The 113,437-nt window shown below is 56.3% G+C and carries 112 protein-coding genes, 3 tRNA genes, 3 pseudogenes and 1 other annotated feature (1 of these 119 only partly in view); of the genes and pseudogenes, 62 read left to right on the top strand and 56 right to left on the bottom strand.

Going from position 1 to position 113,437, the window contains the following annotated elements:
- On the top strand, positions 1-199 hold the end of the coding sequence (foxA, locus tag DD597_RS07165) for a ferrioxamine B receptor FoxA (RefSeq protein WP_129256046.1). 1,910 nt of this gene lie to the left of the window's left edge; only the last 199 of its 2,109 coding nucleotides appear in the window; its start codon lies beyond the left edge, outside the window; its stop codon occupies positions 197-199.
- Positions 200-280: 81 nt separating this feature from the next.
- On the opposite strand, the gene DD597_RS07160 is transcribed toward foxA, so the two are convergent.
- The gene (locus DD597_RS07160) at positions 281-1,696 is read right to left on the bottom strand and encodes a PLP-dependent aminotransferase family protein (RefSeq protein WP_129256045.1); all 1,416 of its coding nucleotides are present in this window, start codon (positions 1,694-1,696) and stop codon (positions 281-283) included.
- A 176-nt stretch (positions 1,697-1,872) separates the two neighbouring features.
- Here DD597_RS07160 and DD597_RS07155 point away from each other — a divergent pair, with 176 nt between their 5' ends.
- Positions 1,873-2,034: a DUF1127 domain-containing protein gene (locus DD597_RS07155; RefSeq protein WP_003863073.1), complete on the top strand. Its 162-nt coding sequence runs from the start codon at positions 1,873-1,875 to the stop codon at positions 2,032-2,034.
- Positions 2,035-2,119: 85 nt separating this feature from the next.
- Here DD597_RS07155 and DD597_RS07150 read toward each other — a convergent pair whose 3' ends face one another.
- Positions 2,120-3,508 (bottom strand): PLP-dependent aminotransferase family protein, encoded by a 1,389-nt coding sequence (locus DD597_RS07150; protein ID WP_109948606.1) that lies wholly within the window; start codon positions 3,506-3,508, stop codon positions 2,120-2,122.
- A gap of 102 nt (positions 3,509-3,610) precedes the next feature.
- Between DD597_RS07150 and DD597_RS07145 the strand changes: the two genes are divergently transcribed.
- Positions 3,611-4,090, top strand: a complete 480-nt coding sequence (locus tag DD597_RS07145; protein ID WP_003863077.1) for a carboxymuconolactone decarboxylase family protein — start codon at positions 3,611-3,613, stop codon at positions 4,088-4,090.
- Here the strand turns inward: DD597_RS07145 and DD597_RS07140 are convergent.
- Positions 4,077-4,979 carry a LysR family transcriptional regulator gene (locus DD597_RS07140; protein ID WP_045894262.1) on the bottom strand — a complete coding sequence of 301 codons (903 nt, stop codon included), beginning with the start codon at positions 4,977-4,979 and terminating at the stop codon, positions 4,077-4,079. The two genes, DD597_RS07145 and DD597_RS07140, sit on opposite strands and share 14 nt — an antisense overlap.
- Positions 4,980-5,079: 100 nt before the next feature.
- Here DD597_RS07140 and DD597_RS07135 point away from each other — a divergent pair, with 100 nt between their 5' ends.
- The 7 genes from DD597_RS07135 (at position 5,080) to DD597_RS07105 (ending at position 10,702) form a co-directional block, all read left to right on the top strand.
- Positions 5,080-6,495 (top strand): aldehyde dehydrogenase family protein, encoded by a 1,416-nt coding sequence (locus DD597_RS07135; RefSeq protein ID WP_022650339.1) that lies wholly within the window; start codon positions 5,080-5,082, stop codon positions 6,493-6,495.
- Positions 6,496-6,570: 75 nt separating this feature from the next.
- Positions 6,571-6,894, top strand: a complete 324-nt coding sequence (locus DD597_RS07130; protein ID WP_003863082.1) for an antibiotic biosynthesis monooxygenase — start codon at positions 6,571-6,573, stop codon at positions 6,892-6,894.
- Positions 6,887-7,264 carry a hypothetical protein gene (locus DD597_RS07125; protein WP_003863084.1) on the top strand — a complete coding sequence of 126 codons (378 nt, stop codon included), beginning with the start codon at positions 6,887-6,889 and terminating at the stop codon, positions 7,262-7,264. The genes DD597_RS07130 and DD597_RS07125 overlap by 8 nt, the downstream gene beginning before the upstream one ends.
- On the top strand, positions 7,257-7,952 hold the full coding sequence (locus tag DD597_RS07120; protein ID WP_129256044.1) for a helix-turn-helix transcriptional regulator: 696 nt from the start codon (positions 7,257-7,259) through the stop codon (positions 7,950-7,952). The genes DD597_RS07125 and DD597_RS07120 overlap by 8 nt, the downstream gene beginning before the upstream one ends.
- A 149-nt stretch (positions 7,953-8,101) precedes the next feature.
- The gene (locus DD597_RS07115) at positions 8,102-8,572 is read left to right on the top strand and encodes a MarR family winged helix-turn-helix transcriptional regulator (protein WP_003863089.1); all 471 of its coding nucleotides are present in this window, start codon (positions 8,102-8,104) and stop codon (positions 8,570-8,572) included.
- On the top strand, positions 8,569-9,636 hold the full coding sequence (locus DD597_RS07110) for an HlyD family secretion protein (protein ID WP_086527941.1): 1,068 nt from the start codon (positions 8,569-8,571) through the stop codon (positions 9,634-9,636). The genes DD597_RS07115 and DD597_RS07110 overlap by 4 nt, the downstream gene beginning before the upstream one ends.
- Positions 9,626-10,702, top strand: coding sequence for a DUF2955 domain-containing protein (locus tag DD597_RS07105; protein WP_003863094.1), 1,077 nt, complete (start codon positions 9,626-9,628; stop codon positions 10,700-10,702). Before DD597_RS07110 ends, DD597_RS07105 begins: the two co-directional genes overlap by 11 nt.
- On the opposite strand, the gene DD597_RS07100 is transcribed toward DD597_RS07105, so the two are convergent.
- Genes DD597_RS07100 through DD597_RS07090 form a run of 3 tightly spaced genes read right to left on the bottom strand, consistent with a single transcriptional unit; the run spans position 10,699 to position 13,419 of the window.
- Positions 10,699-11,970: a DUF445 domain-containing protein gene (locus DD597_RS07100; RefSeq protein WP_032608445.1), complete on the bottom strand. Its 1,272-nt coding sequence runs from the start codon at positions 11,968-11,970 to the stop codon at positions 10,699-10,701. The genes DD597_RS07105 and DD597_RS07100 overlap by 4 nt on opposite strands.
- Positions 11,971-11,973: 3 nt before the next feature.
- Positions 11,974-12,627 (bottom strand): LysE family translocator, encoded by a 654-nt coding sequence (locus DD597_RS07095; protein WP_063855390.1) that lies wholly within the window; start codon positions 12,625-12,627, stop codon positions 11,974-11,976.
- 48 nt (positions 12,628-12,675) lie between these two features.
- Positions 12,676-13,419 carry an AraC family transcriptional regulator gene (locus tag DD597_RS07090; RefSeq protein WP_129256043.1) on the bottom strand — a complete coding sequence of 248 codons (744 nt, stop codon included), beginning with the start codon at positions 13,417-13,419 and terminating at the stop codon, positions 12,676-12,678.
- A 150-nt stretch (positions 13,420-13,569) separates the two neighbouring features.
- Between DD597_RS07090 and DD597_RS07085 the strand changes: the two genes are divergently transcribed.
- Positions 13,570-14,940 carry an NAD-dependent succinate-semialdehyde dehydrogenase gene (locus tag DD597_RS07085; protein WP_003856617.1) on the top strand — a complete coding sequence of 457 codons (1,371 nt, stop codon included), beginning with the start codon at positions 13,570-13,572 and terminating at the stop codon, positions 14,938-14,940.
- Between the two features lie 52 nt (positions 14,941-14,992).
- Here DD597_RS07085 and DD597_RS07080 read toward each other — a convergent pair whose 3' ends face one another.
- The gene (locus DD597_RS07080) at positions 14,993-15,538 is read right to left on the bottom strand and encodes a YfaZ family outer membrane protein (RefSeq protein ID WP_003856615.1); all 546 of its coding nucleotides are present in this window, start codon (positions 15,536-15,538) and stop codon (positions 14,993-14,995) included.
- Positions 15,539-15,949: 411 nt separating this feature from the next.
- On the opposite strand from DD597_RS07080, the gene DD597_RS07075 reads away from it, so the two are divergent.
- The gene (locus DD597_RS07075; RefSeq protein WP_129256042.1) at positions 15,950-17,308 is read left to right on the top strand and encodes an esterase-like activity of phytase family protein; all 1,359 of its coding nucleotides are present in this window, start codon (positions 15,950-15,952) and stop codon (positions 17,306-17,308) included.
- Between the two features lie 56 nt (positions 17,309-17,364).
- Here DD597_RS07075 and yjiA read toward each other — a convergent pair whose 3' ends face one another.
- The 14 genes from yjiA to hpaG form a co-directional block, all read right to left on the bottom strand.
- Positions 17,365-18,318, bottom strand: a complete 954-nt coding sequence (yjiA, locus tag DD597_RS07070; protein ID WP_129256041.1) for a GTPase — start codon at positions 18,316-18,318, stop codon at positions 17,365-17,367.
- Between the two features lie 10 nt (positions 18,319-18,328).
- Positions 18,329-18,532: a YbdD/YjiX family protein gene (locus tag DD597_RS07065; protein WP_003856610.1), complete on the bottom strand. Its 204-nt coding sequence runs from the start codon at positions 18,530-18,532 to the stop codon at positions 18,329-18,331.
- A 65-nt stretch (positions 18,533-18,597) separates the two neighbouring features.
- Entirely contained in the window at positions 18,598-20,751 is a 2,154-nt protein-coding gene (locus DD597_RS07060) for a carbon starvation CstA family protein (protein WP_023315335.1), read from the bottom strand.
- Positions 20,752-20,970: 219 nt separating this feature from the next.
- Entirely contained in the window at positions 20,971-21,228 is a 258-nt protein-coding gene (locus DD597_RS07055) for an HTH domain-containing protein (RefSeq protein ID WP_003856607.1), read from the bottom strand.
- 119 nt (positions 21,229-21,347) lie between these two features.
- The gene (locus tag DD597_RS07050) at positions 21,348-21,857 is read right to left on the bottom strand and encodes a 4-hydroxyphenylacetate 3-monooxygenase reductase subunit (protein ID WP_060579927.1); all 510 of its coding nucleotides are present in this window, start codon (positions 21,855-21,857) and stop codon (positions 21,348-21,350) included.
- A 17-nt stretch (positions 21,858-21,874) separates the two neighbouring features.
- Positions 21,875-23,437, bottom strand: coding sequence for a 4-hydroxyphenylacetate 3-monooxygenase, oxygenase component (hpaB, locus tag DD597_RS07045; RefSeq protein WP_010427196.1), 1,563 nt, complete (start codon positions 23,435-23,437; stop codon positions 21,875-21,877).
- A 177-nt stretch (positions 23,438-23,614) separates the two neighbouring features.
- Complete coding sequence (gene hpaA, locus DD597_RS07040; protein ID WP_048243487.1) at positions 23,615-24,547, bottom strand: 4-hydroxyphenylacetate catabolism regulatory protein HpaA; 933 nt, start codon at positions 24,545-24,547, stop codon at positions 23,615-23,617.
- A gap of 9 nt (positions 24,548-24,556) precedes the next feature.
- A complete protein-coding gene (hpaX, locus tag DD597_RS07035) occupies positions 24,557-25,900 on the bottom strand; it encodes a 4-hydroxyphenylacetate permease (protein ID WP_003856603.1) in 1,344 nt (447 codons plus the stop codon).
- A 21-nt stretch (positions 25,901-25,921) separates the two neighbouring features.
- Entirely contained in the window at positions 25,922-26,716 is a 795-nt protein-coding gene (hpaI, locus tag DD597_RS07030) for a 4-hydroxy-2-oxoheptanedioate aldolase (RefSeq protein WP_129256040.1), read from the bottom strand.
- Between the two features lie 10 nt (positions 26,717-26,726).
- A complete protein-coding gene (gene hpaH, locus DD597_RS07025) occupies positions 26,727-27,530 on the bottom strand; it encodes a 2-oxo-hept-4-ene-1,7-dioate hydratase (RefSeq protein ID WP_015572593.1) in 804 nt (267 codons plus the stop codon).
- 65 nt (positions 27,531-27,595) lie between these two features.
- Entirely contained in the window at positions 27,596-27,976 is a 381-nt protein-coding gene (locus DD597_RS07020) for a 5-carboxymethyl-2-hydroxymuconate Delta-isomerase (RefSeq protein WP_003856599.1), read from the bottom strand.
- Positions 27,977-27,985: 9 nt separating this feature from the next.
- Positions 27,986-28,837, bottom strand: a complete 852-nt coding sequence (gene hpaD, locus DD597_RS07015) for a 3,4-dihydroxyphenylacetate 2,3-dioxygenase (protein WP_003856598.1) — start codon at positions 28,835-28,837, stop codon at positions 27,986-27,988.
- Positions 28,838-28,839: 2 nt separating this feature from the next.
- Positions 28,840-30,306, bottom strand: coding sequence for a 5-carboxymethyl-2-hydroxymuconate semialdehyde dehydrogenase (gene hpaE / locus DD597_RS07010; RefSeq protein WP_003856594.1), 1,467 nt, complete (start codon positions 30,304-30,306; stop codon positions 28,840-28,842).
- Entirely contained in the window at positions 30,303-31,580 is a 1,278-nt protein-coding gene (gene hpaG, locus DD597_RS07005; RefSeq protein WP_045331739.1) for a 4-hydroxyphenylacetate degradation bifunctional isomerase/decarboxylase, read from the bottom strand. Before hpaG ends, hpaE begins: the two co-directional genes overlap by 4 nt.
- Positions 31,581-31,848: 268 nt before the next feature.
- Between hpaG and hpaR the strand changes: the two genes are divergently transcribed.
- Together hpaR and tsr are read left to right on the top strand one after the other, a co-directional pair.
- Complete coding sequence (gene hpaR, locus DD597_RS07000; protein WP_003856591.1) at positions 31,849-32,289, top strand: homoprotocatechuate degradation operon regulator HpaR; 441 nt, start codon at positions 31,849-31,851, stop codon at positions 32,287-32,289.
- Positions 32,290-32,372: 83 nt separating this feature from the next.
- A complete protein-coding gene (tsr, locus tag DD597_RS06995; protein WP_129256039.1) occupies positions 32,373-34,043 on the top strand; it encodes a methyl-accepting chemotaxis protein in 1,671 nt (556 codons plus the stop codon).
- 89 nt (positions 34,044-34,132) lie between these two features.
- Here the strand turns inward: tsr and DD597_RS06990 are convergent, their stop codons facing one another.
- The 9 genes from DD597_RS06990 to DD597_RS06950 all read right to left on the bottom strand — a co-directional run bounded on the left by DD597_RS06990 (position 34,133) and on the right by DD597_RS06950 (position 41,426).
- Positions 34,133-34,642 carry a GNAT family N-acetyltransferase gene (locus DD597_RS06990; protein WP_129256038.1) on the bottom strand — a complete coding sequence of 170 codons (510 nt, stop codon included), beginning with the start codon at positions 34,640-34,642 and terminating at the stop codon, positions 34,133-34,135.
- Positions 34,642-36,933, bottom strand: coding sequence for a phosphatidylglycerol--membrane-oligosaccharide glycerophosphotransferase (opgB, locus tag DD597_RS06985; RefSeq protein ID WP_045335577.1), 2,292 nt, complete (start codon positions 36,931-36,933; stop codon positions 34,642-34,644). The genes DD597_RS06990 and opgB overlap by 1 nt, the downstream gene beginning before the upstream one ends.
- Before the next feature lie 271 nt (positions 36,934-37,204).
- Complete coding sequence (locus DD597_RS06980; RefSeq protein ID WP_003856582.1) at positions 37,205-37,687, bottom strand: DUF2501 domain-containing protein; 483 nt, start codon at positions 37,685-37,687, stop codon at positions 37,205-37,207.
- An 84-nt stretch (positions 37,688-37,771) separates the two neighbouring features.
- On the bottom strand, positions 37,772-38,509 hold the full coding sequence (gene dnaC, locus DD597_RS06975; RefSeq protein ID WP_063868742.1) for a DNA replication protein DnaC: 738 nt from the start codon (positions 38,507-38,509) through the stop codon (positions 37,772-37,774).
- Positions 38,506-39,051, bottom strand: coding sequence for a primosomal protein DnaT (gene dnaT / locus DD597_RS06970; RefSeq protein ID WP_003856579.1), 546 nt, complete (start codon positions 39,049-39,051; stop codon positions 38,506-38,508). Before dnaT ends, dnaC begins: the two co-directional genes overlap by 4 nt.
- 124 nt (positions 39,052-39,175) lie before the next feature.
- On the bottom strand, positions 39,176-39,604 hold the full coding sequence (locus tag DD597_RS06965; RefSeq protein WP_003856578.1) for an organic hydroperoxide resistance protein: 429 nt from the start codon (positions 39,602-39,604) through the stop codon (positions 39,176-39,178).
- Positions 39,605-39,688: 84 nt separating this feature from the next.
- The gene (locus DD597_RS06960; RefSeq protein ID WP_032608457.1) at positions 39,689-40,141 is read right to left on the bottom strand and encodes a MarR family winged helix-turn-helix transcriptional regulator; all 453 of its coding nucleotides are present in this window, start codon (positions 40,139-40,141) and stop codon (positions 39,689-39,691) included.
- A 44-nt stretch (positions 40,142-40,185) separates the two neighbouring features.
- On the bottom strand, positions 40,186-40,659 hold the full coding sequence (locus DD597_RS06955) for a threonine/serine exporter (RefSeq protein WP_003856576.1): 474 nt from the start codon (positions 40,657-40,659) through the stop codon (positions 40,186-40,188).
- Positions 40,650-41,426, bottom strand: coding sequence for a threonine/serine exporter ThrE family protein (locus DD597_RS06950; protein ID WP_003856575.1), 777 nt, complete (start codon positions 41,424-41,426; stop codon positions 40,650-40,652). The genes DD597_RS06955 and DD597_RS06950 overlap by 10 nt, the downstream gene beginning before the upstream one ends.
- Positions 41,427-41,816: 390 nt before the next feature.
- Between DD597_RS06950 and DD597_RS06945 the strand changes: the two genes are divergently transcribed.
- Positions 41,817-42,554, top strand: coding sequence for a response regulator transcription factor (locus tag DD597_RS06945; RefSeq protein WP_003856574.1), 738 nt, complete (start codon positions 41,817-41,819; stop codon positions 42,552-42,554).
- Positions 42,551-43,183: a DNA-binding transcriptional activator BglJ gene (gene bglJ, locus DD597_RS06940; RefSeq protein ID WP_003856573.1), complete on the top strand. Its 633-nt coding sequence runs from the start codon at positions 42,551-42,553 to the stop codon at positions 43,181-43,183. The genes DD597_RS06945 and bglJ overlap by 4 nt, the downstream gene beginning before the upstream one ends.
- Positions 43,184-43,220: 37 nt before the next feature.
- Here the strand turns inward: bglJ and DD597_RS06935 are convergent, their stop codons facing one another.
- Positions 43,221-43,679, bottom strand: coding sequence for a YbaK/EbsC family protein (locus DD597_RS06935; RefSeq protein WP_003856572.1), 459 nt, complete (start codon positions 43,677-43,679; stop codon positions 43,221-43,223).
- A gap of 328 nt (positions 43,680-44,007) precedes the next feature.
- On the opposite strand from DD597_RS06935, the gene DD597_RS06930 reads away from it, so the two are divergent.
- Positions 44,008-45,354, top strand: coding sequence for a PTS cellobiose transporter subunit IIC (locus tag DD597_RS06930; RefSeq protein WP_003856571.1), 1,347 nt, complete (start codon positions 44,008-44,010; stop codon positions 45,352-45,354).
- Between the two features lie 77 nt (positions 45,355-45,431).
- Here DD597_RS06930 and fhuF read toward each other — a convergent pair whose 3' ends face one another.
- Together fhuF and DD597_RS06920 are read right to left on the bottom strand one after the other, a co-directional pair.
- Positions 45,432-46,220: a siderophore-iron reductase FhuF gene (gene fhuF, locus DD597_RS06925; protein ID WP_003856570.1), complete on the bottom strand. Its 789-nt coding sequence runs from the start codon at positions 46,218-46,220 to the stop codon at positions 45,432-45,434.
- Positions 46,221-46,315: 95 nt separating this feature from the next.
- The gene (locus DD597_RS06920) at positions 46,316-47,380 is read right to left on the bottom strand and encodes a GGDEF domain-containing protein (RefSeq protein WP_129256037.1); all 1,065 of its coding nucleotides are present in this window, start codon (positions 47,378-47,380) and stop codon (positions 46,316-46,318) included.
- 216 nt (positions 47,381-47,596) lie between these two features.
- Here DD597_RS06920 and DD597_RS06915 point away from each other — a divergent pair, with 216 nt between their 5' ends.
- Positions 47,597-47,866, top strand: coding sequence for a DUF1435 domain-containing protein (locus tag DD597_RS06915; protein ID WP_129256036.1), 270 nt, complete (start codon positions 47,597-47,599; stop codon positions 47,864-47,866).
- Between the two features lie 42 nt (positions 47,867-47,908).
- Here DD597_RS06915 and DD597_RS06910 read toward each other — a convergent pair.
- From DD597_RS06910 to rsmC, 4 genes are all read right to left on the bottom strand, one after another.
- Positions 47,909-47,995: transfer RNA gene (locus DD597_RS06910), tRNA-Leu, on the bottom strand.
- 32 nt (positions 47,996-48,027) lie between these two features.
- Positions 48,028-48,113: transfer RNA gene (locus DD597_RS06905), tRNA-Leu, on the bottom strand.
- Positions 48,114-48,141: 28 nt separating this feature from the next.
- A tRNA-Leu gene (locus DD597_RS06900) sits at positions 48,142-48,228 on the bottom strand.
- 144 nt (positions 48,229-48,372) lie between these two features.
- Positions 48,373-49,401, bottom strand: a complete 1,029-nt coding sequence (gene rsmC / locus DD597_RS06895; RefSeq protein ID WP_003856567.1) for a 16S rRNA (guanine(1207)-N(2))-methyltransferase RsmC — start codon at positions 49,399-49,401, stop codon at positions 48,373-48,375.
- A 102-nt stretch (positions 49,402-49,503) separates the two neighbouring features.
- Between rsmC and DD597_RS06890 the strand changes: the two genes are divergently transcribed.
- From DD597_RS06890 to DD597_RS06855, 8 genes are all read left to right on the top strand, one after another.
- Complete coding sequence (locus DD597_RS06890) at positions 49,504-49,917, top strand: DNA polymerase III subunit psi (protein ID WP_003856566.1); 414 nt, start codon at positions 49,504-49,506, stop codon at positions 49,915-49,917.
- The gene (gene rimI, locus DD597_RS06885; protein WP_003856565.1) at positions 49,886-50,329 is read left to right on the top strand and encodes a ribosomal protein S18-alanine N-acetyltransferase; all 444 of its coding nucleotides are present in this window, start codon (positions 49,886-49,888) and stop codon (positions 50,327-50,329) included. The genes DD597_RS06890 and rimI overlap by 32 nt, the downstream gene beginning before the upstream one ends.
- Before the next feature lie 19 nt (positions 50,330-50,348).
- A complete protein-coding gene (yjjG, locus tag DD597_RS06880; protein WP_003856564.1) occupies positions 50,349-51,026 on the top strand; it encodes a pyrimidine 5'-nucleotidase in 678 nt (225 codons plus the stop codon).
- 92 nt (positions 51,027-51,118) lie between these two features.
- Positions 51,119-52,708 (top strand): peptide chain release factor 3, encoded by a 1,590-nt coding sequence (gene prfC, locus DD597_RS06875; RefSeq protein ID WP_003856562.1) that lies wholly within the window; start codon positions 51,119-51,121, stop codon positions 52,706-52,708.
- Between the two features lie 304 nt (positions 52,709-53,012).
- Positions 53,013-53,630 (top strand): molecular chaperone OsmY, encoded by a 618-nt coding sequence (osmY, locus tag DD597_RS06870; RefSeq protein WP_003856559.1) that lies wholly within the window; start codon positions 53,013-53,015, stop codon positions 53,628-53,630.
- Between the two features lie 125 nt (positions 53,631-53,755).
- Positions 53,756-53,917, top strand: a complete 162-nt coding sequence (locus DD597_RS06865; protein ID WP_003856556.1) for a DUF1328 domain-containing protein — start codon at positions 53,756-53,758, stop codon at positions 53,915-53,917.
- A 122-nt stretch (positions 53,918-54,039) separates the two neighbouring features.
- Complete coding sequence (locus DD597_RS06860; protein WP_129256035.1) at positions 54,040-55,092, top strand: patatin family protein; 1,053 nt, start codon at positions 54,040-54,042, stop codon at positions 55,090-55,092.
- Positions 55,089-55,871 (top strand): TatD family hydrolase, encoded by a 783-nt coding sequence (locus DD597_RS06855; RefSeq protein WP_023324123.1) that lies wholly within the window; start codon positions 55,089-55,091, stop codon positions 55,869-55,871. The genes DD597_RS06860 and DD597_RS06855 overlap by 4 nt, the downstream gene beginning before the upstream one ends.
- Here DD597_RS06855 and DD597_RS06850 read toward each other — a convergent pair.
- Both DD597_RS06850 and DD597_RS06845 read right to left on the bottom strand, forming a co-directional pair.
- Entirely contained in the window at positions 55,866-56,726 is an 861-nt protein-coding gene (locus tag DD597_RS06850) for a YjjW family glycine radical enzyme activase (RefSeq protein WP_023324124.1), read from the bottom strand. The genes DD597_RS06855 and DD597_RS06850 overlap by 6 nt on opposite strands.
- Positions 56,701-58,236: a YjjI family glycine radical enzyme gene (locus tag DD597_RS06845; protein ID WP_022650366.1), complete on the bottom strand. Its 1,536-nt coding sequence runs from the start codon at positions 58,234-58,236 to the stop codon at positions 56,701-56,703. Before DD597_RS06845 ends, DD597_RS06850 begins: the two co-directional genes overlap by 26 nt.
- 261 nt (positions 58,237-58,497) lie before the next feature.
- Between DD597_RS06845 and deoC the strand changes: the two genes are divergently transcribed.
- The 4 genes from deoC to deoD all read left to right on the top strand — a co-directional run bounded on the left by deoC (position 58,498) and on the right by deoD (position 62,821).
- Entirely contained in the window at positions 58,498-59,277 is a 780-nt protein-coding gene (deoC, locus tag DD597_RS06840) for a deoxyribose-phosphate aldolase (RefSeq protein ID WP_003856543.1), read from the top strand.
- A 99-nt stretch (positions 59,278-59,376) separates the two neighbouring features.
- Entirely contained in the window at positions 59,377-60,699 is a 1,323-nt protein-coding gene (gene deoA / locus DD597_RS06835) for a thymidine phosphorylase (RefSeq protein ID WP_003856542.1), read from the top strand.
- 53 nt (positions 60,700-60,752) lie between these two features.
- Positions 60,753-61,976, top strand: coding sequence for a phosphopentomutase (gene deoB, locus DD597_RS06830; RefSeq protein ID WP_003856540.1), 1,224 nt, complete (start codon positions 60,753-60,755; stop codon positions 61,974-61,976).
- Positions 61,977-62,101: 125 nt separating this feature from the next.
- The gene (deoD, locus tag DD597_RS06825) at positions 62,102-62,821 is read left to right on the top strand and encodes a purine-nucleoside phosphorylase (RefSeq protein ID WP_003856538.1); all 720 of its coding nucleotides are present in this window, start codon (positions 62,102-62,104) and stop codon (positions 62,819-62,821) included.
- Positions 62,822-62,862: 41 nt separating this feature from the next.
- Here the strand turns inward: deoD and DD597_RS25105 are convergent.
- The 7 genes and pseudogenes from DD597_RS25105 to DD597_RS06795 all read right to left on the bottom strand — a co-directional run.
- Positions 62,863-62,961, bottom strand: a pseudogene (locus DD597_RS25105) (hypothetical protein); the annotation flags it as partial.
- 86 nt (positions 62,962-63,047) lie between these two features.
- Positions 63,048-63,386: pseudogene (locus DD597_RS24820) on the bottom strand (FimD/PapC C-terminal domain-containing protein); the annotation flags it as partial.
- A gap of 59 nt (positions 63,387-63,445) precedes the next feature.
- Positions 63,446-63,679, bottom strand: coding sequence for a hypothetical protein (locus tag DD597_RS06815; protein WP_022650371.1), 234 nt, complete (start codon positions 63,677-63,679; stop codon positions 63,446-63,448).
- A 77-nt stretch (positions 63,680-63,756) separates the two neighbouring features.
- The gene (locus DD597_RS06810; RefSeq protein WP_003856531.1) at positions 63,757-64,446 is read right to left on the bottom strand and encodes a DUF1120 domain-containing protein; all 690 of its coding nucleotides are present in this window, start codon (positions 64,444-64,446) and stop codon (positions 63,757-63,759) included.
- 57 nt (positions 64,447-64,503) lie between these two features.
- Positions 64,504-65,190 carry a DUF1120 domain-containing protein gene (locus DD597_RS06805; protein WP_022650372.1) on the bottom strand — a complete coding sequence of 229 codons (687 nt, stop codon included), beginning with the start codon at positions 65,188-65,190 and terminating at the stop codon, positions 64,504-64,506.
- Between the two features lie 238 nt (positions 65,191-65,428).
- On the bottom strand, positions 65,429-66,445 hold the full coding sequence (gene lplA, locus DD597_RS06800; protein ID WP_023324128.1) for a lipoate--protein ligase LplA: 1,017 nt from the start codon (positions 66,443-66,445) through the stop codon (positions 65,429-65,431).
- Between the two features lie 39 nt (positions 66,446-66,484).
- Positions 66,485-67,129, bottom strand: a complete 645-nt coding sequence (locus DD597_RS06795) for a YtjB family periplasmic protein (protein WP_022650374.1) — start codon at positions 67,127-67,129, stop codon at positions 66,485-66,487.
- A 117-nt stretch (positions 67,130-67,246) separates the two neighbouring features.
- Here DD597_RS06795 and serB point away from each other — a divergent pair, with 117 nt between their 5' ends.
- From serB to nadR, 3 genes are read left to right on the top strand one after another with little or no spacing between them, the layout of a single operon-like run.
- On the top strand, positions 67,247-68,215 hold the full coding sequence (gene serB / locus DD597_RS06785; RefSeq protein WP_129256056.1) for a phosphoserine phosphatase: 969 nt from the start codon (positions 67,247-67,249) through the stop codon (positions 68,213-68,215).
- Positions 68,216-68,226: 11 nt separating this feature from the next.
- Positions 68,227-69,612 carry a DNA repair protein RadA gene (gene radA / locus DD597_RS06780; protein ID WP_003856523.1) on the top strand — a complete coding sequence of 462 codons (1,386 nt, stop codon included), beginning with the start codon at positions 68,227-68,229 and terminating at the stop codon, positions 69,610-69,612.
- Positions 69,613-69,647: 35 nt separating this feature from the next.
- Complete coding sequence (gene nadR / locus DD597_RS06775) at positions 69,648-70,880, top strand: multifunctional transcriptional regulator/nicotinamide-nucleotide adenylyltransferase/ribosylnicotinamide kinase NadR (RefSeq protein ID WP_003856522.1); 1,233 nt, start codon at positions 69,648-69,650, stop codon at positions 70,878-70,880.
- A gap of 97 nt (positions 70,881-70,977) precedes the next feature.
- On the opposite strand, the gene DD597_RS06770 is transcribed toward nadR, so the two are convergent.
- Positions 70,978-71,979, bottom strand: a complete 1,002-nt coding sequence (locus DD597_RS06770) for a zinc-binding alcohol dehydrogenase family protein (protein WP_022650375.1) — start codon at positions 71,977-71,979, stop codon at positions 70,978-70,980.
- Between the two features lie 108 nt (positions 71,980-72,087).
- Here DD597_RS06770 and DD597_RS06765 point away from each other — a divergent pair, with 108 nt between their 5' ends.
- On the top strand, positions 72,088-72,987 hold the full coding sequence (locus DD597_RS06765) for a LysR family transcriptional regulator (protein ID WP_022650376.1): 900 nt from the start codon (positions 72,088-72,090) through the stop codon (positions 72,985-72,987).
- Positions 72,988-73,078: 91 nt separating this feature from the next.
- Here the strand turns inward: DD597_RS06765 and ettA are convergent, their stop codons facing one another.
- Positions 73,079-74,746, bottom strand: coding sequence for an energy-dependent translational throttle protein EttA (gene ettA, locus DD597_RS06760; protein ID WP_003856515.1), 1,668 nt, complete (start codon positions 74,744-74,746; stop codon positions 73,079-73,081).
- Between the two features lie 226 nt (positions 74,747-74,972).
- Between ettA and sltY the strand changes: the two genes are divergently transcribed.
- Together sltY and trpR are read left to right on the top strand one after the other, a co-directional pair.
- Positions 74,973-76,910 (top strand): murein transglycosylase, encoded by a 1,938-nt coding sequence (gene sltY / locus DD597_RS06755; protein WP_003856513.1) that lies wholly within the window; start codon positions 74,973-74,975, stop codon positions 76,908-76,910.
- Positions 76,911-76,965: 55 nt separating this feature from the next.
- Positions 76,966-77,295, top strand: coding sequence for a trp operon repressor (trpR, locus tag DD597_RS06750; RefSeq protein ID WP_003856511.1), 330 nt, complete (start codon positions 76,966-76,968; stop codon positions 77,293-77,295).
- Between the two features lie 27 nt (positions 77,296-77,322).
- Here the strand turns inward: trpR and yjjX are convergent, their stop codons facing one another.
- Complete coding sequence (yjjX, locus tag DD597_RS06745; protein ID WP_022646994.1) at positions 77,323-77,838, bottom strand: inosine/xanthosine triphosphatase; 516 nt, start codon at positions 77,836-77,838, stop codon at positions 77,323-77,325.
- Between the two features lie 48 nt (positions 77,839-77,886).
- Here yjjX and gpmB point away from each other — a divergent pair, with 48 nt between their 5' ends.
- A complete protein-coding gene (gene gpmB / locus DD597_RS06740) occupies positions 77,887-78,534 on the top strand; it encodes a 2,3-diphosphoglycerate-dependent phosphoglycerate mutase GpmB (protein ID WP_006810187.1) in 648 nt (215 codons plus the stop codon).
- On the opposite strand, the gene robA is transcribed toward gpmB, so the two are convergent.
- A complete protein-coding gene (gene robA, locus DD597_RS06735; protein WP_003856504.1) occupies positions 78,531-79,400 on the bottom strand; it encodes an MDR efflux pump AcrAB transcriptional activator RobA in 870 nt (289 codons plus the stop codon). The two genes, gpmB and robA, sit on opposite strands and share 4 nt — an antisense overlap.
- 215 nt (positions 79,401-79,615) lie before the next feature.
- On the opposite strand from robA, the gene creA reads away from it, so the two are divergent.
- Positions 79,616-80,086, top strand: coding sequence for a protein CreA (gene creA / locus DD597_RS06730; protein WP_003856503.1), 471 nt, complete (start codon positions 79,616-79,618; stop codon positions 80,084-80,086).
- Positions 80,087-80,135: 49 nt separating this feature from the next.
- Here the strand turns inward: creA and arcA are convergent, their stop codons facing one another.
- Positions 80,136-80,852, bottom strand: a complete 717-nt coding sequence (arcA, locus tag DD597_RS06725; RefSeq protein ID WP_003856501.1) for a two-component system response regulator ArcA — start codon at positions 80,850-80,852, stop codon at positions 80,136-80,138.
- Positions 80,853-80,947: 95 nt separating this feature from the next.
- Between arcA and yjjY the strand changes: the two genes are divergently transcribed.
- The 7 genes from yjjY to DD597_RS06690 all read left to right on the top strand — a co-directional run bounded on the left by yjjY (position 80,948) and on the right by DD597_RS06690 (position 87,746).
- Positions 80,948-81,088: a protein YjjY gene (gene yjjY / locus DD597_RS06720; RefSeq protein WP_001541509.1), complete on the top strand. Its 141-nt coding sequence runs from the start codon at positions 80,948-80,950 to the stop codon at positions 81,086-81,088.
- Between the two features lie 399 nt (positions 81,089-81,487).
- A complete protein-coding gene (locus DD597_RS06715; RefSeq protein ID WP_022650379.1) occupies positions 81,488-82,174 on the top strand; it encodes a tRNA/rRNA methyltransferase in 687 nt (228 codons plus the stop codon).
- A gap of 211 nt (positions 82,175-82,385) precedes the next feature.
- Positions 82,386-82,454, top strand: coding sequence for a thr operon leader peptide (gene thrL, locus DD597_RS06710; RefSeq protein ID WP_015572623.1), 69 nt, complete (start codon positions 82,386-82,388; stop codon positions 82,452-82,454).
- Positions 82,393-82,510, top strand: a sequence feature (Thr leader region). (Overlaps the previous gene by 62 nt.)
- Positions 82,511-82,534: 24 nt before the next feature.
- Positions 82,535-84,997 (top strand): bifunctional aspartate kinase/homoserine dehydrogenase I, encoded by a 2,463-nt coding sequence (thrA, locus tag DD597_RS06705; protein WP_003856494.1) that lies wholly within the window; start codon positions 82,535-82,537, stop codon positions 84,995-84,997.
- Between the two features lies 1 nt (position 84,998).
- On the top strand, positions 84,999-85,928 hold the full coding sequence (thrB, locus tag DD597_RS06700) for a homoserine kinase (RefSeq protein ID WP_022650380.1): 930 nt from the start codon (positions 84,999-85,001) through the stop codon (positions 85,926-85,928).
- A gap of 3 nt (positions 85,929-85,931) precedes the next feature.
- Positions 85,932-87,218: a threonine synthase gene (thrC, locus tag DD597_RS06695; protein WP_003856490.1), complete on the top strand. Its 1,287-nt coding sequence runs from the start codon at positions 85,932-85,934 to the stop codon at positions 87,216-87,218.
- A 246-nt stretch (positions 87,219-87,464) separates the two neighbouring features.
- Positions 87,465-87,746 (top strand): DUF2502 domain-containing protein, encoded by a 282-nt coding sequence (locus DD597_RS06690; RefSeq protein WP_048241417.1) that lies wholly within the window; start codon positions 87,465-87,467, stop codon positions 87,744-87,746.
- Positions 87,747-87,777: 31 nt separating this feature from the next.
- Here the strand turns inward: DD597_RS06690 and yaaA are convergent, their stop codons facing one another.
- Both yaaA and DD597_RS06680 read right to left on the bottom strand, forming a co-directional pair.
- Positions 87,778-88,551 carry a peroxide stress protein YaaA gene (gene yaaA / locus DD597_RS06685; RefSeq protein ID WP_022650381.1) on the bottom strand — a complete coding sequence of 258 codons (774 nt, stop codon included), beginning with the start codon at positions 88,549-88,551 and terminating at the stop codon, positions 87,778-87,780.
- A 66-nt stretch (positions 88,552-88,617) separates the two neighbouring features.
- Positions 88,618-90,051, bottom strand: a complete 1,434-nt coding sequence (locus tag DD597_RS06680) for a sodium:alanine symporter family protein (protein ID WP_129256034.1) — start codon at positions 90,049-90,051, stop codon at positions 88,618-88,620.
- A gap of 262 nt (positions 90,052-90,313) precedes the next feature.
- Between DD597_RS06680 and tal the strand changes: the two genes are divergently transcribed.
- The 3 genes from tal to DD597_RS06665 all read left to right on the top strand — a co-directional run bounded on the left by tal (position 90,314) and on the right by DD597_RS06665 (position 93,410).
- Complete coding sequence (tal, locus tag DD597_RS06675) at positions 90,314-91,267, top strand: transaldolase (protein ID WP_003856481.1); 954 nt, start codon at positions 90,314-90,316, stop codon at positions 91,265-91,267.
- A 110-nt stretch (positions 91,268-91,377) separates the two neighbouring features.
- Positions 91,378-91,965 (top strand): molybdopterin adenylyltransferase, encoded by a 588-nt coding sequence (gene mog, locus DD597_RS06670; protein WP_003856479.1) that lies wholly within the window; start codon positions 91,378-91,380, stop codon positions 91,963-91,965.
- 122 nt (positions 91,966-92,087) lie between these two features.
- Entirely contained in the window at positions 92,088-93,410 is a 1,323-nt protein-coding gene (locus DD597_RS06665; RefSeq protein WP_003856476.1) for an MFS transporter, read from the top strand.
- Here the strand turns inward: DD597_RS06665 and satP are convergent.
- Entirely contained in the window at positions 93,387-93,953 is a 567-nt protein-coding gene (gene satP, locus DD597_RS06660) for an acetate uptake transporter (RefSeq protein ID WP_003856474.1), read from the bottom strand. The two genes, DD597_RS06665 and satP, sit on opposite strands and share 24 nt — an antisense overlap.
- A gap of 295 nt (positions 93,954-94,248) precedes the next feature.
- Here satP and dnaK point away from each other — a divergent pair, with 295 nt between their 5' ends.
- The 4 genes from dnaK to nhaR all read left to right on the top strand — a co-directional run bounded on the left by dnaK (position 94,249) and on the right by nhaR (position 99,702).
- Entirely contained in the window at positions 94,249-96,162 is a 1,914-nt protein-coding gene (dnaK, locus tag DD597_RS06655; protein ID WP_003856470.1) for a molecular chaperone DnaK, read from the top strand.
- A gap of 87 nt (positions 96,163-96,249) precedes the next feature.
- Complete coding sequence (dnaJ, locus tag DD597_RS06650) at positions 96,250-97,395, top strand: molecular chaperone DnaJ (protein ID WP_008502040.1); 1,146 nt, start codon at positions 96,250-96,252, stop codon at positions 97,393-97,395.
- Positions 97,396-97,568: 173 nt separating this feature from the next.
- Positions 97,569-98,744, top strand: a complete 1,176-nt coding sequence (nhaA, locus tag DD597_RS06645; RefSeq protein WP_063944566.1) for a Na+/H+ antiporter NhaA — start codon at positions 97,569-97,571, stop codon at positions 98,742-98,744.
- 58 nt (positions 98,745-98,802) lie between these two features.
- Positions 98,803-99,702 carry a transcriptional activator NhaR gene (nhaR, locus tag DD597_RS06640; protein WP_003856462.1) on the top strand — a complete coding sequence of 300 codons (900 nt, stop codon included), beginning with the start codon at positions 98,803-98,805 and terminating at the stop codon, positions 99,700-99,702.
- Between the two features lie 58 nt (positions 99,703-99,760).
- Here the strand turns inward: nhaR and rpsT are convergent, their stop codons facing one another.
- Positions 99,761-100,024 (bottom strand): 30S ribosomal protein S20, encoded by a 264-nt coding sequence (gene rpsT / locus DD597_RS06635; RefSeq protein ID WP_003856458.1) that lies wholly within the window; start codon positions 100,022-100,024, stop codon positions 99,761-99,763.
- Between the two features lie 115 nt (positions 100,025-100,139).
- Here rpsT and DD597_RS25315 point away from each other — a divergent pair.
- The 10 genes and pseudogenes from DD597_RS25315 to DD597_RS06580 all read left to right on the top strand — a co-directional run.
- Positions 100,140-100,345, top strand: a pseudogene (locus DD597_RS25315) (DUF2575 domain-containing protein); the annotation flags it as partial.
- A gap of 7 nt (positions 100,346-100,352) precedes the next feature.
- Entirely contained in the window at positions 100,353-101,279 is a 927-nt protein-coding gene (gene ribF, locus DD597_RS06620) for a bifunctional riboflavin kinase/FAD synthetase (RefSeq protein WP_129256033.1), read from the top strand.
- 45 nt (positions 101,280-101,324) lie between these two features.
- Positions 101,325-104,141 (top strand): isoleucine--tRNA ligase, encoded by a 2,817-nt coding sequence (ileS, locus tag DD597_RS06615; RefSeq protein WP_129256032.1) that lies wholly within the window; start codon positions 101,325-101,327, stop codon positions 104,139-104,141.
- Positions 104,141-104,641 carry a signal peptidase II gene (gene lspA / locus DD597_RS06610; RefSeq protein WP_003856452.1) on the top strand — a complete coding sequence of 167 codons (501 nt, stop codon included), beginning with the start codon at positions 104,141-104,143 and terminating at the stop codon, positions 104,639-104,641. The genes ileS and lspA overlap by 1 nt, the downstream gene beginning before the upstream one ends.
- Before the next feature lie 116 nt (positions 104,642-104,757).
- A complete protein-coding gene (gene fkpB, locus DD597_RS06605; protein WP_003856450.1) occupies positions 104,758-105,207 on the top strand; it encodes an FKBP-type peptidyl-prolyl cis-trans isomerase in 450 nt (149 codons plus the stop codon).
- A gap of 1 nt (position 105,208) precedes the next feature.
- Positions 105,209-106,159, top strand: a complete 951-nt coding sequence (gene ispH, locus DD597_RS06600; protein WP_003856448.1) for a 4-hydroxy-3-methylbut-2-enyl diphosphate reductase — start codon at positions 105,209-105,211, stop codon at positions 106,157-106,159.
- A gap of 205 nt (positions 106,160-106,364) precedes the next feature.
- On the top strand, positions 106,365-107,186 hold the full coding sequence (dapB, locus tag DD597_RS06595) for a 4-hydroxy-tetrahydrodipicolinate reductase (protein ID WP_032661540.1): 822 nt from the start codon (positions 106,365-106,367) through the stop codon (positions 107,184-107,186).
- A gap of 454 nt (positions 107,187-107,640) precedes the next feature.
- On the top strand, positions 107,641-108,789 hold the full coding sequence (gene carA / locus DD597_RS06590) for a glutamine-hydrolyzing carbamoyl-phosphate synthase small subunit (RefSeq protein WP_032608475.1): 1,149 nt from the start codon (positions 107,641-107,643) through the stop codon (positions 108,787-108,789).
- An 18-nt stretch (positions 108,790-108,807) separates the two neighbouring features.
- Positions 108,808-112,032, top strand: coding sequence for a carbamoyl-phosphate synthase large subunit (gene carB / locus DD597_RS06585; RefSeq protein WP_023315370.1), 3,225 nt, complete (start codon positions 108,808-108,810; stop codon positions 112,030-112,032).
- Between the two features lie 140 nt (positions 112,033-112,172).
- Positions 112,173-112,406 (top strand): YgdI/YgdR family lipoprotein, encoded by a 234-nt coding sequence (locus DD597_RS06580; RefSeq protein WP_003856439.1) that lies wholly within the window; start codon positions 112,173-112,175, stop codon positions 112,404-112,406.
- Between the two features lie 48 nt (positions 112,407-112,454).
- Here DD597_RS06580 and DD597_RS06575 read toward each other — a convergent pair.
- Positions 112,455-113,437, bottom strand: a 983-nt coding sequence (locus DD597_RS06575; protein ID WP_045147411.1) for an autotransporter outer membrane beta-barrel domain-containing protein, incomplete at its 5' end; no start/stop codon positions are given.

Genomic DNA, 113,437 nt, shown 5'->3' with positions numbered 1-113,437 from the left:
CCATACGCTTCCGTCGTACACGCTGGTGGATATGACCGTGGGGTATGACCTGTCGAAAGTGGGGCTCACGGGTGTGAGCGCGCAGTTGAACGTCAATAACCTGACGGACAGAAGCTACGTCGCGGCCTGTAACTCTCTCTCTTACTGCTACTTCGGTGCAGAACGCAGCATTGTGGGCAGCGTTTCGTGGAAGTTCTGAGTTGTTGATTTTGCCGGGTGGCGGGAGCGGTTTTCTCCCTCTCCCTGTGGGAGAGGGGCGGGGTGAGGGCAAAATGCCGCACTACTCCTCCATCGCAATCACAATCGCTTCACCCATCTTTTTCAATGCCTCGCGATTTTTGTCTGTCGGCGGCAGCGCTACGTTGATCCGCAGGCAGTTGCGGTACTTCCCGGAGGCGGAAAACAGCGACCCGGCCGCGGCCTGGATCTTCAGCCGGCACAGCTGCTTGCTGACGCACACCATATCGACCGTCTCCGGCAGCTCAACCCACAGCAGGAAGCTGCCCTGCGGGCGGGTGACGCATATCTCTGCCGGAAAATACTGCCGCACCCAGCAGGTGTAGGTCTCCATATTCTGCTGATAAATCTGGCGCATACGCCGCACGTGGCGATGGTAATGGCCGTCGCGGATAAACGCCGCCACCGCCATCTGCGTGCCCGGCACGTTAAACCCGCCCGCGGCGTACTTCATGTGCATCACCCGATCGTAATAGCGCCCCGGCACAATCCAGCCGACGCGCAGGCCCGGCGCCACGGTCTTGGTAAACGAACTGCATAACAGCACGCGACCATCAATATCCATAGAATGAATGGTGCGCGGACGCGGATACTCCGCCGCCAGCTCGCCGTAGATATCATCCTCAACAATCACGATATCGTGCCGCTGTGCCAGGGCTAAGACCTGCTTCTTCCGCGCCTCCGGCATGATAAACCCGAGCGGGTTATTGCAGTTTGGCACCAGGATCACCGCCTTGATCGGCCACTGCTCCAGCGCCAGCTCCAACGCTTCGATGCTGATCCCGGTTTCAGGATCGGTGGGAATTTCAATGGCCTTGATGTCAAAGCCGCGCAGCATCTGCATGGTGCCGTGAAACGACGGCGATTCCACCGCCACGATATCCCCCGGTTTGCACACCGAGAGCAGGGCGATCGACAGCGCGCCGTGGCAGCCGTTGGTAATGACAATTTCGTTTGCCGCGACGGTGGAACCGCCGTCCAGCATCAGGCGGGCGATTTGCTCGCGCAGCTCCAGGCGCCCGTCGAGCACGTCATAGCTTAGTATCTCGCCGGGGTTATGCTGCGCGATGCGGCTCATCTCGCGCCACAGGGGCTTCAGGCTCGGCTGGTTAATGTCCGGCGAGCCGCCGCCAAAGGAGATCATCTCTTTGTCGGCGCGGGCGTCCAGCAGCATCATCACCTCATCCCACTGAGTGACGTCCACAGGGCGCTGCACCGGGCGGGTCATTGCCGGTACGGGCGGCTGGGCTTTGCGTTTCGAGACAAAATAGCCGGAGCGCGGCTGAGGCGTGATCAGCTGGAGGTTTTCGAGGATCTGGTAGGCCTGCTGTATGGTGCTGATGCTCACGCCGTGCTCCTGGCTCAGCGTGCGTACCGACGGCAGACGTTCGCCGCTGCGATACAGCCCTTGTTCAATGCGTTCCGCCAGGAGGTTGGCCAGATGTTGATAGCGCGTCATGCTGTATCCTTTGTTTTCACCATACAGAGCATTAAACCAGTACAGATGGATGAATAAACCACCATGCAGATACCGTTTTAGCGGATCTGTATGGTAAACAAAAGCAGTTTTTGAATCTGTATTGTACTGGCCGTTTTCCATGATGATAACCCCACTGGCACAGCGAGGAGAGCATCATGGAATTCTACGAGAATCGTTCAAAACGTCCGTTTATCGCGTTTGTCTGGGTAGCGAAAACGCTGCGTAACTGGTATCGCATCAACCGTACCCGCCGTATCCTGAGCCAGATGAGCGACGAGCAGCTCAAGGACGTCGGGTTATCGCGATATGATGTGTGAGCATAGGGTTGCCTGGTGGCGCTACGCTTACCGGGCCTACAGGAGACCGTAGGCCGGGGAAGGCGCAGCCGCCACCCGGTGGTTTTCAGCTCAACAGTTCTAGCGTCTGCCGTTTCGGCCTTTCCAGCAAATCCAGCGCCTCCTGATACGACCGCACGTTGTTATAGCCCATCACCAGCCCGTAGCGTTTTCCTGATCCGTGATACCACGCCGAAAGCGCATTGACCTGCAATTGCTGTTCCTGCCAGCAGCGGGCGATCTCCCGGTCAGCGCTTCCCTTTGCGAGGAACGCGACAATATGCATCCCGCCGTCGTTTTGCTCGGTGAAAAACAGATCGCCATAGACCTCACGCAGGGCGGCAATCATCCAGTCGCGGCGGGTCTGATAGAGCGCGCGCATCTTTTTCAGATGACGGAAAAAATGCCCTTCGTTGAGAAACGCGGTGAGGATCTTTTGCGTCAGCACCGGCTGGCCGCTGGTGAGGATGTCCGCGCTGTCGGTAAAGGCCCCGACGGTGCTGGCGGGCATCACCACGTACCCCATGCGCAGCGATGGCATGATGGTTTTGCTGAAGGTGCCCATAAAGATCACCCTGTCATGCTGGTCGAGGCTTTTCAGCGACGGCAGCACTTTGCGGGTGTAGTGAAATTCGCCGTCATAATCATCTTCGATAATCCACGCCTCGTTTTGTGACGCCCAGTCGAGCAACTGCTGCTTGCGCGGCAGGGAGAGCGTCACCGCCAGCGGGCTCTGGTGCGACGGAGTAACGATGGCGAAGCGGGCATCGTGGTGATTACGCAGCAGGTAGTCCGTATCCATCCCTGCGCGATCGACCGGCACGGTGTGCAGGCGGGGCACAATGCGCTTGAGCAACTGCTGGCCCATAAAGTAGCCTGGATCCTCAAATACCACCTTATCGCTGCGGCTGGCGAGCGTGTCGAGGATCAGGCGCAGGCTGCCGCTGTAGCCGCTGGTGATCATTACCTGTTCCGCAGTGCAGGATAACCCGCGCGAGATATTGAGATAGCGGGCTATCGCCTCGCGCAGCGGATACCAGCCCAGAACGGGCGGGTTGAGCATTTCATCCTGACGCATGGCGCGCGTCGCCTGGCCCGCCAGCAGCAGCCATTTTTTATAGGGGAAGCTGTCGAGCGCGGGAATGCCGGGGCGCAGAAAACCGGCCCGTTCGCGCTGGCTAATCAACGACGCCGGCAGCGTGCCGGTCACTTGTTCTGCGGGGGCGTTTTGCGCGGGCAGCAGAAGATCCGGATTCACCCGCGTCCCGCGCGCGCCCTGGCTCACCAGATACCCTTCGCCCGTCAGAATGGCATACGCCGTCTCGACGGTTTTGCGCGCCACCTTCAGCTCTTCCGCCAGCAGGCGGATGGCAGGTACCCTGTCGCCCGGCTTCAGCACGCCGCGCATGATGTTGTCGCGATAGCGGGAATAAATCTCGTGATAGCCCGGCTTCATGTCCTACCTCATTTCACGCTTTTTGTATCTTTTTACTATGTCATGAACGGCGTAGATTTGCTTCATCGCATGACACATGCCGCACAAAAAAGAGGAAAGACCATGAGCACTCGCGTAAACCACCACAAAGCCACACCTGCACTCACCAACGCGCTTTCCGCCCTGAGCATGGAAGTGGCGAAAACCTCTATTGATCCGGCGCTGAAGCACCTGATCGACATTCGCGTGTCGCAGCTGAACGGCTGTACGTTCTGTCTCGATATGCACTCAAAAGAGGCGAAAATTGCCGGCGAGCGCGAGCTGCGCCTGTACCATCTGGCGGCCTGGCGCGAGTCCCCGCTGTTCAGCGCCCGTGAAAAAGCGGCGCTGGCCTTCACCGAAGCGCTGACCCAAATCGGCGTTCACGGCGTGAGCGATGCGCTGTACCGCAGCGTGGCGGAGCACTTCTCGGACGTGGAGATTTCAGAGCTGAACTTCGCCATCGTGGCGATCAACGCCTGGAACCGCCTGGGCATTACCTCCCGCATGGAGCCGGGCTCGCTGGATGCGGCGTACGGGCTGAACAAGGCTAACCTGGAATAATCCCGCGCTCGCGGATCATCGCCACCAGCGCCCGCAACCCCGGCGGGACGTGGCGATGGCCGGGGTAGTACAGGCGCAGCCCGGCAAACGGCTGCGCCCAGTCGTTTAAGACGCTCACCAGCTCCCCGCTTTTCAGCTCGTCCTGAATATAGATTTCCGGTAAAAATCCCACCCCTAACCCCGCTTTTACGGCGCGGATCGAGGCAAAAAGATCGGACGTCGCAAAGCGCGGCGGCACGGCAAGGGCGTACGTTTCCCCCCGACGGGCCAGCTCCCAGCGGTAGATCCCGCCGTGGGCCATACGCATGCCGATCCCCTGATGTGAAAGCAGATCGTCCGGCGTCTCGGGTATGCCGTGACGGGCGAAATAGTCCGGCGTGGCGGTGACGAGTTGGCGGATCTCACCGGTCAGCGGCACGGCGATCATGTCCTGCGGGACGGACTCTTCGAGGCGGATCCCCGCGTCATAGCCTTCGGCGACGATGTCGATCATCCTCGCTTCGCTCACCGTTTCCACGCGCATTTTCGGATAGCGGATCATGAAGTCGATCAGCAGCTGGTCCAGAAACAGCGTGCCGATATGGTTCGGCACGTTGAGGCGCAGCGTGCCGGCGGGTTCCCCGGTGTCGCTGTGGATCTCCTCCCCGGCGAGACGGATCTCCTGTAGCGCCGGGCCGATACGCGCCACGTAGCGCTGTCCGGCGTCGGTGAGCGCCACGCTGCGGGTGGTGCGGTTGAAAAGCCGCGTCTCAAGGCGGCTCTCCAGCCCGGAGATGGCGTTGCTGACCGCCGTGGCGGACATCCCCAGTTCCTGCGCCGCGCCGCGAAAGCTGCCGCGCCGCACCACCGCCATCACCACTTCCAGCTCTGTCAGACCTGAACGATGCATAGATTATCCTGAAAATCGAAACAACCCTTGCAGCATAGCGTGGATTATCGCAACGGAGAAGCCGTGACAGACTGGGCTCACACAGCCTGAGGAGGTTTATATGCACACCATCGAACAGATCTTTATTAACGGCGAGTTTGTTACCCCGCACGGTACCGAACGGTTTGATTTGTACAATCCGGCGACGGCGCAGGTCATCGGCCAGGTTCGCCTGGCGGATGAGGTTGACGCTGAACGCGCTATCGCGGCGGCGAAAGCGGCGTTTCCGGCGTGGTCGCAGACCACAAAGCAGGAACGCATCGCCGCGCTGAAGCGCATGCACGCCGCCGTGGCCGCTCGTCACGACGCTCTGCTGGAAGCGGTCATTGAAGAGTACGGCGCGCCCGCCTCGCGCTCGGCGTGGATGGCAAGCTATCCGGCAGAGGTGATTGCTCAGGCCATCGAGGCGCTGGAGGCATTTGAGTTTGTCACCTCCGCAGGTGCCGCAACGGTGCAGATGACGCCGCTCGGCGTGGCCGGGCTGATTACGCCGTGGAACAGCGATGCGGGGTTTATCTGCGGCAAACTGGCGGCCGCGCTGGCGGCGGGCTGCACGGCGGTCATCAAGCCGAGTGAAATGAGCGCACTGCAAACGCAGATTGTCACCGAAGCGCTGCGCGACGCTGCGCTACCGCCGGGCGTGTTTAACATCGTCACCGGACGGGGTGAGACGGTCGGTGACACAATCAGCCGCCATCCGGACGTCGCGAAAATCTCGTTCACCGGTTCCACGAATACCGGCAAGGCGATCCTGCGCAACGCGGCGGAAAGCTTTAAGCGCGTGACGCTGGAGTTGGGCGGTAAATCACCGACGATCCTGCTGGATGATGTGGATCTGGCGCAGGCGATCCCGCTGGTGATCCAGGCCGGGTTTATGAACAGCGGGCAGGCGTGCGTGGCCGGGACGCGCATTCTGGTGCCTTACTCGCGCAAAGCGGAGATCGAAACCGCGCTGGCGCAGGCCGTGGCGGCGATGAAATCCGGCGACCCGCGCAACAGCACGACAGACGTCGGCCCGATGGTCAGCGAAAAGCAGTGGCTGCGGGTGCAGGGCTATATCCGCAAAGGAATCGAAGAAGGGGCGCGCCTGCTGGCGGGCGGCGAAGGGCGACCGGAAGGCACGCGGGACGGCTGGTTTGTGCGTCCGACGCTGTTTGCCGGCGTGAACAATCGGATGACCATTGCCCGCGACGAGATTTTCGGCCCGGTGCTGTGCGTAATCCCTTATCAGGACGAGGCGGAGGCGATTGCCATTGCCAACGATACCGAGTACGGCCTGAGCGCGATGGTGCTGGGCGGCGATGTGGACCGCGCGCGACGCGTGGCACAGCAGATTGTTTCCGGTCGCGTGCTGGTGAACACCCTGGCTCATGAACCGAAAGCGCCGTTTGGCGGGTTTAAGCACTCCGGCGTGGGGCGCGAGATGGGCGAGTGGGGGATCCGCGCGTTTATGGAGCCGAGGTCGGTTCTGGGCTAAAGCTTCGCTCTTTACCGAAGCATTGTGCTTTTCCATCCTGCATTCTCTCCTCAACATCACAGCGGAGAGACCATCATGATCGCAGTCCTTTTCGAAGCCAAAGCCGCGCCTGCCCATCAGGCGCGCTACCTCCAACTTGCCGCAGAGCTTAAGCCTTTGCTGGCCGACATCGACGGCTTTATCGATATCGAACGGTTCCAGAGCCTGACGACCGACGGCAAAATCCTCTCCCTTTCCTGGTGGCGGGATGAAGAGGCCGTCCGCCGCTGGAAGCAGAACGTCTTCCATCAGGCGGCGCAGGCCGAAGGACGGGCGTCGATTTTCTCTTTCTACCGTATTCGCGTGGCGCAGCTGGTGCGGGAATACAGTTCCGAAACCGGAGGGCACGCGGATGTATGACGTTCACGTGATTTTCCGCGACGGGCCCGGCGAGCTGGCGCGCTTTGGACAGCTGTTGGGGCGCAACGGCGTGGGGCTTGAGGGTGGCGGCGTATTCGGTACCGATGCCCATTTCCTGGTGGAGGACGGGGAAAAAGCCCGCCGTGTGCTGCTCGACGCCGGGTTTACCGTGCAGGCGCTGCGAAAGCCGGTGATCAGAAAGCTTAAGCAGGAGCGTCCTGGCGAGCTGGGCGAGATAGCGGCGGCGCTGGCGGCACGCGGCGTGTCTATCCTGACTCAGTACAGTGACCATGCGAATCACCTTATTCTGCTGACGGATGATGATAAGCTGGCCGCTGAGATCACCGAACCCTGGGCGGCCCATGCTTAAGACGAGTTTACCTCCTGACAACAGCGCGATGCTGGAAAAGGCGATTGCCGCGGTGGCGGCTGCAATGGCCGATCCGTCGCGCGTGAAGATGCTTTGTGCGCTAATGGACGGGCGTGCGTGGACGGCCACTGAACTGAGTGCGGCGGCAGACGTTGCGCCGTCGACCGCCAGCGGGCATCTTGCCCGGCTGGTTGAAGGGCAGCTAATTACCTGCCTGTCGCAAGGGCGGCATCGTTATTATCGTCTTGCCGGGCACGACGTGGCGGCGCTGGTGGAACAGATTATGGGGCTTTCGTGGAGCCGCATTACCCCGCCGGAAACCAGCGCGCCGAAAGCCATGCGTGAAGCCCGGACCTGCTACGACCATCTCGCAGGCGCGGTGGCGGTGCAGATCTATGATTTCATACAGGCGGAAGGCTGGCTGGAGGCTGACGGTTCCGCATTGACCCTGTATGGTCGGGAGCAGTTCCTGGCGCTCGGTATTCCGTTAAGCGCTCATCCGCGTCGGAAGGCCTGCTGCGCCTGCCTGGACTGGAGCGAGCGGCGGTTTCATCTTGGCGGTGAGGCGGGCGCTGCGCTGCTTATCCACATGGAAAGCAAAGGCTGGATCCAGCGGGTGGTGGGTTATCGGGAGGTGGTGGTGACGGCTTCGGGGAAAAGTGCCGTCAGGAAGCATTTTAGCCGCTAAACGCCGCTGCGGGCTGATGCCCTCACCCCGACCCTCTCCCACAGGGAGAGGGAGAACATCGTTTCGCAATTCCTGCGCTTTAACTTCTCGTTTCTTGATACTTATCCTGATAACTATTATCGTGATGGCGTACTACGAGAGGGCTCCCCATGAGTGAAGAAGATCTGTTTAGCCGCAGGCCGATGGGCATGCGGATGGCGATGATCGTGCGTCAGTGGCGCGCAGTCATCGACGACGCCATTCTCGACACCGGGTTAACCCAGTCGAGCTGGACGGTGATGATGCAGCTTCATCAACTCGGGGATAACGTCTCGGTCAGCGAGCTGGCGGAAGTGCAGGGCATTGAACTGCCTCCCTTAATGCGCACGCTGACACAGCTGGAAAAGCAGGGCTACCTGCTGCGCACCGTCTCGCCGTATGACAAGCGTATCCGGCTGCTGACGCTGACGCCTGAGGGAAAAGCCATTCTTGAAAGGCTCTCTCAGGTGATTGAGACGTTCCAGGCGCGCGTATCGCAAAACATCGCGCCGGAACATATCGATATTTTCAGCGCCACTCTCAATCAAATCGCCTGCAATTTGCGGACAATCCGCGAAGAAGATAATAAGACCGAAAAATAATGACTCCTGAACAAAAGTTTGCCCGCTGGGTAAGGGTGAGTATTGCCTCTTTCCTGCTGATGTTTGTTTACTTTATCGTCGCGGATATCTGGATCCCGCTGACGCCGGACTCCACCGTGATGCGCGTGGTGACCCCGGTGTCTGCCCGCGTCTCCGGGTATGTGGCGGCGGTACATGTCCATAACAATAGCCAGGTTAAGAAAGGCGATCTGCTGTTTGAGCTCGACGCCACGCCGTTTCGCAATAAGGTCGAGGCGGCGCAGATCGCGCTGGAACAGGCGCGTCTGTCTAACGATCAGCTGGATGCGCAGATTGCCGCAGCGCAGGCCAGCCTGAAAACCGCCGTGCTGACCGCGCGTAACGACAAAGTGACATTCGACCGCTACCAGAAACTGAGCACCTTGCAGAACGTATCGCAGGCGGATCTGGATAAGGTCCGTACCACCTGGCAGAGCAGCGAGCAGTCCGTCAGCTCGATCCAGGCGAATATTCATAACCTGCGCATTCAGCGCGGCGAGCGGGATGAGCACCGTAACGTGACGCTGCAAAAATACCGTAACGCGCTGGATGAAGCGGAGCTGAATCTTGGCTGGACGAAGGTCTACGCCGAGGCGGACGGCACGGTCAGTAACCTGCAATTAAGCCCCGGTTTTTACGCCTCATCCGGTTCGGCTGCGCTGGCGCTGGTGAACACCCGGATCGATATCGTGGCGGATTTCCGCGAGAAGAGCCTGCGTCATACCCATCAGGGGACCGACGCTGCCGTGGTGTTTGACGCCTTCCCGGGGCACGTTTTCCGTGCCCACGTTACCAGCAGCGACGCGGGGATCCTCGCCGGACAGGAGGCCGTAAACGGTCAACTTTCTGAACCGGAAACCTCCAACCGCTGGGTGCGTGATGCCCAGCGTATGCGCATTCACGTAGCGCTGGACGAAGCCTTACCGAAGCCGCTGCCGACCGGCGCGCGCGCCACCGTGCAGCTCTACAACAGCGAAGGGCCGTTTGCGCGATTCTTCTCCGGGATGCAAATCCATCTGGTGAGCCTGCTTCACTATGTCTATTAGCACCCTGGCACGGGTATTTACCCCGCACGGCAACATCGTCTATACGGCAAACGACTTTCGCCAGACCCTGCGTATCGTCTTTGCCGGGATGATTGCGCTCAGTATTTCGAGTTTCTACAACACCAGCTACGGCGTGTTTTTTGTGGTCTACCCGATCATGCTTCTCTCGCTGGTACCGGTGTTTAATCGCCACGTGGCGAAGCAGTTTATCTTCAGCGCCTCGCTGAACTGCGTCGAAATGGTGTTGATTATCGGCTATCTGTCGCAGTGGCCGGTCATCATGACGCTGGTGGTGTTTGCCCTGTACGTGATGCGTTTTCGCTTTATGAGTAAGGGGCCGCTGTTCCTGTTCGGCTCGATGGGCGTGGTTTGCCAGAGCGTGATGCTCAACTTTATGAGCTACCCCACCACCAACTGGCACACGCTTTTATTCTCTAACATCGAAGCGAGCGTGATGGCGGTGTGCCTGAGCGCGCTGATGAACTACCTGCTGCCGGACGTGGAGCCGCGCAAGCCGCCGCCGCTGATTGAGAAAGACGACGCCCGCGTGCGCCACGAGTCGCTGCTATCCGGCACCGTGGCGACGCTGATTTTCGTCGTGTTTCAGATTAGCGACTTAAGCGATTCGCTTTCGGCGCTGATGGCGGGCATTCTGATCCTGTTCCCGATGCACTATCGCGGCTCGGTTATCAGCTCCATCTGGCGCGTGGTTGGCGTGGTGCTGGGGTGCCTCTATATCCTTGTCGTCCAGCTTATCCTCTACGATCACAGCAGCCATATGCTGCTGATGATGCCGCTGATTGGCCTTGGACTGGCGTTTGGCGCGCGTCTGCACGTAATGGAGAAGGTCGGCGCCGGGGTAGGCTTCGCCAGTATCACCACCATCGGCATTATGTTCGGGCAGAACATGCACCCGGACAGCGACCTGGTGTTCAGCGATCTGTACCGCATCACCTCCGTTACCTTCGCGCTGGTGGTCACGCTGACGATGGTCTTTCTGGTGCACCTGATCCTGAATCGCTTCGAGGCGACGCGCTACGTTATCGCGCCGCCAAAAGCGGATTAATGCCCCAGCACGGCGGGTAGCTGCGAGAGCAGAAACAGGATCAGGCCAATCGTACCGCCCACCAGGGTACCGTTAACGCGAATGAACTGAAGATCTTTACCGATATTGAGTTCTATCTGGCGTGACATGTCTTTGGCATCCCAGCTTTTCACCGTGTCGCTGATATGGCGCGTCAGGAACGCGGCGAAATCCGGCGCCACGCGGTGCGCGGCCTGCTCCAGATGCTCATTCAGCGACGCCCGCAGGCTGGCGTCGTTGGTCAGCGTTTCGCCAAACCACAGCCCGGCGTTGGCGATACGCTGCTTCACGCGGGAATCATCGCTCTGCATGTCATTTTTCAGCCACTGGCGCAGGTCAGCCCACATTTCCCCCAGATAGCGGTTAAAGGCCTCATCATTCTTGAGGTAGTGTTTGATATTCTCGGCTTTCGCCGTCATCTCCGGATCGTTTTTCAGATTGTCGATGAACTTGATTGTGGCGCGGTCAAATGCCTGACGGATCTGGTGCGTACGGTCGTGGCTGATATCGTCCAGCAGCGTGTTCACCGCGTTCGACACCATCTCCGCGCTTTGATCGCCCAGCCACTCGGTGGGCAGCACCATGGCCTTGCGCGGATGCTCGGTCTTAAGCCAGTGAACGATCTGGTCAGCAATAAATTCCCGCGTGCTTTCCCGCTGAATCAGGGTAATCAGGCGGTTTATGATGGCGTCCAGCAGCACCTGGTGACGGTTGTTTTTGGTCATGCTTTCCAGCATGACGGCGCTGGTCTCGGTTAAATCGACCTTGTCGATAGCCTTATGCACCGCGCGTTTGAGCAGGCGCTGGATGCGCCCATCGTCGGTAAGTTCCAGAAAACCGCCCATCACCTGCACCAGATGCTGCCCCACGCGCCGGGCGTTATCGGGCTGGCTGAACCAGGTCCCAATCATCTGTGCGGGCTCGTAGCGACGGATAAGATCGACAAGGGATTGCGTATCGAGAAACTTTTCCTGCACGAACTGGCCGAGATTGTCGCCGATGCGGTCTTTATTGCGCGGGATAATCGCCGTATGGCGCGAGATAAAGGGAATGGGCACCCGGCGGAACAGCGCGACAACGGCAAACCAGTCCGCCAGCGCGCCAACCATCGCCGCCTCGGCAATGGCCTTTACGCCGCGCACCCAGAAGGTTTGCGGCATGAACAGGGTGGTGATAAACGCTGCGACGGCAATCAGCAGCAGCGACAGCGCGAGAAGCTTGGCGCGTTTGAGTTCGGTATGCTTTTCCATGGGTTAAGGATAGAGGGATACGGGGGAAAAGTGCAAAAACCGCCACAGCACCCACCCACCAAACCCCATCAATACCACCCCCGCCGTGCGCTCTATCAGCCAGAGCGAACGGCTGAGCTTTCGCTGAACCGCCGGTAACCCCATCAGCGATACCAGCGCAAAATCCCATACCAGTACTACCATCACCATCCAGACGCCGCAGGTCGCCTGCTGAAGCAGCGTGGCGTGCGGCCCGAGTAACGCCGTCATTAGCGCCAGGTAGAACAACGCGTTTTTGGGATTTAACAACGCCGAACCCAGCCCCAGCAGGATCTGCTTACGCAGCGAAGGGCAGCGCTCATCTGTTTCATTTAGCGCCAGCGTCTGCGGTCGGCTGCGTACAAGATGCGAGCCGATCCAGAGCAAATACAGTGCACCGGATAATTCAATCAACGTGAACAGCCACGCGAACTGACGCAGCGCGCTCCATCCTATAATGACCAGCAAAATGTAAAGCCCGTTTCCTGCCGCTATCCCGATGCACAATCCGGCGCTGCCGCGCAGTCGGTAGCGGGCGGCGTAGCCCATCAGCAGGAAGAAATCCGGGCCAGGGCTTAACAGGGCAACAAAATGCGCCAGCGCCAGGGCGAGAAAAGCGGAAGGGAAGAATAGTTCCATAGCGACCTCAGAATGCAAAACTGGGGCCAGACTACGAAAACACAGAACCTATTTATTGTCTGTTATTGATCGGCCCGTAGCGTACTGGCGCGGTGTGGCGGCGGTGTAGCGCACAAAGGTCTTATGAAAATGGCTCTGGTCGGCAAACCCGCTCTGGTAGCCGACGTCGGCAATGTCGTCTCCGGCACGCAGCCGCGCTTTGGCGTACTCCACGCGGGAAACGTTGAGAAAGCTGACCGGCGTCAGGCCGGTGTCCTGCCGGAAGGTGCGGATCAGCGTCTCCTTGCGCAGCGAGAATCGTTGCGCAAGTTCGTCAAGCGAAGGTGGTGCGGCCAGGTCGGCAAGAAATGCCTGCTGAAGGTGCTGACTGGTAGAGCGAAGCGCGTCTGCGTTTTCCACGCTGCGGGGAAGGGCAGAAAGTAGCGTGTCCACGGAGGCAGGTGACATCGTCTCAACAACATCAAGGTAGCGCTTAAAGAGCGCAGGGTCGCGAATCACCTGGAACGCCAGAGGAAGAGCGGTGTCGATATAGAGCATATGGTAGCTGCGCGGTTGCCCGTTGACGGGATTGCAGCTGTGCGGCGCGTAAGCCGGGATGACAATGAGATCGCCGGGGTTCAGGATAGACTCTCTCCCATGACTGACGCAGCAGGTCTGGCCTTCCACAATCGCGCCGATGGAGAGCTGCGGGTGACAATGACGCTTATAGGCCTGCGTGCTCTGCCACGTGCTGCGCAGCTCAAGACCTGAGGCGCGGTGAAAGGTCTGACGGATGTGGCGGATATCGGTCATAGCAACTCCTTCTGAAGGTTTTTTATACCACGCCAGCCACGGTATGGCATCGCTTTACTCAGAACCTTCCGGATATACCCAACTTTACGTCCATAGCCAGTCATGTTGACTACCCTTAATACCCTAAGCGGTAAAACAAGGAGATTCGATATGGCTTACCAGACAGTAAATCCTGCCACGAACCAGCTCATCAAAGAATATCCCTCTCACACTGACGCAGACGTTGAAGCGGCGCTGAAGGCAGCCGATGCGCTCTATCACTCCGACTGGGCGAAAGGTGACATAAGCCAGCGCCTGCCGGTGCTGCATAAGCTGGCGGACCTGATCGACGAACGCGCGGAGGATCTGGCGAAAATCGCCAGTCAGGAGATGGGTAAGCTCATCGAACAAAGCCGCGGTGAAGTGAAGCTATGCGCGCAAATCGCCCGCTACTATGCTGACAACGCGAAGCAGTTCCTGGCCCCGGTGAAGTATGACTCTGAACTCGGGGAAGCATGGGTTGAACATCACCCCATCGGCGTGCTGATGGCCGTCGAACCATGGAACTTCCCATACTATCAGCTGATGCGCGTTCTGGCGCCAAACCTGGCGGCGGGCAACCCGGTGATCGCCAAGCATGCCAGTATCGTGCCGCACTGTGCAGAAACCTTTGCACAGCTGGTACGCGAAGCGGGCGCGCCGGAAGGGGCGTGGACCAACCTGTTTATCTCGTCCGAACAGGTGGCGAACATCATCGCCGACGATCGCGTACAGGGGGCGGCGCTAACCGGTTCAGAAAAAGCGGGTAGCGTGGTTGCGGCACAGGCTGCGAAACACATCAAAAAATCGACCCTTGAACTGGGCGGGAACGACGTCTTCGTGGTGCTGGACGATGCGGATCTGGAGAAAGCCGTGAAGATCGGCGTTAACGCGCGGCTTAATAACGCCGGGCAGGTCTGTACCGCGGCGAAGCGCTTTATCCTGCATGAAAAGATTGCAGACGCCTTCCTGAACAAATTCACCGAGGCGTTTAAGCAGGTGAAGATTGGCGATCCGCTGGACGAAAGTACCACGCTGGGGCCTTTGTCATCCAAAGACGCGCTGGAGACGCTAACTAAGCAGGTTAACGAGGCGGTGAAAAACGGCGCGAAGCTGCACCATGGCGGCAAGCCGGTGCAGCGTGACGGGAGCTTCTTTGAGCCGACCATCCTGACCAATATCTCGCGCGATAACCCGGCGTATTTCGAAGAGTTCTTTGGTCCGGTAGCGCAGATTTATGTGGTGAAAAACGACGACGAGGCGGTTGCCCTGGCGAACGACTCCCATTACGGTCTGGGCGGAGCGGTGTTCAGCCAGAACATCGAGCGCGCGAAGAAAATGGCGTCGCGCATTGAGACCGGGATGGTGTACATCAACTGGCTCACCGATACGGCGGCAGAACTGCCGTTCGGCGGCGTAAAACGTTCGGGTTACGGACGCGAGCTGTCGGATCTGGGGATCAAAGAGTTTGTGAACCAGAAGCTGGTGGTGGTGCGTAAGTGACGTAGTAATAAAAAACCTGCCGAAGGGCAGGTTTTTTTATCTATCAGGTGGCTTAGAAGCTCACGCCGCCGCCGAAGTAAGCGCCGTCTACCAGCGTGTGGTTTGGACGACCGTCTTTGCCATCAACGCTCACGTGGCGGTAGCCCACTTTCAGCGTAACCGGTTTGACCGGGGTCCAGCTTACGCCGCCGTTAGCTTCAACGTAGTTCTTCACGCTGTTGTTCAGTCCGTCTGGCGCAACGTAGCCTTCACCGAATACCCTGATGCTGTCGGTCAGGGCAACGTTCACACCGCCGCCGACCGGGAACGCCACGCCGTTATCGCCTTTCTTCGGGCCAACGTAGAGGGCCTTAGCGCCTGCGTTCAGCATTACCGGGCCGACTTCGAAATTGTAGCCTGCGCCCACGCCACCGGTCGTGGTGCCGTCGTCGGTGTTTTTCAGCCAATTACCTTCGGTGTACAGACCGGAAGTTGATTTGCCCATTTCCACATTCAGATTGGTAAAGTTTTTACCCTGCTCAATGCTGCCGCCCATTGCCAGTGCGGAGCCCGATACGGCGGTGAGAGCAGAAAGGATGAGAACGTTAAGCTTTTTCATGCGTGTTTCCTCGTCATCAAATTAATCTGAGGGCACCTTAACAAGGGATGTTTATGACTGCAAATGTGATGGGTATCGCAGTTTTATGCTGTTTTTGTTGGTTTTTTTAATCTTAAATGTTGATGAGATGTTTTTATGGCAGATCGTCAATCCTCAATCCATTCGTGTTTAGGGAAAGTTTATATTTTTGGCTAAACGTTTAATGAACGAGGCGAAGAAAGCCGTTTGAGGTGAATTAATTAAGTTTCTAATAATTTCCAAAAGTATTTCGGCTGTCACAGATCAAGACAGAGGTTTACATTTCTGGTGATTGCTATACGGATTTCTTTGCCGATCCGCTGTCTTTTCATGTCATTTTTCTGACACGTTTCTTCATTACGTTGTTGGCTTCACTTACTGGATGCTAACAATATGAAAAGAAAAATTATTCCTGTGCTTATCGGTTGTGCGCACTCTTTCTCTGGCCTGGCTGCGCAGCCTACCGCTGAGCGCTATATCGTCAGCTTCCCTGACGGCTCCCATGTGAAATACAGCGGCGCGTTTGCCGATGCGTTCCCGAACGGGCTCCCGGTGGGGATGGGTTCTGGTCTGCTGTTTACGGGCAAGCAGGGCGATGCGCTGACGTTTGCGACCGTGACCGATCGCGGTCCTAACGCGGATTCGCCAAAAATGGGGAAAAACGATGCCAAAATCTTTGTTACCCCGGATTTCGCCCCGCTGCTGATGACGATCCGCGTGCAAAACGGTAAAGCGGAGGCCGTGGACGCGCGACCGCTGCATGACGATAAAGGCGAGATCAACGGCCTGCCACTGCAAAGCGGTGTGATTGGTTCCACCAATGAAGTCGCGCTAAGCGACACCTTAAAAGTACTGAAAGGCGATAACCGCGGGCTGGATACGGAAGGCATCACGTCGGACGGGAAGGGCGGCTACTGGCTGTGCGATGAGTATGGCCCGTTCCTGATTAACGTCGACAGTAAAGGGAAAATCCTCGCGATCCACGGTCCGCAGGCGACGCAAGGGGAGAAATCCATCGCGGGCGGTCTGCCAAACGTTATCAAATGGCGTCAGGCAAACCGGGGCTTTGAAGGCCTGACCCGCATGCCGGACGGACGGATTATTGCCGCCGTGCAAAGCACACTGGATATCGACGGGAAGAACAAAAAACAGGCGCTGTTTACCCGTCTGGTGAGCTTCGATCCGGCGACCGGGAAAACCGCGATGTACGGCTACCCTGTCGACAGCACGGCCTACAGCAAAAACAGCGACGCCAAAATCGGCGACATAGTGGCGCTGGATAACCACACCATCCTGCTGATTGAACAGGGTGAGGATAAAAATGACGCAATGCGTAACCTCATCTACAGGGTGGATCTGAGCAAGGCGAGCGATCTGGCCGCCTTCGACAAGCCGGGCGAATACCCGGAGTTTGACGATGAGAAAACGCTGGCGCAGCGCGGCATCACCCTTGCGGAAAAAACGCAGGTGGTCGATCTGCGTGCGCTGGGCTGGCAGCAGGAAAAGGCCGAAGGGCTGGCGCTGATTGACAGCAAAACGCTGGCGGTAGCCAACGATAACGATTTTGGCGTGAAGGTAGCGATGCAAAACCCGGTCGAGGGCAAGAAGCTTAAGGATTACCGGGTGAACGCGGAAGGCAAGCTGACGCTGGATGATAAACCGGTGGAAACCACGCTCAGCGTGAAGCCGCTGAAGAAGCCGGAGTCCGACAGCGAGCTGTGGATTGTGACGCTGCCGGAGGCGTTGAAATAAGTTTCCCCCTCACCCTAACCCTCTCCCCGCGGGGGAGAGGGGATGATCGGTGCGATTTACTTTTTCAGCCCCGCAAACGCTGCCCGAATTTCTTCTTCCGGCAGCTGTATTCCAATAAACACCATCACGCTGTGCGGCGTTTCATCGCCCCACGGGCGATCCCAGTCGGCGCTGTACAGGCGCTGCACCCCCTGGAACAGCAGGCGGTTCGGCTCGCCGTCGATCCACAGCATCCCTTTATAGCGCAGCAGCTTGTCGGCAAACGACAGCAGCAGGTTTTCCATCACGCGGGAGACCTCGCTGATGTCTACCGGATAGTCCAGCTCCACCACGATCGACGCCACGTCGTTTTGCTTGTCGGACATAAAGTGAAAGCGCGGTTTCGCGGTAACGTTCTCTTCCAGCATAAAGCCGTTGGTGTTGAACAGCTGAGCGAGATCGATATCGCCGTGCGTCACCGTATAAATGGGCACACGCGAGTTGATGCGCGTCAGGCGCTCGCGCAGTTTTTCGCTTTCACCTGCCACGTCGGTTTTGGTCAGCAGGATGCGGTCGGCGTAGCCCACCTGAGACTGGGCGATGGTGAACTGGTTCATCTGCTCGTCGGCGTGTACCGCATCCACCAGAGCGATGACACCGTCCAGCAGGTAGCGCTGGCAGATGATCTCGTGGGAGAAAAAGGTCTGAATAATCGGGCCGGGGTCGGCCATGCCGGTGCACTCGATCACCAGACGGTCGAAGACGATGTCACCGCGATCGCGGCTGTCGAGCAGGTCCAGCAGGGCGTCTTCTAATTCGTTAGAGCGGGTGCAGCAGATGCAGCCGTTGGTCAGGGTTTTGATCTGGGTGGCGCGGTCGCCAATCAGCTGATCGTCAACGGAGACTTCGCCAAATTCGTTTTCGATGACGGCGATTTTGAAGCCGTGCTGCTCGTTCAGAATGTGGCGCAGCAGGGTGGTTTTACCGGCGCCGAGAAAACCGGTCAGCAGGGTAACGGCAATCGGGGTCATGGTTTCTCCTTTAGCAGCAGCGGACGCCGCCTTCTCCACTTCCGCCGTAGCGCGCTTCCTGACGCTCGCGGAAGAATTCAGTGTAAGTCATGTACGGCTTATCCGGATGGTTGGTCTTCATATGCTCAACGTAGTTGTCATAGTCCGGAATGCCAATCAGCATTTTCGCCGCCTGACCGAGGTATTTTTTTGCTTCGCCTAAGTTACCAAACATTGAGGGTTCCATATAGAAGAAGCCCGGAGGCGCGCAGCGATCCGGGCCTACAGTAACATGCTTAATTAATGGTGTGAGGAGGTCTTCACGCCGCCTTCCGGCACCGGCACGTACGGGGTTTCTTTATCCGTACGGCCCTCAACGTTACGCACTTTCATCCAGGTTTTGATGCCGTAGAAGATAATGCTGTACACCACCACCAGGAACAGAATGCTCAGACCCGCGTTGGTGTAGTTGTTCACCACGATATGGTTCATGTTGGCAATCTGCTGCGCGGTCAGATCCGCGCCGCCTGCGGCAATCTTCTCTTTGTACTGGTTAGCCATGAAGAAGAAGCCTTCCAGCTGCGGGTTGGTGCTGAACAGTTTCAGACCCAGCGCCCAGGTAGTGCAGAGCAGCAGCCACAGCGCAGGCACCACGGTGACCCAGATGTATTTGGTGCGTTTCATCTTCACGAGGACAACGGTACCCAGCACCAGGGCCACAGCCGCCAGCATCTGGTTAGAGATACCGAACAGCGGCCACAGGCTCTTCACGCCGCCCAACGGGTCAACAACGCCCTGATACAGCAGATAACCCCACAGGCCTACGCAGCCCGCAGTGCCCAGAACGCCGGCCACCAGAGAGTCGGTTTTCTTCAGGAATGGCACGAAGTTACCCAGCAGATCCTGCAACATGAAGCGGCCTGCACGCGTACCGGCATCCAGCGCGGTGAGGATGAACAGCGCTTCAAACAGAATACCGAAGTGGTACCAGAAGCCCATGTCCGCCCACGGCAGCACTTTGTGGAACACGTGTGCGATACCCACCGCCAGCGTTGGCGCACCACCTGCGCGGTTCAGCACGGACGGTTCGCCGATGTCTTTTGCGGTCTGCATGATCTGCTCGGGCGAAATCACGAAGCCCCAGGAGCTGACGGTCGCCGCCGCGTGCGCGCTGGCGTCTTTCAGCTGTGCCAGGATCAGCGCGGTATTTTCGCCGCCCATCTCATGCAGGTTAGGCATGGTGATGCCCAGACCCGCTGGTGGGGTGTTCATCGCAAAGTACAGACCTGGCTCGATAATCGACGCTGCAACCAGCGCCATGATCGCCACGAAGGACTCCATCAGCATCGCGCCGTAACCGATGAAGCGCGCGTCGGTTTCGTTGGCCATCAGCTTCGGCGTGGTGCCCGAGGCGATCAGCGCGTGGAAGCCAGACACGGCACCGCAGGCGATGGTGATAAACAGGAACGGGAACAGAGCGCCTTTCCACAGCGGACCGGTACCGTCAATGTACTGTGTCACCGCTGGCATTTTCAGCTCAGGATTGATGATCACAATCCCGATTGCCAGCCCGACGATCACGCCGATTTTCAGGAAGGTCGCCAGGTAGTCGCGCGGAGCCAGAATCAGCCACACCGGCAACAGCGCTGAGATGAACGCGTAACCGATCAGCGCGAAGGTGATGGTGGTGTCTTTAAAGGTCAGCGCCGGGCCCCAGTACGGGTCGTGCGCAATCACGCCGCCGAAGTAGATGGAGGCGACCAGCAGCACGATACCAATGACCGACACCTCGCCAACGCGGCCAGGGCGCAGGAAGCGCATGTAGATGCCCATGAACAGCGCAATCGGTACGGTAGAGCAGACGGTGAAGACGCCCCACGGACTTTCGGCCAGCGCTTTCACCACGATCAGCGCCAGCACCGCGAGGATGATGATCATGATCAGGAAGCAGCCAAAGAGGGCGATGGTGCCCGGCACGCGGCCCATCTCTTCTTTGATCATCTCACCCAGCGACGAACCGTTACGGCGCGAGGAGATAAACAGCACCATAAAGTCCTGCACCGCTCCCGCCAGCACCACGCCCGCCAGCAGCCAGAGCGTACCCGGCAGGTAGCCCATCTGCGCGGCCAGTACCGGGCCGACCAGCGGACCCGCGCCTGCAATGGCGGCGAAGTGGTGACCAAACAGCACGTAACGGTTGGTTGGCACGTAGTTCAGGCCGTCATTGTTAATGACCGCCGGGGTGGCACGCGTCGGGTCGAGCTTCATGACCTTCTGCGCGATGTATAAGCTGTAGTAGCGATAAGCCACAAGGTAGACGGAAACCGACGCGACCACGATCCACAGGGCGCTGACGTGTTCGCCCCGGCGTAATGCGACAACCGCCAGACAGAAAGCACCGAGGATCCCGAGTAAGGCCCAGGGCACGTGCTTCAGTAGTTTTTTAGTATCCATAGTAAGACCTGGTTTTTTATGTAAAGAAAAAAGGGTCAGGGTTTGTTGTGAGGAGGTATTGATTAATGCTGGAGCGATCGTGCCAGATCCTCGCGCGTATAAAGCACGGTAAATAGGTGAGTGGTTGAAAGCGATGCGTGAGCGGTCAAAAGCGAGGGTGAGTGGTTAAGGCTCACCCACGGTGGAAGAAAATATGTGATTGAGATCACTGAGAATAATCTACCCCTGCGGGGTTTCGTCGTTCGCTTCAGGGCAGTGCACGCAGCGGCAGGTCTGATACGCAGGCAGCAGCTGATAGCGCCCTTTGCCGTCGTGTTCAATAATAGGGGAAAGCGCCTGCAAATCGCGGTACACCGTGCGTTCGGTAATGCCAAATTTTTGCATCAGATCGCGTCGATTAACGCTTCCGTTGCGGTGCAGGGCAATAATGATGTCAACCAGACGTTCAGCCGAGCGGCTTCGGGGTGAAGGGGCCATAAGACTTTCCAGCGTTAAGGGGGCGCCTGACGACGTCGCCAGCCGCCCCGGAAAATTTATCTTATGGATAGTTAACGGCGCACCTTTGCGGAAACCTTAGCGTTTTTTGTGCAACGGGATCAAATCGCGGCTTCCATCTCCATCATCACCGGGTGGAAACGGCGTTTGAAGTAGATCAGGCCGTGCCCCTCGCTGCTGAGGATGATGTTCTTAATCTCCACAAGGTAGACCAGATGGGTACCGATGGTTTGCACCTGGGTTATCTCACCTTCCAGGCTTGCCAGAGCGCTTTTCAGCACCGGCTGCGCCAGCGGTCCTTTCTGCCAGCAGGAGAGAGCAAAGCGCTCCTCCATTGCCATGCCGGTCATCCCGGCAAAGTGGCGGGCCATGATCTCCTGCTCGTGGTTCAGCACGTTGACACACAGTTTGCCGTTGCCCTGGAAGACCGGGTTCATGGCGCTGTTGGCGTTGATGCAGACCATGACCGAAGGCGGGGTGTCCGTGACCGAACAGACGGCGGTGGCGGTAATGCCGCAGCGACCCGCATCGCCCTCGGTGGTGACCACATTCACCGCCGCCGACAGGCTGGCCATCGCGTCGCGAAAACGCAGGCGTTCTTCAGATTGCATTGAAACCTCCCGCTGCGTTATTTCAGCAGCTTATCCAGCATGTTGATATCAGTGTTGTTGTGCAGGTGCGGTACGGTCCAGCCGTGCTGGTCGTACTCGGACATGCAGCGGTCAACCATCGCCATCATCTTGTCCATGTTGCCGGAGCTTTGCGCCTGACGCAGGCATTGCAGGCGGATCTCATCCTGGCTACCGGAGTAGTTGATTTCGTACAGCTCGTGACGTCCGCCAAACTCGCTGCCGATGGCATCCCACATCAGTTTCAGAATCTTGATGCGTTCGACATGATCCATCCCGTTGGAGCCGCGCACGTACTTCGCCAGATACTGGTCGATCTGCGGGTTGTTCAGGTCCCGCGCGCTGGACGGCAGGTAGATCAGCCCGGAGGTCACGTTACGTTCGATGATGTTCTTGATCTTCGCATAGGCCATTGGCGCCATCACGCGGTAGGTCTGTAACGCCGCGTGGTCAGGCAGATACGCGCCGTTTACCCACGGCGTGGCTTCGGAGCACATGGAGTCGCTCAGCGCCCAGAACATGTTGCGCCACGCCACCACTTCGCCGAGATCCGCCTGCACGCCGCGGAACTCGAGGGTGCCGGTACACTCCAGCGACTTCTTCAGCAGAGCGGTGATGAAGTCGAGCTTCACTGCCAGACGCACGCAGGCCTGAAGCGGGTACATGCGGGCGAAGCCACCTTCCATCGTCCAGCGACGGCAGCGGTCGAAATCGCGGTAGATCAGCACGTTTTCCCACGGGATCAGCACATGATCCATCACCAGAATGGCGTCGTTCTCGTCAAAACGGCTGGAGAGCGGGTAGTCGTACGGGGAACCGGTCGCCCCTGCCACCATCTCGTAAGAGGCGCGGGAGATCAGCTTCACCCCTTCGGCATCCATCGGCGCGACGAACATCAGCGCGAAGTCCGGGTTTTCGCCCATCACCTGCGCAGAGCCGAAGCCGATCATGTTGTAATGGGTCAGGGCGGAGTTGGTGGCCACCACTTTCGCGCCGCTGACGATGATCCCGGCGTCGGTCTCTTTCTCCAGCTTGATGTAAACGTCTTTCACCTCGTCTGCCGGTTTATGGCGGTCGATCGGCGGGTTGACGATGGCGTGGTTAAAGTACAGGCCGGTTTCCTGAATACGTGTGTACCAGTTGCGGGCGTTCTGCTCGAACTGACCGTAGAAGGCAGGGTTCGCCCCCAGCGCGCAGCCGAACGCGGCTTTGTAGTCCGGCGTACGCCCCATCCAGCCGTAGCTCAGGCGCGACCACTCGGCGATGGCGTCACGCTGCTGGCGCAGATCGTCGGCGCTTTTCGCCACGCGGAAGAATTTATGGGTGTAGCCGCCGCTGCCGGTGTCCGTGCCCCAGCAGAGGGTATCCTGCATGTCTGGCTTGTGCAGGGCATCGTACATCTGGGCGATGGACGCCGCCGCATTGCGAAATGCCGGGTGGGTAGTGACGTCCTTAACGCGCTCGCCGTAGATATAAATCTCACGGCCATCTTGCAGGCTTTTTAAATACTCTTCACCGGTTAACGGACGTTTGGCATCAGCGCGGAAATCTTCAGGCTTCATAGGGACCTCGTATCGGAAGATGGTTGTTAAATTTATGTTTTGTTTTTGTTGTTTAATTGAAGCGTGAGAGGGGCGGAACGTGAAGGGACGATTGGGACAACGGCAGGTACTTTTCGCGAGAGATCACAGAGTGTGATTTCCCTCACCCTAACCCTCTCCCAGAGGGAGAGGGGACGGTTACTCTCTCTCCCTCTGGGAGAGGGCAGGGGTGAGGGGAACAGGCGACACCGGTACTTTCTGCGCCCGGTACGCGCTGGGTGAGCACCCCGTCAGTCGGTTAAAAAAACGGGCGAAATAGGCCGGATCTTTAAAACCCAGCTGCCAGGCAATTTCGCTCACTGTGCTGTCGGAAAACAGCAGCAGGCGTCTGGCTTCCCGCAGCTGGCGGTCGAAGATCAGCCGTTTCGGCGAGCGGTTGGCGAAGCGGCGACAGATATCGGTCAGGCGGGATTCGGTGAGATGCAGTTCGCTGGCGTATTCCGGCACCGTCCAGTGCTCGTGGTAATGAGCATCTGTCAGCTGGTTAAAGCGCTGAAACAGCTTCAGCTCACCGCGCATGCCGCCTGACGCGTGGTCGTCGAGCTTCGCGTTGCGCAGCAGCAGGGTAAAAACGGCCTGCGCCAGCAGGACCAGCGTATGCTCGCGACCGGGCAGCTGTTCCGTGGATTCCCGGGCAATCAGCTGCCAGTAGTGCTTCAGCGCCGTCAGCTCATCAGGCTTGTCGGCAAGCGACAGGCAGATCCCCGGCAGGCCGAACGCTTCCCGCGTGCCCGGGTAGAGCACTTCTAACAGCGGCCAGATGAGATCCTCGCGCACCGTCAGCACGTGGCCGTCGCTGTCGGATTCGGTGATAAACGCGTGCGGCACCGACGGTGGCGTCAGCACGAACAGCGGCGCCTGCACCGAGTAACGGTGGTCGTCGAGCTGGAGCTCAATCTGCCCGGTGTCGAGAAAATGCATCTGAAAATACTGGTCGTGGCGGTGCGCCTGCATGTCGCGGCCAAAAAAGGCCGCCATGCGGGCAAACGACTGGTAGTGCACATCGTCGGTGCCCAGACTTTCGTCGTACTCCTTGCTGATATCGATGTTGGTGATGGGGCTCTGACACATAGCGGCTCCTCAGTGGATCTTTTGCGCCGCGATGTCCGGCTCACGCTCAAGGCTTTCACGGCGCGTCATCGGAATGCGCGTCAGCACCAGCGCGCCCACCACCAGCAGACCTGCCACGAACCACAGTCCCGAGCTGAAGCTGCCGGTCGCGTCGCGCAAAATACCTATCAGCAATGGGCTGACGGCAGACCCGACGTTGCCGATGGCGTTGATTACCGCCAGCGCCACCGCGCGGGATTGCAGGCTAATAACCTGATCCGGCGTGGTCCAGAATATCGCCATGGCGGTAAACGATCCGGTTGAGGCCATGATGATGCCAAGCAGCTGGATCAGACTGTGATCGGTCGCCGAGGCCAGCATCCATCCCGCCGCTGCAAAAAGATACGGCAGGATAGTGTGCTTTTTTCGCTCTTTCAGCCTGTCGGAGCGGCGGCTCCACCAGATCATCCCGAGGATGGTGCAAAACTGCGGGATCGCCGCCAGCAGGCCAATCACGATATTGCTGCTGCCGGTGTTGAAGCTTTGCAGGATCTGCGGCGTCCAGATGTTGATCGCGCTCAGCGTATTCGTCAGGCAGAAGTAGGCCAGCGTGTAGAGCAGCACGGCGGGCGTCAGCACCTCGCGCAGCGTCGATCGCGGCGTGGCGGCATGCGCAATGGCCAGCTCCTGCTCGCGGGCGATCATCGTTTTGAGTGCCTGCTTTTCGTCATCATCCAGCCAGGTGGCCTGATCCGGGGTGTCGTTAAGGTAGAACCAGGTCACCACGCCGAGCACCACCGACGGCAGCCCCTCCAGCAGGAACAGCCACTGCCAGCCCTTAAGGTTCCACAGTCCGTCCATCGCCAGAATGTACCCGGAGAGGATCGAACCGAGCATCATGGTCACCGGCATGGCGATCATAAACAACGCGTTGGCGCGGGCGCGGTGATAGGCCGGGAACCACCAGGTGAGATAGACCAGAATGCCCGGCAGGAAACCGGCTTCGGCAATGCCCACCAGCATGCGCAGGACGTAGAGCGTTTCGGGGCTGGTGGCGAACATGGTGCAGGTAGAGGCGATGCCCCACACCACCATGATCCCGGCGATCCAGCGGCGGGCGCCGATCTTCGCCAGCATGATGTTGCTGGGGATCCCGCACAGCACGTAGGTCACGTAAAAAAGCGTCGCGGCCAGGCCAAACATGGTCGACGTGAGGCCCAGATCTTTGCCCATCGTCAGCCCGGCAAAGCCGATGTTGATGCGATCGAGAAACGAGAAGACAAACAGGATAAAAAGAAACACGATCAAACGACGGAACAGCTTATTAATAACGCGATGTTCAACAGCTTTATTATGCAGGGTTGAGGTCGTCATGGTGCGCTCCACATCGTACGTTTAGTAGACGGATTTATTGTTATCAACTGCTGTGGTGACGTCGGTAAAGCGGGCCGCCAGCGCTTCGGCGCTGCGGGCGAGCAGGGTGGTATCCACGCCGACTGCGACAAACAGCGAGCCGAGTTCAAGATAACGTTTTGCCAGTTGCTCGTTCGCCATCAGGATGCCGGGGGCTTTACCCGCGCTGAGGATTTGGGCGATCGCCTGCTCTATGGCGGCCTGCACCTCCGGGTGCTGCGGATTGCCAGCGAAGCCCATGTCGGCGCTCAGATCCGCAGGGCCGATAAACACGCCGTCCACCCCTTCCACGTCCAGGATCTGCGGCAGGTTTTTCAGCGCCTCGCGAGTTTCGATTTGCACCAGCACGCACATGGCGTCGTTAGCCTGATGCAGATACTCCGGGATGCGGTTCCAGCGCGACGCCCGCGCCAGCGCGCTGCCGACGCCGCGAATGCCGGCAGGCGGGTAGCGGGTGGCGCTGACAGCCAGACGGGCTTCGTCGGCGTTTTGCACCATCGGCACCAGCAGGGTTTGCACCCCCACGTCCAGCAGCTGCTTGATCTGCACCGGATCGTTCCACGACGGGCGCACCACCGGCTGGCTGGGATAAGGGGCGATGGCCTGTAGCTGAGTCAGGATGGTTTGCACGCTGTTCGGCGCGTGCTCTCCGTCGATCAGCAGCCAGTCAAAACCGGCCCCGGCCAGTAGCTCAGCGCTGTAGCTGCTGGTCAGCCCCAGCCATAACCCGATTTGCGGACGGCCCGCCTTCAGCGCCGCTTTGAATGCGTTTTGCATGGTCATCTCCTTACACAAAGCGGCAGCTAATCGAGCCCATGTTGCCGTAGTCGACGTGGAAGGTGTCGCCTCTGCTGGCGGCAACCGGGCGGGTAAACGAGCCGCCGAGGATGATTTGCCCTGGCTCAAGCTGCACGTCGTATGGCGCGAGTTTGTTCGCCAGCCACGCCACGCCGTTCGCCGGGTGGTTAAGCACGCCTGCGGCGACCCCGGTCTCTTCGATCACGCCGTTGCGGTAAAGCAGGGCGGAGATCCAGCGCAGATCCAGCTCGTCGGGTTTAATCGGGCGGCCGCCGAGGATCACGCCCGCGTTGGCGGCGTTATCGGAGATGGTGTCGAACACCTTGCGCGGGCGCTGGGTTTCCGGGTCAACGTTATGGCAGCGGGCGTCGATCAGCTCCAGGGCGGGGATGACGTAATCCGTGGCGTTGTAGACGTCGAAGATCGTGCAGTTCGGGCCGCGCAGCGGTTTTGCCAGCACGAAGGCCAGCTCCACTTCGATGCGCGGGACGATAAAGCGATCCACGGGGATGTCGCTGCCGTCGTGGAAGAACATATCGTCCAGCAGCGCACCGTAGTCCGGCTCGCTGATCTGCGAGCTGGCCTGCATCGCTTTGGAGGTAAGGCCGATCTTGTGGCCTTTCAACACGCGGCCTTCGGCAATTTTCAGGCTCACCCATTCGCGCTGGACGGCGTAGGCGTCTTCAATGGTGATCTCCGGGTACTCCAGCGAGATCGCGCGGATCTGCTCCCGGGATTGTTCCGCCTGATGCAGACGGTGGGCGATCAGGGTATGGGTGTGTTTGTCGAGCATGGCGATATCCTGTTTTTATTTGTTTTCTCCCTCTCCCTGTGGGAGAGGGGACAGACCGTGCGGTGTTATTTAAACAACGCGTGCACGTTGTTTTGCTTGTAATTAAGCGTCGGGTGCAGCTCGTCCAGCTCGAACGAGAGCGCCAGATATCGGCCCGCCATTAGCTCTGCGAAGTGCGTTTTGATCAGCGCAAACAGCATTTCACCGACCTCTTCCCGGCTTTCCAGGCTGCGCCCCGCGCCGATCTTCAGCGTCATATGCACAAAGGCGTAATCGTGCTTACCGTCGGCCATCTGCCAGGTATCCAGCCAGTGGGCGCGGCTGCGGATGCCCCCGAGCGGGAAGATCCCCGTGGCGGCGAGCGCCTCGTTCACTTTGGCGAACAGACCCGGCAGGTCGGCCTGCTCGCGGATGTTGTTGGTACATTCAGCGATAAAGTGCGGCATAACGACTCCTTAGGCGGGCAGCGGGAAAACGGCGTTGACCTGGCCGGTGCCGGAGCTGGCGAACAGCTCGGTGAGAAACTCCACCTTACCGTCGTATTTGTCCCAGCCGAGCATCCCCAGCAGCATCACCGTGTCGTGCATGTTGCCCTCGCCGTAGCAGTAGTCGGCGTACTCCGGCAGCATGCTGCAAAACTCCTTGAACTGCCCCTCGCGCCACAGCTTCACCACGCGCTCGTCCATCTGGCGATCAAACTCGCGGGTGTAGCTGTTCATCCCTTCCTCCGCGCGCTGGTCGTCGATAAAGCGGTGCGACAGCGAGCCGCTGGCGAGCACCGCCACGGTGCCGTCGTATTTTTCGATGGCGCTGATGATGGCCTCGCCCAGCCTGCGGCTGTCGGCGAAGTCGTGAACCGTGCAGAACGCCGAGATGGAGACCACTTTGAAGTGCTTATCCGCGTTCATGTAGCGCATCGGCACCAGCGTGCCGTATTCCAGCTTGAGGCTCGGGATGTTGTGCGCCTTGGCGCGAACGCCAAGCTTCACCGCTTCGTCGGCAATCAGCTGGCCGAGTTCCGGGTTGCCGTCGTAGTCGTAGGTCATGTCGCGAATAAAATGCGGCAGCTCGTTGCTGGTGTAGACGCCTGAGAAATGGTCCGCGCAGTTGATGTGATACGCGCTGTTCACCAGCCAGTGGGTGTCGAAGACGATAATGGTATCCACGCCCAGCTCGCGGCAGCGCTTGCTGATCTCTTTATGCCCATCGATGGCGCCCTGGCGGCAGCCGTGGTTTTTGCCCGGCAGTTCAGAGAGATACATTGACGGCACGTGGGTGATTTTTGCCGCTAACGCTAATTTCCCCATGATCAGATCCCCCACTTTGGAATCGGATGGTCGCCCATGGAGATGCACACGTTCTTCATCTCCGCGAAGACCTCGAAGCTGTACTCGCCGCCTTCGCGCCCGGTGCCGGAGGCCTTCACGCCGCCAAACGGCTGGCGCAGGTCGCGCACGTTCTGGGTGTTGACGAACACCATGCCCGCTTCGATGTTGCGCGCCAGACGCAGCACTTTGCTGACGTCCTGGGTCCAGATGTACGACGCCAGGCCATACTCCACGTCGTTCGCCAGGCGCAGGCCTTCCGCTTCGTCCTTAAACGGCAGCAGGCAGGCCACCGGCCCGAAGATCTCTTCCTGCGCCACGCGCATGCGGTTATCGACATCCGCCAGCACGGTCGGGCGCAGGAAGTTGCCGCCTTTCAGGTGCGCAGGCAGATCGGTCGGTTTGTCCGGGCCGCCCGCCAGCAGGGTTGCCCCCTCTTCAATGCCGAGGCGGATATAGCCGGAGACTTTTTCCCAGTGCTGCTGGCTGATGAGCGCGCCAATCTGGGTGTTCGGATCGGTCGGGTCGCCCACGCGCAGGCGGTTGGCGCGCTCGGCAAAGCGTTTGACGAACTCCGGGTAGATGCTCTGCTGGATGAAGATGCGCGAGCCGGCGGTGCAGCGTTCGCCGTTGATGGAGAAGATGGTGAACAGGGCGGCGTCCAGCGCGCGCTCGATGTCCGCGTCTTCAAAAATCAGCACCGGAGATTTGCCGCCCAGTTCCATAGAATACTTCTTCAGCCCGGCGTTTTTCATGATGTTACGCCCGGTGGCGGTGCCGCCGGTGAAGGAGACGGCGCGCACGTCATGATGACGCACCAGCGCGTCGCCCGCCGTGGCGCCATAGCCCTGCACCACGTTGAGCACGCCCGCCGGAATGCCCGCTTCGAGGGCCAGCTCGCCCAGACGGTCGGCGGTCAGCGGGGAGAGTTCAGACATCTTCAGCACCGCGGTGTTACCCAGCGCGAGACAGGGCGCGACCTTCCAGGTGGCGGTCATAAACGGCACGTTCCACGGCGACACCAGCGCGCAGACACCCACCGGCTGCACCAGGGTGTAGTTGAGCATCTTGTCGTCGACCGGGTAGGTTTTGCCGTTCATCTGCTGGCACACCTCGGCGAAGAACTCGAAGTTGTGCGAGGCGCGCGGAATGAGCACGTTTTTGGTCTGGTGGATCGGCAGGCCGGTGTCGGCGGTCTCCATCGCGGCAATGTCCGGCACGTTCTGGTCAATCAGATCCCCCAGGCGACGCATCAGGCGCGCACGCTCCTTCATCGGCAGGTTGGCCCATTTCGGGAACGCCTCTTTGGCGGCGGCAACGGCCTGATGGATTTCGGCTTCGCCCCCGGAGGCTACTTCAGCCAGCACCTCGCCGGAGGCCGGGTTAGTGGTTTGGAAGTACTCACTTCCGGCGACGTTTTTCCCGTTGATCCAGTGGTTAATCTTTTTCATTTTGCAGTCTCCTCACTGACAATTCGGTTTACCAGACGGCCTACGCCCTCCACTTCCACCACCACTTCATCGCCCGGTACCACGTCGGACAGCCCCTTCGGCGTGCCGGTGGCAATCATGTCGCCCGGTTGCAGGGTCATGAAATCGCTCAGATACGCAATCAGGAATGGGATGCTGAAAATGAGATCGGCGGTGGTGCCTTCCTGACGCAGTTCACCGTTAACGTAGGTGCGAAGACGAAGGTTGTGCGGGTCAGGGATGGCTTCTTTTGGCACCACGTTCGGGCTGATGGGGGTCAGCCCGTCGCGGCTTTTCACCCGCAGGTTTGGGCGATAGTAGTTTTCGAGATAATCGCGGATGGCGTAGTCGTTGCACACCGTGTAGCCCGCAACATAGTCCATCGCCTCGGCTTCGCTGACCTTACGCGCGGTTTTACCGATGACCACCACCAGCTCGGCTTCGTAATGCATGTATTCAATGTTGTTTGGGCGCACCGAGGTCTGGTTGTCGCCATTAAAGGTGTTCGGCGCTTTGATAAACACCAGCGGCTCGGTAGGCGGTTTGAAGTCCAGCTCGCTGGCGTGATCGGCGTAGTTCAGGCCGAGTGCGAACAGCGTGGCGTGCGGCGGCGTGCGCGAAGCAATGGTAACGTCGCGTTCCACTACCACCGGGTTTTCCAGCGGCGGAAATCCCTCTGCCAGAATGCGTACCCGATCGCCCGGGCGAATTTCGACACGGCTTTGTGGGGTACCGAGCAATATCGCATCGCCGGGGTTCAGGGTGGCAAATTCGCTCAGCGCGCTCAGCAGTTCGGCGGCGTTGCGGTGCAGATCGGCCGTGTTCCAGTGGTCCGCTTCGCGACCGTTGATCTCGGTGATGATGGTCAGGTTGTCCACGTTATCAACGGCGACAGGTTCGCCGAGCGGGCAAAATCCATCCCGACATTTGGCCTTGATCGCCGGACGGTAGAAGCTCTCTTCCGGCAGGCTGATTTCGTTGGCCAGCGCGTAGCCAGCGATGTACGCCGCCGCCTCTTCAACGCGGACTTTGCTGGCGGTTTTGCCCACCACCAGCGCCACCGTTGCGCCGCTTAACACGGTTTCTCCCTGTGGGAAGGGAATCGGCTCGCCTGCGCGAATAACGGTGTTATGTGGCTTGATAAACCACACCGCCGTTTTTGGCGGCGCGTTATAGGGGGCTTTTTCAAACGCCTCAGCCCAGGCTGCACGCTGGCTTTGGTGGTTTAGCGCTACGGCAAAAACAGTACCTTTCATTCCCATACTCCTCAAACCGGCTGTCCGGTTTTGATTTCATTAATATGTTAATGATCTGGTTTTATGCTTTTGCTGTTCGTTTCGCAATCAGAAGTGAATAATTTGTGATATGAATAACAATAAATTTACATAAATGAGTTAATTATCTTTTAATTCAATGGATTAAAAAAATTGCGTTGTTTCTGTTAGACTTTTTGGGTTACAACGTGTTGTCTATAAAAGCATCTGTTTTAAATTGTTTACTTGTTAATGATGTAAGGGGAAGGTGATGCATGACTCATTAACCATCGCGCTGTTGCAGGCGCGTGAAGCGGCGATGGGCTACTTCCGCCCGATAGTGAAGCGGCATAATCTGACCGAGCAGCAGTGGCGTATCGTCCGCGTGCTGGCCGAGCATCCCTCCATGGATTTTCACGATCTGGCGTTCCGCACCTGCATTTTGCGCCCAAGCCTGACCGGCATTCTGACGCGGATGGAGCGCGACGGTCTGGTGCTGCGCTTAAAGCCGGTGAATGACCAGCGCAAGCTGTACGTATCGCTGACGAAAGAAGGCAACGCGCTGTACCAGCGTGCTCAGGCTCAGGTGGAAGAGGCGTACCAGCAGATTGAGGCGGAATATACCCCGGAGAAGATGACGCAGCTCACGGCGCTGCTGGAAGAATTTATTGAACTTGGAAACCGACATATTGCCGCGCGGGACGAAGAGTAAAAACCCTAAATTCCAGGATGATTTTCGTAAAGTTTTCCCTTTCCAGGCCGAAAATTCTGTATCTGTCTGAGGAAAGAGAAAACATGTTAAATCGTATCAAGATTGTCACCAGCTTACTGCTGGTTTTAGCGATATTTGGCCTTTTACAACTCACATCCGGTGGTCTTTTCTTCAATGCCCTGAAGCATGACAAAGAGAATTTCACCATCCTGCAAACCATTCGCCAGCAACAATCCACCCTGAACGGTAGCTGGGTGGCGCTGCTGCAAACCCGTAACACTCTGAACCGCGCGGGTATCCGCTATATGATGGATCAGAACAATATCGGTAGCGGCTCAACCGTCGCCGAGCTGATGCAAATTGCCTCTGCGTCTCTGAAACAGGCGGAAAAAAACTGGGCGGATTACGAAGCGCTGCCGCGCGACCCGCGTCAGAGCGACGCTGCGGCACTGGAAATCAAACGTAATTACGATATCTACCACGGCGCGCTGGCCGAGCTGATCCAGCTGCTGGGGGCGGGCAAGATCAATGAGTTCTTCGACCAGCCGACCCAGAGCTATCAGGATGGCTTTGAGAAGCAGTACGTCACCTATCTGCAACAGAACGACGCGCTGTATCAGACCGCGGTTGAAGACAGCAACAGTTCTTACCGCCAGGCTATCTGGGTGCTGATTAGCGTGCTGGCTGCGGTGCTGGTGGTGATTGTTGCCGTCTGGCTGGGTATTCGTCAGGCGCTGATTTCGCCGCTGAACCGTCTGATTGACAGCATTCGTCATATCGCCAGCGGCGACCTGGTGAAGCGCATCGACGTGGAAGGCTCCAACGAGATGGGGGAACTGGCTGACTCCCTGCGCCACATGCAGGGCGAGCTGGTGCGTACCGTGGGTGACGTGCGTAACGGCGCAAACGCCATTTACAGCGGTGCGAGCGAAATCTCGATGGGCAATAATGATCTCTCATCCCGTACCGAACAGCAGGCTGCCTCTCTGGAAGAGACCGCCGCCAGCATGGAACAGCTGACTGCCACCGTGAAGCAGAACGCCGAGAACGCCCGTCAGGCGAGCAACCTGGCCCTGAGCGCGTCTGAAACCGCGCAGAAAGGCGGCAAGGTGGTGGATAACGTGGTGCAGACCATGCGCGATATCGCCGGCAGTTCGCAGAAAATTGCCGATATCATCAGCGTGATCGACGGGATTGCCTTCCAGACCAATATTCTGGCGCTGAACGCGGCGGTAGAAGCGGCGCGTGCGGGCGAGCAGGGCCGCGGCTTTGCGGTGGTTGCAGGTGAAGTCCGAAACCTGGCGCAGCGCAGCGCCCAGGCGGCCCGTGAGATCAAGAGTCTGATTGAAGACTCCGTGGGGCGCGTGGAAATTGGTTCAACGCTGGTGGAAAGCGCGGGTGAAACCATGGGTGAGATCGTGAATGCGGTAACGCGCGTGACGGACATCATGGGCGAAATCGCGTCTGCGTCTGACGAGCAGAGCCGCGGTATCGACCAGGTTGGGCTGGCGGTGGCTGAGATGGATCGCGTGACCCAGCAGAACGCCTCGCTGGTGGAAGAGTCTGCGGCGGCGGCCGCGGCACTGGAAGAGCAGGCGAGCCGTCTGACGCAGGCCGTTGCGGTGTTCCGTATTCAGCAGGAACAGATGAAGGCGCGCGAGTTCGCCTCCGCCTCCGCGAAAAGCGTTGCCGCTCCGGTAGTGGCGCGTAAACCGGCGACCGCAGATGCGGGCGATAACTGGGAAACGTTCTGACGCTATGCGTTTTGCCGGGTGGCTTCGCTTTACCCGGCCTGCGGAATTGGGTTTTGTAGGCCCGGTAAGCGCAACGCCACCGGGCGATCTTACAGAGGCCGGCGCATGGCGCAGCGGGAACCATACGCTAAACCGTGCGCCGTCTCTTCCTCGCGTTTCTGGCGCAGTTCCGGCGTCAGCGTCGTCAGCATTTCAAACCCTAATCGCCTGTAGAAGGGCGCATTCCACGGGACATCACGAAACGTCGTTAACGTCAGCGAGTTCAGCCCCAGACTGCGGGCATGCGCGGCGGCACGGGCGATTAACTGGCGTCCGAGACCTCGTCCCTGCCAGTCCTGGTGAACCGACAGTTCCACAATAAACAGCGACAATGGATGAGCTTCGGCGAGAATAAAGCCCACAGGCCTGTCGTCAGCCAGCGCCAGCCAGCTTAATCCGCGTCCGGCGTAACCGAGGTGATCTTCAACACAAATAACCTCATTGTCTGCCAGCCAGGCCAGCGCAGGAACGTCGCGAAACCGCTGCCCCGCCGCACGTTCGATGGCGGGCAGGGCAGCGACGTCGTCGATGCGCGTCGGGCGAAGGGTGAACGCCGTCATCAGCCAGCGCTGCTCACAATTTTAATCTCCACCATGCCGATCCCCAGCTTGCGCGGAGCGTGACCGAGAATATTCCCTTCGTTAGTGGACTGCGGATCGGGCGGCACAATGACCAGCGTATTGCTGCGCGTTGGGTTATCGAAGTGCAGCGTGCTGGTGGTGACATCATTGCTCAGCGTCAGCGTCTGTTCTTTATCGCCGACGCGCACCGGTATAGGACGGTTTGCGTTGGGACCAAATGCCCTGGCGGTGATCACCAGATCGAATTTCTCCGGCAGCGGATGGGTATATTCAATTTTCACCTCATCGCCTAACTGGGCGTTAGACCAGCGCCCCCATGATTCCGGCCGCGAAATACCGCTGAACTGCTTCACCTCTTCTGGCGCGCCGGCAACATTAAAGATGAAGCTGTCTGCTTTATAACGAATGTCGTTGTCGACGATTTTCAGCAGGTCAACGTTGCGCTGATAGCGTGCGGTATCAATAACCGTATCTTTAAACGCGGTTTTTCCCTGCCACTGCGGTTTGTCAACGTGTTGCACGGCCTGCTCGCCGCCGAGTTGCCCCTGAGAGACGCACCAGTCGGTGGACAGCGACAGCTGTTGCGACCAGAGCTGGCCCATTTTGTAGCATTTGTCGACCCAGACGAAATTATCGCGCGGGGCGAATTCCGCCAGCTGGAAGCGCAGTGGCGCGGAGTATTCGCTTTCCGGCAGCGGCTCGACGCGGTTATCCGACACGCGCAGCAGCAGTGGCAGGCGGAAATGGCTGCCGGAGAACGCGATCATTTTTTTATCCTGATCGATGGTGAAATCTTTTATCTCTTTCGGGAAGTTCCACAGACGAATGATATCCGGCTTCCAGGCGAGGATTTTTTCCTTCATGTTGAGGAAGATTTCCGACAGGGACTGGCCCGACAGCGTACTGCGGCCCAGTCCAATGAAGTTATCGCCACCCAGAATATCCAGCACGGTAGCGCCGTTATCCATCGAGTTACGTTTAGCGGCAATGATCTCCTGCTGCGGTTTATCGCCGCGCAGCACAAAGAACAGGTTGCTGCGATCCAGCTTATTCAGCTCATCCCAGGCGCTGTTTTTCATCGCCAGATGGTCAGATGAGACGACGATGACCGTATTTTTGAAATACGGCGACGCTTTGATTTTCTCGATTAACGCCGCGATATGCTCCTGGCTACAGGTCACGGCGCTGAACGACTTGTTGTTTTTACCGTCAATGTCGTAGCCCTGACGTTTACAGGTGCGTGAGACAAAACCATCCGGATGATGCGTGTCGACGGTCAACGCAAACAGCGAGAAGCGTTTACCGGCGCGGGAAAGCTCCTCGAATTTCTTCCAGGTTTCATCCAGAACGGTATCGTCGTAAAAGCCCCAGTCGTTGCGGTAGGCCGGATCGGCCACCGTGGTTTTCAGCTCTTCGGAACCATACAAGTGATCGAAACCGTGGGATTTCAGGAACACATCTTTCCCGGCAAAGCGCAGGTTAGCGCCCTGCATAAAGTAGTTTTCATAGCCCGAGTTTTTCAGGATATCGCCGAGGCAAATGTTCTGCGGGAAGAAGCTCGACATCGAGGCGGAGGCGTTGCCTTCAAACGGAGCGAACAGCGGAATGCCGCACTGGGAGGCCACCATCCCGGCGATGGTGTAATCCGTGCCAGGGAGCTGCATGGTGTGGCTGAAGTCGAGGCCCTGGTTTTTCAGCGCGCCAAGCTCTGGCGTCAGGTTCGGGAAAGCATCGTTATCAAAATAGGTGCGCTCCAGACTTTCGCCGTAGATATAGACCAGGTTGAGTCTGGGATTGTCGATCTTCTTCGAGGGTTCTTTGTAATAGGCCGCAAAGTCCGGGTCGCCATCGCGCGACTGGGATTTTACCAGCTCGGTAATTTGATGGAATGCGGGGCTGGCATCCACGGAGGCCAGCGCCAGGCACAGCGCCAGCAGGCTGTAGCCATGATGATGCGGACGGTGACGGCGACGGCGCAGAACCCAGGCCAGCGCGGCGAAGATGCCCACCAGGGCGACCACCAGCCCCAGACCCGGAAGGATATACTTACCTACACCAGCGCCGGTCAGGCTGTTGGTCAACGTGTAGAGCACCGCGTCGTTAATACCGTCGCCGGTAAAATAATCGCTGGCATATAACGTAATGTTTAAAACAATAAAAATGCCGAGCACCACCAGGGTGGCCACAAACCACCAGGTGTGACGACCAGCTTTCCAGGCATAAACGCCGATGGAAGCCAGGAAAAGGACAAGGGACATTAACTCTGACAACAGCAGATCCTCATCATGCCGGACGCTTAGCCGGCTAATTGCTTATTTTTTGGGTAATACAATGTAATTGCGATGTCGCTTAGCTGCAATTTTAGTGTCACGAAAGTGTGCTGTTGTTAGGATTTGGTTTATAAAATCGGATTTTTGAATACAGTCGCATCGTGGTATACGGAGGCTGAGGTGGTGGCAGGGGATAAAAAAACGCACTTCACGCCGCGGTGTAAGACTAACGTAATAAACCCGGCGTGTTGTGGCAGAAAATGGGAGACGATCAGGAGAGGAAATTAACGCCTTGTTTCAGCACCAGATCGCAGGCTTTCGTTTTCACCTGTTTCGCCAGAGATGAATTTCCAAGGGTGCTGAGGTTCAGCTGCTGGCCATTTTGCGCGTTCAGCAGGCCCTGAATACCGTCCATATAGTTGGTGTCCGCTTTCTGCTCCTGGGTGTCCAGACCCAGTTTACCCAGCACCTGGTTTTTAATGTTTTCGGTATCGGTGACGGAAGCCAGTTTCTGCTTCGCGCAGTATTCCAGAATGCCCGCCGCATTGTTCATCGTGCCGGCGCTCAGGCTTTGGGAGCTGTTACTCAGCAGGCCGGTGAGGGACGAGGCTGACAGCCCGCCCTGGGAAGTGCCGCTCTCTTTGGTTAACTCACTTGCTGCGCTGGAGAGCGACTCCTGCCATGATGCGGCCTGCGCTGCGCCAGTCACCAGCAGGGTGCCAGTAAGGATGCTGATAAGAAACTGTTTTTTCATAATGATTTACTCAACAAGGTCCGTTTTGGGCCAGAAGTGGGTTCAGTATATACCTCTGCTCTTCCGGCGCTCCCTGGAAATATCTTAATACTCTTTGCCGGTGACGCGGCTGCGATAGCTGTCCCAGTCGAAGATGACGTACAGGCTGTTACCCAGCTTCATGCGATCCATCACCCGCTCGCCAAGAAGTCGGGTCATCTCGTCGATATTGTGGTTCGTCAGCATACCGGTTGGGCGTTTTGACGACGAACGGCGATCGACAATCTGATTGATGATCACTTTTTCGTAGCGGGACTCCGTCTGGACGCCGATCTCGTCGATGACCAGCAAATCCACGTTACTTAAATCATTCAGCAGCTGTTCTTCGCTGGTTTCGCGGTTGCTGAAGGTGTCCTTCATGGCGGACATAATATCGGCCACGGTGATAATCAGCACTGACTTCCCGCGCAGCAGCAGCTCGTTGCAGATAGCGGCCGCAAGGTGATTTTTCCCCGTGCCGGGTTTTCCGCTAAAGATGAAACTGGCAATGTTGCCGTCAAATTCATCCACATACTGGCGCGCCTGGTTGAGGGCGTTCATCTGCCCCTGCGACTCGACCTTATAATTCTCGAAGGAGCAGTTCTGGTGCAGAGGGCGAATGCCAGAGCGGTTAAAGGTGCGCTGCATTTTCATCGCGCGGTTTTCGCGGGCGAGGGCAGCCGCGCAAATTTTACCCTGCTCTTTTTGCCACGCCAGCAGCTCTTCACCGGTGGTGAAGGCGGGCTTCACGTTGGCGGGCATCATCTTCTGCAAACGTTTCATCAGGTCGCCGACGTTTTTCATTTCGCACCTCGGAATCCATCAGGGATTTTTTTGTCCGGTTCTGAAAAGGCATTGATATCACGTTTTGGCTGGCCATTGTTGCTGGCGCGGTTGATTTGCAGACTGCGTGCGAACTTTTGCTGCCACTGAACATGGTGGAAGACTTTTCCTTCAGCCTGCCAGTAAGCGGTAAAGGCCGCCAGCTCTTCTGGCGTCGCGGGCTGCGCGAGGGCTATTCCCCATAAGGCCGCCTGCCGCTGAAAATCGGCGTCCGGCTGCCAACCGGCGTACATGGGAAATTTCCCCATTGGAACGGCCACCGGAGCGCTGGCGGGTTCGTCAAAAAACTGATTATCCAGCATGACATCGCTCGCCGGGCGCGACAGCTTCGCTTCAATTTCCAGAAGCTGCGCCAGACGTTCCGGCGTGACCGCATAAAACGCCGGGGCGTTGTCGGCAAATACCGCGAGCGTGCCGCCTTCGGCGTGCGTCAACACACCGCGAGGATCGCGCATAAAGGCATCAATGCCAGCAATGCTGGTGGTCAGGATTCTGGAGGACATAACACTTTCTCAACTGATTACTACGGGCGTGATTGAGGGTTATGGTAGCACAGAGAGAGGAGAGGAAAGGAGAGGATTTCCCCGGCGGCGTTACGCTTACCGGGGCTAAAATCACAGGAGCTGATTACGCGATGATGTTCAGCGTCACGTCGATATTGCCGCGCGTCGCGTTAGAGTACGGACAGACGATATGCGCCGCATCCACCAGTTTTTTGGCTTCCGCTGCGTCCATCCCTTCAACGTGGATGTTCAGCTTCGCTTCGATACCAAAACCGGTTGGCAGCGGGCCAATCCCCACTTCGCCTTCAATAAAGGCATCTTTTGGCAGAGCGAATTTGTCGCGTGCCGCAACGAACTTCATTGCGCCCAGGAAGCAGGCGGAGTAGCCCGCAGCGAACAGCTGTTCAGGGTTGGTTACTTCACCCCCCATGCCACCCATCTCTTTGGGGACACCCAGTTTGACATCCAGAACGCCATCGGAAGACGTTGCGCGGCCATCACGGCCTCCGGTTGCTTTGGCTTTGGCAGTGTAAACAACTTTTTCTAAAGACATGGCAGGTTCCTCATCTTACGTTTATATGCACTATTAAATAGCGCGCGATGTATTAAGTTAAAATCAGGCGCGTAAAGTATAGCCTTACGCGCGATGAAGCTGTTGGCGCAAAAGTTCGAGCTGGTGCTTGAGCGCCAGCATGGTGTCGGTATCACACTGCGCTGCACAGCCCACGGCGTGGGGTATCGTCACGGCCTGCTGTTGCAGCGCCCGACCCGCGTCGCTCAGGGTGACGGCGACCTGACGCTCATCCTGACGGGAACGCTGGCGGAAGATTAATCCTGCACTTTCCAGGCGTTTCAGCAGGGGCGTCAGCGTGGCGGAATCCAGGAACAGCCGCTCGCCAATGTCTGATACCGTAATATCATCCTGCTCCCACAGCACCAGCATCACCAGGTATTGCGGGTAGGTCAGGTTAAGCGGCGCCAGCAGTTGCCGGTAGAGCTTGTTAAGCGCCAGATTTGCCGAATAGAGGGCAAAACAGAGCTGGTTATCCAGCAGAAGCGCGTTAGTGGTGTCGTTCATTTTTGCATCCATGAAATGAATATAGATAGTGCGCGATACAATTGCAAGCTATTTTATTATACGCGTGGACGTTTGCGGTAAAGCCATAAGCCGGGGATCGACAGGCCGATGGAGAGCGCGCCCACAATCGACGAGGCTTTAAGGAAGTTGCTCAGAAGCAGGATCATCTGCGGTTCGCTGTAGCCAAAGTGGCTGATTTTGACTGCGGAAATCATCGCCGTATAGGCTGAAATACCCGGGAACATAGGAATGACTGCCGCCACGGTGAACACCTTCGGATGCGCCAGATACCAGCGGGACCACTGAATACCGATGCTGCCGACCAGCATGGAGGCGATAAACGTCGACCATTCGATATTAAAGCCCGCGGTCATCATGATCATACGTGACCCGTGGCCAATGGCACCCAGCAGCGCACACCAGGGTAATGCACGTTGCGGGACGTTAAACACCATCGCAAAGCCAACGGCGGGAAGGGCTGCCAGGAGCATGTCCTGCGCCAGTGCGAGCAGAAAATCGATCACGCCCATCCGCGTAACCCCCAGAGTGTCATGGCCATTACCACCCCGATACAGGTCGCTAGCGTCAGCAGGCTGGCTATCGCCCAGCGCGCCAGACCGGTGTTGATGTGGCCTTTGAACATATCAGCGACGGCATTGATTAAGGGAAAACCCGGCACCAGCAGCAATACGCTGGCGGCCATCGCAACAGTAGGCGTGCTGGCGAAGTAAGGCTGGCGCAAAAGCAGGCCGGATACGGTTGTCGCCACAAATGCCGTGATGCAGAAGTTAATTTGCGGATGCAGTTGCCTGTGCGTCAACAACTGGCGGACATACATCGCGATGCTGCTGGCAAAGAAGGTCACGACAGCGCCGTCCCAGCCGCCCGCGTTGAGCTTGCAGAAGCAGGCGCAGGAGAGTCCCACCATCAGCACAACCAGCCAGCGTGGATACCGGAGAGGTTTGATCTGGTTGAAGCGTTTCTCTATTTCCCGCAGATCGAGCAGCCTGTGTTCAGCAAGGATCACAATGTGCTGCACTTCCGTCACGACGTGCATGTTAATGCCGCGGTCATGATTTTTACGAGTGGAGGTGAGGCACTGTCCGTCTTTAATGGTGGTCAGTACAATGGCATTTGACGAGATGGAGCTCTCAACGCTGTCCATCCCCAGCGCCAGACCAAGGCGTGTGGAAAGTTCTTCGACGAGGGCGCTTTCTGCCCCGTGTTGTAAGAGAAAAAGTCCGCACTGAATACATAGCCGCGTGGTAGCACGTTGCGTAGACCGATCTGCCTGCATGAAACGCCCTGAAGAGAAGAGAGATTGCTTACTTTTAACACAAAGGGCAGGGCCCTTTGCGCTGGGCCAGATCAACATTTGTGCGATCAGTTGCGTGTCCAGCATGGCGAAGAGGCCGTACCTTTATTTATTTAATGAATATGTGACGAGAATTAATAAAAAAAATATATTAAGTATTTCTAATTTCATATTTTCGATCTTTTCACACAACCAGAATTAAATTCTTGTAGTCTTTATGCGATATTAAGACTGTATTGGGCGTTTCATAACCCATGTGACATTTCTTCTGGTTTACGAATATTAAGCCGTTTTGTACTAAGGAATACAAACGTGTTTAACCTCGTAGGGTTAGTTCGTTCTTAAATAATGAATTCATGACATGGAGGGTCTATGTTGCCATTGAATGGTAAACACGGAGTTGTGATTAGCAGAGTGCCGGTTATGCAAAATGGGTTAGGTGGCGTCATGTCGCGTCATTTTCCCGATTTTGAGATAACGTACTGCCGTTCGATGCAGGAGTTGACGCTACTTCAGTTGCGTCGCGCCGGGGTCGTTATTGCCGATATTTCGGGTGAGTATCGTAATCCTCGCGGCACGCTTGAGCAGTATTATGGATTAATGAATCAGTATCGGGATATTCACTGGATATTCCTTGTCTCGCGTCCTCTTTATCCGCTTGCAGTAGAGCTTCTTATGCGTCCGGAAAGCACGCTGCTTTCAGATATGGAGCCTATTGAAGGCGTCATTAACGCTATTCGCGCGGGCAGTGAACGTGCCGAGCGAATAAGCCAGACGTTATTAATACCGGAAACGCCCGATATTGAAGAGGAGAGTGAGCAAATGATTGCACTCACTCACTCTGAACGCAAGGTGTTGCGTTTACTCGGTAAAGGTTGGGGAATCAACCAAATTGCCACACTACTGAATAAAAGTAATAAAACGATCAGCGCACAGAAAAACAGTGCAATGCGTCGCTTATCACTTCGCAGTAATGCCGATATGTACGCGTGGATAAGCAGTACCCAGGGAATGCGAGAACTCAGTTTAATGTCGGCTTATGGAGAGTTTGAGGAATGGAAAAGACCACTGCAACAAGACATATCGCCGTCATCGAAAGCTGCTCAATGAGCGCTGTGGGGCTGAAGCATCTCTTTGCGATGCCCAGCCTGAGCCATTACCAGGTGCACCTGTTTAGCAGATTCGCCAGCTTTAAAGCGGCGCTCTCGGATATCTCATTCTATGCGGTTATCTATTCACTGTCTGATGAGCGTGAGGAGCGGAGAAACTGTCTTGCCTGTTTACGGGATCTCACCTTCACCCACAGCGACGTCCAGCGTATTGTGCTGGCCTCTGACGAAATGGAGGCGAGGCTGGTCAGCCATCTTTCGCCTTCTCGCTTGCATGGAATCATCAGTAAATCGGTTCCGCTAAAGCAGCTAATGGAGGGCCTGAAGACATTACTCAGCGAAACGCATCAGGTGAACGACAACATGTACAATCACTGGTGTGTTAGCAATCGTATGTTAAGCCCAACCGAGAGGGCGATTCTGCGTTATATGTCATCGGGTTTTTCGATCCCTGAAATTGCAGCACAGCTTGAACGCAATATTAAAACTATCCGGGCGCATAAGTTTAACGCCATGGTAAAGCTGGGCGTCAATTCTGACGTGGGATTACTGGATGCGGCGGATATCCTGGCGCATCTCCCTGCCCGGGAAGTTCGTCGTTCCGCTCTCACCGTTCCTTCATTCTCTTAGCGTTAAATGATGCGCCAGAGTGCTTCTGGCGCATCGTTCAAATGCACACATCCACCCATTTTGCTGCGGTCAGTTCCGCCATTCTGTCGGGCGATATACGCACCGCACTGTGGATGGCGCCCGCTGCGGGTAACACTTCCGCGTATTGTTTTAATGTGATGTCACAGTAAACAGAAAGCGGGTTTTCCAGTCCGAAAGGGCAGACGCCGCCAACAGGATGACCTGTCAGGGTGACTACCTCATCGCTGCTGAGCATGCGGGCTTTTGCGCCGAATGTCTCTTTAAGCTTTTTGTTATCCAGACGCGCATCGCCTTTTGCAACCACCAGAATCACGTCATTTTTAATTTTTAGTGACAGCGTTTTGGCAATTTGGCCGGGTTCAACGTTGTGCGCGGCAGCAGCAAGGGCAACAGTCGCTGTGCTTTGGTTAAGCTCAATGATCTCTATATCCGGAGCGTGTTCGGCAAAAAACTGTTGTACAGACTGCAAACTCATTGATTCCTCCTGACAAATATCCTGCGTAATCTGTCATAAGAATTTAGTCGCTGTAAATATCCCTTAAGTAACAAATATCCGTCAGGGGCGATTTCTGGATCGCCTTCACATTCACAGAAACCGGTTACAGTAACCGGTTGCAGAGCGTGATGCAGAGATTAATACTGAGTGTGTAACTTCCCCTGTATCTAATAATAAGAGCTAATTATGAAACCATTCCGTTTGAGCAGTACCGCAGGTACACGATCCGGCAAGGTTGTGACGCTGATGTATGGAACAACGTGTGACGTGAGAACGTCCGAAACGAACGTATGACAGGAGATCTGCTATGTCTGCCAACCATGCTGCATTTAATCTGATTTTCCGCTTCGTTGAAAATTATGTTAGCCCTATTGCCGGGCGCATCTCTTCCCAGCGTCACGTTATGGCTATTCGTGACGGGTTTATCTCAGCGATGCCGTTTATGATTGTGGGCTCGTTTCTGTTAGTGTTCGCTTACCCACCTTTTTCGCCTGATACCACCTGGGGTTTTGCTCGCGCCTGGCTGGATATGGCGAAGCAGTTTGAAGGCCAAATTCTGACGCCGTTTGATATGACAATGGGGGTGATGTCCCTTTATATCTGTGCGGCTATTGCCTACAACCTGGGCAAACATTACGTTAAAACCCATCAGCTGGATCCGTTCATGTGCGCGATGCTGTCGCTGATGGCGTTCCTGCTGGTCGCCGCCCCTAAAACCAAAGGCGCTTTGCCGGTCGATAGCCTGGGAGGGACCGGTATTTTCACCGCGATTCTGGTGGCGATCTATTGCGTTGAGATGATGCGTTTCCTGAAAGCACACAATATCGGGATCCGCCTGCCAGACCAGGTTCCGCCGATGATCAAAAACTCGTTTGATCTGCTGATCCCGGTGCTGGTGGTGGTGCTGACGCTCTATCCGCTGAGTCTGCTGATCCAGTCGCAGTTCGGTATGCTGATCCCACAGGCCATCATGTCGATATTCAAACCGCTGGTCTCTGCGGCTGACTCGCTGCCTGCGATCCTGCTGGCGGTGCTGATTGGCCACCTGCTGTGGTTTGCCGGGATCCACGGCGCGGCGATTGTCTCCGGGATGCTGCAAATGTTCTGGCTGACGAACCTGGGGGCGAACCAGACCGCGCTGGCGGCAAGCCAGCCTTTGCCACACATCTTTATGGAAGCCTTCTGGACGTTCTTTATCGTTATCGGCGGATCGGGGGCGACGATGGGTCTGGTGTTCTGCTATCTGCGTAGCCGCTCCGCGCACCTGCGCTCTATTGGACGTCTGAGCGTGGTGCCAAGCATTTTCAATATCAATGAGCCGGTGATTTTCGGTACGCCGATTGTGATGAACCCGGTGTTCTTTATTCCTTTCCTGCTGGCGCCGATGGTTAATGCCGTGCTGGCATGGGCAGCGATGAAGTTTGATCTGATTGGCCGCGTAATTTCCGTCGTGCCGTGGACGGCACCGGCTCCGGTTGGTGCCGCCTGGGCGCTGGGCTGGGATTTCCGTGCAGCCATTCTGGTGCTGGTTTTGGCCTGCGTTTCCGCCATTATCTATTTCCCGTTCTTCAAGGTGTACGAGAAACAGTTGCTTCAGCAGGAAGCGGAAGAAGCACAGCGTAATGGAGAAGAGGAAAATCAGCAGGTCGCTTAGGTAAAAGCAAAACGGCAACGCAGGTTGCCGTTTTTAGTGTTTGTTCTCTCTCACTGCGGGTATCAGGCCGGGCCAGACTACTTAAGCGTGCAATCGCCGCACTGCTGGACGTCCGGCAGACGGTAGCGCTGACAGCAGGTACGACGTACCAGAAGTCCCTCACGCGGAACCACGGTGCGGTAAAGAGGGTTATCCCGTCCATCCGACAGCTGTCTGGCAAAGAAACAGCTCTGACGCAGTGCATCCACTTTCTCGTCGCCGAGCAGCGGCTTCATTTCCGTTAAATACCAGTGGATAAGATACCCGGTATTACTCCAGATCAGTTTGCCGTTAATCTCTCCCGTCGCTTCCAGCGCATCAATGACCGGAACCAGCGCTCTTGTAATCAGCCGTTCCATACGCGCCTGCGCTGACAGGTGTCTCGCGCTCGGATCTTCATGTACATCAATCCAGAAACAGGCAGCGCGCCCGGTTTCATGAAATTCAACATGAAAATGTTCCGACGAGAGATCGAGCATCGTTTCCTGGGTCAGCAGGGCTAGCATGACAGGCGGCACCATCAGCCCGATATACCACTGTGCCCAGAGGGATAACAGCGGTTTATTTTCCCGCGTCAGGGTAGGTTGGTTACGATAAATATGGTCGGAATAGGTTGCCAGCAGCGACCGCAGCTCGGCAGGACGTTGCCACTCAGTCAGCGTCAGCGCATGATGCGGCGGTGCTTCATCCAGTTTGATGAAATCCAGCAGATGGGCGCGCGTTACGGCAATTTTTTCCCGAATGGCATCCGCAAGCGTCGTTTCCCCGGCGGAGAGTGGAGCTCGCCAGAGCAGGGGCTCAACGATGTGTGCGGTACGAGTCGCCATAGTGTGGATTACAAATCTAAATGATAATGATTGCCAATCCTAACTATAGATAAAACCAAGCGCAAGCGTTTTATCCTGGCGCTGTGAAGGCGGTTTCAGGCAGTATGAAGCTCTTCGCTCAGCAGAATGCTGTTACGTCCCATATGCTTGGCTTCATAGAGGGCTTTATCCGCTTTCGCCAGCGCGCCCTCAACGTCTTCACCTTCGAACATGGCGATGCCGATGCTGATGGTCACGTTAGTGGCGACGCTTTCGTTAAACATATGGGGGATTTTAAGATCGTAAACCTTCTGACGTATGCGTTCAGCCGTCTGGCGCGCTTGCTCCAGCGGGATGTTACTCAACAGCACCATAAATTCTTCCCCGCCAAACCGGGCGACAACATCGCGTGAGCGCACGGCGTCGCGTATCGCAGCCGAGACCCTGATCAAGGCCTGATCGCCCATCATATGGCCGTAATGGTCGTTGTAGGCTTTGAAGTGGTCGATATCCATCAGCAGCACGAAGTGCTCGCCAGCGTCAGGCCTGGAAAGGTTCTCCAGCCGGCTTTGCAGCCCGCGACGGTTATACAGGCCGGTGAGCGGGTCCATCATGCTAAGATCGGTCAGGGTTTCGCGCTCCTCCAGCAGTTCGGAAAGCAGCTCCTGGGCGAAACGGTCATTGCGCCGCTGAAGAACATGGTGGATACCAATGGCGACCACCGGCAGCGCGAAAAAATAGGCCATTCTCAGCCAGTTTTCGGACGGGCTAAGCCACAGGCAGGATATAAATGCGGGAAATGAATGTAACGTAAAGGCTTTAATATTACTCGCGAACGCCAGAGACCCTATAAAAAGCACTGTTAATAGCGCCATCATTAAATAGGTCGCGTGATCGTGCGTGATTAACAGAAATTTAGAGACGATCTGCCAGGCCCATAAAAGACCAAAAATAGCTGAAACAACAGGGATATTTATTTTTCGCGTGCTGTTTTTCCAGTGCCAGATAAGTAAGCCTGTGCTGATAGTCAGTACGGCAAAGAGCGGGACTGATAACACACGCACGGAATAGAGAGGATTTGTTACCGAGAACAATGCTGATGCGGCGTTCAGAAATAAAAACAAACGTAAAGATAGCTGATATTTCTTGTTGACTAAAGACAGCCAGGATTGTGATGTCATATGCGTGCGTTTTTATTAAAACTCAATTAAAACAATGAGCAAGGTGTTGTTGTGTAATATTGGTCGCTACAAAATTGAATTTTTATTATCAGAAAAACTTTATCGGAAGTTAACAGGTGGGCAATTTATCACCTTACACATTCTCTGTCATTATGGGAAAGCAATTGCTGGCGCAATTTCTTACGTCGCCTGCTGACAAGTGATAATTACTATCATATGATACTGGTTATCATTATCAGTGCGAGAGGTGAAACCGTGTTGAGCAAAGCGCTGGGAAGTGGGTGGGGAATATTACTGCCTGGTTCCATTATCGGTGGGCTGATGTTTACCGATCTCCCCATTGATGTCTGGAAAGCAATGATTGTTTCAGGCTTGCTGGTGACATCCGCGATGATCTGGCACAAACAGTTACGGCATTATGTCCTGCTGCCTTCATGCGTGGCGCTAATCAGTGGACTGCTTGTGATTCTGATGAGTTTGAAATAAAAGAGAAAAATAAGAGGGACTTCTGAGAGGATGTAAGATAATTGGTGCGAGGGGGGGGACTTGAACCCCCACGTCCGTAAGGACACTAACACCTGAAGCTAGCGCGTCTACCAATTCCGCCACCTTCGCACAGTCATCTTACTGGTTTGATATCGCCTCGTTGGTGCGAGGGGGGGGACTCGAACCCCCACATCCTAAGGACACTAACACCTGAAGCTAGCGCGTCTACCAATTCCGCCACCTTCGCCCAGTGCGAGCAATATCAACGTGATTTATGGTGCGAGGGGGGGGACTTGAACCCCCACGTCCGTAAGGACACTAACACCTGAAGCTAGCGCGTCTACCAATTCCGCCACCTTCGCATACCATCGACACTGTAAAAGTATCGTAACCACGGAGGCGCATTCTAGATGTTTTCAGCTTTACGTCAACAGAAAATTGCGCACGTTGTTTTGATTGCTGCAAAATTGGGCGATGGCAGCGTCAGCCATCGCCGGACCGGGGGGTTACTTTTTCGCCTGGCGCGTCATCACGGTGCGATAGACCTTAAAGCGGCCCGTCTGGGCGATCACTTCGTGGAAGCCAAAGGTTTCATCCAGCACTTTCGGGTATGCGAGGAAGGCGTTCGCCACAATACGCAGCTCACCGCCGCTGTTGAGGTGACGGGTTGCGCCACGGATCAGCGTTTGCGCCGCTTCAAGGCTGGTCTCCATTCCGTCGTGGAACGGCGGGTTAGAGATGATCATGTCAAAGCGACCGGTCACATCGGAGAAGACGTTGCTGGCAATCACGTCACCTTCAATGCCATTCGCAGCAAGCGTGGCGCGGCTGGCTTCTACCGCCGGAGCGCTCACGTCACACAGGGTTAAACGCACTTTTGGTGAGTGACTGGCGAGAACCGATGACAGCACGCCCGCGCCACAGCCGACGTCCAGCACTTTGCCCTTGGTATGAGGCGTCAGGGTGGACAGCAGCAGCTTACTGCCCGTATCGAGCGCATCACGGCTGAACACGCCCGGCAGGGTTTTAATGGTCAGGCCTTCAAGCTGGTACTCGTCCCAGAAGGCGTCGGCATCGAAGGTGGTCTGTTTTTCCAGACGACCATGGTACAGGCCGCAGCGACGGGCGCTGTCGATTTTCGTCAGCGGCGCCCAGGCTTCGAGCATCTGTTCTGCGCTACGCACCCCGCTGCGGTTTTCACCGACAACAAAAATATCGCAGCCGACCGGCAGCAGAGAAAGCAGGTTCATCAGCTGGAACTGGGCTTCCGGCTTGTTTTTTGGCCAGTAGTAAATGAGCGTATCGCAGTCAGCAATATCGCTCTGCTCCGCCGCCAGGCTAAAGCGCGCGCGCTCGCCCATCTGACGGCTCAGCACCTGCCAGTGGTGATAGTACTGGGTGTGGGCACGGCTTTCAGCACAGTCGAAACGTGCGGGCAGGTCATCCTGCATATCTCCGGCAAACAGAATACGGCTCTCTTCGAAATCATCACTGTGACGCAGCAAGACTTCACTTGCCGGGGTAAATGCAGACATGAATTGTTCCTCAATAAACTCAGGCGGGGATTATAGTAGGTAGATGGCGCAGTTTCGACACATTTGCTATATTTGCGCGCCTGAGAGACAGGAGTTTTCGCTATGACATCCCGACGAGACTGGCAGTTGCAGCAACTGGGCATCACCCAGTGGGCTTTGCGTCGCCCGACGGCGTTGCGGGGCGAAATAGCCATCTCCATCCCTGCGCATGTCCGCCTGGTGATGGTGGCAGAAGCGCCGCCTGCCCTGAACGAGCCCCTGATTGAGGATGTCCTTCGCAGCCTGAAGGTGACCCACGATCAGGTATTACAGCTGGCGCCCGAAAGCGTCGCGATGCTTCCCTCTGACAGCCGCTGTAACAGCTGGCGAATCGGGGCGGTGGATGAGCTACCCCTTGAAGGAAGCCAGATCAGTTCTCCAGCGCTGGACGAACTGAAAGCCAACCCAAAAGCGCGTAGCGCGCTATGGCAACAAATTTGCGAATATGAACACGATTTCTTCCCTCACGACGGCTGACCTGACCACCGCGTTCGCGATTGAAACCCGCGCCCATGCCTTTCCGTGGAGCGAAAAGACGTTTGCCAGCAATCAGGGCGAACGCTATTTAAATCTCCGCCTGGACGTTGACGGTGCGATGGCTGCGTTCGCCATCACGCAGGTCGTTCTGGACGAGGCGACGCTGTTTAATATCGCGGTCGATCCCGCATACCAGCGCCGCGGGCTGGGCAGGGAACTGCTTGAGCACCTCATTCGTGAGCTGGAAACCCGTGACGTTTTCACCCTGTGGCTGGAGGTGCGCGCGTCCAATGTCGCCGCCATCGCGCTCTATGAAAGCTTAGGCTTCAACGAGGCGACTATCCGCCGTAACTACTACCCCACCGCAGAGGGACGTGAAGACGCCATTATCATGGCTCTGCCGATTGGATAACGAAAATAAGGTTGTAACGATGAAATGGGACTGGATTTTCTTTGATGCCGACGAAACGCTGTTTACGTTTGACTCGTTCGGCGGCCTACAGCGGATGTTTCTCGACTATAGCGTGACGTTCACCGCGGAAGATTTTCAGGACTATCAGGCGGTGAACAAACCGCTGTGGGTGGATTACCAGAACGGAGCCATCACCGCGTTACAGCTTCAGCATCAGCGTTTTGACGTGTGGGCTGAACGGTTAAACGTGAGTCCTGGGGTGCTGAACGAGGCCTTCCTGAATGCGATGGCGGATATCTGCGCGCCGCTGCCCGGCGCCGTTTCTTTGCTGGATTCGCTGAAAGGGAAGGTGAAGCTTGGGATCATTACCAACGGCTTTACCGCGCTTCAGCAGATTCGCCTTGAACGCACCGGCCTGCGCGATCATTTCGACGCGCTGGTGATCTCCGAAGAGGTGGGCGTACCGAAGCCGGATCCGCGTATTTTCGATTATGCGTTGGCGCAAGCGGGCAATCCTGACCGCGATCGCGTGCTGATGGTGGGGGATACGGCAGAATCTGATATTCTGGGAGGTATGAGATCGGGCCTGTCGACCGTCTGGCTGAATGCGCATGGCCGCATGCTGCCGGAAGGCATCGAGCCGACCTGGACCGTTACGTCATTGAACGAACTGGAGCAGCTCCTGTGTAAACAATGATTGCCTGCCCCCTGTTGATGGGTAAAATAGCCGCATTTTTCGTATTCCATGATGCGCGGCCTGCTGCCGCGCTTACCTAAGAAGAATTGATTATGACGTTGTCTCCTTATCTGCAAGAGGTGGCCAAACGCCGCACTTTTGCCATTATCTCGCACCCGGATGCCGGTAAAACGACCATCACCGAGAAGGTGTTGCTGTTCGGACAGGCGATCCAGACCGCGGGTACCGTTAAAGGCCGTGGCTCCAGCCAGCATGCTAAATCCGACTGGATGGAGATGGAAAAGCAGCGTGGTATTTCGATTACCACCTCCGTGATGCAGTTCCCGTATCACGACTGTCTGGTGAACCTGCTGGACACCCCGGGGCACGAAGACTTCTCCGAAGATACCTACCGTACCCTGACGGCGGTGGACTGCTGCCTGATGGTGATCGACGCCGCGAAAGGTGTTGAAGATCGTACCCGCAAGCTGATGGAAGTCACCCGTCTGCGCGATACGCCGATCCTCACCTTTATGAACAAACTCGACCGTGACATCCGTGATCCGATGGAGCTGATGGATGAAGTGGAAAACGAGCTGAAGATTGCCTGCGCGCCAATCACCTGGCCGATTGGCTGCGGCAAGCTGTTCAAAGGGGTTTACCACCTCTATAAAGACGAAACCTACCTGTACCAGACCGGTAAGGGTCACACCATTCAGGAAGTGCGCATCGTGAAAGGTCTGGACAACCCGGATCTGGACGCAGCGGTCGGTGAAGAGCTGGCCGCGCAGCTGCGCGATGAGCTGGAGCTGGTTAAAGGCGCGTCGCACGAGTTCGACCGAGAGCTGTTCCTGAGCGGTGAAATTACCCCGGTCTTCTTCGGTACCGCCCTCGGCAACTTCGGCGTTGACCATATGCTCGACGGTCTGGTGGAGTGGGCCCCGCAGCCAATGCCGCGTAAAACCGACACCCGCGAAGTAGAAGCAAAGGAAGAGAAGTTCTCCGGCTTCGTCTTTAAAATTCAGGCCAACATGGACCCGAAACACCGCGACCGCGTTGCCTTTATGCGCGTGGTCTCCGGTAAGTACGAGAAGGGCATGAAGCTGCGTCAGGTCCGTATCGGTAAAGACGTGGTGATCTCCGACGCGCTGACCTTCATGGCGGGCGACCGTTCGCATGTAGAAGAAGCCTATCCGGGTGACATCATTGGTTTACACAACCACGGTACCATTCAGATTGGCGATACCTTCACGCAGGGCGAGATGATGAAGTTCACCGGTATCCCGAACTTCGCGCCGGAACTGTTCCGCCGCATTCGCCTGCGCGATCCGCTGAAGCAGAAGCAACTGCTGAAAGGCCTGGTCCAGCTTTCCGAAGAGGGGGCTGTACAGGTGTTCCGCCCTATTGCTAACAACGATCTGATCGTGGGCGCGGTGGGTGTGCTCCAGTTTGACGTGGTGGTTGCCCGTCTTAAGAGCGAGTACAACGTGGAAGCGATTTACGAATCGGTGAACGTGGCGACCGCCCGCTGGGTTGAATGTTCAGACGTGAAGAAATTCGAAGAATTTAAACGTAAGAACGAAGTTCAGCTGGCGCTGGACGGTGGCGATAACCTGACCTATATCGCCCCGACCATGGTTAACCTGAACCTGACGCAGGAACGTTATCCTGATGTTCAGTTCCGCAAAACGCGCGAGCATTAATTCCCTCTCAGAGCACGGCAGCCGCCGTGCTCTTCTTTAATTCCTGTGTTATTAAACCCTTGCGGAATGTTCTTAATTCACCGCAATTTTTCGCTATTCGTTCGTTTTTTCCCCAATTCTGAATGCACCCCTCTGATTGTGATCTATATTTAACTCAGTGTTTAGCACCGGGCGTGGATGAATTAACTGTTCAATGCATGTCCATTGGTTCTCCATTTTGCCCCGGTGTTAATTCGCAATATATAAAACCAAGATTTAGGGAAGTATGTCGCCCAAATAACGGGCAAAACACAGGAATAAATCGATGAATATGACAAGACTGAAGATTTCTAAAACTCTGCTGGCTGTAACGTTGGGTAGTGTCCTGGTAAGCGGTTCTGCTCTGGCGGAATCCAGCACCATGGATAAAGCGCAAAGTTCCGCCAATACCGCAGGGGAAAAAATCGATAGCTCTATGAATAAAGTCGGTAATTTCATGGATGACAGCTCAATCACAGCAAAAGTGAAAGCCGCATTGGTGGATCACGACTCCATTAAGAGCACCGATATTTCTGTTAAAACCGACAACAAGGTTGTCACCCTGAGCGGTTTCGTTGAAAGCCAGACCCAGGCTGAAGAAGCCGTTAAAGTGGCGAAAGGTGTTGAGGGCGTAAGCTCCGTCAGCGACAAACTGCACGTACGTGACAGCAAAGAATCGTCCGTGAAGGGCTATGCCGGAGATGCAGCAACTACCAGCGAAATCAAAGCTAAACTGTTAGCTGACGACATCGTGCCATCCCGTATGGTGAAAGTTGAAACCACCGATGGTGTGGTCCAGCTGTCCGGTACGGTTGAGAATCAGGCACAGAGCGATCGTGCCGAGTCAATTGCGAAAGCTATTGATGGTGTGAAAAGCGTCAAAAACGATCTGAAAACGAAGTAAAGCAGTACCATTCGCCCGTAAGGCTTAAAACCGCGGGCGAAATAAAAACGATTCTGGAAAAGCCGGTGAGTGACCTGAGCGCTCACGTTTAGCGGCCGACATTAACTATGGTAAAGGAGAGGCTTATGTTTCGTTGGGGCATTATATTTCTGGTTATCGCGTTAATTGCCGCCGCATTGGGCTTTGGTGGACTGGCGGGTACCGCGGCATGGGCAGCGAAAATTGTCTTCGTCGTCGGTATTATTCTGTTCCTGGTCAGCCTGTTTACGGGTCGACGTCGCCCGTAGCAAACGCAATATTTACTAAACAAACTCAAGCCAGTCCTCGTGACTGGCTTTTTCTCGTTTGAGAACCACCGGGGAAGTGCGTTACTGTGTCTCATCACAATAATGAAAACAGGAAGGCAGAGGTGGGGCAACGAATTCCCGTTACGCTCGGCAATATTGCGCCGCTGACGTTAAAACCGTTTCATGCAGGCCAGCTTGCGCTGGTCTGTGAAGGGGGCGGGCAGCGCGGTATTTTTACCGCCGGCGTGCTCGACGAATTTATGCGCGCGCAATTCAACCCGTTCGATCTCTATTTCGGTACCTCTGCCGGGGCGCAGAACCTCTCCGCCTATGTCTGCAACCAGCCCGGCTATGCGCGCAAAGTGATTATGCGCTATACCACCTCGAAAGAATTCTTCAATCCGGTACGCTTCGTGCGCGGCGGGAACCTGATCGATCTCGACTGGTTACTGGATGCCACCTCCAGCCAGATGCCGCTGGCCATGGATACCGCGTCACGACTGTTCGATACCGGCAAAGAGTTCTGGATGTGCGCCAGCCGTGGCGATGACTATTCGCCGGGTTACTTTTCGCCGCAGAAAGAGAACTGGCTGGATATCATCCGCGCGTCCAGCGCGATCCCGGGATTCTACCGCACCGGCGCGTTGCTGAAGGGGGTAAGCTATCTTGACGGTGGTATCAGCGACGCGGTGTCGGTACAGGAGGCGGCGCGGCGCGGGGCAAAAACCATTGTGGTGATCCGTACGGTGCCTTCGCAGATGTATTACACCCCACAGTGGTTTAAGCGGATGGAACGCTGGCTGGGCGACAGCAGCCTGCAACCGCTGGTGAATATTGCGAAGCAGCATGAAACCACCTACGGCGCGATGCAGCGTTTTATTGAAAAACCACCGGGCAAGCTGCGCATCTTTGAAATTTATCCGCCGAAGCCGCTGTTGAGCATGGCGCTGGGCAGTCGGCTGCCTGCGTTGCGTATGGATTACAAAACGGGGCGGCTGTGCGGGCGTTACTTCCTGGCGACCGTCGGGAAAATGCTGGCCGAGCAACCGCCTCTTCATCGGCATAAAAGCATCATTTTGCCGCCTGCCGTTGTGGCCAATGACGCGGTGGCGATGCCGCTGGTGGACGCGCCGCAGGCCAACGATGGCTTACTCGATAACGAGGATCTGGCATGACGCACTGCTTTATCGATACCCATTGCCACTTTGATTTCCCGCCGTTTAGCGGGGAGGAAACATCCAGTCTTGCGCGTGCGGCTGAGGCCGGTGTGAGAGCCATTATTGTGCCCGCTATTGAAGCGGCGAGATTCGACAAAGTTCTGGCGCTTGCCCGGGGGCACGATGCGCTGTATGCCGCGTTGGGTTTGCATCCGATCGTTATTGAGCACCATCTTGATGACCATCTCGACAGGCTGAATGCCACGCTGCAAAACGCGGATATGAAGCTGGTTGCCATCGGTGAGATCGGCCTCGATCTCTATCGTGAAGATCCGCAGTTTGAACGCCAGCAGACGATTCTGGACGCGCAGCTCCGGTTGGCAAAGCGCCACGATCTGCCGGTGATCCTCCACTCCAGACGTACCCATGACAAACTGGCGATGCACCTGAAGCGCATCGACGTGCCGCGCAGGGGCGTGGTCCATGGTTTCGCTGGAAGCCTTCAGCAGGCGCAGCGTTTTATCGAGCTGGGCTATAAAATTGGCGTCGGTGGCACCATTACCTATCCGCGTGCCAGCAAAACCCGTGATGTGATGGCACAGCTCCCGCTGACCTCGCTCCTGCTGGAAACGGATGCGCCTGACATGCCGCTGAATGGTTTTCAGGGCCAGCCTAACCGTCCGGAGCAGGCGGCGCGCGTTTTTGATGTGCTGTGTGAGTTGCGTCAGGAGCCTGAAGATGTGATTGCCAGCGCGCTGCTGGAAAATACCCGAGCGGTCTTCGGCATCACGCTATAGATAAAGGGCCGGGCGGATCACCGTGATCTGCTGCCGTTCCAGGGCCTGCGCCAGCGGCTCGATGTCCTCCGGCGTGGCGCTCCGCCATCTCGCCGCCTCCCCGTAAACCCCATGGGCATGAAACGCGTTGATCCGCACCGGAACGTTCCCCAACGTGTGGATAAAAGCGGTCAGCGATGGCAGATGTTGCAGATAATCACACCGATCGGGGATCACCAGCAGGCGCAGCTCCGTCAGGCGATGACGATCGGCCAGCCAGCGGATGCTCTGCTTGATCAGCGTGTTTTCGCGCCCGGTCAGAAAACGGTGATGTTCATTGCCCCAGGCTTTCAGATCCACCATCGCGCCGTCAAACACCGGAAACAGCTTTTGCCAGCCGGTTTCGCTTAACAGGCCGTTGCTGTCCACCAGGCACGTCAGATGGCGCAGGGACGGATCGGCTTTGATCGCGGTGAAAAGCGCAACCAAAAACGGCAGCTGCGTGGTGGCCTCACCCCCGCTGACGGTCACGCCCTCAATAAACGGCGCGGACGTGAGCACCCGGGAGAGGATCTCCTCGACGCTATAGCGCTGCGCCATCGGCGTCGCCTGCTGCTGACACAGGTGCAGACAGGTGTCGCACTGCTGACAGTGACTCTCCTGCCACCAGACGCGCCCGGCCTGAATCGTCAGCGCATCATGCGGACAGTGGGGTACACAGTCGCCGCAGTCGTTGCAGCGCCCTATCGTCCACGGGTTGTGGCAGGTTTTGCAGCGCAGGTTACAGCCCTGGAGGAACAACGCCAGGCGGCTGCCCGGCCCGTCCACGCAGGAGAAGGGTATGACCTGACTAACTAAAGCGCATCTGCTGTTCATGACTTATCACGCGAGGCTGACGTTCCAGAATACGGGTATTGCGCGCGGCCTCCTCGCCGAGCCAGGTGGTGTTGGTGCGCGATCCGGCTTCCCGGTACTTCTCCAGATCCGATAACCGCACCATATAGCCGGTAACGCGCACGAGATCGTTACCCGCAACGTTGGCGGTAAACTCGCGCATCCCCGCCCTGAACGCGCCGAGACAGAGCTGGACCACTGCCTGCGGGTTACGTTTTACCGTTTCATCCAGCGTCAGAATGTCGCTGATCCCGGAAGCGTAGTGCTTGTGGTGCGGCGCAACGGCCAGCAGGTGGCTGATGGGATCCGGCTCGTCGCCGTAGGGCAGGCGCGCGCCCGGCGTGGTGCCCGAGTCAGAGCTGATCCCCGACTGCGCATGAAGCATCGCGCGCTGCTTCCAGCCGTGTTTCACCGGCGTGTTTTCGACAAACGCCGCAAGCTGTTCACTGATGCGGTAGCCCAGCGCATTGGCCTGTTCGTTCTTACCGTAACGTCCCGTAATGCCTGCTTTCTGGCACAGCACGTTCACCGCTTCGGCCAGACCGTACATGCCAAACATCGGCACAAAGCGATCGGCATCAATCAGCCCCTCTTTTACCAGGAAGCTATTCTCAAAGAAGCCGGATTGTTCATATAAAAAATCGCAGCGCGCATTAATGATCGCGATTTGTTGCTGGCAGTAGTGGGGAAGGGTACGGGTGAAAAAGTCTTCCGGTGAGCGGCTGTGTTCCGCAATCGCTTTCAGGTTTAGGCGCACCAGCGTGCTGCCGCCGCCCGCCAGCGGCAGGGAGTTGTAACAGCTCACCACGCCATAGCGACCTTTTGTGAAAATTTTATCATTCACCGGGCCATTAGAAATATGCGGCTTACTACATTCACAAATGTTTTTCGCCACGCTCAGCAGCAGATCGCTGGGGGTTACATCCGGATCGTAGATAAAGGTCAGGTTCGGCGCAACCTGCTTTAGTTCTGCATCCGCGCGAAGGATGGCTCGGGTGACAGGCGTATCCGCCGGGCCGATATTGGCATGCATAAACGCATCGGGCAGCGTTCTGTCCAGGTAACGCCAGAAACGTTTTATTCGGCTATCGATTTCATCCTGTGTTAGAATTTTAACATAGGGGCTGAGTATTTCATCGAGCTGGCCCAGATAGACCGGCATCGATGTGACGGACGGAACATGGTGATAAAGGATAGTGAGCAGCGAGAGGGCATCATCCAGATCTTTCGCCCCTTCCAGCTCCAGCCATTCTGAGCCGTTAGCCAGAAATTTAGCGTAGTCCGGCAGCACGTAGCGCGGTTTGTAAGGCGCATGGCCTTCGAACATGTCGCAGATGAATCCCTCGTCCAGTGCGGCGCGGGCCGCCTCTGGCAGAGCGGGATAGGGCAGATTGTTCTCCGCTTCCAGCGCCAGAAAATGACGTTTTTGTTCCGGGGTTAACACCGGGCTGGTCACAATGTGCTGGCAACGTTGTTGCAGGGCGTCGGGCATGTTCACTTCCTTGGTTGTTCTGCGGATAGTGAACGAATTGTAGGAAGCCAGCCTGGTGGCGCTTTGATCAGAAAGGGGATATCGCCGATTTAGTCAGCAATTAACGCACTAAAATTTGAAGAAGATCTCATTACAGTAATGCAAATTTGCACACAGTTTTCATTAACTGTGATGAATGTCGAAGTGTGGATGCGGGTGAATGTTAGAATACTCACAGACCCGCAAGGTAAAATTTATACGGCACTGCCGTTGGAGAATGTTATGACCGATTTAACTGCAAGCAGCCTGCGCGCGTTGAAACTGATGGACCTGACCACCCTGAACGATGACGACACCAATGAAAAAGTCATCGCCCTGTGCCATCAGGCGAAAACGCCAGTGGGTAACACCGCCGCCGTCTGTATCTATCCGCGCTTCATCCCGATTGCCCGCAAAACGCTGAAAGAGCAGGGCACGCCGGACGTGCGCATTGCCACCGTAACTAACTTCCCGCACGGCAATGACGATATCGAGATCGCGCTGGCAGAAACCCGCGCAGCGATTGCGTACGGCGCAGACGAAGTTGACGTGGTATTCCCGTACCGCGCGCTGATCGCCGGCAACGAGCAGGTCGGTTTTGACCTGGTGAAAGCCTGTAAAGACGCGTGTGCGGCGGCAAACGTGCTGCTTAAAGTGATCATCGAAACCGGCGAGCTGAAAGAAGAGGCGCTGATTCGTAAGGCGTCTGAAATCTCCATCAAAGCGGGCGCGGATTTCATTAAAACCTCTACCGGTAAAGTGCCGGTCAACGCTACCCCGGAAAGCGCACGCATCATGATGGAAGTCATCCGTGATATGGGCGTGTCCAAAACCGTTGGCTTCAAACCGGCAGGCGGCGTGCGTACCGCAGAAGACGCGCAGCAGTTCCTGGCGATTGCCGACGAGCTGTTCGGCGCCGACTGGGCGGACTCCCGCCACTACCGCTTCGGCGCGTCCAGCCTGCTGGCCAGCCTGCTGAAAGCGCTGGGTCACGGCGACGGTAAGAGCGCAAGCAGCTACTAAGTTGAATTGCCGGGTGGCGCTACGCTAACCCGGCCTAAAGGATCGTGGGGCGGGTCAACATACCCGCCGCCATTCACCCGATTCCGCATGGAGGTTACCGTGTTTCTCGCACAAGAAATTATTCGTAAAAAACGTGATGGTCATGCATTAAGCGACGAAGAAATCCGCTTCTTTATCAATGGCATTCGTGATAACACCATCTCTGAAGGGCAGATTGCGGCTCTGGCGATGACCATTTTCTTCCACGATATGTCGATGCCTGAGCGCGTGTCGCTGACCATGGCGATGCGAGATTCAGGAACCGTTCTGGACTGGAAAAGCCTCAACCTCAACGGCCCGATTGTGGACAAACACTCCACCGGCGGCGTGGGCGACGTGACCTCCCTGATGCTTGGCCCGATGGTGGCAGCCTGCGGCGGTTACATCCCGATGATTTCCGGGCGCGGCCTGGGCCACACCGGCGGTACGCTCGACAAACTGGAAGCCATTCCGGGCTTCGATATCTTCCCGGATGACAACCGCTTCCGCGACATTATTAAAGACGTTGGCGTGGCGATTATCGGCCAGACCAGCTCTCTTGCTCCGGCAGATAAGCGTTTCTACGCGACGCGTGACATTACCGCGACCGTAGACTCCATCCCGCTGATCACCGCCTCTATCCTTGCCAAAAAACTGGCGGAAGGTCTGGATGCGCTGGTGATGGATGTGAAAGTGGGCAGCGGCGCGTTTATGCCGACCTATGAACTCTCTGAGGCGCTGGCCGAAGCGATCGTTGGCGTTTCCAACGGCGCGGGCGTGCGCACCACCGCACTGCTGACGGACATGAACCAGGTGCTGGCCTCCAGCGCCGGTAACGCGGTTGAAGTCCGCGAGGCTGTGCAGTTCCTCACAGGCGAATACCGTAACCCGCGCCTGTTCGATGTCACCATGGCGCTGTGCGTTGAGATGTTAATCTCCGGCAAGCTGGCCAAAGACGACGCTGACGCGCGCGCGAAGCTTCAGGCGGTGCTGGACAACGGCAAAGCGGCGGAGATCTTTGGTCGGATGGTGGCGGCGCAGAAAGGCCCGACCGACTTCGTGGAAAACTACGCGAAATACCTGCCCACCGCGATGCTCAGCAAAGCGGTCTATGCGGACAGCGAAGGCTTTGTCTCGGCTATGGATACCCGCGCGCTCGGCATGGCTGTCGTGTCTATGGGCGGCGGTCGTCGTCAGGCATCGGACACCATTGATTACAGCGTCGGCTTTACCGATATGGCCCGTCTGGGCGACAGCGTTGACGGCCAACGTCCGCTGGCGGTGATCCACGCGAAAGATGAAGCCAGCTGGCAGGACGCGGCGAAAGCGGTGAAGGCGGCAATATCTCTTGACGATAAAGCACCGGAAACCACACCGACGGTCTATCGTCGTATCACTGAATAGCGGTATACTGATCTGATCGCATTTTTATGAAGCACTAAGTACGGAGAACAATTATGAAACGTGCATTTATTATGGTGCTGGACTCATTCGGCATCGGCGCAACCGAAGATGCAGAACGATTTGGTGACGTGGGTTCCGATACCCTGGGTCACATCGCGGAAGCCTGTGCAAAAGGCGAAGCGGACAACGGTCGTAAAGGCCCTCTGAACCTGCCAAACCTGACCCGTCTGGGGCTGGTAAAAGCGCATGAAGGCTCTACCGGTAAGATCGCAGCCGGTATGGACGGTAACGCGGAAGTGGTGGGCGCCTACGCGTGGGCGCACGAGCTCTCTTCCGGTAAAGATACTCCGTCCGGCCACTGGGAAATCGCCGGCGTGCCGGTGCTGTTCGACTGGGGGTACTTCTCCGATCACGAGAACAGCTTCCCGCAAGAGCTGCTTGATAAGCTGGTGAAGCGTGCCAACCTGCCGGGCTACCTCGGCAACTGCCACTCCTCGGGTACCGTGATTCTGGACCAGCTCGGCGAAGAGCACATGAAAACCGGCAAGCCAATTTTCTATACCTCTGCTGACTCCGTGTTCCAGATCGCCTGCCATGAAGAGACGTTTGGCCTGGATAAACTGTACGAGTTGTGCGAAATCGCCCGTGAAGAGCTGACCGAAGGCGGCTACAACATTGGCCGCGTTATCGCGCGTCCGTTTATCGGCGACAAAGCGGGTAACTTCCAGCGTACCGGCAACCGTCACGATCTGGCCGTGGAGCCACCGGCGCCGACCGTGCTGCAAAAACTCGTCGACGAGAAAGACGGTCACGTGGTTTCCGTGGGTAAAATCGCGGACATTTACGCCAACTGCGGCATTACCAAAAAGGTCAAAGCGACCGGTCTGGATGCGCTGTTCGACGCCACCATCAAAGAGATGAAAGAAGCGGGCGATAAGACCATTGTCTTCACCAACTTCGTGGACTTCGACTCCTCCTGGGGCCACCGTCGCGACGTCGCCGGTTATGCTGCGGGTCTGGAGCTGTTTGACCGCCGTCTGCCAGAGCTGATGGAGCTGGTGGGAGAAGATGACATTCTGATCCTGACCGCTGACCATGGCTGTGACCCGACCTGGACCGGTACCGACCACACCCGTGAGCACATTCCGGTGCTGGTGTACGGCCCGAAAGTCAAACCGGGCTCGCTGGGTCACCGTGAAACCTTCGCGGACATCGGCCAGACGATTGCGAAATACTTTGGTACGTCTGACATGGAATATGGCAAGGCTATGTTCTAAACGGATTGGGTGAGGCCTGATGCCCTCACCCCGAGCCTCTCCCACAGGGAGAGGGAAAACAGAATGTAGGCCGGGTAAGGCGCAGCCTCCACCCGGCAAAAACAACAATGTAAAAGGAACTGAAGATGGCAACTCCTCACATTAATGCAGAAATGGGTGATTTCGCTGACGTCGTATTGATGCCGGGCGACCCGCTGCGCGCGAAGCACATTGCAGAAACCTTCCTCGAAGACGTGCGTGAAGTGAACAACGTGCGCGGGATGCTGGGCTTCACCGGTACCTATAAAGGCCGCAAAATCTCCGTGATGGGTCACGGCATGGGTATCCCATCCTGCTCCATCTACACCAAAGAGCTGATCACCGATTTCGGCGTGAAGAAAATCATCCGTGTCGGCTCCTGCGGCGCGGTTCGCATGGACGTTAAGCTGCGTGACGTGGTGATCGGCATGGGCGCGTGCACCGACTCTAAAGTTAACCGCATCCGCTTTAAAGATCATGACTTTGCGGCCATTGCTGACTTTGACATGGTGCGTAACGCGGTTGACGCGGCAAAAGCGCTGGGCGTAGACGCGCGCGTGGGCAACCTGTTCTCTGCCGATCTGTTCTACTCGCCAGAAGGCGACATGTTCGACGTGATGGAAAAATACGGCATTCTGGGTGTTGAAATGGAAGCGGCCGGTATCTACGGCGTGGCGGCTGAATTCGGTGCGAAAGCGCTGACTATTTGCACCGTGTCTGACCATATCCGTACTCACGAGCAGACTACCGCTGCCGAGCGTCAGACCACCTTCAACGACATGATCAAAATCGCGCTGGAATCCGTTCTGCTGGGCGATAAAGAGTAATTTCGTTTTCTTCAGGGGGGCAGGTTTGCCCCCTATGGTGCTTACTTCGTCAACACTTCCCACATCAAATTGCTTTCCAGCGTCACCGTATCACCTACGTAATTAAACTGGCGGTCACTCAGCACCGGGGTGAGGGTGAGCAGGCACTCATCGGCGGACCACGAGGCAGGCGTAAAAAGCGTAGCCATTAGCGAAAAAGTCATCAGTAAATGTTTACCCAGGTGTTTCATTTACAGACTCCTTTAGCAGTTTCATAAAACGATTCTTTGTCCTGAGTCTCACTCAGGGATTAATCGATGCGGCAGATGCGCTGCATATTATCGTCAACGGCATAAAGTGCCGGGCTATTGGACATATCAGTGACAAAAACGCGCCCGCTGTCCACCGCGCTGACCAGGTAGTTGTTTTTCTCATCTACGATACTGGTCCCTTTTGACAGTCACGAGCCGTCTGCACGTTTCACTTCGAGCATTACGCGACGGGTATTCAGTACTTTGAAATCCAGCTCCCTGAAGGCTGTATGGGCGACAGAAATGTTCTTGATGCCGTTGGGCAGATCCTGACTCAGGTTAAAGCCGATCCACATATGTTTATCGGTGTTTTTCGGCGGGATAGCCTCAAGGGTCACGCGTTTAACGTCACGCCTGTATCGTCAGGAAGATCGACAATGATGGTATAGATCAGGGCCGGGAAGGTGTCGGTATTTTTTACGTTCATGGTGCCGCTGTGAGTCGACTCTTCAATAACCAGCAGCGTGGTTTCTGGCACCATTCCGGCGGCATACGCCTGAGCAAAGAGAGCAGAGAATAATAACGGTGCGGCAATGGCGCACTGAGCGATCGTGGATTCAACTGACATCAAGATTAATCCTTTAACCTGACAAAATACCTCCTCTGTTAAGAGGAGGCATAGTTCACACTTTATCGGGTTGATAATCAGAGATATTTAACGGTAATCGTGGCCTGACCATCCAGGTTGGTATCATCGGTAATCGCGAGGGCCGCGGTATTCTGAATCGCCAGGGAGGTTTTCAGCGGAAATACTGCGGTCGTGAAAGGCAGCGGCGCAGTGGTGCCGGAAGCGGCCACGGTCATCATTTCCATGTTGGCGTTTTTGATGATACCGGTAGCGGTTTTCTGCCAGGACGGGCTGTCCACGGTACCGGAGATAACGTCTGATTTCACGCCGTCGGCGGTGACGTTCGCCACATCAGCAAAGATGGAGTAAGCGCCAATTTTCACGCCGCCCGCGGTTTTGCCCACGCCGTAGGACTGGGTGGTGTCGGAAACGTTGCCGCCCGCCGCGTCTGCGGTGTTAATGGTGATCACAGAAGCACCCGGATGGGTGTCTGCGCGGTCATCGCTGATGGTCCAGCCAGCTTTAGTGGCTACCGGGCAGGTGATGGTCAGGGAGATATCTTTCTGACCCAACTGGTTAACGCTGGTCGCGGAGAGATCCGCCAGGTGGATAAGACCATAATCCACCTCGCCGCCGCCGCTTAACTGCGGGGTGCAGGCGGCAACGGAGAGTAAACCGGTCACTTTCAGTACGGCGGTAGAGGCGGCGTTAGCGGCAGTCGCGGAGAGGGCCAGCGCAACGGCAGTGGCAACTAAAATCTTTTTCATTGTTGTTCCTTAACAAATGCAGGCCATCACGCTCAGTTCACAAGCGAAATGAGCCAGTTACAGATAATGCAAAGTGATGGTGGCCTGGCCGTCGATCGGGGTATCGTCGGTAATTGCCAGGGTGTCAGTTTTCTGCACCGCCAGCGCAACGCGCAGCGGGAATACGGCATTCATAAAGGGAACCAACGTCCGATCACTGCTATTTAGTGCGCTATACTGGATAGAACCGTCACTATGAGTGACGAGCTGCGAACCCGTATTCGCAAGTAACCACATTGGATCATCTGCTATCGCAGAATAACCTAATGCTTTGACGTTTCCATCTACGGTTACATTCGAATTCATACCCACGGAGTAAGCGCCGATATTGACGCCGCCAGCCGTTTTACCTACGCCGTACTGGTTAGTTGAACTCCATGCCTGATCGCCCGCGAAAGTGGCGTTATCGATGGTCATTTTCTTCATTGAATCTGCGTGATCATCGGTAATGGACCACGCTACTTTCGTTGCGGCAGAGCAGTTGATAGTCAGAGAAATATCTTTATAACCCAGCTGGTTATCTGCCGTTGCGGAGAGCGAGCTGATATATTTAGTGCCGAAATCAACGACAGCGCCATCGCTCAGCGTTGGGGTACAGGCGTTGTTGGTTAATACGCCTTTTAATTTTAATACCGCAGTAGAGTCGGCATGTGCAGTCGCAGAGAGGGTCATTGCAACAGCGGTTGCAATAATGATTTTTTTCATCGTTAATCCTTAACGTTCGAAACAGACGTGTGGAGAAGAAATAGAAAAACTATTTCTTGCTGTCTATTATTCTAGAGGAAAAGCTAACTTTACATTAAGGAGTGTTAATTTTTGAATGTAATTCCCCTTAATATATAAGCTATAAATATATATTTTGTGTATGTTCCCTGTTTATTTATATACATGTGTTAATTTTCAGGAATAAGGGAAGCGTATTCACTTCCCTTATGTGTTTTTATTAACGCACCGCGCCAGCGATCCATTGGGAGAGATCCCGTAGCTCCCGCTCGTGGTCCGGGAAATCCACCCACAGCGCTTCGCACGCCTGTTGCAGACTGTCTGCATGGTACAGACAGCCCTGTAAACGTGCGGCCAGCGCCTCCAGCGGTGCAGGATTGAGACTATCCGTAAAGACCTGCGTGCGGGTAATATGGCCCTTCTCCACGTCAAAGTGCAGCTCCACTCCGCCCCAGGTAAACCGTTCGTCCAGCAGGTGTGAAAAGGCCGGTGCCTGGCCGAAGTTCCACTCCCAGCTGCTCTGGCGCGCAAAGGTTTCCGCGAAGTTGGGCAGGTCCGGTGTTTTGTCAGGGGAGATCACTTCAGCTTCTACCCGCTCACCGTAATGTTCGAAGAAGGCTTCACGGATCGCATCGCAAATCTGCTCATGAGTAATCCCGGGCAGCAGTTCCACCAGATTCGCCACGCGCCCGCGCACGGAGGTAATACCCTTAGCCTGTAGCTTTTTCTTATCTGGATTAAGGTAGTTAGCCAGACGGCTCAGATCGGCATTCAGCAATAATGTGCCGTGGTGGAATCCCCGATCCATCGTTTCGCGATAGGCAGAGCCGGATACCTTGCGGTCGCCATCGGGCGTTTTGACCACCAGATCGTTACGTCCCGAGGCTTCAGCCGTCACGCCGAGCGAATTGAGCGCATTAAGCACAATGGAGGTCGAGATGGTTTTGTCGTATTCCGGCTTGCCCGCCATAAAGGTAAAGCAGGTATTGCCCAGATCGTGGAATACCGCACCGCCGCCGCTGCTGCGGCGCGCCAGGCGGACGTTGTCCTCTTCCATACGGCGGGTGTTACACTCTTTCCACGGATTTTGCGCGCGGCCAATAACGACCGTATCAGCGTTGCGCCAGAGAAACAGGACGCGCTGGGTGGCAGGCATCTGGCGGAAGATGCACTCTTCTACCGCCAGGTTAAACCAGGGATCGTAAGAGTCAGAGATTAGCAGGCGTAACGTCGACATGGCAGAGTTCCTTTTCCGAATCATCCGCCTACTTTATCACTATTCTTTCTTCTCGCTCTCTTCCTCTTCGGGAACCGACTTGCTGGCGGTTAACAGGAACGGTGACTGCTGCCAGCGGGTGCGCTTGCCCTGGAGCAACGTACGTGCCAGTACCACGCCAATCGCCAGTGAGAGCAGCAGCATCAGGCGCAAAATATTGGTGGTGTTATCCACCTGTTTGGCTTCGGTTGGCAGGGTGTGGGTGTCGAGTGTCAGACGTAAATAGCCGAGCGGACCATTCTTGCCCTGAATGGGTTCGACGATTTGTTGGTTGAAATAACCACCGGCTTTTTTGCCGTCCAGCGCCAGCCTGTCGCGCACGTCGACATGCTCACCCGCGCGGGCAATCAGGTCGCCCTGTTCATCGTACACGCCCGCATCCAGAATGCGGCTGTTTTCCGTAAGCTGGCGCAATACCTGGGCTATTCGCTTATCATCCGGCGTTTCGGTGCGCATAGACGGCGCAACGTTGAGCGTCACCTGGTGCGCCAGCGTCCGGGCCAGCTCCTCAAACTGCGGGTTACGCTGTCGTTGGTGATTCTGGCTAAACCAGGATGCCCCCTGCATCAGCGCCACTAATAGTGCGAGACAGATCAGGACAATCACGGCGCGATGAAGCCGGAATTTCAGTTTTGCGCGAGCCATATTCCACCTGCTTAAAATTTACGGCTTAATGTTGCCAGAAGTGATGGTTACAGGGTAGCCTCATGCGTTATTTTCCCTCTGGAACCTTCCGGCGCGAACGAAATTACAGGAGCTTCAATGCCGAACATTACCTGGTGCGACCTGCCAACGGATGTCTCTTTATGGCCAGGATTGCCGCTCTCTTTAAGTGGCGATGAGGTGATGCCTCTCGATTACCACGCTGGCCGTAGCGGCTGGCTGCTGTACGGACGCGGCCTGGATAAGCAACGCCTCACCCAGTATCAAACCAAACTGGGCGCAGCGATGGTCATCGTTGCGGCCTGGTGTGTGGAAGATTATCAGGTCATTCGCCTGGCGGGTTCCCTGACGCAGCGCGCCACGCGTCTGGCGCACGACGCCGGGCTGGACGTTGCTCCCCTCGGCAAAATTCCGCACCTGAAAACGCCCGGCCTGCTGGTAATGGACATGGACTCCACCGCCATTCAGATCGAGTGTATTGACGAGATTGCTAAACTGGCGGGCAGCGGAGAGCTGGTGGCGGAAGTCACCGAGCGCGCGATGCGCGGCGAGCTGGATTTCACCGCCAGCCTGAGACAGCGCGTGGCGACCCTGAAGGGGGCCGATGCTAACATTTTGCGTCAGGTGCGCGATGAACTGCCCCTGATGCCTGGGCTTACGCAGCTGGTACTCAAGCTGGAGACGCTCGGCTGGAAAGTGGCGATTGCCTCCGGCGGGTTCACCTTCTTTGCCGACTACCTGCGTGACAAGCTGCGTCTGACCACCGTGGTGGCAAACGAGCTGGAGATCATGGACGGCAAACTCACCGGACAGGTCATCGGCCACATCGTGGATGCGCAGTACAAAGCCAATACGCTGACGCGTCTGGCAGAGAAATATGCCATCCCGGTCGAGCAGACCGTCGCCATCGGCGATGGCGCGAACGATCTGCCGATGATCAAAGTTGCCGGGCTGGGTATTGCCTACCATGCCAAACCGAAAGTGAATGAAAAGACGGAAGTCACTATCCGTCATGCTGATCTGATGGGGGTGTTCTGTATTCTCTCCGGCAGCATTAATCAAAAATAACGAGGTAAACCGTGGCGAAAGCTCCAAAACGCGCATTTGTCTGTAATGAATGTGGTGCGGATTATCCGCGCTGGCAGGGGCAATGCAGCGCCTGTCATGCCTGGAACACCATCACCGAAGTGCGTGGTGTGGCGGCTTCGCCGAGCGTGGCCCGCAATGAACGGCTGAGCGGCTATGCGGGCAATGCAGGCGTGTCGAAGGTACAAAAACTTTCGGATATCAGCCTTGAGGCGCTGCCGCGCTTCTCAACCGGATTCAAAGAATTTGACCGCGTGCTCGGCGGTGGCGTAGTGCCGGGCAGCGCTATACTCATCGGCGGTAACCCGGGCGCGGGTAAATCGACCCTGCTGCTGCAAACGCTCTGCAAGCTCGCCGAACAGATGAAAACCCTGTACGTCACGGGGGAAGAATCACTCCAGCAGGTGGCGATGCGCGCGCACCGCCTCGGCCTGCCGACCGGCAATCTGAATATGCTGTCGGAAACCAGCATCGAGCAGATCTGCATGATCGCCGAAGAAGAGCAGCCGAAGCTGATGGTGATCGACTCCATTCAGGTGATGCATATGGCTGACATTCAGTCGTCACCGGGAAGCGTGGCGCAGGTGCGTGAAACCGCGGCCTACCTGACGCGCTTTGCCAAAACGCGCGGCGTGGCGATTGTGATGGTTGGTCATGTGACCAAAGACGGCTCGCTGGCGGGACCGAAAGTGCTTGAACACTGTATCGACTGCTCGGTAATGCTCGATGGCGATGCGGATTCCCGTTTTCGTACCCTGCGCAGCCATAAAAACCGCTTCGGCGCGGTGAATGAACTTGGCGTGTTTGCCATGACCGAGCAGGGGCTTCGCGAAGTCAGCAACCCGTCGGCCATCTTCCTGAGCCGTGGCGACGAGATCACGTCCGGGAGTTCGGTGATGGTGCTGTGGGAAGGAACGCGTCCGCTGCTGGTTGAAATTCAGGCGCTGGTGGATCACTCAATGATGGGCAACCCGCGGCGCGTGGCGGTCGGTCTGGAACAGAACCGTCTGGCGATCCTGCTGGCGGTGCTGCACCGTCACGGCGGTCTGCAAATGGCGGATCAGGATGTGTTCGTCAATGTGGTTGGTGGGGTGAAGGTTACGGAAACCAGCGCGGACCTGGCGCTGCTGCTGGCAATGGTCTCCAGCCTGCGCGACAGACCGTTGCCGCAGGATCTGGTGGTATTTGGTGAGGTAGGGCTGGCCGGCGAGATCCGCCCGGTGCCGAGCGGTCAGGAGCGTATCTCCGAAGCGGCAAAACATGGCTTCCGCCGCGCGATTGTTCCGGCCGCCAACGTGCCGAAAAAAATTCCGGAAGGGATGCAGGTTTTTGGCGTTAAAAAACTCGCAGATGCGTTAAATGTCTTTGACGACTTATAATTACGTATTCGATTTTGCAGGAGGCACCGTAATTTATGTCATCATTTGACTACATCAAGACCGCTATCCGCCAGAAGGGCTGCACGTTGCAGCAGGTGGCGGACGCCAGCGGCATGACCAAGGGCTACCTGAGCCAACTGCTGAACGCCAAAATCAAAAGCCCCAGCGCGCAGAAGCTGGAAGCGCTGCACCGTTTTCTGGGGCTTGAATTTCCGCGGATGCAAAAGAACATTGGCGTGGTGTTCGGTAAGTTCTACCCGCTGCATACCGGGCATATCTATCTGATCCAGCGCGCCTGTAGCCAGGTCGACGAGCTGCATATCATCATGGGTTATGATGAAACCCGCGATCGCCAGCTGTTTGAAGACAGCGCCATGTCGCAGCAGCCCACCGTGCCGGACCGCCTGCGCTGGCTGCTTCAGACCTTTAAATATCAGAAAAATATTCGTATTCATGCCTTTAACGAAGAGGGCATGGAGCCGTATCCGCACGGCTGGGACGTGTGGAGCAACGGCATCAAAGCGTTTATGGAAGAGAAGGGCATTGCGCCTAACTGGATCTACACCTCTGAAGAGTCCGACGCGCCGCAGTTCCGCGAGCATCTGGGTATCGAGACGGTGCTGATCGATCCTAAACGCACCTTCATGAACATCAGCGGGGCGCAGATTCGCGAGAACCCGTTCCGTTACTGGGACTACATCCCGACCGAGGTGAAGCCGTTCTTCGTGCGTACGGTGGCGATCCTCGGCGGCGAGTCGAGCGGGAAATCGACGCTGGTCAATAAGCTGGCGAACATCTTCAACACCACCAGCGCGTGGGAGTATGGCCGCGATTATGTCTTTTCACACCTTGGCGGCGACGAGATGGCGTTGCAGTATTCCGACTACGATAAAATCGCGCTCGGTCATGCCCAGTACATTGATTTCGCGGTGAAATACGCCAATAAAGTCGCCTTTATTGATACCGATTTCGTCACCACGCAGGCGTTCTGCAAAAAGTACGAGGGGCGCGAGCACCCGTTTGTGCAGGCGCTGATTGACGAATACCGCTTTGACCTGGTGATCCTGCTGGAAAACAACACCCCATGGGTGGCCGACGGCATGCGCAGCCTGGGCAGCTCCGTGGACAGGCGTGAGTTCCAGACCATGCTGGTAGAGATGCTTAACGAGAACAACGTTGAGTTTGTCCATGTGGAAGAGTCGGACTACGACACCCGTTTCCTGCGCTGCGTCGAGCTGGTGAAGGAGATGATGGGGGAGCAGGGGTAAAAGATTTACCCCTCACCCTAACCCTCTCCCAAAGGGAGAGGGGACTTTAATCACCCTCTCCCTTTAGGAGAGGGCCAGGGTAAGGGAATCAGTCCAATCAATACTCAACCACCACCTTCCCACGCATATGCCCCTCCAGCACCTTGCGGTGCGCTTCGGTAATGCTTTCCACGCTTAGCCCGTGCAGCGTTTCGCTGAGCGAACTTTCCACTACGCCGTTATCCACCAGCTTCGCGACTTCGTCCAGGATCTCTCCCTGACGCGCCATATCCGCCGTCTGATACATGCTGCGGGTGTACATAAATTCCCAGTGCAGCGCGGCGGATTTGGACTTCAGCTTGTCCTGGTTCAGCGGATGTTCATTCTCAACGATGGAACAGATATGCCCCTGCGGTGCAATCAGGTCGCTGACCGCATCCCAGTGCCCGTCGGTGTCGTTGAGGATGAAAATGTAATCCACAAAGGTCAGCCCGTGCTTCGCCAGTTCGCCTTTCAGATCGCGGTAGTTCACCACCACATCTGCACCGCGATCGCGGCACCACCGGGCGGAATCTTCACGGGACGCCGTTGCGATCACCTTTACCTTGCTGTTGTGCTTCGCAAACGGGATCGCCAGCGATCCCACCCCGCCCGCGCCGCCAATAATCAGCAGCGTTTTATCTGCGTCGGCATCCTGAATCTTCAGCCGTTCAAACAGGCCTTCCCACGCGGTGAGCGCCGTCAGCGGCAGTGCAGCCGCGGCGGCCCAGTCAAGGCTTGCAGGCTTGTGCCCGACAATGCGCGCATCGATCAGCTGATGTGTGGTATTGCTGCCCGGTCGGGTGATATCCCCCGCGTACCACACTTCGTCACCCGGTTTGAATCCGGTGACGCCAGCCCCAACGGCTTTTACGATCCCGCTGGCATCCCACCCGAGAATGCGCGGCTCCTTCAGCCCGCTTTTAGCAATGCCTGCATGTACCTTGGTGTCCACCGGGTTTACGGAGACGGCTTTCACCTCCACCAGCAGATCGTGTTCGCCGGGCTGCGGCATCGGCGGGGTGATTTCAACGAAGGTGGAGGGATTTTCTGGGTTAACGGCAATGGCTTTCACTGACATGGTGTGCTCCTCAATGGCATTCGTTTTGTTGAGGCTAGTCTATTAAGTGGTCAGCCGCATGATAAGATGGACAATCCAGAACTCAGCGTTCGTACAGAGTGAACAATCATGTTTAAACAGCTTCAGGATATGGCACTGTTTGCGCTGGTGGCCGAGATGGGCAGCTTTACCGCGGCGGCGCAGAAGGCGGAACTGCCAAAATCCAGCGTCAGCCAGCGTATTAGCCAGCTGGAGCAGCAGGTGGGGATCCGTCTGTTGAATCGCACGACGCGCAGAATAAGCCTGACGTTTGCGGGCGAGCACTATCTGGTGCACTGTCGCGAGATGCTGGCGGCCAGCGAGCGCGCGGAGTATGCCATTCAGCGGCTGCGAGAAAACCCCAGCGGGCGGCTGCGGATCACCTGTCCGGCAGGAATTGGCGCGACGCTGCTGGCGCATATGAATGCCGAGTTCCAGCTTCGCTATCCGGACGTGTCACTGGATGTGTCGATCTCAGACGACGTGGTGGATCTGGTCGAGTCTGGCTTTGACGTGGCGCTGCGCACCGGCAAACCGCAGGATTCTTCCCTGATTGGCCGCATGATTGGGCACTGTCCGCGCTACATGCTGGCCTCGCCCGACTACCTGGCACGCCGGGAGCCGTTAATTCATCCCCGACAGCTGGTGGAGCATCGCTGCATTACGCACCGGGCATGGTCGGAGTGGCTTCTGCGAAGCGAGAATGAGGATTACCGCTACCTGCCGGATAACGCTCATATGACGGATAATCTGGTGTACGCCAGGGAATGCGCCATTGCCGGGGCGGGGATCACGCTGTTACCCGCATTCCTGCTGGAAGATAAGATCGAAAAGGGCGCGCTGGTGAAGGTGCTGTCGGCGTGGAGCGTTGAGGGAAACGATCTCTGGCTGGCCTACCCGAGCCGTAAGCTCAATTCGCCTGCGCTGATGAGCTATATCGACTTTGCGATGCAGTTTGATGAGGTGAAGCGGTATTACGTGGGCGGGTGATTTTGTGCGGCCTGATGCCCTCACCCTGGCCCTTTCCCATGGGGAGAGGGAACAAACATAAAAAACGGCAACCGAAGTTGCCGTTTTGCTTTTATTTCGCAATACGCTTGTACTTAATACGCTTCGGCTCCAGCGCGTCTGCGCCCAGCGTGCGTTTCTTGTACTCTTCGTATTCGGTGAAGTTACCTTCGAAGAACTCCACCTTACCTTCGTCCTGGTAGTCCAGGATGTGGGTCGCGATACGGTCCAGGAACCAGCGGTCGTGCGAGATAACCATCGCGCAGCCCGGGAACTCCAGCAGGGCGTTTTCCAGTGCGCGCAGGGTTTCGATGTCCAGGTCGTTGGTGGGTTCATCGAGCAGCAGAACGTTGCCGCCAACCTGGAGCAGTTTTGCCAGGTGCAGACGACCGCGCTCACCGCCGGACAGCTCGCCCACGCGTTTGCCCTGGTCGGTGCCCTTGAAGTTAAAGCGGCCAACATAGGCGCGGCTTGGCATCTCGGTGTTGCCGATACGCATGATATCCAGACCGCCGGAGACTTCTTCCCACACGGTTTTGCTGTTGTCCATCGCGTCGCGGAACTGGTCAACGGAGGCCAGCTTCACGGTCTCACCCAGGGTGATAGAGCCGCTGTCAGGCTGTTCCTGACCAGACATCATGCGGAACAGGGTGGATTTACCCGCGCCGTTCGGACCGATGATGCCGACGATAGCGCCTTTCGGAACGGAGAAGGTCAGATCGTCGATCAGCACGCGGTCGCCGTAGGACTTACGCAGGTTAGTCACTTCAACCACTTTATCCCCCAGACGAGCTCCAGGTGGAATAAACAGTTCGTTGGTTTCGTTACGTTTCTGGTATTCGGTGTTGTTCAGCTCTTCGAAGCGTGCCAGACGGGCTTTGCCCTTAGACTGACGGCCTTTCGCGCCCTGACGCACCCACTCCAGCTCTTTCTCAATAGACTTACGGCGGGCGGCTTCCTGAGACGCTTCCTGCGCCAGACGCTGGTCTTTCTGCTCCAGCCAGGAGGAGTAGTTGCCTTCCCACGGAATACCTTCGCCGCGGTCCAGCTCCAGGATCCAGCCCGCAACGTTGTCGAGGAAGTAACGGTCGTGGGTAATCGCTACCACGGTGCCTTCGAAGTCATGCAGGAAGCGCTCCAGCCACGCCACGGATTCGGCATCCAGGTGGTTGGTCGGTTCGTCGAGCAGCAGCATGTCTGGTTTTTCCAGCAGCAGGCGGCACAGCGCCACACGGCGGCGTTCACCACCGGACAGGTTTGCGATTTTCGCATCCCAGTCTGGCAGACGCAGGGCATCAGCCGCGCGCTCCAGCTGCACGTTCAGGTTGTGACCATCGTGCGCCTGGATAATTTCCTCATATTTGCCCTGCTGAGCGGCCAGTTTGTCGAAGTCCGCATCCGGCTCGGCGTATTTGGCATACACTTCATCCAGACCTTTCAGGGCGTTAACCACCTCGGATACCGCTTCTTCAACGGATTCACGCACGGTGTGCTCCGGGTTCAGCTGAGGTTCCTGCGGCAGGTAGCCGATCTTAATGCCAGGCTGCGGACGGGCTTCACCTTCGATGTCTGTATCGATGCCGGCCATGATGCGCAGCAGGGTGGACTTACCGGCACCGTTGAGACCCAGAACACCGATTTTTGCGCCCGGGAAGAAGCTCAGCGAGATATTTTTAAGAATATGACGTTTCGGCGGGACAACTTTGCCGACACGATGCATGGTATAAACGAATTGAGCCACGTTGGACTTCGCCTCTTTTATCGTGATGAGAATGAATTTCAGCCTCGAAGTGTAGCCTTTTTCACGCCCTAATCCCAGCCAGGAACGTCGGGAGTGTTAAAACGCGCAAGAAAGGTAAAAAAGTGTCCATGACGTGGCGCGTTGTGGGATGCCTGGTTAGCATAAGTTGATGTAACTTTGACGTGGCAAGACGCTGCAACTGACGAAAAACAATGAGGAAGAGCTTGTGGAAAAAGCCAAACGGGTGGTCTGGCGTCTGCTGGCTGCCAGCGTATGCGTAATGGCGGTAAGCCAGGCGGTGCATGCCGATTCACTGGACGAACAACGTAGCCGCTATGCCCAGATTAAGCAGGCATGGGACAACAGGCAGATGGATACCGTGCAGGCGCTGATGCCGACGCTGAAGGATTATCCGCTGTATCCGTATCTGGAGTATCGCCAGATCACGGACGATCTCATGAATCAACCGACCGTCACCGTGAATAACTTCATTCAGGCGAACCCGACCCTGCCGCCTGCGCGCACCCTGAAGTCCCGGTTCGTGAACGAGCTTGCCCGTCGCGAAGACTGGCGCGGCCTGCTGGCCTTCAGCCCGGACAAGCCGGGCGCGACGGAAGCGCAGTGTAATTACTATTACGCGAAATGGGCTACCGGCCAGCAGGAAGAAGCGTGGGCCGGCGCAAAAGAGCTGTGGCTGACGGGCAAAAGTCAGCCCAACGCCTGCGATCCGCTTTTCAGCGCCTGGCGCGCGTCGGGGCAGCAGGATCCGCTCTCCTACCTCGAACGCATCCGCCTGGCTATGAAGGCCGGGAACACGCGGCTGGTCACCGTGCTGGCGGGGCAAATGCCGGCGGATTATCAGACCATTGCTTCTGCCGTTATCGGCCTGGCAAACGATCCGAACACCGTCCTGACGTTTGCGCGTACCACCGGCGCGACCGATTTTACCCGCCAGATGGCGGCGGTGGCCTTTGCCAGCGTGGCGCGTGATGATGTGGAAAACGCCAGGCTGATGATCCCGCAGCTGGTGCAGGCCCAGCAGCTTAATGACGATCAAACTCAGGAGCTGCGCGATATCGTGGCATGGCGACTGATGGGAACAGATGTCACCGACGAACAGGCGCGCTGGCGTGATGATGCGGTGATGCGTTCAAACTCTGTCTCGCTGGTGGAGCGTCGCGTGCGCATGGCGCTGGGAACGGGCGATCGTCGTGGCCTCAATACCTGGCTGGCGCGTCTGCCGATGGATGCCAAAGAGAAAGATGAATGGCGTTACTGGCAGGCAGACCTGCTGCTGGAACGTGGTCGTGACGATGAAGCCAAAGAGATCCTCCACTCCCTGATGCAGCAGCGCGGATTCTACCCGATGGCGGCGGCGCAGCGTCTGGGCGAGGAGTACACCCTGAAGATCGACAAAGCGCCAGCCAACGCGAACCCGGCGCTGACGCAGGGGCCGGAAATGGCGCGCGTGCGCGAGCTGATGTACTGGAATCTGGATAATACCGCGCGCAGCGAATGGGCGAATCTGGTCACCAGCCGTACCACTGAAGAGAAAGCGCAGCTTGCCCGCTATGCGTTTGATAATCGCTGGTGGGATCTGAGCGTGCAGGCGACGATCGCCGGCAAACTCTGGGATCATCTCGAAGAGCGTTTCCCGCTGGCTTATAAGGATCTGTTCGATCGCTACACCAGCGGCAAAGATATTCCGCAAAGCTACGCGATGGCCATTGCCCGTCAGGAGAGCGCCTGGAACCCGAAAGTGCGTTCACCAGTGGGTGCCAGCGGCCTGATGCAGATTATGCCGGGCACCGCGACGCACACGGTGAAGATGTTTAATATTCCAGGCTACAGCAGCCCGTCCCAGCTGCTGGATCCGGAGACCAACATCAACATCGGTACCAGCTACTTGCAGTACGTCTATCAGCAGTTCGGTAATAACCGTATCTTCGCGTCAGCGGCGTACAACGCCGGGCCAGGCCGCGTGCGGACATGGCTTGGTAACAGCGCAGGGCGTATCGACGCCGTGGCGTTTGTCGAGAGCATTCCGTTCTCGGAAACGCGCGGCTATGTGAAGAACGTGCTGGCCTATGACGCCTACTATCGCTACTTCATGGGGCAGAAAGATACCCTGATGAGCGATGCCGAGTGGCAGAGACGTTACTGATCGGCGCGGGTTGTGTTATGCTGTACTCGCTAATGAGTACAAGAGGCAGCATAACATGACCCAGCATTCCCCGTATTCCTCGGCCATGGCCGAACAGCGTCATCAGGAGTGGCTTCGTTTTGTGGAGTTGCTCCGCCAGTCTTACGACAAAGATCTGCATTTACCGTTGCTACAGCTGATGCTGACGCCCGATGAACGCGAAGCGCTGGGCACGCGGGTACGCATTATTGAGGAACTGCTGCGCGGCGAAATGAGCCAGCGCGAGCTGAAAAACGAGCTGGGCGCGGGCATCGCGACCATTACCCGTGGTTCAAACAGCCTGAAGTCGGCGCCGGTTGAACTGCGTCAGTGGCTGGAAGCGGTATTGCTGAAAAACGCCGGATGACGGCTTCGCCTTATCCGGCCTACAGACTTAACGATAAATCGCGTTATGGAACGGACTTAACGCCAGAATAACGGCCTGGTGGTAAACGCTCGAACGGGTGAGCTTGCCCGCGGTAAAGACGCCAATCGCTCCCTCTTTACGACCAATCTCATCAATGCCGGTATAGTGCGACATTACCGGCCCCAGCGCCTCACCCGCGCGGACTTTCTCCAGTATGACCTCCGGCAGCGGCAGCGTGGCAGAACGCGCTTCGCCGCGCTGCTCGCGGCTTTCGATGACAACCCAGCTGAAGGTCGCTCCTTCGTCGATACCAGCTTCAATCGCGACCCAGAAGTCAGCGTCTGGCGCGGCGGCTTTTGCATTCGCCACGCGATTTCGTGCGCCAGCGCGTGTTTCCTCGCTGCCAAACGGCTGTTCCGGCACACCGCTCTCGACGCCGACGGCGTCAATATGGCAGGATCCTTCGCCAAAGATCTCTTCAAATGCCCTTAGAATTGCCTGAATTTTGGCAGGATTGGTGGTAGCAGAGACAACATGGTGCATAATTAAGCTCGATTTAAAAAATTCATCGCAGTATAACGGAAAAAAAGCATGTTACAGGTATACCTTGTTCGCCACGGTGAAACGCAGTGGAACGCCGAGCGACGTATTCAAGGCCAGTCAGACAGTCCTCTCACCGACAAAGGTGTGCAGCAAGCGTGGCAGGTGGCGGAGCGTGCCAGAACGCTGGGCATCACTCACGTCATCTCCAGTGATTTAGGCCGCACACAGCAGACGGCACGCATCATCGCCGATGCCTGTGGCTGCGACGTGACCCTCGAACCGCGTCTGCGCGAGCTGGATATGGGCGTGCTGGAAAAACGTCCTATCGATACGCTGACGGAAACCGAAGAAGGCTGGCGCCGCACGCTGGTGAACGGCACTGAAGATGGTCGCATCCCTGAGGGTGAATCCATGCAGGAGCTGAGCGTGCGCATGCATGCCGCGCTGGCCGAGTGCCTGAAACTCCCGGCAGGTAGCCGACCGCTGCTGGTGAGCCACGGTATCGCGCTGGGTTGTCTGGTGAGCACCATTCTGGGACTGCCGGCTTACGCCGAACGCCGTTTGCGTCTGCGCAACTGTTCCATTTCCCGTATCGACTATCAGGAAAGTGCCTGGCTGGCATCGGGGTGGGTGGTTGAGATGGCAGGGGACATTTCGCATCTTGATGCCCCTGCACTGGACGAATTGCAGCGTTAACGACGTACCGGAATCAGGAATTCCATACGCAGATTGATAGGGCCTTCTTCCGGTTTAGCATCTTGCGCCGGATAGTAGCGCTCAATGTCCTGACCTTTACGGCGATTCAGATTCAGCATCGGCATGCAGGTCCCGTAAACGGTCAGGATGAACTCCTGAACGCCCGTTCCTAAACCTTCGTATGAGAACATCACATACTCGCCGCCTTCCAGCACGACAGGCTTCGAGCCATGAATGTAACCGTTCGCCATATCAGGCGTCAGCGCCGTGGTATAGAACACCTCCTGCTCGTCATCTTTTTCCTGGCTTGGATGCGTTTCGTTCAAACCATACAGAATCGGCGGGATCGCCGGAGCATGGCTTAAAAATTCGCGCCAGAACTGAACGCGCATCTGATGGCGGAACTCGGAGATCTGCTCAAGGGAACAGGAGTAGCTCTGCGTGGTGCCGACCAGGTGCGTTTCTGGCAGGGTGATGATTTCATATTTTGGCATCGCAAACTCGCCCAGACGCAGCGGCGGACGCATACCAAAGGAGCTCCAGTCCGGCGAGCGGCGATAAAGCGCTGGCGTTAACGAGAACTGCTTTTTAAAGGCGCGGGTGAAAGTTTGCTGTGAATCGAAACGATATTGCAGGGCAATATCAAGGATTGGTCGCGCGGTCAGGCGCAACGCAACAGCAGACTTTGATAAACGACGTGCGCGAATATAGGCACCGATAGCATGACCGGTGACATCCTTGAACATCCTTTGCAGATGCCACTTGGAATAGCCTGCTTTTGCCGCCACATTATCCAGTGACAATGGCTGGTCGAGATGACCTTCCAGCCAGGTGAGCAGGTCGCGAATAATTCCAGCCTGATCCATATACTATCCTCATCCTTAAAACTGCCGCAGGTGCCTGTTTACAGGTTAGCGGATAATAGCATTTTTTGACGTTTTAGCATTCAGTGTTTTTTTTGCGCATAAATGCTTTTTATGGTGATTTATGTGCGGATATATTCTAATCCTGTGATCTTGCTACATTTTTATCTAACCTGTTGAATAATCGCTCAGCGTAATTTTTTATGAATGGTAACAATATGAAATACAAGGTTTTAGTCTTTGCAGCACTGGCGCTGATGGCAGGGCGCGTGGCGCAGGCGGAGCAAATTGGCTCCGTGGATACCGTGTTTAAAATGTTTGGGCCGGACCACAAAATTGTGGTGGAGGCGTTTGACGATCCGGACGTTAAAAACGTCACCTGCTATGTCAGCCGGGCGAAGACCGGCGGGATTAAAGGCGGCCTGGGGCTGGCTGAAGACACGTCTGACGCGGCCATCTCCTGCCAGCAGGTTGGACCGGTGGAATTGAGTGACAAAATTAAAAACGGCAAAGCGCAGGGCGACGTTGTATTCCAGAAACGGACCTCGCTGGTGTTCAAAAAGCTACAGGTGGTCCGTTTTTATGATGCGAAGCGTAACACCCTGGCTTATCTGGCCTACTCGGACAAAGTCGTGGAAGGCTCACCGAAAAACGCGATTAGCGCGGTGCCGATTATGCCGTGGCATTAATAAAAAAAAACGGCGCAAATGCGCCGTTCTTTACTGCGTGATGTGAGGATTACTCCTGGAGGTCACCGCAGAAACGATAGCCTTCACCATGGATCGTGGCGATGATTTCCGGCGTATCAGGCGTAGATTCGAAATGTTTACGAATACGACGGATGGTTACGTCAACGGTACGATCGTGTGGCTTCAACTCACGACCGGTCATTTTCTTCAGCAGTTCTGCACGAGACTGAATCTTGCCCGGGTTCTCGCAGAAGTGCAGCATCGCGCGGAATTCACTGCGCGGCAGTTTGTACTGCTCACCGTTCGGGCTAATCAGCGAACGGCTGTTGATATCAAGTTCCCAGCCGTTGAATTTGTAGCTGTCGACGCTACGACGCTCTTCACTGACCGTACCCAGATTCATGGTGCGGGACAGCAGGTTGCGTGCACGAATGGTTAACTCGCGAGGGTTGAACGGCTTGGTGATGTAGTCATCCGCGCCGATTTCCAGACCAAGAATTTTATCAACCTCGTTGTCACGGCCTGTCAGGAACATCAACGCGACGTTCGCCTGTTCACGCAGTTCGCGCGCCAGAAGAAGCCCGTTTTTGCCCGGCAGGTTGATATCCATAATCACCAGGTTGATATCATTTTCAGAAAGGATCTGATGCATCTCTGCGCCATCGGTCGCTTCAAAGACATCGTAGCCTTCTGCTTCGAAAATGCTCTTTAACGTGTTGCGTGTTACCAACTCGTCTTCAACGATAAGAATGTGCGGGGTCTGCATGTTTGCTACCTAAATTGCCAACTAAATCGAAACAGGAAGTACAAAAGTCCCTGACCTGCCTGATGCATGTCGCAAATTAACATGATCGGCTTAACGTGACTAAAGTACGTAATTGCGTTCTTGATGCACTTTCCATCAACGTCAACAACATCATTAGCTTGGTCGTGGGTACTTTCCCTTTGGACCCGACAGTGTCAAAAACGGCTGTCATCCTAACCATTTTAACAGCAACATAACAGGCTAAGTGACACCGGACACCCAATAAAACTACGCTTCGTTGACATATATCAAGTTCAATTGTAGCACGTTAACAGTTTGATGAAATCATCGTAGCTGAATGCTAGCCTTTGTCACAATTTTTCAATAAACCAACTAGTTGCGGACATTGATTGATAAACGGTACGAATCCAATCAGAAAAGAGTATTCATATGGTCATTATCATTACAAAACATAAGGATAATGGTCTTCTGTTAACATTCTAACTGATTGTTCAGCCACAAAATAGTTTAGCTTTTTTTAATTGTTATGAAACGCTATTTCGGTGATTTGTGTTGCAAAAATGTAAATTCGTGCTGCGTAATATGTTGAACTGAATCACATTTTTACCTGCTAACTGATTAAAAAGAGAGCGTAAATGCATCTGTCGATTGTGCTGGTGGCACCAGCAAGAGCTGAAAATATTGGCGCTGCGGCGCGTGCCATGAAGACTATGGGTTTTACCGATTTGCGTATTGTGGACAGCACGGCGCATCTGGAGCCTGCTGCGCGCTGGGTGGCGCACGGTTCGGGTGATATTCTCGATAATATAACCACTTACGCTACGCTCGCCGACGCACTCCACGATATTTCGTTTACCGTCGCGACGACCGCGCGCAGCCGGGCGAAGTTTCACTATTACGCCACGCCTGCTGAACTGGTGCCGATGCTGGAAGAGAAAAGCCAGTGGCTGGAGAAAGCCGCGCTGGTGTTTGGGCGAGAAGATTCCGGGCTGACTAACGAAGAGCTGGCGCTGGCTGACGTGCTGACGGGCGCGCCGATGGTGGCGGATTATCCGTCACTCAATCTGGGGCAGGCGGTGATGGTCTATTGCTATCAATTAGCATCCTTAATACAAATTTCTCAGCCACCGGTGACAGTTTCGGATGAAAACCAGCTGGCGGCACTGCGTGTTCGTGCAGATAAGCTTCTTGCGCAGTTGGGCGTCGCTGACGATCAAAAAATGGTGGAGTGGTTACAGCAGCGCCTGGGGCGTCTTGAACAGCGCGACACGGCAATGCTGCACCGATTGCTTCATGATATTGAAAAAAAATTAGCGGAGTAAAATAGTGCCATAGGTTTTTATTATGGCCGATCCTGCTGATGTCTGGGGTTGCAACTGGGGTATTCCGATGAAAATAAATCTGCGCGCAGCGGGACGTGAGAATGTCCCGAATTGTGATCGAATTAAAAATTCATTGACTTAAGGGGCTCGATCCTTTAACCCTAAAAGAATAGAGCACAGACAGATAATAATGACAGAGTACACAACATCCATGAAACGCATCAGCATCACCACCATTACTACAACCATCATCATTACCACAGGTAACGATGCGGGCTGACGCGTACAGGAAAAACAGAAAAAAGCCCGCACCTGAACAGTGCGGGCTTTTTTTTCGGCTAAAGGAAATGAGGTAGAACCATGCGAGTGTTGAAGTTCGGCGGTACGTCAGTGGCAAATGCAGAACGTTTTCTGCGTGTTGCCGATATCCTGGAAAGCAACGCCAGGCAGGGGCAGGTTGCCACCGTGCTCTCTGCCCCGGCCAAAATCACGAACCACCTGGTGGCGATGATTGAAAAAACCATCGGTGGTCAGGATGCACTGCCGAATATCAGCGACGCCGAGCGTATCTTCGCCGATCTGCTTCAGGGGCTGGCCGACGCCCAGCCTGGTTTCCCGCTGGCGCAGCTGAAAAGCACCGTTGAACTTGAATTTGCCCAGATTAAACACGTTCTTCACGGTATCAGCCTGCTTGGCCAGTGCCCGGACAGCATCAACGCGGCGCTGATTTGCCGGGGTGAAAAACTCTCTATCGCCATCATGGCAGGCGTGCTGGAAGCGCGCGGTCACCACGTGACGGTCATCGATCCGGTTGAAAAACTGCTGGCTGTGGGCCACTACCTTGAATCCACCGTCGACATTGCCGAGTCGACACGCCGTATTGCGGCGAGCAAAATCCCGTCTGACCATATGATCCTGATGGCAGGCTTTACCGCCGGTAACGAGAAGGGCGAACTGGTGGTGCTGGGGCGTAACGGCTCTGACTACTCCGCTGCGGTGCTGGCGGCCTGTTTACGCGCAGACTGTTGTGAGATCTGGACTGATGTCGACGGCGTTTATACCTGCGATCCGCGCCAGGTGCCGGATGCCAGGCTGCTGAAGTCGATGTCGTACCAGGAAGCGATGGAGCTTTCCTACTTCGGCGCTAAAGTTCTTCACCCGCGTACCATCTCCCCGATTGCCCAGTTCCAGATCCCTTGCCTGATTAAGAATACCGGTAATCCGCAGGCGCCGGGTACGCTGATTGGCGCCAGCGCGGATGAAGATGACCTGCCGGTGAAAGGCATTTCTAACCTCAATAACATGGCGATGTTCAGCGTCTCCGGCCCGGGGATGAAGGGCATGGTCGGCATGGCGGCACGCGTCTTTGCCGCTATGTCCCGCAACGGGATCTCCGTGGTGCTGATCACGCAGTCTTCTTCCGAATACAGCATCAGCTTCTGCGTTCCGCAGGGCGATTGCCTGCGCGCCCGTCGCGCGCTGGAAGAAGAGTTCTATCTGGAGCTGAAAGAAGAGCTGCTGGAGCCGCTTTCCATTCAGGAGCGTCTGGCGATTATCTCGGTGGTCGGCGACGGTATGCGCACCCTGCGCGGTATCTCCGCCAAATTCTTTGCCGCGCTGGCGCGGGCCAATATCAATATCGTGGCTATTGCCCAGGGCTCATCCGAGCGTTCCATTTCCGTTGTCGTGGATAACGATGACGCCACTACCGGCGTGCGCGTGGTGCATCAGATGCTGTTCAACACCGACCAGGTGATTGAGCTGTTCCTGGTGGGCGTCGGCGGCGTCGGCGGCGCGCTGCTGGAGCAGGTAAAGCGTCAGCAGGAGTGGCTTAAGAAGAAACATATCGATCTGCGCGTCTGCGGCATTGCGAACTCGAAAGCGTTGCTGACTAACGTCCACGGTCTGAACCTGGAAAACTGGCAGGCGGAGCTGGAAGAGGCGAAAGAGCCGTTTAACCTGGGCCGCCTGATCCGCCTGGTGAAAGAATATCACCTGCTTAACCCGGTGATCGTTGACTGTACCTCCAGCCAGGCGGTGGCCGATCAGTACGCGGATTTCCTGCGCGAAGGTTTCCACGTGGTGACGCCGAACAAAAAGGCCAACACCTCGTCGATGGATTACTATCACCAGCTGCGTCTGGCGGCGAGTAAGTCGCGCCGCAAGTTTCTGTATGACACCAACGTGGGCGCGGGCCTGCCGGTCATCGAGAACCTGCAAAACCTGCTGAACGCGGGCGACGAACTACAGCGTTTCTCCGGCATCCTCTCCGGCTCCCTGTCGTTTATCTTCGGCAAGCTGGACGAAGGGATGAGCCTGTCGGAAGCCACCCGCGCCGCGCGCGAGCTGGGCTACACCGAGCCGGATCCGCGCGACGACCTCTCCGGTATGGACGTGGCGCGTAAGCTGCTGATCCTGGTGCGCGAGACCGGCCGCGAGCTGGAGCTTTCGGATATCGTGATTGAGCCAGTGCTGCCAGCAGAATTTGATGACAGCGGTGACGTCAGCGCCTTTATGGCGAATTTACCTCAGCTTGACGATGCCTTTGCCGCACGCGTTGCGAAAGCCCGTGATGAAGGTAAGGTATTGCGCTATGTTGGCAACATTGAAGAAGACGGCGTCTGCCGGGTGAAGATTGCCGAAGTGGATGGCAACGATCCGCTGTACAAGGTGAAAAACGGCGAGAACGCTCTGGCGTTCTACAGCCATTATTATCAGCCACTGCCGCTGGTGCTTCGCGGCTATGGCGCAGGGAATGATGTGACGGCGGCAGGCGTGTTTGCCGATCTGCTGCGTACCCTGTCATGGAAGTTAGGAGTTTAAGATGGTTAAAGTATATGCCCCGGCTTCCAGCGCCAATATGAGCGTCGGATTTGACGTGCTGGGCGCGGCGGTAACGCCAGTGGACGGTTCGCTGCTGGGCGATACGGTTACGGTTGAGGCGGCAGAGCGCTTCAGCCTGAATAACATCGGCCGTTTCGCCAGTAAGCTGCCGTCTGAACCGCGCGAGAATATTGTTTATCAGTGCTGGGAACGCTTCTGTCAGGAGATTGGCAAAAACGTGCCGGTCGCCATGACGCTGGAAAAGAGCATGCCGATTGGTTCGGGGCTGGGCTCGAGCGCCTGCTCGGTGGTCGCCGCGCTGGTGGCGATGAATGAGCACTGCGGCAAGCCGCTGAACAACAGCCGTCTGCTGGCGCTGATGGGCGAGCTGGAAGGGCGCATCTCCGGCAGCATTCATTATGATAACGTGGCGCCGTGCTTCCTTGGCGGCATGCAGCTGATGATTGAAGAAAATGGCATCATCAGCCAGCAGGTGCCAGGGTTTGATGAGTGGCTGTGGGTGCTGGCCTATCCGGGCATTAAAGTGTCTACCGCCGAAGCGCGTGCGATCCTGCCGGCGCAGTATCGTCGTCAGGACTGTATCGCCCACGGGCGTCATCTGGCGGGCTTTATTCATGCCTGCTACACCCGACAGCCGCAGCTGGCGGCGAAACTGATGAAAGACGTTATTGCCGAGCCGTATCGCACGAAGCTGCTGCCGGGCTTTAACGAAGCGCGACAGGCATCCATGGATATCGGCGCACAGGCGTGCGGCATCTCCGGCTCCGGCCCGACGCTGTTCGCCTTATGCGACAAGCCAGACACCGCGCAGCGCGTGGCGGACTGGCTCTCTAAACACTACCTGCAAAATCAGGAAGGCTTTGTTCATATTTGCCGTCTGGACACGGCTGGCGCACGAGTACTGGGATAACGAATGAAACTCTACAACCTTAAAGATCATAACGAGCAGGTCAGCTTTGCGCAGGCGGTAACGCAGGGGCTGGGCAAAAATCAGGGGCTGTTCTTCCCCCACGACCTGCCGGAATTTCAGCTGACCGAAATCGATGAACTGCTGAAGCAGGACTTTGTCACCCGCAGCACCAAAATTCTGTCTGCGTTTATCGGCGACGAAATCCCACAGGAGCTGCTGGAAGAGCGCGTGCGTGCGGCGTTTGCTTTCCCGGCGCCGGTGAAGCAGGTGGAGCCTGACGTTGGCTGTCTGGAGCTGTTCCACGGCCCGACGCTGGCGTTCAAAGATTTCGGCGGTCGTTTTATGGCGCAGATGCTGACCCACATCAGCGGCGACAAACCGGTGACCATTCTGACCGCGACTTCAGGCGATACCGGTGCGGCGGTGGCCCATGCGTTCTACGGCCTGAAAAACGTCCGCGTGGTGATCCTCTATCCGAAAGGCAAAATCAGCCCGCTTCAGGAAAAACTGTTCTGCACCCTTGGGGGCAACATTGAAACCGTGGCGATCGACGGCGATTTCGATGCCTGTCAGGCGCTGGTGAAGCAAGCCTTCGATGACGAAGAGCTGAAGGCGGCGCTGGGGCTGAACTCTGCCAACTCCATCAACATCAGCCGTCTGCTGGCGCAGATCTGCTACTACTTCGAAGCGGTGGCGCAGTTGCCGCAGGACGCGCGCAATCAGCTGGTGGTTTCCGTGCCAAGCGGGAACTTCGGCGACCTGACGGCAGGCCTGCTGGCGAAATCACTCGGCCTGCCGGTGAAGCGCTTTATCGCCGCCACCAACGCCAACGACACCGTGCCGCGTTTCCTGAAGGACGGAAAATGGGCGCCGAACGCGACTCAGGCCACGCTCTCCAATGCGATGGATGTGTCACAGCCTAACAACTGGCCGCGTGTGGAAGAGCTGTTCCGCCGTAAGGTCTGGCGTCTGGGCGATCTGGGTTACGCAGCGGTGACGGACGAAACCACGAAAGCCACCATGCGCGAGCTGAAAGCGGTGGGCTATACCTCTGAGCCGCATGCGGCGATTGCCTATCGTGCCCTGCGCGATCAGCTTCAACCGGGTGAGTATGGCCTGTTCCTCGGCACCGCCCATCCGGCCAAGTTCAAAGAGAGTGTGGAAGCGATCCTGGGGGAAACGCTGCCGCTGCCAAAAGAGCTGGCCGAGCGTGCCGACCTGCCGCTGCTGTCTCATGAGCTGCCCGCAGACTTTGCCGCGCTGCGTAAGCTGATGATGACCCGAGCGTAAGTTTGTTGCCCGGTGGCGGCTACGCCTTACCGGGCCTACAACGGCTCAGAACGTAGGCCGGGTAAGCGCAGCGCCACCCGGCTTTTTTATGGAGAAATTAAGGAGAAAAACAGCAGGAAAAAAGCAGAAATTCCCAATAAATGCTGTCACTTAGCGTTTAGGATTGCAGAGAATAACATCCCCCGTTCCCATCACGTACTCTCCTTACATCGGCCCACGTTGGGCAAGAAGAATAAGGAGTCACCTATGTCTACACTGAAACCTGCACTTATCGCGCTTTCACTGATGCTGGTCGCTCCGATGGCGGTGCAGGCAGCTGAAATCACCCTCGTGCCCGCGGTAAAACTGCAAATTGGCGATCGGGATAATAACGGGCACTACTGGGATGGCGGCCGCTGGCGCGACCATGACTGGTGGAAAGCGCACTATGACTGGCGCGATAACCACTGGCGTCCGCACGATGAACATCGCGATCGTGACGATCAACACCGTCATGACGATCGTCGCCCGGACCGGAAGCACCATTAACACAAACCCCGCCAGCTGGCGGGGTTGTCTTTTATTGCTCGTGACGCTTAAACACCAGCTCGTTTTTTCCTGACGATGCCTCGTCGAAGAAATACCCTTCACTGTTAAAGCCGGTGAGCTGCTCTGGCTTCGTCAGGCGGTTTTGAATGATGAAGCGGCTCATCAGACCGCGCGCTTTTTTGGCGTAGAAGCTGATTACTTTAAATTTGCCGTTTTTCTCGTCGAGGAATACCGGCTTGATAATGTCCGCATCCAGCTTTTTCGGTTTCACCGATTTGAAGTACTCATCGGAGGCCAGGTTGATCACCACGTTGTCCCCCTGGGCTTGCAGCGCCGCGTTAAGCTTGTCGGTAATGACATCGCCCCAGAACTGGTACAGATCTTTACCTTTAGCGTTTTCCAGGCGGATACCCATCTCCAGACGATACGGCTGCATCAGATCCAGCGGGCGCAGCACCCCGTACAGGCCGGATAACATGCGCAGATGCTGCTGGGCAAAATCGAAATCGGCTTCGCTAAACGTTTCTGCTTGCAGGCCAGTGTAGACGTCACCTTTGAAGGCCAACAGCGCCTGGCGGGCGTTGGCGGGCGTGAAGTCAGGCTGCCACTCATGAAAACGGGTGGCGTTCAGGTCGGCGAGTTTATCGCTGATGCTCATCAGCGAAGCGATTTGCGGAGCCGAAAGCTTACGCGCCTCGTGGATCAACTGTTGCGAGTAGTCCAGCAATTCCGGCTGGGTATAACGCTCAGTGGCGAGCGGGCTCTGGTAGTCGAGCGTTTTGGCAGGTGAAATCAGAATCAGCATATCCAGTCCTTGCAGGAAATTTAGAGCGACTTTAACAAAAAATCGCCCTGAATTGATCGATAGCTGTTATTGCCGCGGCAAATCATCCCAGGTGCCAGGGGCAATTTGTGACTCGATTTCGGGATAGCGTGAGGCGTCAAAGACGGGCTGTACGCCGAGCTTGCGCTGACGCAGATAATCGCGCGCGATCAGCGCCACAACCGGTGAAAGCAGCAAAATGGCCGTCAGGTTCGTGATGGCCATCAGCGCCATAATGACGTCCGCTATTTGCCAGACCAACGGCATGCTGAGCAGGGAGCCGACGAAAACCATTCCCAGCACACCCGCGCGAAGGACGTTGCGGGTCAGACGCGAATTGACTTTCAGGAAGATAAGGTTGTTTTCGGCATAGATATAGTTCACCGCAATGGAACTAAAGGCAAAAAGTCCCACGACAAGTGCGACAAGGCCCGCGCCCCAGCCGCCGACGAGGGAGACCAGCGCCTGTTGTACCCAATGAATGCCTGCCGTACTACCGGACGGTTGCTCAGCGGCACCGGCCAGCAGCATGATCATCGCGCTGGCGGAGCAGATAACAATGGTGTCTGTGAAGACGCCAATCATCTGTACAATGCCCTGCGCGGCGGGATGCGGGGGCCAGGATGCGGCCGCTGCGGCGGCATTCGGCGTGGAGCCCATTCCCGCTTCGTTGGAGAACATACCCCGCTGAAAACCCGCAGTGAGAGCCTGGCTAAGGGTGTAACCCAACGCGCCTGAAGCCGCTTCGCGCCAGCCGAACGCGCTTTGGAAAATGGTGACGATGACGTTCGGCACCTCGTCAATATGTATCGCGCATACCATCACGCTGGTGGACACCCACAGCAGCGCCATCAGCGGAACCAGCCACTGCATCAGGCGGGCAACCCCTTTGAGCCTGGTCACAATGGTCAGCAGGGTGAGAAGGGCAAGCGCGCCGCCCGTCAGCCACTCCGGACAATTAAAGGCAAAGCGCAGCGCGTGGGCGACGGAATTTGCCTGAACGGTATTGAAAATAAGGCCATAGGCAATCAGCAAAAAGATCGAGAACAGAACGCCCATCCAGCGCATTCCCAACCCGCGAGCCATATACCAGGCGGGACCGCCGCGAAACTGACCTTTGCCGTCTTTTTCTTTGTAGAGTTGCGCAAGCGAGCATTCAGCAAAGGAGGTGGCCATACCGATAATCGCCGTCACCCACATCCAGAATACCGCGCCCGGACCGCCCGCGCCGATCGCCAGCGCGACACCGGCCAGGTTACCGCTGCCGACGCGCGCGGCAAGGCTAGTACAGAGCGCCTGAAACGATGTCAGGCCGCCCGGCTGTGGGGTGACGCTGTTTTTCAGACTTCTGCCAAATTTGCGGATATAGCGAAACTGAATCAGCCCGCTGCGCCACGTAAACCAGATACCTGCTCCAGAAAGCAGGTATATCATGATCGAACCCCAGAGGACTTCGTTAATAAAGAAAAAGAAATCAGGCACTAACGTCCCTCTTGTTGATGCCAAAGTGAATATGTAAGCGCTACCACTGAGTGTGCATGCTGTTACTTAGCAGCCTGTTAACATTCTGAGTTTATCATACTCTGCCTAAGCGCACTGTCTGCGGTTGCGCTGCCTCTCACTCGTGTTATCATCAGGGCAGACCGGTTACATCCCCCTAACAAGTAAACCTGTCATTTTTCCGCTGCTGGCAAGCTGTCGGTAGTGTGAATTATCCAGGGCACGTTAAAAGAGAAACACTATCATGACGGATAAATTGACCTCCCTTCGTCAGTTCACCACTGTCGTCGCTGACACCGGAGATATTGCGGCAATGAAGCTGTACCAGCCGCAGGATGCCACAACCAACCCTTCTCTGATCCTTAACGCCGCGCAGATCCCTGAGTATCGCAAACTGATCGACGAGGCGGTGACCTGGGCAAAAGCACAGAGCAATGACCGCGCGCAGCAGGTTGTGGATGCCACTGACAAACTGGCAGTGAACATCGGTCTGGAAATCCTGAAGCTCGTTCCTGGCCGTATCTCTACCGAAGTTGATGCTCGCCTGTCCTACGACACCGAAGCCTCTATCGCCAAAGCAAAACGCCTGATCAAACTGTACAACGATGCGGGCATCAGCAACGACCGTATCCTGATCAAACTGGCCTCTACCTGGCAGGGCATCCGCGCTGCTGAGCAGCTGGAAAAAGAAGGGATCAACTGTAACCTGACTCTGCTGTTCTCCTTCGCGCAGGCGCGTGCATGTGCCGAAGCTGGCGTATACCTGATTTCTCCGTTCGTGGGCCGTATTCTGGACTGGTACAAAGCCAACACCGACAAGAAAGAGTACGCGGCGTCTGAAGATCCAGGCGTGATTTCTGTGACTGAAATCTACGAATACTACAAACAGCACGGCTATGAGACCGTTGTTATGGGCGCAAGCTTCCGTAACGTCGGCGAAATCATCGAGCTGGCTGGCTGTGACCGCCTGACCATCGCCCCTGCGCTGCTGAAAGAGCTGGCAGAAAGCGAAGGTGCTATCGAGCGTAAACTGTCTTACACCGGCGAAGTGAAAGCGCGTCCTGAGCGCATCACCGAGTCCGAGTTCCTGTGGCAGCACAACCAGGATCCAATGGCCGTAGATAAACTGGCGGACGGTATCCGTAAGTTTGCTATCGACCAGGAAAAACTGGAAAAAATGATCGGCGACCTGCTGTAATCATCCTGCGTGACCGGGTTCCCGGTCACGCGTCTTTCCCCCGCCTCTGTCTGAATTTTCTCTCTGCGTGTATCATTCCCTTTAATCAGTACTTTTTGAATGGAATGGATATGAATACCTTACGCATCGGCTTAGTGTCGATTTCTGACCGCGCCTCCAGCGGTGTTTATCAGGATAAAGGCATCCCTGCTCTGGAAGCGTGGCTGGGCAGCGCACTCACTACCCCGTTTGAGATCCAGACTCGCCTGATCCCGGACGAGCAGCCGATCATCGAGCAAACCCTGTGTGAGCTGGTGGATGAAATGAGCTGCCACCTTGTGCTGACGACGGGCGGCACCGGCCCCGCGCGCCGCGATGTAACGCCGGACGCGACGCTGGCTATCGCCGATCGTGAAATGCCGGGCTTCGGTGAACAGATGCGCCAGATCAGTCTACACTTTGTCCCGACTGCCATTCTTTCCCGTCAGGTCGGGGTGATCCGCAAACAGGCGCTGATCCTGAACCTGCCGGGGCAGCCGAAGTCGATAAAAGAGACGCTGGAAGGGGTAAAAGCCGAGGACGGAAGCGTTATCGTCCACGGTATCTTTGCAAGTGTACCGTATTGTATACAACTGCTTGACGGTCCGTACGTGGAAACTGACGGCAACGTGGTAGCAGCATTTCGCCCTAAAAGCGCTCGCCGCGAAACAATCTCCTGAAAATGATTAAAATGTGACATAAGCGCCAGCCGCAGTAGCGTGTAAATGGATTTACGATATAGTAATTTTTTCTTTACGATTGCTGTAAAAAATAATCCACAACACATGCACAATGGTTCGCTATGTCACATAATACCCGACCTCTGAATCGACAGGACTACAAAACCCTCACGCTCGCTGCCCTGGGCGGCGCGCTGGAGTTTTACGATTTCATCATCTTTGTCTTCTTCGCCGCCGTTGTGGGGGCGCTGTTTTTCCCGGCGGATATTCCTGAATGGCTGCGTCAGGTACAAACTTTCGGCATTTTCGCTGCCGGGTATCTGGCGCGTCCGCTGGGCGGCATTGTCATGGCGCACTTTGGCGATCTGGTTGGGCGCAAGAAGATGTTTACCCTCAGCATCCTGCTTATGGCCGTGCCGACGCTGGCGATTGGCCTTTTGCCTACCTATGAGTCGATGGGCATTATCGCCCCGTTATTGCTGCTGCTGATGCGTATTCTCCAGGGCGCGGCCATCGGCGGGGAAGTGCCTGGCGCGTGGGTGTTTGTCGCTGAGCACGTCCCGGTGCGCCGCATCGGCATTGCGTGCGGAACGCTGACCGCAGGGCTGACGATCGGGATCCTGCTTGGCTCCGTAGTTGCAACCATCATCAATACCAGCATGACGCAACAGGCCGTTCACGACTGGGGCTGGCGTATACCGTTCCTGCTGGGCGGGGCGTTTGGGCTGGTGGCAATGTACCTGCGACGCTGGTTGCAGGAGACGCCAATATTTCTGGAAATGCAGCAGCGGAAGGCGCTGGCGCAAGAACTGCCGGTGAAAACCGTAGTAGTGCGGCATAAAAAAGCGGTAGTCGTGTCGATGCTTCTGACCTGGCTGCTGTCTGCGGGTATCGTGGTGGTCATTTTGATGTCGCCGGTCTGGCTGCAAAAACAGTACGGTTTTGCGCCTGCCGTGACGTTACAGGCGAACAGTATCGCGACAATTATGCTCTGCTTTGGCTGTCTGGCCGCCGGGCTGGCGGCGGATCGTTTCGGCGCCAGCGTGACCTTTATTGTCGGCAGCCTGCTGCTGGCCGCGTCGAGCTGGGCATTCTATCATCTTGCGGGCACCCATCCTGAACAGCTGTTCCTGCTGTACGGTGTCGTCGGGCTGTGTGTGGGCGTCGTTGGCGCCGTACCGTACGTGATGGTCCGCGCCTTTCCGCCGGAGGTACGCTTCACCGGAATCTCTTTCTCTTATAACGTCTCGTATGCCATTTTCGGCGGGCTGACCCCGATTGTGGTGACGGTGTTGATGGGGCTGTCGCCCCTTGCACCTGCGTGGTACGTGCTGGCGTTATCGCTGATGGGGCTGGTATTGGGGATGTGGCTTCGCCAGTCAGAGGGACGTCGTGCCCGCGACGCGGGCACGACAGAGGGATCAGTGTTTTTCACCAATCGGTAGAATGGTGCGGTCGAACTGCTCGTTCAGCACTTCACCCATGGCCAGGTAGATTGCGCTTGCGCCGCAAACCAGACCGACCCAGCCTGCAACGTGAACGATGCCTTCGTTATCCGCCAGGTGACCGATGGCCAGCAGGGCGAACAGGACGGTCAGGCTCAGGAAGACGAATTGCAGCGCGCGGTTCGCCTTGAGGGTGCCAAAGAACATGAACAGGGTGAACACGCCCCACAGTCCCAGGTACACGCCCAGGAAATGGGCGTTTGCCGCCTCCGCCAGGCCCATTTTAGGCATCAGCAGAATCGCGACCAGAGTCAGCCAGAAAGAACCGTAAGAGGTAAAGGCGGTTAAGCCGAAGGTGTTGCCTTTCTTATATTCCAGCAGGCCCGCAAAGATTTGTGCGATACCGCCGTAAAAAATGCCCATCGCCAGGATAATGCCGTCCATCGGGAACATCCCGATATTGTGCAGGTTCAGCAGAATGGTGGTCATGCCAAAACCCATCAGGCCCAGCGGAGCCGGATTAGCCAACTTAGTGTTGCCCATAAGTCCTCAAAAAATCATCATTAATATGGTGAAATGGTTAAACCCGCGCCAGTTCTCCCTGACGGGGCGCGGCATCATAATGGGCGGCATCGACGCCGTCTATGATCTCATCGGGGTGAAATTAAAAAATTTTTTATCCTTCCCCCTTGATGGATGCCGTTGTGACCCCATCTTGTAAGCAACCGCAGTGTGTGGACCTGAAAAAAATCAAATCTGGGCAGTTGAAAAAGCACGTTCTGCCCTTATTACAGGTACACAACCACATGTTGACTGAATTTTTAGTGGAGACGTTTAGATGGGTAAAATTATTGGTATCGACCTGGGTACTACCAACTCTTGTGTAGCGATTATGGATGGCACTACTGCACGTGTGCTGGAGAACGCCGAGGGCGATCGCACCACGCCTTCTATCATTGCTTATACCCAGGATGGTGAAACTCTGGTTGGTCAGCCGGCTAAACGTCAGGCAGTGACAAACCCGCAAAACACCCTGTTTGCGATCAAACGCCTGATTGGCCGCCGCTTCCAGGACGAAGAAGTTCAGCGTGACGTTTCCATCATGCCTTACAAAATCATCGCAGCCGATAACGGCGATGCATGGCTTGATGTGAAAGGCACCAAAACTGCACCTCCGCAGATCTCTGCTGAAGTGCTGAAGAAAATGAAGAAAACTGCGGAAGATTACCTGGGTGAACCGGTAACTGAAGCTGTTATCACCGTACCTGCTTACTTCAACGATGCTCAGCGTCAGGCAACCAAAGATGCTGGCCGTATCGCAGGCCTGGAAGTAAAACGTATCATCAACGAACCAACCGCAGCAGCACTGGCTTACGGTCTGGATAAAGAAGTTGGCAACCGTACTATCGCGGTTTACGACCTGGGTGGTGGTACCTTCGATATTTCTATTATCGAAATCGACGATGTTGACGGCGAAAAAACCTTCGAAGTTCTGGCAACCAACGGTGATACCCACCTGGGTGGTGAAGACTTCGATACCCGTCTGATCAACTACCTCGTTGACGAGTTCAAGAAAGATCAGGGCATTGACCTGCGTAACGACCCGCTGGCTATGCAGCGCCTGAAAGAAGCCGCTGAGAAAGCGAAGATCGAGCTGTCTTCCGCTCAGCAGACCGACGTGAACCTGCCGTACATCACCGCAGACGCGACCGGTCCAAAACACATGAACATCAAAGTGACCCGTGCGAAACTGGAAAGCCTGGTAGAAGACCTGGTGAACCGTTCTATCGAGCCACTGAAAGTTGCATTGCAGGACGCTGGCCTGTCCGTGTCTGACATTCAGGACGTTATCCTGGTAGGTGGTCAGACTCGTATGCCAATGGTTCAGAAGAAAGTTGCTGAATTCTTTGGTAAAGAGCCACGTAAAGACGTGAACCCGGACGAAGCGGTTGCTATCGGTGCTGCGGTTCAGGGTGGTGTACTGACCGGTGAAGTGAAAGATGTACTGCTGCTGGACGTTACCCCGCTGTCTCTGGGTATCGAAACCATGGGTGGCGTGATGACCCCGCTCATCAACAAAAACACCACTATCCCGACGAAACACAGCCAGGTGTTCTCTACCGCTGAAGACAACCAGTCTGCGGTAACCATCCATGTGATTCAGGGTGAGCGTAAGCGCGCGGCGGATAACAAATCTCTGGGTCAGTTCAACCTGGACGGTATTAACCCGGCACCACGCGGCATGCCACAGATCGAAGTCACCTTCGACATCGATGCTGACGGTATCCTGCACGTGTCTGCGAAAGACAAAAACAGCGGTAAAGAGCAGAAGATTACCATCAAGGCATCTTCTGGCCTGAACGAAGCGGAAATCGAAAAAATGGTTCGTGATGCCGAAGCTAACGCTGAATCCGACCGTAAGTTTGAAGAGCTGGTTCAGACCCGTAACCAGGGTGACCATCTGCTGCACAGCACCCGTAAGCAGGTTGAAGAAGCGGGCGATAAACTGCCAGCGGAAGACAAAACTGCAATCGAAACTGCACTGAGCGCGCTGGAAACGTCTCTGAAAGGCGAAGACAAAGCGGACATCGAAGCGAAGATGCAGGAGCTGGCACAGGTTTCTCAGAAGCTGATGGAAATCGCTCAGCAGCAGCACGCACAGCAGCAGGCGGGCGCTGATGCTTCGGCGAACAACGCGAAAGACGACGATGTTGTCGACGCTGAGTTCGAAGAAGTGAAAGACAAAAAATAATCGCCCTGATGCAGGGTAAGTAATCGGCACGGGCGTAGGAGAATTCTCCACGCCCGTGCTCGCATGTTAAGGGGCTTAAAAAAACCAATGGCAAAGCAAGACTATTACGAGATTTTAGGCGTTCCGAAAACTGCGGAAGAGCGTGAAATCAAAAAGGCGTATAAGCGCCTGGCCATGAAATTCCACCCTGACCGTAATCAGGGTGACAAAGAGGCTGAAGCCAAATTTAAAGAGATTAAAGAAGCCTACGAAGTCCTGACCGATGCACAAAAACGTGCGGCCTATGATCAGTACGGACACGCGGCCTTTGAACAGGGCGGCATGGGCGGCGGTGGATTTGGTGGCGGCGGCTTCGGCGGCGGCGCTGATTTCAGCGATATCTTTGGTGATGTATTTGGCGATATCTTCGGTGGCGGGCGTGGCCGTCAGCGCGCGGCGCGCGGCGCAGACCTGCGCTACAACATGGACCTGACGCTGGAAGAAGCGGTTCGCGGCGTCACCAAAGAGATCCGTATTCCGACGCTGGAAGAGTGTGACGTTTGCCACGGCAGCGGTGCGAAAGCGGGGACTCAGCCACAGACCTGCCCAACCTGTCACGGTTCCGGTCAGGTGCAGATGCGCCAGGGCTTCTTCGCGGTGCAGCAGGCCTGTCCGCACTGTCATGGTCGCGGTACGCTGATTAAAGATCCGTGCACCAAATGTCATGGTCACGGTCGCGTGGAGAAAACCAAAACGCTGTCCGTTAAGATCCCGGCAGGCGTCGATACGGGCGACCGCATCCGTCTGGCAGGTGAGGGTGAAGCCGGCGAGCACGGCGCACCGGCAGGCGATCTGTACGTTCAGGTTCAGGTGAAGCAGCACGCCATCTTCGAGCGTGAAGGTAACAACCTGTACTGTGAAGTGCCGATCAACTTTGCGATGGCGGCGCTGGGCGGCGAAATCGAAGTGCCGACGCTGGACGGTCGCGTTAACCTGAAAATCCCTGGCGAAACCCAGACCGGGAAACTGTTCCGCATGCGCGGCAAAGGCGTTAAATCCGTTCGCGGTGGCGCGCAGGGTGACCTGTTATGCCGCGTGGTCGTGGAAACGCCGGTCGGCCTGAACGATAAGCAGAAACAGCTGCTGAAAGAGCTTCAGGAAAGCTTTGGTGGCCCGACAGGTGAGAAAAACAGCCCGCGCTCCAAAAGCTTCTTCGATGGCGTCAAAAAATTCTTCGACGATTTAACCCGCTAACCCGCCAGCTGGTTACTATCATTTAAAGCCCGGAAGCGATTCCGGGCTTTTTGCTTTATAGCGTTATACCTCGGTTAAACTGAATCTATAACCAATATTAATCTGTTTTTACCGATCTGTTTGCGCTGATATTATGGTTTTACCGAGGTATTGTTGTAAAAGAGAGTTTAAACGTGAAATTACTACACCGTTTCTTTAGCAGTGAGGCATCCGGCGGCGTCATCCTGATTATTGCTGCTGCGGCTGCCATGCTGCTCGCCAATATGGGCATGACACGCGATCTCTATCACGCATTTCTGGAAACGCCCGTCGAGCTGAAGGTCGGGGCGCTGGAAATTAATAAGAACATGCTGCTGTGGATCAACGATGCGCTGATGGCGGTGTTCTTCCTGCTGGTGGGCCTGGAGGTTAAACGTGAGCTGGTGAGCGGTTCGCTTGCCAGCCGTCAGCGCGCGGCGTTTCCGGTGATCGCGGCGATTGGCGGGATGATCGTTCCGGCGTTGCTCTTTCTCGCGTTTGCGTGGCAGGATCCGGTTGCGCGTGGCGGCTGGGCGATCCCGGCCGCAACGGATATCGCGTTTGCGCTCGGGGTCTTAGCCTTGCTCGGCAACCGCGTCCCGGTAGCACTGAAAATTTTCCTGATGGCGCTGGCGATTATCGATGACCTGGGCGCTATCGTGATTATCGCGCTGTTCTACACCAGCGATCTGTCCGTTCTGTCGCTGAGCGTGGCGGCCGTGGCTATTGCGGTGCTGGCGTTGCTGAACGTCTTCAACGTTCGACGCACGGGGATTTATATTCTGGTGGGGATGGTGCTGTGGACGGCGGTGCTGAAGTCTGGCGTGCATGCCACGCTGGCGGGCGTCATCGTTGGCTTCTTTATTCCGCTGAAGGAACAGGACGGCAAATCGCCTGCCAGACAGCTGGAGCATGTGCTTCATCCGTGGGTGGGCTTTATGATCCTGCCGCTGTTTGCGTTTGCCAACGCGGGTGTTTCCCTGGCCGGGGTTACCCAGGACGGACTCACCTCTGTGCTGCCGCTGGGTATCATCGCCGGTCTGTTTATTGGTAAGCCGCTGGGCATCAGCCTGTTCTGCTGGCTGGCGCTGAAGCTGAAGCTGGCGTCATTGCCAAACGGAACCACCTTTAGCCAGATTATGGCCGTTGGCGTGCTGTGCGGTATTGGATTCACCATGTCGATCTTTATCTCGACGCTGGCGTTTGGCGCAAGCGCGCCTGAGCTTATCGTCTGGGCGAAACTCGGCATTCTTATCGGGTCGTTCCTGGCCGCGGTTATGGGTTACACCTTGTTGAAGGTGAAGTTGTCCGGACAGGCTGTCCAGGCATAACAGGAAACCGGGAGAAGGGAAGCCTTCTCCCGATAAACTATCAGGGAGTGAAAACGTGATGTCTCATTTGAACTATAACCATCTCTATTACTTCTGGCATGTCTACAAGCAGGGCTCGGTCGTGGGTGCCGCAGAGGCGCTCTACCTGACGCCACAGACTATCACCGGGCAAATCAAAGCCCTGGAAGAGCGCTTGCAGGGAAAGCTTTTTAAGCGGAAAGGGCGTGGCATTGAGCCGAGCGAGCTGGGTGAACTGGTATTCCGCTATGCGGACAAGATGTTCACCCTGAGCCAGGAGATGCTGGATATCGTTAACTATCGCAAAGAGTCGAACCTGCTCTTTGACGTGGGCGTGGCGGATGCGTTGTCCAAACGGCTGGTAAGCGGTGTGCTGGATGCGGCGGTGGTGGAAGATGAACAGATACATTTACGCTGCTTTGAGTCCACTCACGAGATGCTGCTGGAACAGCTGAGCCAGCATAAGCTGGATATGATTATTTCGGATTGTCCTATCGATTCCACGCAGCAGGAAGGCTTGTTCTCGGTGAAAATTGGCGAATGCGGTGTCAGTTTCTGGTGCATCAATCCACCGCCGGAAAAACCGTTTCCGGCTTGCCTGGAAGAGCGCCGCTTGCTGGTTCCGGGGAGGCGGTCCATGCTCGGACGTAAGCTGCTGAACTGGTTTAACTCGCAGGGGCTAAACGTAGAAATTCTCGGTGAGTTCGACGATGCGGCGCTGATGAAAGCCTTTGGCGAGGCGCACAACGCTATCTTCGTTGCCCCGACGCTGTATGCGCACGATCTCTATTCAGACGACAAGATTACCGAGATTGGCAGGGTGGATAACGTGATGGAAGAGTATCACGCCATATTCGCCGAAAGGATGATTCAGCATCCGGCGGTGCAGCGAATCTGCAACCGGGACTACTCGGCGCTGTTTACGCCGCCGGCAATCTGAAGGCATAAAAAAACCCGCGTTAAGCGGGTTCTTTCAAACAAGCAACAACAAGTGGCGATTAAGCCAGTTTGTTGATCTGCGCGGTCAGGTTTGCTTTATGACGCGCTGCTTTGTTTTTGTGGATCAGACCTTTAGCAGCCTGACGATCCACGATTGGTTGCATTTCGTTAAATGCGTTCTGCGCTGCAGCTTTGTCGCCAGCTTCGATTGCTGCGTATACTTTCTTGATGAAAGTACGCATCATAGAGCGACGGCTTGCATTGTGCTTACGAGCCTTTTCAGACTGAACGGCACGTTTCTTAGCTGATTTGATATTAGCCAAGGTCCAACTCCCAAATATGATCTATGTGGACAATTCAAAGGCCGAGGAATATGCCCTCTATACCTTCTTTTGTCAATGGATTTGTGCAAATAAGCGCCGTTAATGTGGCGACGCTACGTTACGTAGTGATGGCGCAGGATTCTACCAGCTTGTCGTTCGTGAATACAGCTTTTCGGCGTAAAAATCGCAGTTGGCGGGCAGATTTTTTTGCTGTGAAAGGTCAGCGTGATGAAATCATACGGCTTTCTGTTTAGCGTGAACAATCGCCGGTTAACCTTAACCGCTGTACAAGGTATACTTTGGCGATTTTCACTGTTTTGAGCCAGTCATGAAGCTGATACGCGGCATACATAATCTCAGTCAAGCCCCGCACGGGTGCGTGCTGACCATTGGTAATTTCGACGGCGTGCATCGTGGGCATCAGGCGCTGTTGCAGGGATTGCGTAAAGAAGGCGAGGCGCGAGGCCTGCCCGTCGTGGTGATGATTTTCGAGCCTCAGCCGCTGGAGCTGTTTGCTGGCGAGAAATCCCCCGCGCGGCTGACGCGTCTGCGTGAGAAGTTACGCTACCTGGCCGAGTCAGGGGTGGACTACGTCCTGTGTGTACGGTTCGACCGTCGTTTTGCCGCGCTGACCGCACAAAATTTTGTCAGCGACCTGTTGGTCAGGCAGCTTTGCGTGGAGTTTCTCGCCGTGGGCGATGATTTCCGCTTTGGCGCTGGTCGTCAGGGCGATTTCTTGTTATTACAGAAGGCTGGCCTGGAGTACGGGTTTGACGTCACCAGTACAATGACCTTCTGCGAGGGCGGCGTGCGCGTCAGCAGCACGGCGGTACGTCAGGCGCTGGCGAACGATGAACTGGACACGGCAGAAACGCTGCTGGGTCACCCGTTCACGATTTCAGGTCGCGTGGTCCATGGCGATGCGCTGGGCCGCACGATAGGTTTCCCGACGGCGAATATACCGCTGCGTCGTCAGGTCTCCCCGGTTAAAGGGGTCTATGCGGTGGAAGTGGCAGGACTGGGCGAGAAGCCCTTCTACGGCGTCGCCAACATTGGCACACGTCCAACGGTTGCCGGTGTGCGTCAACAGTTAGAAGTACACCTGCTGGACGTTGTAATGGACCTGTATGGTCGCCATATAGATGTGATACTGCGTAAAAAAATACGCAATGAACAGCGATTCGCTTCGCTGGATGAACTTAAGGCGCAAATCGCGCGAGATGAATTAACGGCCCGCGAGTTTTTTGGGCTTTAGAACCGGCTTAACTGCCTACGTGATAAATACGGAACCGAGAATCTGATGAGTGACTATAAATCAACCCTGAATTTGCCGGAAACAGGGTTCCCGATGCGCGGCGATCTCGCCAAGCGTGAACCGGGAATGCTGGCGCGTTGGACCGATGATGACCTGTACGGCATCATTCGTGCAGCCAAAAAAGGCAAAAAAACCTTCATTCTGCATGATGGCCCTCCATATGCGAATGGCAGCATTCATATTGGTCACTCTGTAAACAAGATTCTGAAAGACATTATCGTGAAGTCCAAAGGACTCGCGGGATATGACTCGCCTTACGTTCCGGGCTGGGACTGCCATGGTCTGCCAATCGAGCTGAAAGTGGAGCAAGAGTACGGTAAGCCGGGTGAGAAGTTCACCGCCGCAGAATTCCGCGCGAAATGCCGCGAATACGCTGCCACCCAGGTTAACGGTCAGCGCGCTGACTTTATCCGTCTGGGCGTGCTGGGCGACTGGTCGCATCCGTACCTGACCATGGATTTCAAAACCGAAGCCAACATCATCCGTGCGCTGGGTAAAATCATCGGTAACGGTCACCTGCACAAAGGCGCGAAGCCGGTGCACTGGTGCGTGGACTGCCGTTCTGCGCTGGCAGAAGCGGAAGTAGAGTATTACGACAAAACCTCGCCTTCTATCGACGTGGCGTTCGAAGCGGTCGATCAGGATGCGATCAAAGCTAAATTTGGTCTGCCTGGGGTAAGCGGTCCAGTCTCGCTGGTTATCTGGACAACCACCCCGTGGACGCTGCCTGCTAACCGCGCGATCTCCCTCTCTGGCGAGTTTGAGTATGCGCTGGTGCAGATTGATGGCCGTGCGGTTATCCTGGCGAAAGACCTGGTCGAAAGCGTACTGAAACGCGCGAACATCACCGATTACACCGTGCTGGGCACCGTAAAAGGCGACGCGCTGGAACTGATGCGCTTCAAACACCCGTTCCTGGACTTCGACGTTCCGGCGATTCTGGGCGACCACGTAACGCTGGACGCGGGTACCGGTGCGGTACATACCGCCGGTGGCCACGGCCCTGACGACTACAACATCAGCCTGAAGTACGGTCTGGAAATCGCCAACCCGGTTGGGCCGGACGGCTCCTACCTGCCTGGCACCTACCCGGCGCTGGACGGCATCAACGTCTTCAAAGCGAACGACATTATTGTCGACATGCTGCGCACCAGCGGCGCGCTGCTGCACGTTGAAAAAATGCAGCACAGCTATCCGTGCTGCTGGCGTCACAAGACGCCAATCATCTTCCGTGCGACCCCGCAGTGGTTCGTCAGCATGGATCAGAAGGGCCTGCGCGAGCAGTCTCTGAAAGAGATCAAAGGCGTGCAGTGGATCCCGGACTGGGGCCAGGCGCGTATCGAATCCATGGTGGCTAACCGTCCTGACTGGTGTATCTCCCGTCAGCGCACCTGGGGCGTGCCGATGTCGCTGTTCGTGCACAAAGAGACGCAGGAACTGCATCCGAACACCCTGGAACTGATGGAAGAAGTGGCGAAACGCGTTGAAGTTGACGGCATTCAGGCGTGGTGGGATCTCGACGCCCGCGACATCCTGGGCGCGGACGCGGACAACTACGAGAAAGTGCCGGATACCCTGGACGTGTGGTTCGACTCCGGTTCAACCCATGCCTCTGTGGTTGACGTGCGCCCTGAGTTCGCCGGTCACGCTGCCGACATGTATCTCGAAGGCTCCGACCAACACCGCGGCTGGTTCATGTCATCCCTGATGATCTCCACCGCCATGAAGGGCAAAGCACCTTACCGTCAGGTACTGACTCACGGCTTCACCGTGGATGGTCAGGGCCGTAAGATGTCCAAGTCCATCGGTAACACCGTTTCGCCGCAGGACGTAATGAACAAGCTGGGCGCGGACATCCTGCGTCTGTGGGTAGCCTCTACCGACTACACCGGCGAAATGGCGGTGTCTGACGAGATCCTGAAGCGTGCTGCCGACAGCTATCGTCGTATCCGTAACACCGCGCGCTTCCTGCTGGCGAACCTGAACGGGTTCGATCCGGTAAAAGATATGGTGAAGCCGGAAGAGATGGTCGTGCTCGATCGCTGGGCGGTAGGCTGCGCGAAAGCGGCGCAGGAAGATATCCTGAAAGCGTATGAGTCTTACGATTTCCACGAAGTGGTGCAGCGCCTGATGCGCTTCTGCTCCATCGAGATGGGCTCGTTCTACCTCGACATCATTAAAGACCGTCAGTACACCGCGAAAGCGGACAGCGTGGCGCGCCGCAGCTGTCAGTCTGCGCTGTACCACATCGCAGAAGCGCTGGTGCGCTGGATGGCGCCGATCATGTCCTTCACCGCGGATGAAATCTGGGGTTACCTGCCGGGTGACCGTGAGAAGTATGTCTTCACCGGCGAGTGGTATGAAGGTCTGTTCGATCTCTCCAGCACCGAAGCGATGAACGATGCCTTCTGGGACGAGCTGCTGAAAGTGCGTGGCGAAGTGAACAAGGTTATCGAGCAGGCGCGCGCTGACAAGAAAGTCGGTGGCTCTCTGGAAGCGACGGTGACCCTGTACGCAGAACCTGAGCTGGCCGCGAAGCTGACCGCGCTGGGCGATGAATTACGATTTGTCCTGTTGACCTCCGGTGCGAAAGTTGCGGATTATGCCGAGGCGTCTGCTGATGCTCAGCAGAGCGAACTGCTCAAAGGACTGAAGGTCGCACTGAGCAAAGCCGACGGTGAGAAATGCCCGCGTTGCTGGCATTACACTACCGATGTCGGTCAGGTGGCGGAACACGCAGACATCTGCGGACGCTGTGTAAGCAACGTCGCCGGTGACGGCGAAAAACGTAAGTTTGCCTGATGAGTAAAACTCTCTGTTCAACAGGACTGCGCTGGCTGTGGCTGGTGGTAGTGGTGCTGATTATTGATTTGGGGAGCAAGTTCCTGATCCTCCAGAATTTCGCTCTGGGGGATACGGTCCCGCTATTCCCGTCGCTTAACCTGCACTACGCCCGCAACTACGGTGCGGCGTTTAGTTTCCTTGCCGACAGCGGTGGCTGGCAGCGCTGGTTCTTCGCGGGTATCGCTATCGGTATCTGCGTCGTGCTGGCGGTGCTGATGTACCGCTCGAAGGCCACGCAAAAGCTGAATAACATCGCCTACGCGCTGATCATTGGCGGCGCGCTGGGTAACCTGTTTGACCGCCTGTGGCACGGCTTTGTGGTCGATATGATCGACTTCTACGTCGGCGACTGGCACTTCGCGACCTTTAACCTCGCCGATAGCGCAATATGCGTTGGTGCGGCGTTAATCGTGCTGGAAGGCTTCTTGCCTAAACCGGCTGCGAAAGAGCAGGCGTAACAAAACCAGCCGGGTGACGCGTAGCGATCCCGGCCTACAGAATTTGTGGCCCCCGTAGGCCCGGTAAGCGTAGCGCCACCGGGCAACAGGTGACCCAAAACAAGCGAGCAATTTGCATGTCTAAATCCGTACAGAGCAACAGCGCGGTTCTCGTTCACTTTACGCTGAAGCTGGATGACGGCTCTACGGCCGAATCCACCCGCAACAACGGCAAACCAGCCCTGTTTCGTCTTGGCGATACCTCCCTGTCTGAAGGTCTTGAGCAGCAGCTTCTCGGTCTGAAAGAGGGTGAGAAAAAAGCCTTTTCGCTGGAGCCGGATGCCGCGTTTGGCGTGCCAAGCCCGGATCTGATCCAGTACTTCTCCCGTCGAGAGTTTATGGACGCGGGTGAACCGGAGATCGGGGCAATTATGCTCTTTACCGCTATGGACGGCAGCGAAATGCCTGGCGTGATCCGCGAAATCAACGGCGACTCGATTACCGTTGACTTCAACCATCCGCTTGCCGGGCGCACTGTCCATTTTGATGTAGAAGTGCTGGAGATCGATCCGGCACTGGAGGCCTGAAATGCAGATCCTGTTGGCTAACCCGCGCGGTTTTTGCGCCGGTGTAGACCGCGCTATCAGCATTGTTGAAAACGCGCTGGAGATTTACGGCGCGCCGATTTACGTGCGTCACGAAGTGGTGCACAACCGCTACGTGGTCGACAGCCTGCGCGAGCGCGGTGCGATTTTTATCGAGCAGATCAGCGAAGTGCCGGACGGCGCAATTCTCATCTTCTCCGCGCACGGCGTCTCGCAGGCGGTACGCAACGAGGCGAAAAACCGCGATCTGACCGTTTTCGATGCCACCTGTCCGCTGGTGACCAAAGTGCATATGGAAGTGGCGCGCGCCAGCCGTCGCGGTGAAGAGTCAATTCTGATTGGTCACGCCGGTCACCCGGAAGTGGAAGGCACCATGGGCCAGTACAGCAACCCGGAAGGGGGCATGTATCTGGTTGAGTCACCGGAAGACGTCTTTACGCTGAATGTGAAAAACGAAGCCCGACTGTCGTTTATGACCCAGACGACGCTTTCCGTGGACGACACCTCAGACGTGATTGACGCCCTGCGCCAGCGCTTCCCGAAAATCGTCGGGCCGCGCAAAGATGATATCTGCTACGCAACCACCAACCGTCAGGAAGCCGTGCGCGCGCTGGCTGAACAGGCGGACGTGGTGCTGGTGGTCGGCTCGAAAAACTCCTCTAACTCTAACCGTCTGGCCGAACTGGCGCAGCGTATGGGGAAAGCGGCGTTTTTAATCGACGACGCAACGGACATTCAGGAAGCGTGGGTGAAAAACGCGGTCTGCGTCGGTGTTACCGCAGGCGCTTCAGCGCCGGATATTCTGGTGCAGAACGTCATTGCCCGCCTGCAAGAGCTGGGCGGTGGCGAAGCGGTGCCGCTGGAAGGCCGCGAAGAGAACATTGTCTTTGAAGTGCCGAAAGAGTTGCGTATTGACGCGCGAGAAGTGGAATAGTTCTTTATCTGATGAAAGGCCAGCACCTCCTGTGCTGGCTTTTTTTTTGCCCCAAACTTTATCGTGACGACAAAATCATGTCTTTTACTGATATTTAAGTCGGTTTCACGTTAAATTCTAATTATCGGTGTTTTCAGTTGGCAGGCTTTGCCAAGGCTGGTTAATCTGAAAACGGTTTACATCATTTTAACGTAAGAGAATAACTATGCATGATGCACAGATCCGCGTTGCTATTGCGGGCGCGGGTGGACGTATGGGTCGCCAGCTGATTCAGGCGGCACTACAGATGGATGGCGTGGCACTCGGCGCGGCGCTGGAGCGTGAGGGTTCATCCCTGCTGGGAGCCGATGCAGGCGAACTGGCGGGCGCGGGCAAGACAGGCGTAACCGTACAGAGCAGCCTTGAGGCAGTGAAAGAAGACTTTGATGTGTTCATCGACTTTACCCGTCCGGAAGGCACGCTGGCTCATCTGGCGTTTTGCCGTCAGCACGGTAAAGGGATGGTGATTGGTACCACTGGTTTCGATGATGCCGGTAAACAGGCCATTCAGGACGCAGCCACCGACATTGCGATTGTCTTCGCTGCGAACTTTAGCGTCGGCGTTAACGTCATGCTGAAACTGCTGGAAAAGGCAGCGAAGGTGATGGGCAATTATACCGACATTGAGATTGTTGAAGCACACCACCGCTATAAAGTTGATGCTCCATCAGGCACGGCGCTGGCGATGGGCGAAGCGATTGCTCATGCACTTGATAGGGATTTAAAAGAGTGCGCGGTCTATACCCGTGAAGGACATACCGGCGAACGCGTGCCCGGGACAATTGGTTTCGCAACCGTTCGTGCAGGCGATATCGTCGGTGAACATACGGCGATGTTCGCCGATATTGGCGAACGTGTTGAGATTACCCACAAAGCGTCAAGCCGCATGACGTTTGCGAATGGTGCAGTTCGCGCCGCTTTGTGGCTTAACGCGAAGGAAAAGGGTATTTTTGATATGCGAGATGTGCTTGATCTCAATAATTTGTAAGCGATATTACCCATCGTGATGTGGTTATTGCAGTCGTAATTACTTGATTGCATGGGGCAATAATTTATTGCCCTCTTATTTTATCCGTTTTAGATAAAAAATAATGCTTAGGCGGTATAAAGCTTATTGATGTGCCATTTTTCTGTAAAATATATGTAAATTTTGACCATCTGGTCCACTTTTTGTCACCCGCCTCCCTAAAATTCTAACAAACCTGCCGCGCAAGCGTTTTCCGGGATGATTTACCTGATCTTTTTGCCCATTAAATTCCATTCCAGATGCCAGGCTTGCAAAAGAATAAACAAAACTCCCGTTTTAAGTTGACTTTTACATGGCAAATCCCCAGAATGCCGCCGTTTGCCAAAAATCCGCTGGCAACACATTTGCATTGATCCATGATATGGTTATGAATTAATATGCAAATAAAGTGAGTGAATATTCTCTGGAGGGTGTTTTGATTAAGTCAGCGCTATTGGTTCTGGAAGACGGAACCCAGTTTATCGGTCGGGCCATAGGGGCAACGGGTTCGGCGGTTGGGGAAGTCGTTTTCAATACTTCAATGACCGGTTATCAAGAAATCCTCACTGATCCTTCCTATTCTCGCCAAATCGTTACTCTTACTTATCCTCATATCGGCAATGTCGGCACCAATGCGGCTGACGAAGAATCCTCTCAGGTACATGCGCAAGGCCTGGTCATTCGCGACCTGCCGCTGATTGCCAGCAACTTCCGCAACACCGAAGACCTCTCTTCTTACCTGAAGCGCCATAACATTGTGGCGATTGCCGATATCGATACCCGTAAGCTGACGCGTCTGCTGCGCGAGAAGGGCGCACAAAACGGTTGTATCATCGCAGGGGATAACCTCGATGCGACGCTGGCGCTGGAAAAAGCGAAAGCCTTCCCGGGTCTGAACGGTATGGACCTGGCGAAAGAAGTGACCACGGCGGAAGCCTACAGCTGGACGCAGGGTAGCTGGACGCTGGAAGGCGACCTGCCGGAAGCGAAACCGGAAAGCGAGCTGCCGTTCCACGTGGTGGCCTACGATTTTGGCGCCAAGCGCAACATCCTGCGTATGCTGGTTGACCGTGGCTGCCGCCTGACGGTCGTCCCGGCACAAACGTCTGCGGAAGATGTTCTGAAGATGAACCCGGACGGCATCTTCCTCTCTAACGGTCCTGGCGACCCGGCGCCGTGCGACTACGCTATCGACGCCATCAAGTCCTTCCTTGAAACCGATATCCCGGTATTCGGCATCTGTCTCGGCCATCAGCTGCTGGCGCTGGCGAGCGGAGCGAACACCGTCAAGATGAAGTTCGGCCACCACGGTGGTAACCACCCGGTGAAAGATATCGACAACAACACGGTGATGATCACCGCGCAGAACCACGGCTTCGCTGTGGATGAAGCGACGATGCCAGCTAACCTGCGCGTGACGCACAAATCACTGTTCGATGGTACCTTGCAGGGTATCCATCGTACCGATAAGCCTGCGTTCAGCTTCCAGGGCCACCCTGAAGCCAGCCCGGGCCCACACGACGCCGCGCCGCTGTTCGATCACTTCATCGAACTTATTGAGCAATACCGTAAGATCGCTAAATAATCAGGAGCTGAGAAGACCATGCCAAAACGTACAGACATAAAAAGCATCCTGATCCTTGGCGCTGGCCCGATTGTCATCGGCCAGGCCTGTGAATTTGACTACTCTGGCGCGCAGGCGTGTAAAGCCCTGCGTGAAGAGGGTTACCGCGTCATTCTTGTGAACTCTAACCCGGCGACCATCATGACCGACCCGGAAATGGCGGATGCGACCTACATCGAGCCGATTCACTGGGAAGTGGTACGCAAAATTATCGAGAAAGAGCGTCCGGACGCGGTGCTGCCGACCATGGGCGGCCAGACGGCGCTGAACTGTGCGCTGGAGCTGGAGCGTCAGGGCGTGCTGGAAGAGTTCGGCGTGACCATGATCGGTGCGACCGCCGACGCGATTGATAAAGCAGAAGACCGTCGCCGCTTCGACGTGGCAATGAAAAAAATTGGCCTTGATACCGCGCGTTCCGGTATCGCGCACAATATGGAAGAAGCGCTGGCCGTTGCGGCAGAAGTGGGCTATCCGTGCATCATCCGTCCATCGTTCACCATGGGCGGCACCGGCGGCGGCATTGCCTACAACCGCGAAGAGTTTGAAGAGATTTGTGAGCGCGGCCTGGATCTCTCCCCAACCAAAGAGCTGCTGATTGATGAATCGCTGATTGGCTGGAAAGAGTACGAGATGGAAGTGGTGCGTGATAAAAACGACAACTGCATCATCGTCTGCTCCATCGAAAACTTCGACGCGATGGGGATCCACACCGGCGACTCTATCACCGTTGCGCCAGCTCAGACGCTGACCGACAAAGAGTACCAAATCATGCGTAACGCCTCGATGGCGGTACTGCGTGAAATCGGCGTGGAAACCGGCGGCTCTAACGTGCAGTTCTCGGTGAACCCGAAAACCGGCCGTCTGATTGTTATCGAAATGAACCCGCGCGTGTCCCGTTCCTCCGCGCTGGCCTCCAAAGCCACCGGCTTCCCGATTGCGAAGGTGGCGGCGAAACTGGCGGTGGGTTACACCCTTGACGAGCTGATGAACGACATCACCGGTGGCCGCACCCCTGCGTCCTTCGAACCGTCCATCGACTACGTTGTGACTAAAATTCCTCGCTTTAACTTCGAGAAATTCGCCGGCGCCAACGACCGTCTGACCACCCAGATGAAATCTGTTGGTGAAGTCATGGCGATTGGCCGCACGCAGCAGGAATCCCTGCAAAAAGCGCTGCGTGGCCTGGAAGTGGGTGCGACCGGCTTTGACCCGAAAGTCAGCCTGGACGACCCGGAAGCACTGACCAAAATCCGCCGTGAGCTGAAAGACGCGGGCGCAGAGCGTATCTGGTACATCGCCGATGCCTTCCGCGCGGGCCTGTCCGTCGACGGTGTATTTAACCTGACTAACATTGACCGCTGGTTCCTGGTGCAGATTGAAGAGCTGGTGCGTCTGGAAGAGAAAGTGGCGGAGCTGGGCATCAACGGCCTGGACGCTGACTTCCTGCGTATGCTGAAGCGTAAAGGCTTCGCCGATGCGCGTCTGGCTAAACTGGCGGGCGTGCGCGAAGCGGAGATCCGCAAGCTGCGCGACCAGTATGACCTGCATCCGGTTTACAAGCGCGTGGACACCTGTGCGGCAGAGTTCTCGACCGATACCGCGTACATGTACTCCACCTATGAAGACGAGTGCGAAGCGAATCCGTCCGTCGACCGCGACAAGATTATGGTGCTGGGCGGCGGTCCAAACCGTATCGGCCAGGGCATCGAGTTCGACTACTGCTGCGTACACGCCTCGCTGGCGCTGCGTGAAGACGGTTACGAGACCATCATGGTCAACTGTAACCCGGAAACCGTCTCCACCGACTACGACACCTCTGACCGCCTCTACTTCGAGCCGGTGACGCTGGAAGATGTGCTGGAAATCGTGCGCATCGAGAAGCCAAAAGGCGTGATCGTGCAGTACGGCGGCCAGACTCCGCTGAAGCTGGCGCGCGCGCTGGAAGCTGCAGGTGTACCGGTTATCGGCACCAGCCCGGATGCGATTGACCGTGCGGAAGACCGCGAGCGTTTCCAGCAGGCGGTTGACCGTCTCAAGCTGAAACAGCCGGCGAACGCCACCGTGACCGCGATTGAAATGGCCGTTGAGAAAGCGAAAGAGATCGGCTACCCGCTGGTGGTGCGTCCATCCTACGTACTGGGCGGCCGCGCGATGGAAATCGTCTACGACGAAGCGGACCTGCGTCGCTACTTCCAGACGGCGGTGAGCGTTTCCAACGATGCGCCAGTGCTGCTCGACCGCTTCCTCGACGACGCGGTTGAAGTCGACGTGGATGCCATCTGCGACGGCGAAATGGTGCTGATTGGCGGCATCATGGAGCACATCGAGCAGGCGGGCGTGCACTCGGGTGACTCCGCCTGTTCTCTGCCAGCGTACACCCTGAGCCAGGAGATTCAGGACGTGATGCGCCAGCAGGTGCAGAAGCTGGCCTTCGAGCTTCAGGTTCGCGGCCTGATGAACGTTCAGTTCGCGGTAAAAGACAACGAAGTCTATCTGATTGAAGTCAACCCGCGTGCGGCGCGTACCGTACCGTTTGTCTCTAAAGCGACCGGTATTCCGCTGGCGAAAGTGGCGGCGCGCGTGATGGCTGGCCAGACGCTGGCTCAGCAGGGCGTCACGAAAGAAATCATCCCGCCGTACTACTCGGTGAAAGAGGTAGTGCTGCCGTTCAACAAATTCCCGGGCGTTGACCCGCTGTTAGGGCCAGAGATGCGCTCTACCGGGGAAGTAATGGGCGTGGGCCGCACCTTCGCAGAAGCGTTTGCGAAAGCGCAGCTGGGCAGTAGCTCCACCATGAGAAAATCTGGCCGTGCGCTGCTCTCCGTTCGCGAAGGCGATAAAGAGCGCGTGGTTGACCTGGCCGCCAAGCTGCTGAAACAGGGCTTCGAGCTGGACGCCACTCACGGTACGGCGATTGTGTTGGGTGAAGCGGGTATCAACCCGCGTCTGGTGAACAAAGTGCATGAAGGTCGTCCGCACATTCAGGATCGTATCAAGAATGGCGAATATACCTACATCATCAACACCACCGCAGGACGCCAGGCGATTGAAGACTCCAAGCTGATTCGCCGCAGCGCGCTGCAATACAAAGTGCACTACGACACCACCCTGAACGGCGGTTTCGCAACAGCGATGGCGCTGAATGCGGATGCCACCGAGAAGGTGATTTCGGTGCAGGAAATGCACGCGCAGATTAGCAAGTAACCCCCCTTGCCCGGTACCGTTCGGTTACCGGGCAATTTTCCCATCTTAAGAACCTTCTGCTTTTTCATCCGCTTTCAGTCAGTTAGCCTAAAATGGTTAGGTCGATAACGAAAATTCAACTGAGAGCAGGGGAATACACCATGCAAAATAAATTACTGATCGCTTCCGTTCTGGCTGCCACCGCAATGTTCACCGTGGCGGGCTGTTCGTCCAATCAGGCCGTAAAAACCACCGATGGCAAAACGATTGTTACTGACGGGAAACCGCAGGTGGATGACGATACCGGTCTGGTATCGTACAAAAACGCCGAAACCGGTCAAACTGAACAGATTAACCGTGACCAGGTTAAATCAATGGGTGAGCTGGATAACTAAAAAAAAGCAGTGGCACATGCCACTGCTTTTTTGCTTCAGAATGATCGATTACCAGCGATGGTTTAGCAAAATATGACCGCCGTATGCGGCATAGCTGTTTTCACCCCATTCGCCGCTGGCTCGCAGGGAGATTGTCGTGGTTTCGTTCAGGTTGCCGGTTACGCCCAGCTCTAACTGACCACGATCTTCCGGCGTATCGTTGCTGACGGTCTCGTCGTTGAATGCCAGATCGTTTTGACCAGCACCTTTCAACCAGTTAACCGCGACGTACGGCTGCCAGGCCTTGACGTCCTTCTGCTGGAAGTAGCTTGCTTTAACGCCGAGACGACCAAAGACGCTGTCGTTGTCCAGGGTAGTGACGCGTACGCCGTCGCGATCGGTATGATTTTCCTGATCGAGATAGCTGTAGATCACCTGCGCCTGCGGCTCGATCTTCCAGGTACGTTCATTTTCTGACTGGATAACCCACGCGTGGCCGACTTCAACAGACGCGGCGAAACCTTCGCTATCGTAGTCTTCGTCGTTGCGGTTGCTGGTGACTTTGTTGTTGTACCAGCTGTATGCGGCCCAGGTATCAACGTAGCTGCCCAGACGTAATTTCTGATCTTCCTGCCAGGTGGCGTAAAGCCCAACATTGAAACCATCAACCTTACCCTGAGCGTCACGCACGTTGTGCTTCGCATCAGAGTGGGTCTTCGCCTGGCCTGCACCGAACATCCCGCCAGCACGCAGGATACCGTTATCCATTGGTTTGCTCATGAAATCGCTGCCGACTTGCAGTACGGTCGTGGTGGTGTCATAGCTGACTTTATCGCCACCCGCATCGTTCTCGTGATAGCGACCCTTAACGTACATCCAGGTGTTCAGGTCGTCTTCATTGCGGAAGGTGATCTGGTCGCGATCGTCACGTTTATGCAGGAACATGCCCTGTGCGGCAAGGTAGTTGCCTAAGTAAGCACCCACTTCAGGCGCCATGACTTCCGGCGCATTGTTACCGCCGTTGTCAGTGCTACCGCCGTTGTCGGTGTTGC

Source organism: Enterobacter cloacae complex sp. 677-3DZ2D5B (assembly GCF_004136695.1).
In the GTDB taxonomy this organism is placed as follows: domain Bacteria; phylum Pseudomonadota; class Gammaproteobacteria; order Enterobacterales; family Enterobacteriaceae; genus Enterobacter; species Enterobacter hormaechei_C.
Note: the sequence above shows the minus strand (reverse complement) of the source record. Positions and strands in the feature narration are given on the sequence as shown.

Excerpts from the sequence above, each read along its gene's own strand:
- DD597_RS07160 (WP_129256045.1), bottom strand. The coding sequence starts at position 1,696 with ATGACGCGCTATCAACATCTGGCCAACCTCCTGGCGGAACGCATTGAA.
- DD597_RS06855 (WP_023324123.1), top strand. The coding sequence starts at position 55,089 with ATGACGCACTGCTTTATCGATACCCATTGCCACTTTGATTTCCCGCCG.
- serB (WP_129256056.1), top strand. The coding sequence starts at position 67,247 with ATGCCGAACATTACCTGGTGCGACCTGCCAACGGATGTCTCTTTATGG.
- dapB (WP_032661540.1), top strand. The coding sequence starts at position 106,365 with ATGCATGATGCACAGATCCGCGTTGCTATTGCGGGCGCGGGTGGACGT.
- hpaE (WP_003856594.1), bottom strand. The coding sequence starts at position 30,306 with ATGAAAAAGATTAACCACTGGATCAACGGGAAAAACGTCGCCGGAAGT.
- yjiA (WP_129256041.1), bottom strand. The coding sequence starts at position 18,318 with ATGACCCCGATTGCCGTTACCCTGCTGACCGGTTTTCTCGGCGCCGGT.
- DD597_RS07100 (WP_032608445.1), bottom strand. The coding sequence starts at position 11,970 with ATGGAAAAGCATACCGAACTCAAACGCGCCAAGCTTCTCGCGCTGTCG.
- DD597_RS06965 (WP_003856578.1), bottom strand. The coding sequence starts at position 39,604 with ATGTCTTTAGAAAAAGTTGTTTACACTGCCAAAGCCAAAGCAACCGGA.
- DD597_RS07095 (WP_063855390.1), bottom strand. The coding sequence starts at position 12,627 with ATGGAACTATTCTTCCCTTCCGCTTTTCTCGCCCTGGCGCTGGCGCAT.
- DD597_RS07060 (WP_023315335.1), bottom strand. The coding sequence starts at position 20,751 with ATGGATACTAAAAAACTACTGAAGCACGTGCCCTGGGCCTTACTCGGG.
- deoC (WP_003856543.1), top strand. The coding sequence starts at position 58,498 with ATGACCGATTTAACTGCAAGCAGCCTGCGCGCGTTGAAACTGATGGAC.
- ileS (WP_129256032.1), top strand. The coding sequence starts at position 101,325 with ATGAGTGACTATAAATCAACCCTGAATTTGCCGGAAACAGGGTTCCCG.
- DD597_RS07140 (WP_045894262.1), bottom strand. The coding sequence starts at position 4,979 with ATGCATCGTTCAGGTCTGACAGAGCTGGAAGTGGTGATGGCGGTGGTG.
- yaaA (WP_022650381.1), bottom strand. The coding sequence starts at position 88,551 with ATGCTGATTCTGATTTCACCTGCCAAAACGCTCGACTACCAGAGCCCG.
- deoD (WP_003856538.1), top strand. The coding sequence starts at position 62,102 with ATGGCAACTCCTCACATTAATGCAGAAATGGGTGATTTCGCTGACGTC.
- robA (WP_003856504.1), bottom strand. The coding sequence starts at position 79,400 with ATGGATCAGGCTGGAATTATTCGCGACCTGCTCACCTGGCTGGAAGGT.
- DD597_RS07080 (WP_003856615.1), bottom strand. The coding sequence starts at position 15,538 with ATGAAAAAGCTTAACGTTCTCATCCTTTCTGCTCTCACCGCCGTATCG.
- hpaD (WP_003856598.1), bottom strand. The coding sequence starts at position 28,837 with ATGGGGAAATTAGCGTTAGCGGCAAAAATCACCCACGTGCCGTCAATG.
- DD597_RS06935 (WP_003856572.1), bottom strand. The coding sequence starts at position 43,679 with ATGAGTTTGCAGTCTGTACAACAGTTTTTTGCCGAACACGCTCCGGAT.
- osmY (WP_003856559.1), top strand. The coding sequence starts at position 53,013 with ATGAATATGACAAGACTGAAGATTTCTAAAACTCTGCTGGCTGTAACG.
- dnaT (WP_003856579.1), bottom strand. The coding sequence starts at position 39,051 with ATGTCCTCCAGAATCCTGACCACCAGCATTGCTGGCATTGATGCCTTT.
- DD597_RS06890 (WP_003856566.1), top strand. The coding sequence starts at position 49,504 with ATGACATCCCGACGAGACTGGCAGTTGCAGCAACTGGGCATCACCCAG.
- rsmC (WP_003856567.1), bottom strand. The coding sequence starts at position 49,401 with ATGTCTGCATTTACCCCGGCAAGTGAAGTCTTGCTGCGTCACAGTGAT.
- DD597_RS06990 (WP_129256038.1), bottom strand. The coding sequence starts at position 34,642 with ATGACGGCGTTCACCCTTCGCCCGACGCGCATCGACGACGTCGCTGCC.
- DD597_RS06665 (WP_003856476.1), top strand. The coding sequence starts at position 92,088 with ATGTCACATAATACCCGACCTCTGAATCGACAGGACTACAAAACCCTC.
- dnaJ (WP_008502040.1), top strand. The coding sequence starts at position 96,250 with ATGGCAAAGCAAGACTATTACGAGATTTTAGGCGTTCCGAAAACTGCG.
- ispH (WP_003856448.1), top strand. The coding sequence starts at position 105,209 with ATGCAGATCCTGTTGGCTAACCCGCGCGGTTTTTGCGCCGGTGTAGAC.
- nhaR (WP_003856462.1), top strand. The coding sequence starts at position 98,803 with ATGTCTCATTTGAACTATAACCATCTCTATTACTTCTGGCATGTCTAC.
- hpaG (WP_045331739.1), bottom strand. The coding sequence starts at position 31,580 with ATGAAAGGTACTGTTTTTGCCGTAGCGCTAAACCACCAAAGCCAGCGT.
- rimI (WP_003856565.1), top strand. The coding sequence starts at position 49,886 with ATGAACACGATTTCTTCCCTCACGACGGCTGACCTGACCACCGCGTTC.
- DD597_RS06805 (WP_022650372.1), bottom strand. The coding sequence starts at position 65,190 with ATGAAAAAAATCATTATTGCAACCGCTGTTGCAATGACCCTCTCTGCG.
- bglJ (WP_003856573.1), top strand. The coding sequence starts at position 42,551 with ATGAGCGCTGTGGGGCTGAAGCATCTCTTTGCGATGCCCAGCCTGAGC.
- creA (WP_003856503.1), top strand. The coding sequence starts at position 79,616 with ATGAAATACAAGGTTTTAGTCTTTGCAGCACTGGCGCTGATGGCAGGG.
- dnaK (WP_003856470.1), top strand. The coding sequence starts at position 94,249 with ATGGGTAAAATTATTGGTATCGACCTGGGTACTACCAACTCTTGTGTA.
- ribF (WP_129256033.1), top strand. The coding sequence starts at position 100,353 with ATGAAGCTGATACGCGGCATACATAATCTCAGTCAAGCCCCGCACGGG.
- DD597_RS06945 (WP_003856574.1), top strand. The coding sequence starts at position 41,817 with ATGTTGCCATTGAATGGTAAACACGGAGTTGTGATTAGCAGAGTGCCG.
- DD597_RS06765 (WP_022650376.1), top strand. The coding sequence starts at position 72,088 with ATGTTTAAACAGCTTCAGGATATGGCACTGTTTGCGCTGGTGGCCGAG.
- DD597_RS07130 (WP_003863082.1), top strand. The coding sequence starts at position 6,571 with ATGATCGCAGTCCTTTTCGAAGCCAAAGCCGCGCCTGCCCATCAGGCG.
- carB (WP_023315370.1), top strand. The coding sequence starts at position 108,808 with ATGCCAAAACGTACAGACATAAAAAGCATCCTGATCCTTGGCGCTGGC.
- thrB (WP_022650380.1), top strand. The coding sequence starts at position 84,999 with ATGGTTAAAGTATATGCCCCGGCTTCCAGCGCCAATATGAGCGTCGGA.
- yjjX (WP_022646994.1), bottom strand. The coding sequence starts at position 77,838 with ATGCACCATGTTGTCTCTGCTACCACCAATCCTGCCAAAATTCAGGCA.
- DD597_RS06795 (WP_022650374.1), bottom strand. The coding sequence starts at position 67,129 with ATGGCTCGCGCAAAACTGAAATTCCGGCTTCATCGCGCCGTGATTGTC.
- DD597_RS07125 (WP_003863084.1), top strand. The coding sequence starts at position 6,887 with ATGTATGACGTTCACGTGATTTTCCGCGACGGGCCCGGCGAGCTGGCG.
- DD597_RS06845 (WP_022650366.1), bottom strand. The coding sequence starts at position 58,236 with ATGCCCGACGCCCTGCAACAACGTTGCCAGCACATTGTGACCAGCCCG.
- hpaA (WP_048243487.1), bottom strand. The coding sequence starts at position 24,547 with ATGTGTCAGAGCCCCATCACCAACATCGATATCAGCAAGGAGTACGAC.
- DD597_RS07055 (WP_003856607.1), bottom strand. The coding sequence starts at position 21,228 with ATGGCCCCTTCACCCCGAAGCCGCTCGGCTGAACGTCTGGTTGACATC.
- DD597_RS06865 (WP_003856556.1), top strand. The coding sequence starts at position 53,756 with ATGTTTCGTTGGGGCATTATATTTCTGGTTATCGCGTTAATTGCCGCC.
- DD597_RS07105 (WP_003863094.1), top strand. The coding sequence starts at position 9,626 with ATGTCTATTAGCACCCTGGCACGGGTATTTACCCCGCACGGCAACATC.
- fkpB (WP_003856450.1), top strand. The coding sequence starts at position 104,758 with ATGTCTAAATCCGTACAGAGCAACAGCGCGGTTCTCGTTCACTTTACG.
- DD597_RS07085 (WP_003856617.1), top strand. The coding sequence starts at position 13,570 with ATGGCTTACCAGACAGTAAATCCTGCCACGAACCAGCTCATCAAAGAA.
- trpR (WP_003856511.1), top strand. The coding sequence starts at position 76,966 with ATGACCCAGCATTCCCCGTATTCCTCGGCCATGGCCGAACAGCGTCAT.
- DD597_RS06715 (WP_022650379.1), top strand. The coding sequence starts at position 81,488 with ATGCATCTGTCGATTGTGCTGGTGGCACCAGCAAGAGCTGAAAATATT.
- DD597_RS07020 (WP_003856599.1), bottom strand. The coding sequence starts at position 27,976 with ATGCCGCACTTTATCGCTGAATGTACCAACAACATCCGCGAGCAGGCC.
- lspA (WP_003856452.1), top strand. The coding sequence starts at position 104,141 with ATGAGTAAAACTCTCTGTTCAACAGGACTGCGCTGGCTGTGGCTGGTG.
- DD597_RS06580 (WP_003856439.1), top strand. The coding sequence starts at position 112,173 with ATGCAAAATAAATTACTGATCGCTTCCGTTCTGGCTGCCACCGCAATG.
- DD597_RS07145 (WP_003863077.1), top strand. The coding sequence starts at position 3,611 with ATGAGCACTCGCGTAAACCACCACAAAGCCACACCTGCACTCACCAAC.
- tal (WP_003856481.1), top strand. The coding sequence starts at position 90,314 with ATGACGGATAAATTGACCTCCCTTCGTCAGTTCACCACTGTCGTCGCT.
- mog (WP_003856479.1), top strand. The coding sequence starts at position 91,378 with ATGAATACCTTACGCATCGGCTTAGTGTCGATTTCTGACCGCGCCTCC.
- thrC (WP_003856490.1), top strand. The coding sequence starts at position 85,932 with ATGAAACTCTACAACCTTAAAGATCATAACGAGCAGGTCAGCTTTGCG.
- DD597_RS06690 (WP_048241417.1), top strand. The coding sequence starts at position 87,465 with ATGTCTACACTGAAACCTGCACTTATCGCGCTTTCACTGATGCTGGTC.
- DD597_RS07155 (WP_003863073.1), top strand. The coding sequence starts at position 1,873 with ATGGAATTCTACGAGAATCGTTCAAAACGTCCGTTTATCGCGTTTGTC.
- DD597_RS06920 (WP_129256037.1), bottom strand. The coding sequence starts at position 47,380 with ATGACATCACAATCCTGGCTGTCTTTAGTCAACAAGAAATATCAGCTA.
- DD597_RS06960 (WP_032608457.1), bottom strand. The coding sequence starts at position 40,141 with ATGGATGCAAAAATGAACGACACCACTAACGCGCTTCTGCTGGATAAC.
- hpaH (WP_015572593.1), bottom strand. The coding sequence starts at position 27,530 with ATGCTCGACAAACACACCCATACCCTGATCGCCCACCGTCTGCATCAG.
- thrA (WP_003856494.1), top strand. The coding sequence starts at position 82,535 with ATGCGAGTGTTGAAGTTCGGCGGTACGTCAGTGGCAAATGCAGAACGT.
- DD597_RS06770 (WP_022650375.1), bottom strand. The coding sequence starts at position 71,979 with ATGTCAGTGAAAGCCATTGCCGTTAACCCAGAAAATCCCTCCACCTTC.
- DD597_RS06950 (WP_003856575.1), bottom strand. The coding sequence starts at position 41,426 with ATGCAGGCAGATCGGTCTACGCAACGTGCTACCACGCGGCTATGTATT.
- DD597_RS06980 (WP_003856582.1), bottom strand. The coding sequence starts at position 37,687 with ATGAAAAAACAGTTTCTTATCAGCATCCTTACTGGCACCCTGCTGGTG.
- hpaR (WP_003856591.1), top strand. The coding sequence starts at position 31,849 with ATGCATGACTCATTAACCATCGCGCTGTTGCAGGCGCGTGAAGCGGCG.
- DD597_RS07135 (WP_022650339.1), top strand. The coding sequence starts at position 5,080 with ATGCACACCATCGAACAGATCTTTATTAACGGCGAGTTTGTTACCCCG.
- DD597_RS06815 (WP_022650371.1), bottom strand. The coding sequence starts at position 63,679 with ATGTCAGTTGAATCCACGATCGCTCAGTGCGCCATTGCCGCACCGTTA.
- DD597_RS07075 (WP_129256042.1), top strand. The coding sequence starts at position 15,950 with ATGAAAAGAAAAATTATTCCTGTGCTTATCGGTTGTGCGCACTCTTTC.
- hpaB (WP_010427196.1), bottom strand. The coding sequence starts at position 23,437 with ATGAAGCCTGAAGATTTCCGCGCTGATGCCAAACGTCCGTTAACCGGT.
- hpaX (WP_003856603.1), bottom strand. The coding sequence starts at position 25,900 with ATGACGACCTCAACCCTGCATAATAAAGCTGTTGAACATCGCGTTATT.
- dnaC (WP_063868742.1), bottom strand. The coding sequence starts at position 38,509 with ATGAAAAACGTCGGCGACCTGATGAAACGTTTGCAGAAGATGATGCCC.
- prfC (WP_003856562.1), top strand. The coding sequence starts at position 51,119 with ATGACGTTGTCTCCTTATCTGCAAGAGGTGGCCAAACGCCGCACTTTT.
- DD597_RS07150 (WP_109948606.1), bottom strand. The coding sequence starts at position 3,508 with ATGAAGCCGGGCTATCACGAGATTTATTCCCGCTATCGCGACAACATC.
- gpmB (WP_006810187.1), top strand. The coding sequence starts at position 77,887 with ATGTTACAGGTATACCTTGTTCGCCACGGTGAAACGCAGTGGAACGCC.
- DD597_RS07090 (WP_129256043.1), bottom strand. The coding sequence starts at position 13,419 with ATGACCGATATCCGCCACATCCGTCAGACCTTTCACCGCGCCTCAGGT.
- DD597_RS06930 (WP_003856571.1), top strand. The coding sequence starts at position 44,008 with ATGTCTGCCAACCATGCTGCATTTAATCTGATTTTCCGCTTCGTTGAA.
- DD597_RS07050 (WP_060579927.1), bottom strand. The coding sequence starts at position 21,857 with ATGCAATCTGAAGAACGCCTGCGTTTTCGCGACGCGATGGCCAGCCTG.
- yjjG (WP_003856564.1), top strand. The coding sequence starts at position 50,349 with ATGAAATGGGACTGGATTTTCTTTGATGCCGACGAAACGCTGTTTACG.
- DD597_RS06810 (WP_003856531.1), bottom strand. The coding sequence starts at position 64,446 with ATGAAAAAGATTTTAGTTGCCACTGCCGTTGCGCTGGCCCTCTCCGCG.
- DD597_RS06955 (WP_003856576.1), bottom strand. The coding sequence starts at position 40,659 with ATGGGCGTGATCGATTTTCTGCTCGCACTGGCGCAGGACATGCTCCTG.
- fhuF (WP_003856570.1), bottom strand. The coding sequence starts at position 46,220 with ATGGCGACTCGTACCGCACACATCGTTGAGCCCCTGCTCTGGCGAGCT.
- hpaI (WP_129256040.1), bottom strand. The coding sequence starts at position 26,716 with ATGCAAAACGCATTCAAAGCGGCGCTGAAGGCGGGCCGTCCGCAAATC.
- DD597_RS07120 (WP_129256044.1), top strand. The coding sequence starts at position 7,257 with ATGCTTAAGACGAGTTTACCTCCTGACAACAGCGCGATGCTGGAAAAG.
- DD597_RS07115 (WP_003863089.1), top strand. The coding sequence starts at position 8,102 with ATGAGTGAAGAAGATCTGTTTAGCCGCAGGCCGATGGGCATGCGGATG.
- arcA (WP_003856501.1), bottom strand. The coding sequence starts at position 80,852 with ATGCAGACCCCGCACATTCTTATCGTTGAAGACGAGTTGGTAACACGC.
- lplA (WP_023324128.1), bottom strand. The coding sequence starts at position 66,445 with ATGTCGACGTTACGCCTGCTAATCTCTGACTCTTACGATCCCTGGTTT.
- DD597_RS07065 (WP_003856610.1), bottom strand. The coding sequence starts at position 18,532 with ATGTTTGGTAACTTAGGCGAAGCAAAAAAATACCTCGGTCAGGCGGCG.
- DD597_RS06915 (WP_129256036.1), top strand. The coding sequence starts at position 47,597 with ATGATACTGGTTATCATTATCAGTGCGAGAGGTGAAACCGTGTTGAGC.
- DD597_RS06850 (WP_023324124.1), bottom strand. The coding sequence starts at position 56,726 with ATGAACAGCAGATGCGCTTTAGTTAGTCAGGTCATACCCTTCTCCTGC.
- nadR (WP_003856522.1), top strand. The coding sequence starts at position 69,648 with ATGTCATCATTTGACTACATCAAGACCGCTATCCGCCAGAAGGGCTGC.
- satP (WP_003856474.1), bottom strand. The coding sequence starts at position 93,953 with ATGGGCAACACTAAGTTGGCTAATCCGGCTCCGCTGGGCCTGATGGGT.
- deoB (WP_003856540.1), top strand. The coding sequence starts at position 60,753 with ATGAAACGTGCATTTATTATGGTGCTGGACTCATTCGGCATCGGCGCA.
- tsr (WP_129256039.1), top strand. The coding sequence starts at position 32,373 with ATGTTAAATCGTATCAAGATTGTCACCAGCTTACTGCTGGTTTTAGCG.